This is a genomic window from Pectobacterium carotovorum, from assembly GCF_033898505.1.
Taxonomy (GTDB): domain Bacteria; phylum Pseudomonadota; class Gammaproteobacteria; order Enterobacterales; family Enterobacteriaceae; genus Pectobacterium; species Pectobacterium carotovorum_J.
On record NZ_JAXAFK010000001.1, the window covers coordinates 2,593,205 to 2,685,691 of the forward strand.

Sequence of the window (92,487 nt, forward strand, 5' to 3'; positions counted from 1 at the left end):
ATCCACCAGTCGACGAGTATCCTCTCTCAGCCAAGTTTACTGTGCCACTAAATCAGACTTTCCGATTTATAAATGTGGTCTGCCCAACAGCCACAAAACTACAACACTTGTTATAATATAGTCATATCCAAATGGTAGCTAACATCGAGTATTGTATATCTAAAATAACACATTAATATTTACAACCATTAAAAACAAAATGAATGATATTATTTTATTGGGATTTCAAAATAAAAAAGCGGTCAAAATCGAAAGTCTTGCATTACTTCACATCGATTAACAAAAGCATCCAGATATCACTTTAAAAATCAACATCGACATTAATATCATATAAAAATGCTCACTGATATTTATTTCACACTCCACCCCAAAAATCAAAATGAATAAATAATTTTAAAAACCTCCACATGGAACATAAAAACAAAATCATCATGCATATTTTTTATAATCGTACACACAGAGTAAACGTCTATAATCAGTCCCTTTTTTATCTGGCATTGAGCGTAAAACCATCTCTACTTCATCAAGTTCAATCATATCATTCCACGCAGACCATATAATGGCATTGATTTTATTTGTACGTGTAATCGATTCATCGAAATATATCTTACTTAAGCTATCATGCTCAGTCTGAACAGAAACCGATAGGCCAACAAGGTACTCGTCAATTTTTCTTATTTGCTGGGATTTAAGAATTTCACATTTATCAAGTTCAGCAAAAATGAGGCAAAAGCCATAGATCGGAAACCATTGTGTGGACGCTATATTAATTTTATCAATGAGCCTCAACAATTGATGGTTGGATTCATCAATAATATCAAAGTAATCCGTCATAAAATTCGATGAATTTTTGTGTTCATATTTTATAGAGTTACTTGAACCAATAACTAATATTTTATCACTATTATTGAGAGAATCTATGTCTTCAGTAATATTTACTTTGATACTTGTACCATCATCATGCACACCAGAGTATATATCCTTAACAATACTTTGAACCTTTCGTATATCCATCGCAGACACAGGTAAATTCAGATTTGATAAAGAACGATAAATCTCAATAAAATCATCCGTTTTTATCTTATTTATTCTGATTGTCGAAAAACCTTCCAAGTCAATATCATGTTCACTTATATCATGAGAATCAGAATCTTTTTCAAACTCAACCAAAAGAAAATTATTTCTAATTTTTTGAGCGGCTAAAGAGTTAGGCTCTACATAGGTGAAAATGGTTTTAAGTAAACTCTTAATATTATCATCACCAATCCCGTAACCCATAAATATAATCGGATTATGGATGAATATTGAGAGCAACTGAGCACGAATTAACTCATATTTATTATCAAAGTGAGAATAATCGTCTTCAGTAATAATGACCTTAGAAGGATCTTTATTACAACCATGTATTTTATATACTGAGCCATAGGGATTACTTAATAATATATCATTCCCTACTAACGGTTCAAAACTGAATACATCCTCTACAAGACAATCATAATTAGTAGTTATAACGGAACCTATATTTTTTCTAATTTTCTTTAACTCTGCTAATTCCTCCCGTTTTTCATCTCTATAATTCAACTCCCCAACCAACCTTGAGATATAAATTTTAAATCGACTAAGATTATTTTCATGTTCCATCTCAGCATAAAAAAAATCATTTATTTCTTTGAATTTACCATTACGATCTTCGCCAAGAGCTTGATTGAAAGCCTTTTCTAATTTTGTAGCAATTAGAGCATAATTATATTTACCATCAACTTGGCATTCAGCTTTAATATCTAAGTAAAACTCATTATTCCCTTTCAGTTCAAAAGCTATATGCTTTAACAATCCATCCCAAGTATGTGAATTGTTAAGATACCTCAAACTGACGCCTGCCCCTATAAAAAGAACAGGATGGTTACGATACTGACCTATAAACTCCCGAATATTCATGTCATCCCCCCGACAGGTAAGTCATAACATTCTATCTTTACTGTAAGGTAAATCAATCATATAGAGTCATAATAGTTATATCTGGCTCAGTCAGTACTCTTAGTTAGTCGCCACGGATAGCCCATGCACTTCTGAGTCATTGATAATATTGATGTTCATATTCCGCCAGTGACATAATGTTCACTCGAGCCATACTGGCACATACTCTTATAAAAATTTCGGTGTAATCAAAAATATCGCTGTGAACTTCTTCACGCGTTCCGTAGATCTGTTTCGTTATCCACTTACACTTTAGCAGTAGAAAGCCTTTACTTATTCACCCTTCATCAACCGCCAGACCTGGTTTACTACACACTGTTGTCCGATGTCACTCGGATCGAGATAGACCTTACAGTAGCAATAACGCAAGCTGACTGGTGCCATTGTGAATGCGGCAGTTGAGGCTCCCACTCGGCTGGATCAAGCACTCGGTAAAGCAAGCCATCGCCCTCCGACACAAAATGAAAAACCACAGGCACGTTGTGACATAGAGAAAAATGCCATAACCCTTTAGACTGGTTAATCAAACCCATACTGAGGAGATTGTGATGACGATGATAAAGAGTTATGCCGCACCGGAAGCGGGCGCAGCGCTGGAGTTGTATGAGTTTGATGCAGGTGAGCTGCAGGCGGAAGACGTTGAAGTTGTGGTTGATTACTGCGGCGTGTGCCATTCCGATCTCTCGATGATCGATAACGAATGGGGCATATCGAGCTATCCGCTGGTTGCTGGGCATGAAGTGATTGGCCGTGTGCACGCGCTGGGCGACGCGGCGAAGAACAAAGGATTAAAGATTGGTCAACGTGTCGGCATTGGCTGGACGGCACGCAGCTGTGGGCACTGCGATGCCTGTATCAGCGGCAGCCAAACCAACTGTCAGCAAGGCAGCGTGCCGACGATCCTGAATAAAGGCGGTTTTGCCGATAAGATCCGAGCGAACTGGCAGTGGGCTATCCCACTTCCTGATTCCATTGATATCGAATCTGCGGGTCCGTTGCTGTGCGGCGGCATCACCGTGTTCAAACCGCTGTTAATGCATCATGTCACCGCGACCAGCCGCGTCGGCGTGATCGGCATCGGCGGCCTGGGACATATCGCGATTAAGCTCCTGCACGCGATGGGCTGTGAAGTCACGGCGTTCAGCTCGAACCCAGCCAAAGAGCAAGAAGTGCTGGCGATGGGTGCCGATAAGGTCGTCAACAGCCGCGATCCGCAGGCGCTGACCGCACTGGCAGGCCAGTTCGATCTCATCATCAACACCGTGAGCGTCGATCTGGAATGGCAGCCCTACTTCAACGCGCTCGCCTATAACGGGAAGTTCCATACCGTCGGCGCGGTGATGAAGCCATTCAGCGTACCGGCCTTCACGCTCATCGCGGGCGACCGCAGCGTTTCCGGTTCTTCTACCGGCTCACCGCATGAACTGCGTTCTCTGATGAAGCTCGCTTCGCGTGCCAACGTGAAGCCGCAGACGGAACTGTTCCCGATGTCAAAAATCAATGATGCCATCCAGCACGTACGCGACGGCAAAGCCCGCTACCGCGTCGTACTGAAAACGGATTTTTAATCGGTAAAGACGCCTGAGCAATCGGGCGTCTGCTTTTTGCACATCAGCTCAGCCAACGTCATTCTCTGGGGTATACCGCTCGGCACTACGATGCTAAATGTATTCAATGGGTTTCATGATAGGATTGAAAGGTGATGCAAGAGGAGATCCGCAATGCCTTTTAAAGAATATGACCACGATTTTATTGATAGAAATAAGAAAGCCTCCTCGTCTGTAAGGCTCGCCCTGTTATTGTCTGCGTCGATCATTATATTCAATCTTTTATTCTTCAAGCACCGTGACTTTCAGGAGCAGTTGCATAATAACCCTGGCTCTTATACCGACTCGATTGCGCTGGTTTTTCTTTTTTTTATCCTGTCCTGTACCAGTAAAATATCACTGAACCATACCTCCGCGTTATCCATTCGCCTCGGGCTGCACGTCTGGATATGCTCAGCCACGTTTGACTTTATGGATGAGTTTATCTATCAGCCCAGACTGGTTGGGTATTATGTTGAGGATTTGCTGAGAATTATTGGTATGTTTGGCGTCGGGTTTGGTGTCTATACCCTGATACAGCAAATCAATAATAAGTATGTCGAAGCCAGAATACAGTCATTCAGCGATGAACTCACACAGCTTCCTAATCGTCGGTTTTTTATTAACGAATTAAAAAAACTCGAAGCGAAAACACCCTATTTATTTATTATCGACATCGACAATTTCAAAGTCATTAACGATAAATATGGGCATACGAAAGGCGACGAAGTATTAAGCAAGTTCGGCCATATTCTTTCCCGTTTCGATAACAGTGAGATCGTCGCAACCCGAATAGGTGGCGAAGAGTTCGCGATTATTCTGTATGCAGGAACGCAGGATCGGGCAGAGAAGCTGGCAAGAGAAGTACTCAAAAATGCGAACAAAATCATTATCAAGAATATGCACCATCTTTCAGTCAGCATTGGGGCCGGTAAAAAACAGCCGCAGGAACCTACCGAACACTTTATGAAACGCGTGGATGTCGCACTTTACCAGGCCAAAAACACCGGTAAAGGCAAAGTGGAATGGGCTTTGGAGCCCAAAGAAAAACCTCAGGACCCCGCATAACCGCTCTCAATAACACGGCCGCACGGACGCGCCGCTCTGTTAATCATCATAAAAACTACTGAAAACGGCATTCCCTCGCCATTACTCGCTCACCAACCACCTATCATTTTGTAACAAAATTAAACACTTCCTGATTAATCAACTTTTCGGCCAGCGTGTACTCTTTTATAGGTAGAACAAAATACATTAACCCCACAACACATTCAGTAAAAGGAAGACGAATGAAAGCAGCCATCGTAACGAAGGATCATACCGTTGAGATTCAGGACAAAACACTGCGCCCACTCCAGCACGGAGAAGCCCTGCTAAAAATGGAATGCTGTGGCGTATGCCACACCGACCTGCACGTCAAAGACGGAGATTTTGGCGATGTTACCGGCATCACGCTCGGTCATGAGGGTATCGGTATCGTCAAAGAAGTGGGCCCTGGCGTAACCTCACTGAAACCCGGCGACCGCGCCAGCGTAGCCTGGTTCTATCAGGGCTGTGGTCACTGTGAATATTGCAATAGCGGTAACGAAACGCTGTGCCGCGAGGTAAAAAACGCGGGCTACTCCGTTGATGGCGGAATGGCTGAAGAGTGCATCGTCGTTGCCGATTACGCGGTAAAAGTGCCGGAGGGTCTGGATTCTGCCGCAGCCAGCAGTATTACCTGCGCGGGCGTGACAACCTACAAAGCAGTGAAAGTCTCGCAAATCAAACCGGGACAGTGGATCGCCATTTATGGTCTGGGCGGATTGGGCAATCTGGCGCTGCAATACGCCAAAAACGTCTTTAACGCGAAAGTCATCGCGATTGATGTCAACGACGCACAGCTGGCCTTTGCTAAAGAGATGGGCGCAGATCTGGTCATCAATCCAGCCAAAGACGATGCCGCCAAGATCATTCAGGAAAACGTGGGCGGCGCGCACGCTGCTGTAGTTACTGCCGTGGCGCGTGCCGCATTTAACTCCGCAGTCGATGCCGTGCGCGCAGGCGGGCGTATTGTCGCCGTCGGTCTGCCACCGGAATCAATGGATCTGAATATTCCGCGTCTGGTGCTGGATGGCATTCAGGTATTGGGATCGCTGGTCGGCACGCGTGAAGATCTGAAAGAAGCCTTCCAATTTGCGGCCGAAGGGAAAGTGAAACCAAAAGTGACGCGTCGCCCGCTGAAAGATATCAACGCCATTTTCGCTGAAATGAAAGGCGGGAAAATTACCGGCCGTATGGTGATCGACCTGTCAATGTAAGCAGCGTTTTACCGATATAAAACGGGATAGCGCAGTGCTATCCCGTTTTTTATATTTTAGCTAAGCGCTTGGGTATTACCGGGGCACACGAGCTGCTTACTTTTAATATGGTACACCTCGACATCAGGACGCGTGAAAAAGGCGATTTCCCACGGGTTCTTGGTGACAAATTCATGGCGCACTTTTTCATAGAGCGGATTGTCGCGCGCGATAATAAACGCTTCCCCTTCAATAAGGGTGTAGTTCCATTCAATTGCCCGCTCGAAGGTATAATGGCTGCGCTCATCCATCGCAAAAAAGCAGTGCGGATTGCGTTTGAGCAGCTGAGATTTAAAGGTTTCTGGGAACGTAATCAGGAAGATATCGTTATCCACCGATGACAGGAACGCCAGCACCGTGGTATGCGGCTGCTCTTCCGCCATCGTAATGAGTACGCCGACCTTATTAGTGAAATCCTGCTTTTCCGTTGGTGGAAAATCGACCATCGGCGTCAGCGGTACCGGCTTTGACGGGCGATTATCTTGTGGAAACTGGTAACCCGGCTCGCGGATATCCAGCACAGGCGTGAAACCGTGCAGAAGCTGACACTCTCTCGGCTCCAGCACCACCCAATCTCCGTCGCTGACGACGACGCGCCCTTTATAAGAGGCACGATAAACCTGAATATTGGCATCAAATTCATCAACCCCGGAGCGGTTATCAAGGTGGATAGTTGCCAGATCGCCAACGGCAAACTCATGCCCGTGTGGGAAAAAAACGCGCAGGCTGTTATCCGCATTGGGATAGACGCCGCAAATATGGATGACCACGCCATCCTGCTTATAACCCGCCAGTACACCGAGAGTTTGCTTTCCTAGATAGCTCACGAGACTCATACATCACGCCTTATTCAGATTGGGCTTAAGAGGGGACGCCGACCCTGCTTCGCTCGGGCCGTTCCAGCAGCGGTAGGAAGCGGAGAAATTATTCACGCTAACCGCATCACTTCCTACCTATCAACGGAGAAAGCGCTGAAAACTTTAGGCCGAATGCCTCTCTATTTAAAGGAATAAATCGGAATTAAGGGCGATATCGATGATGTTTCACGCCATTATTTCAGCACCAGCATGGTGATACCCACGCCGACCAGCACCAGACAAAAGGCACCTCGCAAATAAACGACGGGCAGTTTATGGGCAACCGCGACGCCCCAGGACACGCTGACAATGCCTCCCAACGCCAATGGTAAGCCGATACTCCAGTCAACGTTCCCTGCCTGCGAGTAGGAAAGCAGCGCCGCCAGCGCGCCCGGCACCACCAGAATCAGCGCCATACCCTGCGCCTGCGTTTGCGCAAAGGCAAACAGCGTGACCAGCGCGGGAACCACCACCAAACCGCCGCCAACGGTAAAAATGCCCGACATAAACCCGCTCGCGACACCAAGCAGCGGCAGATATTTGGTCGACAGTACCTTCTCCGGCGTTTGGCTGCGTTTTTTGTTATACCACTGCCACATGTAGTACGCGGCCAGCACCAGCAAGAAAGTGGCGAACGCACGCTGTAGGTTGTGCACATCAATCGATGAAGCAAGGTGAGCGGCAAAGTAGGCAGACCCCGTCGCGAATGCGCACATCGTCAATGCCATGCGCGTATCAATACGGTTACGCTGGCGATAGCGCAGAAAACCAATCAGGACGTTAGGCGTAATCATCACCAGCGCCGTTCCCTGCGCTAGATGCTGATCCATCCCGAAAAGTACGCCCAGAATCGGAATGGCGATAATCCCTCCGCCAATCCCCAACATTCCCCCACAAAATCCCAGCCCAACGCCCAAAAGCAAACACAACACAATATCGCTGAACATCATTAAGCTAAACATAAAAGTGCATGACCTATAAATAACAAGACAATCTGGAGAACCGCGTTTCAGGCTGGTAGACAGACGATGGCTTTAGGATAAATATTCCGCAATTTCAATAAGATTAAGATCGGGATCGCGCAGGTAAATAGAACGGATTGGCTGTGTGGCGCCGGTACGCATCACTGGCCCTTCGGTGATTGGCCAGAGGCAACGCGCCAGATGCGCGATAACCTGCTCAAGCGGCACCGACGCAATCAAGCACAGATCGAGCGACCCCGGCACAGGCAGATGCGCCTTTGGTTCATGCTCGGCTCCACGCAGGTGCACATTGATTTTCTGATCGCCAAAATGAAAAGCGACGCGCCCGTTTGCAAACGTTTCTTCCCGCATTTGCAGCACCTCGACATAAAAATGTCGGGTCGCCGCGAGATCAACGCAGGTCAATACGAGGTGATCGATATGATCGATAAATGGCATTTCCAAGCTCCCTCTTACATCAAACATTTCACATCCTAGGAGTAACAGGGTCTTTTGATAATCACTGAATAGTCAATGACCCTTTCCTGTCAGGAAAACCTTCTGCTGTGCTAAATTACAGCGTGACATAAGAAATGTGTCCGCATGCTGCGCGGTATCAATACGCCGGTAATTGACTTACTTTTCTGCCCTGCTGAGGACGCTCGATACACCATGATTAACCCGACGCACTTTGACCTCCAGTCGCTGCGCATTTTTTTACAGGTTGCCCAGACCGGCAGCCTGACCAAAGCCGCAGAGAAGTTCCACATCACGCTTTCTGCCCTGAGTAAGCGTATCGCCGAACTGGAGCGTACCGTGGACTGTGCGCTGTTTATACGTATGCCGCGCGGCCTGACGTTAACGCCAGCAGGTAAGGAACTGGTGAATCTCGCAGGCAATGTGTTGAGCAACGTGGAGCGCATGGCGAGCGAAATGAATGACTATGCCGTTGGCGTGCGCGGCCACGTACACATGTGGGCAAATACCTCGGCGATTATTCAGTTTCTTCCGCAGGATCTGGCGTCATTCCTGCTGGCCCGACCGCTCATTCGTATTAACCTGGAGGAAAAGCTCAGTAAAACCGTGGTGACGGCGCTGGCGATGGGAGAAGCCGATATCGGCATCTTCGCGGACAATGTCGGGTCACAGGGGGTCGACAAGATCCCTTATCGTCAGGATAAGCTTGTCGTGCTCGTTCCGCCCCAGCACCCGCTTTCCGCACGGTCAGAGGTGAGTTTTAACGACACATTGGGCTACGACTATGTCGGCCTCAATAACGGCAGTTCCTTGCTGAAACAGCTGAAAGATGCCTCGGATGAGCTGGGGAGAGTGCTGCGCCTGCGGGTGCAGGTCAGCAGCTTTGACGGCATTTGTCGCATGATAGAAGCGGGACTGGGGATCAGCGTCTTGCCGGAGGGAGCAATTCGCCCAGAAGTGCTCGGTACCGGATTGCGTGCCATCAACCTCTCCGACGAGTGGGCTTCACGCCAGCTCTGGCTGGGCGTGAAATCCGGCGCGATTCTGCAACCCGAAGTCGCTAATCTGCTGACACACCTGCGACAGTGCGGAACGTAAGAAGGAGATTCTACGCTTAACCTTCTTCACTACCCGTTTTTTCATAGCCGAGACGGCCAACAAAGGGCAAACGCAGCGCTGGCGGGTTCATATCCACGCCCATGTTCAGCCCCAGAATGTTGGCCTCAATCCCCTCTTCAATGCCCATCGTGATACCCAGCACGCCCAGCAGCGATATCTGCACGCCGCTTCCCGACGGCGACAGTCCAACCGGACGCGTGATCGGGCGGTAATCCTTACCAATGGCATTAGCTGGCATATCCAGCTTGAGCGCCGGCACTTCGCGGCCAATATGCGCGAGAAACGTATTGCTATTCGGCCCCGGCCAGGCGTGGTAAGTATTCGGCCACGGATAGCTTTTAATCGCGGCCTCAATCTGCGGGATCATGGCTTCCGCCTTGTCGCCACGGTGCTCCACCAACAGCTTCGGCATCGCCCCGTACCAATACGCATCCGCCGCCGAACGGTTCAGACGGACAACGTTATCGCTCCCCCAGCTCACTACCTCATAACGGCGATATTGGGTTTCCCCCGCCTTCTTGAAAATGATCCACGGATGTACGGCCACTAGCCCGCGCCAGCCGTAGGTCGGTGCAGCATAAACCTGCACGATAGCCGTCTGGCGAAATTGCACAGGATTCGGCGCTAAGCCAGAAGAATCACGCTTGGCAGACCACCAGCTTTGCCCACTAAACGTTTCACCGTTGCGCGTTGACTGCGCCCAGCTTTGCCAAAAAGACAGCAACAGCACACAAATAAACCCAATCCCCAAGAATTTGAGGTACGTCATAGGCCAGTTAGCTCACTGAAAAAGAGGGAACAGAATCGATACGCCTGCGGGCGAGCGCCTACAGTGAAAATCGGTCAAAAAATCATTCCGCCAGTTTACCGCCAGTTGGCGGTAAGGTTAAAGCATTAGGTGAAATGTTGACCTATTTTTACGTTATGTGGGGACTATAGGCGAGAGCCTTCCTTATTCAGACCGCATACCACATTCTATCCCGGATGTTCCGCATGAAACCAATTGCGCTCGGGGATCAGCATGATTTTTATCGAACGCTGAAAAATTTCATCTCAGCAAGCAATATCATGGCGTGTAAAAGAACTTACTATGAAAATAATATACTCAAAAAACATATTCATTAAATAATCAATCAACATTCCTGTATCTATTTTACGATTTTTAACGTCATTAAATAATCGCTGACTATAATCAATGGGCGAGTTCTATTAACGACACACCTCTGGAAATAGAGAACGGAGTAATTAAATGAAAAAAAATAATAAGCATATTAAGTCTACGGTATGTGCACTATCATTAGTCGCATTAACGCTAGGCTCAGCGGTTTCGCTTGCCTGTACACGGCTCGTTTATAAAGATATCAATAATCCTGATTACCCTATTACCGCCCGATCAATGGACTGGGCCGAAGATACGCATACTAATCTCTGGATTTTCCCACGAGAACTAAAACGTTCTGGTGCCGCTGGTCAGTATTCTCTGGAATGGACATCAAAATACGGCAGTGTTATTGCCTCTGCTTTTGATGGCAACGAAAAAATGGCTTCCACAACCGATGGCCTGAATGAGAAAGGGTTGGCGGCTAACGTGCTCTGGCTGGCGGAGTCTGAATACCCTAAAACCAAGCCGACCGCGAAAAAACCGGGCTTAAGCGTCGCCGCATGGGCACAGTATGTGCTGGATAATTTTGCTACGGTCGATGAAGCCGTGAAATCGCTACAACAGGAAAAATTTATACTGGTAACCAAAGACGTACCAGGACAGGATCGCATGGCAACGCTCCATCTGTCCTTGTCAGATTCGTCTGGCGATAGTGCCATTATTGAATACATCGACGGCAAACAGGTTATTCACCACAATAAGGATTATCAGGTAATGACCAATTCTCCAACCTTCGATCAACAGTTGGCGCTGACTGCCTACTGGGATCAGATTGGGGGGAATGTGATGCTACCGGGAACGAATCGCGCGGCCGACCGCTTTGTTCGTGCCTCATTCTATGTGAAAAGTGTTGCTCCTAATAAACTCATTCCAGGGGTAGCAGAAAAAAGTAAAATAGAAAAAGATAAAGCGGACTTAGCCACCGCATTCAGTATTATACGTAATGCATCGGTTCCTTATGGTTATTCCTTACCGGGTATGCCAAACATTGCCTCAACACGCTGGCGCACGGTCATCGATCATAAATCGCTACAGTACTTTTTTGAATCTGCCGTCTCCCCCAATATTTTTTGGGTTGATTTGAAAAAAATCGACTTTGCTCCGCGTGGAGATAACGCCAGCAAATTAGATTTAGGGCCAAACCAGAGCACCATCTATTCTGGCCAAGCTTCAGAGCACTTTAAGCCCGCTACGCCATTTAAATTTGCTGGACTATAAATAATAAGATTATTTACGATATTATTTTTATTCCACGATGATGTTAAAGCGCCATATTCATATGGCGCTTTAATACAGGCATAATAAATAAGGATATCGATAGGCTATTTACAGCACCTTCGCATTCCCTACCCATTCGGCATAGAAATGGCTCGAACAGATTCCAGGTTCGATTGCCTTTATCTCTGTCTTAACTAATCCCAGATTGATGAATGGGTCGTCCGCCAGAATGTCTTCCATGTCAGCACTATCTAACCCGTAGGCTAAAATAAACCCGCCTGTGCCATCGTCCAGCGGACCGGCAAAAATGACATTGCCTTTTTTAATATTATCCGCCAGCCATTTTTTGTGTGTGTCAATACTCTTTTCAAGTTCATCTTTCGGGCTGGTGTAATACAGCGTAATAGCATAGAGCATCATGTCCACCTTAATAATTATTGAACGGCTATGGATGTAATAACGGAATGAATAGAAGATTTCGCATGTTGGATTTCACGATTCTTTATTTCATCCCCTTTTGAAGCCCCTTCCGCGCGGACGAAATGAATATCGGTAATACCAAGAAAGCGGAAAAAGCCCTGAAGATAACGTTCCTGAAAATCCATATCTAAAAAAGGTGGAGCGGTATAAAAACCACCGCGAGAAGAAACCACAATAACCGTTCTTCCCCCAGATAAACCTACCGGGCCTTTTTCCGTATATTTAAAGGTCTTGCCAGCCTGCGCGAGCCGATCCAGCCACGATTTCAATTGGCTCGAGACAGAAAAATTATACATTGGCGCACCAATAACAATCACGTCATTCGCCAGAAACTCCGCGACCAACGCCTCAGATAATTGGTGTTCACGCAGCGTGGCGTCATCTACCAAAGAGGATGCGATTTGGCGAAACCCTGCGGCAATCGGCCCAGTCAGGTGGCGAATTTCATCTTTAACCACGTCCCGATAAGAGACGACGGCATTCGGATGCTGTTTGACTAACTCATTCACCACGTCAGCAGCAATCTGTCGGGAAACGGAACCGTTCTCAAGAATACTGGAGTCTATATGTAAAATGTTCACAATAACTTCTCCTACACTGAGTTTTAAAGCTCACTCATTTAACTGCTTTAGCCGCGCTATCAATAAAATCCGCGACAGCTTCCGGGTGTGACACCAGAGACATATGGCTGGAGGCAATAGTGCGTATCTTTGCACCGATATGGCTCGCGATATCTTTCTGAATAGATGGATTTAATGCCTTGTCATTCTCCGTCAGCAAATACCAGGTCGGTTTAGCTTTCCACGCCGCTTTCTGAACGCGATCGCCAAACGCTTTTGCCGCAATCGGCTGCTGCACCGCAGCCAACGCCTGCGCTTTCTGCAGTGGCACATCGCCCGCCATCACCTCACGATACTGCTCAGGGTTATCCAGCCAAATCAGGCCATTAGCATCCGGTGCCATGCCTTCCATCGGCGCTTTCAAACGCTGCAATAAGTCAGAGACGGACTCCCCGCTGTCTGGCACCAGCGCCGACAAATAGACGATGCCGCGAACCTTGGGATCATTGCCGGCCTGCGTCACGACGGCCCCGCCCCACGAATGCCCCACCAGCAGCACATCGCCCTGCTGCCTTTGCAGCACGCGCTCCGTCGCTTCAACGTCATCCGCTAAGGAAGTGAGCGGGTTTTGCACCGCCGTCACGTGGTATCCCATTTCCTGTAGTCGAGCCGTGACGGCAGACCAGCTGGAGCCATCGGCAAAGGCACCGTGGACCAAAACGATATTGTTAATTTTTGCCGCTTCCGCAACATTGTGAACGCTGGCAGACAGCACCAGACCTAACGCGATAGCCAGATGGCCTAGCCAGTTAATACGGTAATGCGTCATACGCTTTCCTCTGAAAAGGTGATACGGCTGCCGGTTTCCCACGATGCGTTTCATCAGGGGTAGCGAATGGTTGAATGTTAATCGTGGTTGATGCTTGCGGTAAGATGGCAAACTTGACATAGTTCATGCAAAATTCGCCAAATCGTGTCTGGCAGGAAAAATCACTATGCACATCGCCATTCTGGCGCTGCCGGGCAGTATGCAGTCGGCCATTTCCGGGCTTTCCGATATCTTCTGGATGGTCAATCAAGCGCTGATGACACAGCCTGATAACGCCTCTTCCTCCGCCTCACCGCTCTCTTTCGAAACATCTATCATCAGTGCAGACGGCAAGCCAGTGCGTGATGCGCAGGGGAGACTGATTCACGTAGACAGTTCGTTTGACGCAGTGGGTAAGTCGGATGTCGTGCTGGCGACCGGAATGATGCTCGGGCCCGATAAATTACCGATGTCGATGCCATCCGTTAATGAATCCGCGCTGTGGCTCAGGGAGCAATATCGACAGGGCTCGCTGATAGGCGGTGCCTGTGCGGGGGGATTTATTCTGGCCGAGGCCGGGCTGCTGGATGGCCGGTTTTGCACCACAACATGGTGGCTCTACCACACCTTTAAGCAGAAGTACCCAAAGGCCAAACCGGTGTGGGGCAAAGCGCTGGAAGAGCAGGATGGCATCATTACCACCGGCGGGCCGCTGTCCTGGGTCGAGCTTGCTCTGCATATTATCCGCCGCAGTGGCGGGCCTAAGCTCGCAAAATTGGCGGCTGATATCGCCGTGGCGGATAGCCAACCGCTTTCTCAACGTATTTACGCTCCACAGGGGTTCATTAACACCGTACACCCTCTGCTGCTGCGCGCAGAACAGCTCATCCGCTACGAGAATCCGTCAATCACCGCAGAAGAATTAGCGAACGCCCTGAATTTCAGCGACCGAACGCTGCACCGCAAGCTCAAAGAACTCACAGCGGAAAGCCCGAAAAACTTTATTACCCGCGTCAGGATCGAAATGGCCTGCCTGCTGCTTGAAAACCCGATGACCCATATCAAGCAGGTCGCTGCCAAATGCGGTTACAGTGAAGACACTGCGTTCAGACGCGCCTTTTCCCAGCAGATGGAGATGACGCCGACCCAGTTCAGGAAATGGGTGCTGTTGAGGAATAATCAGCAGATTGCGCTGGATCATGAGGATGATGATTAAGTCTATGACTCTGAAAGACACGACTTACGGTAAACCACGGCCTTGCTCGACACCTTTGCTACACATTGCTATTCACTCAGGGAATGAATTAAGGACATAAAATCGATGATAAGGAAAACCGTTATTGCCACACTGATCGGCCTATCGGCAGTATCCATCAGCCAGGCAAATGACAAGGTAGATACGCTCTACGAACGCCTCACGCAGCAGGATGCGACTGCATTAACCGCGTTGACGACATTAGCGAAAGACAACGATCCGCAGGCATTGAGCACGCTGGGGTTCATCTATGAATACGGCATCACCGTCCCGCAAAATACGACGCAAGCGCGCCAGTATTATCAGCAGGCCTGTGAAATAGACGGCAATTTTGGCTGCTACAACGTCTGGTATTTTTATCAATATGGCAAAGGCGTGACGCAGGATAAAGCACTCGCCAAACAGTTCGCAGAAAAAATGAACCGAACCGATCTCAAAATGAGTGCTGAGGTCATAAACACAATCACCCGCTCTATTTATAACGCTAAAGCCGCTGCGGAACGCGATATATCGGATCGCCCCCGCTTGATTCAGGCAGTAAAAAGATACTTAAGCAGCAGCGACGATGAAACTCAGCTTTTCTTCAGCCGTATCGGTTTTAGCCAGCAGGATATTCTACGGCTAGCCATAGCCTGGGCAAAGGATGGCGATCCAGCAATGAATTTCCTTGTCGGCCATCTCTATAACTTTGGCTATGGCGATATTGAAAATGAAAATATCGAAGCCCTGAAATGGTTCCGTATCGCGGCAGAGGGCGGTCAACGGGATGCCCAGAATATACTCGGTCTGGCATACGAAGAAGGAAGATGGGGCGTTAACATTGACGGAGATGAAGCGCTTAAATGGTATGAACGTGCAGCCAGCCAGGGAGATAACACTGCGCAGATGAATCTGGGGAGGATGTATTACACTGGATTACGAGTCAGAACCAATTACCAAAAAGCCTATTCACTGTTCGAACGGACTTATAAAAATAACGTTCGTAATGCCGGCAACTATTTATCCCAGATGTATTACAACGGGCAGTATGTTGAAGCAGATTGCCATCAAGCCAAAAAATATTACGAAGAAACGGCAAGAAAACCAGACAATAATTATTTTCGTCAGTGTGAGAAAGATAAAAAAGAGAGAAAGGCAACGCACAGTGAATTACCGATCTTAACGTTAAAGCATGAATCAATCTTCCTCGGCGGAAAGGACACCCCGTATCAATGCGAGCTTAATTTCTCTATCAATACGAATAAATTAGGCGAAGTCGCTAATTTTCGCGCCACGCTGCAACTCAGAAACAGCGAGGGCGCATCCACCGAACAGACGCTCGCTTTCCCTGTGTTTGGGGCCAATAGCCTTGATGCCGAAACAATTGGAGAGCAATACATCGTGTCCCGCAAATCTACACTCATACCGATATACCAATCCGGTTTTTGCCAGTTCAGCGATCTGAAATTTCAGGTCACCTCCGCGACCGCCACGATTAACGGCGAGGAGGTCGACGTGCTTAAGGCGGGGATTTTAAAGCAACAGGAAAAGCGTTAGCGCTCAGGATTAATGCTCGATTATCCATACTGATAGCCCAGAGGTCTGGGCTATCAGTATCAGCGCATTTGCCAACGTGGTTACAGTTCGTTCTCATGCTCAAAGCGACATCATCGCGATGATATCAGCATGACTCTGTCATATGGCAGAATCATATAAACAAAGCGCCAGTAAACTATGGCGCTTTCTCGTTTATCTCCCCTGCTCCCTGCGCTCATTTCAATCTTACCGCTGCTAGGCATCGTTCATTTCCCATGCTAAATTATACCCATATAGATATAAACGCATGGATCGCGCTAATGAAATCACTCTACTGGGTTGGCAGTAGCAAAAAGGATCTCCAGTCGCTACCTGCAGATGTGCAGGATGTGTTCGGTTACGCACTTCATGTGGCTCAGACTGGTGGTAAGCACACTCAAGCAAGCCGCTTAAAGGTTTTGGTGGTGCAGGCGTATTAGAAGTCGTTGAGGATTATATCGGCGATACTTATCGCGCAGTCTACACCGTCAAATTTGGAGAAGCGGTATACGTTCTACATGCTTTTCAGAAAAAATCGTCATCTGGAATTGCAACACCAAAACCCGATATGAACACCATTCGTGAACGTCTTAAAACCGCAGAAAACCATGCAAAAGGAGCATAACATGAGCCAGGATATTGAAGTCAGCAGCGGTAATGTATACGCCGACCTTGGCAACTTGCATGCTGAAGATATGTTGGTCAAAGCGCAGCTTGCCACCCTGATTAGCTCAATCATCAAAAGCCGCCGTCTCACACAGGCAGAAGCAGCGAAGCTATTGGGCATGCCCCAACCAAAGCTATCCAACCTATTGCGTGGCCAATTCAGGGGAATCAGTGAAACCAAAATGTTGGAATGCCTTACGAAGCTGGGACGCGATATACAGATCGTTGTAGGGAAGCCGCGCCGCACGCCGGGCAGCGTTAAAGTCGTGTTTGCGTGATTTCATTGTACGATAAGACTTACGATTTGTATGAAAAAGCGCCATAGAGGAATGTAATGCCGATCGTTTAAAGATCGAGATACCGGGGGCTACCACGGTGCGAGGTATCCCTGCGGGAACCTCATCACCGCGTTTCCCCCTAAATCCATGTTTAAGTGAACAACATTACATCGAGGAATAGCGCTTTCACCTTTTTCTACCCTACTCCCTGCCCTCATTTCATGCCTGAATAACGCGACGGCCAAATCTCTTCTGGCCTTTTCCCCATAGCTTCGGCAATCAAGCGCTCGCCTTTCGGCCAGTGTCTGGTGAGCGCATTCGCCAGCGTGGATGACGCCAACCCCGCCGCTCTGGAAACCGCCGCCAGCGTCGTCCCTTTCTTCCGCAATCCCGCGATGATATCCGCCGGGTGCCAGTCAGTGTGATTCATTCCATTGCTCTCCACTTATCAAAAAGCATTTTGATTTCCGAGTGGTTAGGATCGCCTTTTGTGATGCGTAAGACCACGGACGATGAGTCACATCTTTAATGGGTTAGATTATAACTAGATAAATCACCGTCTCATTTTAGGGGAAATACGGGCGAATTTAACGCTTAGGGCACATTATCTCGTGGCAGATTAGTATATTTCGTAATTTAAAACCATACGAATTACATCACAGAATCATATAAATTTAGTTATTTAAGGAGGATCTTTAATAGCTTATCGATGTTATATATTAACCCCTTAGCTCTAACTTTTACTTATTATAAAGAAACACTATACCACTATAAAATCCTATAATTTCATCTAAAAAGTTAACAGGGTAATATTTTCAATCTGAAATAATAACCCATGAATCATAAAAATATAATTTACATAAAAATCAGTTCACATAGAGTAAAGCAGAGGAAAAATGGATATAATAACCATAAATATATATATAAAGTTTTTTTCAAAAGATAATCAGTACCTATCATAAAAGTCAGAACCTAGTTATGCCCCCAAGCAAACAATACGGAGTAAACTCTATGAAATACGCATTCTGGAATAACAAAGGTGGGACAGGGAAAACAACACTAGCTTTCCAAACAATCTGTGAGATTGCTCTACAGAACCCTCAGTCGTCTATTCTCGTTATCGATTGCTGCCCGCAAGCAAACCTCTCTGAACTTTTCTTAGGTAGTTTACAAGGAAACGGAGGAAACAATCTTCTTCAACTTCAAAGCGGACAAATACGAAAAACAATTGGAGGATATTTTGAAAGAAGACTACCTACTCCATATACCCCTCCAGCAATAAACTCTGACGACTTTATATCCAAGCCCTCATCGTTCAACAGTTTAGTACCAAATAACATTGACCTTCTAGCTGGAGATCCTCTTTTGGAGCTGCAAGCCAATACAATGTACACAATGGCTAATGTTTCAAGTCCTGTAATCAATAACTGGAGTGCAGTAATTCAATGGCTCTCTGATTTTCTCGCTAGACTGTCTACTAATTACGAATATATATTCTTCGATCTAAACCCAAGCTTTGCTCTATATACTCAAATAGCATTGGCTGCAACTGATCGCCTCATCCTACCCGTTATGGCTGATGATTCATCTAGAAGAGCAATTCAAAATGCATTCTCATTGGTATATGGACTTCGCCTTCCATCTCCTATCTACGCTCAACATGCATTCTCTAACCAGTTATTAAATGCAGGTAGTAATATTCCTCAGACTCACTTAATTGTAAAAAATCGAATCACCCAGTATATGGGTCCAGCTTCAGGATATGCAGCGATACTTAATTCTATAGACAATGACGTTAGTAACCTTATAATCCAAAGCCCATCAAATTTCACATTCACAAACGTGTCAAACGGTTTCTGTGAAATACGCGATTTTCAGACATGTGGCGTAGTTGCTGCTGCATGCGGGATGCCTTTTTCAACTATGACGGCAAGACGCTATAACGTATTCTCTCAACGAATTCAGGTAAACAGGGAACAGCTTGATCTCGCACTAGATCATATTCAAAGAATTGTTACAAAACTCTGATTTAAGAATCAAACATTATGCCAATATTGAACTGCTAATTAAAATTAATGCTCCCTGTACAGAAAATTTCTCATTCTAAATCAAAAATCTAAGCTTAAATTTAGGTCATAAAAAAACACCAGCCTATTGGGAGGCTGGTGTTTTTAAGTATCGCTTAATAATCCAACGCTACTAACGTTTTATTCCCACTCAATCGTCGCAGGTGGCTTGCCCGATACGTCGTAAACGACGCGGGAGATGCCGTCGACTTCGTTGATGATGCGGTTGGAGACGCGGCCTAAGAAGTCGTATGGCAGGTGTGCCCAGTGCGCGGTCATAAAGTCGATGGTTTCTACCGCACGCAGCGAGACAACCCAATCGTATTTACGGCCATCGCCCATCACGCCCACGGAACGAACCGGCAGGAAGACGGTGAATGCCTGACTGACCTTGTTGTACAGGTCGGCTTTGTGCAGCTCTTCAATGAAGATCGCATCCGCACGACGCAGCAGGTCACAATATTCTTTCTTCACTTCACCCAGCACGCGCACGCCCAGACCTGGGCCTGGGAACGGATGGCGGTACAGCATGTTGTACGGCAGACCCAGTTCCAGACCGATCTTACGCACTTCGTCTTTGAACAGCTCTTTCAGCGGCTCAACCAGACCCAGCTTCATCTCTTTCGGCAGGCCACCCACGTTGTGGTGGGACTTGATGACGTGCGCTTTGCCCGTCGCAGAGGCCGCAGATTCGATGACGTCCGGGTAGATGGTGCCTTGCGCCAGCCATTTCACGTCAGTTTGCTTGCTGGCTTCTTCATCGAAGACTTCAACGAACACGCGACCGATGATTTTACGCTTGGCTTCTGGATCGTTTTCGCCAGCCAGCTCGCCCAGGAAGCGATCTTCCGCTGCCACGTGAACAATGTTCAGGCCGAAATGATCGCCGAACATTTCCAGCACCTGATCGGCTTCGTTCAGGCGCAGCAGGCCGTTATCGACAAACACGCAGGTCAGGCGGTCACCAATCGCGCGGTGCAGCAGCATCGCGGTCACAGAAGAATCCACGCCGCCAGACAGGCCCAGAATCACTTTGTCGTTGCCGACCTGCTCACGAATACGGGTCACCGCATCGTCGATAATCTTGGCTGGCGTCCACAGTGCTTCACACTGGCAGATGTCACGGACAAAACGCTCTAACATGCGCTGCCCCTGACGGGTGTGCGTCACTTCCGGGTGGAACTGCACGCCGTAAAAACGCTTCTCTTCATTCGCCATGATGGCAAACGGACAGGTATCCGTGCTGGCAACGGTGGTAAACCCTTCAGGGATTGCCGTCACTTTGTCGCCGTGGCTCATCCAGACATCCAGCAGCGGTGCACCTGCGGCGCTCAACGCATCCTGAATATCACGCACCAGCGCGCTCTCGGTCTTCACTTCTACCTGCGCATAACCAAACTCACGCTCGTTGGAACCTTCAACGTGGCCACCCAACTGCATCGCCATCGTCTGCATGCCGTAGCACACGCCTAATACCGGTACGCCAGCATTGAAAACGTATTCTGGCGCACGCGGGCTGCCAAACTCGGTGGTGCTTTCCGGGCCGCCGGACAGGATGATCCCGTTCGGATTAAACCCGCGAATCTGCGCTTCCGTGACATCCCATGCCCACAGTTCACAGTAAACGCCCAGTTCACGCACGCGACGTGCAACCAGCTGCGTGTACTGCGAGCCGAAATCCAGAATAAGAATGCGGTGTTGATGAATGTTTTGAGTCATGAGGAGCATGTTCCAAAAAGCAAAAGACAAAAGCGAAAGAAAAAAAGTAAACCCATCTGGCCGCTCGGCCTTACACAAAGGCAGAGCGGCGCAAAATAGTACAGGGTTTATCGCGTTAAATCACCTTATGAACCCATACGGTAGTTCGGTGACTCTTTAGTAATGGTAACGTCGTGAACGTGGCTTTCCTGAATGCCCGCGCCGCTGATGCGTACAAACTCAGCCTGCGTGCGGAGTGCGTCGATAGTCGCGCAACCGGTCAGCCCCATACAGGAGCGCAAACCGCCCATCTGCTGGTGAACGATCTCTTTCAGGCGGCCTTTATAAGCTACGCGGCCTTCGATACCTTCCGGCACCAGTTTGTCGGCTGCGTTATCGGTCTGGAAGTAACGGTCTGATGAGCCTTTGGACATCGCGCCCAGTGAACCCATACCGCGATAAGATTTGAATGAACGACCTTGATACAGTTCGATTTCACCCGGAGATTCTTCCGTACCCGCCAGCATAGAACCGACCATGACACAGGCCGCGCCTGCTGCAATGGCTTTAGCGATGTCGCCGGAGAAGCGGATACCGCCATCAGCGATGACCGGAATGCCCGTGCCTTCCAGCGCTTCAACCGCATCGGAAATCGCCGTAATTTGCGGTACACCTACGCCAGTCACGATACGCGTTGTACAGATAGAACCAGGGCCGATACCTACTTTCACCGCGCTAACGCCCGCTTCAACCAGCGCTTTCGCACCTGCGCCCGTCGCGACATTACCGCCGATGATTTCGAGGTTCGGGTATTTCGCACGCGTTTCACGAATACGCTGCAATACGCCTTCGGAATGGCCATGTGAGGAGTCGATCAGCAGAACGTCAACGCCCGCGGCAACCAGCGCATCAACGCGCTCTTCGTTACCCGCACCGGCGCCAACCGCTGCGCCAACGCGCAGGCGACCGTGCTCGTCTTTACAGGCGTTAGGCTTACGTTCTGCTTTCTGGAAATCTTTTACCGTGATCATGCCGATCAGGTGGAATTTGTCGTCAACGACCAGCGCTTTCTCGACGCGTTTTTCGTGCATCTTTTGCAGCACAACGTCACGCGCTTCGCCTTCTTTAACGGTGACCAGACGCTCTTTCGGCGTCATGAACGCGCTAACCGGTTTTTCCAAATCGGTCACAAAACGCACGTCACGACCGGTGATGATGCCCACCAGCTCGTTGTCTTTTGCCACGACAGGGTAACCGGCGAAGCCGTTGCGCTCGGTCAGCTCTTTCATTTCACGCAGCGTCGTTTCTGGCGTCACTGTTTGTGGATCAACCACCACGCCGCTTTCATGTTTTTTCACGCGGCTCACTTCTTCAGCCTGACGCTCAATTGACATATTTTTGTGAATAAAGCCCAGACCGCCTTCCTGCGCCAGCGCAATAGCCAGGCCGGATTCGGTAACGGTATCCATCGCTGCGGACAGCATAGGAATATTCAGGCGAATGTTTTTCGTCAACTGCGTGGACAGATCGGCAGTGTTAGGCAGAACGGTAGAATGAGCGGGAACCAGGAGGACGTCATCAAACGTCAGTGCTTCTTTAGCGATACGTAGCATGGGCAATATCTCACCAAGGTGGATGTAAGAATAGATAAAATATTGCCGTGGCATTATACAGAGCGTAATCGGTTGCCTCCAGCATTATTTTACTAAAATGCTTGATTACCTGTTTCAGGTAGGTAGTATCGATCAATTAAGTGACTGTTTTAAAATTTGATCTGGCTCACAATGTCTCAATTTCCCTCCTCTGCAATTTTTACCGTTAGCCGACTGAATCAGACGGTTAGACAACTGTTGGAAATGGAAATGGGCCAGATTTGGCTCTCCGGCGAAATCTCCAACCTTTCTCAGCCCTCATCCGGCCATTGGTATTTCACGCTGAAAGATGAACGTGCACAGGTGCGCTGCGCGATGTTTCGTACCAGCAACCGTAGGGTGACGTTCCGCCCGCAAAACGGTCAGCAGGTGCTGATTCGGGCGAGCATTACGCTGTATGAACCCCGTGGCGACTATCAGCTACTGGCGGAAAGCATGCAGCCCGCCGGCGACGGTCTGTTGCAGCAGCAGTTTGAACAGCTCAAGCAACGTCTCGCCGCCGAAGGGCTGTTCGACCAACAATTTAAGCAAGTGCTTCCCTCTCCTGCCAAACAGGTCGGTGTGATTACATCAGCCAGCGGTGCCGCCCTACACGATATCTTGCAGGTGTTACAGCGCCGCGATCCATCACTGCCGGTGATCGTGTATCCCACGTCAGTGCAAGGCGCAGAAGCACCGTTACAAATTGTCCGCGCCATCGAGTTGGCTAACCAGAGAGATGAGTGTGATGTGTTAATCGTCGGGCGCGGCGGCGGTTCGCTGGAAGATCTCTGGAGTTTTAATGACGAACGGGTCGCCCGCGCGATTTTCGCCAGCCGCATTCCTATCGTCAGCGCTGTGGGTCATGAAACCGATGTCACCATCGCCGATTTCGTCGGTGACCTGCGCGCGCCCACGCCATCCGCCGCTGCCGAGTTAGTGAGTCGTAACCAACTGGAGCTGTTACGCCAAATACAGTCCCAGCGTCAGCGTCTGGAAATGGCGATGGATTATTACCTTGCCCAGCGCAACCGGGACTTTACCCGTCTACACCACCGTTTGCAGCAGCAGCACCCGCAGTTGCGGCTGGCACGTCAGCAGGCACAGTTGGTCAAACTGCGCCAGCGGCTGGATGACGCCATGCAGCAGCAACTTCGACAGACCTCACGCCGAAGTGAACGCTTACAACAGCGTCTGATGCAACAACAGCCGCAGGCCCGCATTCACCGTGCACAGCAGCGTTTGCAGCAGTTGAGCTATCAGATGCAAAGCGCGGTGGAGCGCCAGTTAAATCAGAACAAACAAAAACTGGGCATCGCCTGTTCGCGACTGGAAGGTGTAAGCCCGCTGGCAACGCTGGCGCGCGGCTACAACGTCACCACCGCCCCGGACGGTAAAGTGCTGAAAAACGTCACGCAGATTACCCCCGGTGAAACGCTGAAAACCCGTTTGCAGGACGGCTGGATAGAAAGTCAGGTCACGACGCTAATGCCGAATCCAGATTCCGTGAAAAAGCAGCGAAAACCCTCATCCCGGACGCCAAAATAACGCGATCGGCATAAAATGCGTGAATGGGGATTTGTCCTAAAACGACGGCGATCCCCCATTCTTGCCCCCGGCATCTGAACTATACTCATTCCCAGTTCACTAATTCATATTAACCGTTTTCACCACACGGGTTCCGGCCTCTGCGCGGTGACGCGGATGGGATAAAAGACAGTGAGCTTTGTTGATCGTCTGTGTTACCCCTGATGAGCGTTTTCAAGGAGATGAGGTATGAAGTCCAGACCGATTTGTAGCGTGATTCCCCCTTATATTTTGCATCGCATTATTGCAAACGGCACAGACGAACAGCGCCACTGCGCGCAACAAACGCTGATGCACGTTCAGTCATTAATGGTCAGCCATAATCCACGCCCGGAACCCCATGAGAAATTACCCGCCGGACAGGCCAATCGCAGCATCCACGATGCCGAACAGCAGCAACAGTTACCCGGCAAGCTGGTGCGTGCGGAAGGCCAGCCCAGCAACGGTGACATCGCCGTCGATGAAGCCTACAGCTACCTGGGCGTGACCTATGATTTCTTCTGGAAGATTTTCCAACGCAACTCGCTGGACGCCGAGGGACTGTCGCTGACCGGCACGGTGCATTACGGTCAGGATTACCAGAACGCCTTCTGGAACGGGCAACAGATGGTATTCGGGGATGGCGACGGCAAAATCTTTAATCGCTTCACGATTGCGCTGGATGTGGTCGCGCATGAACTTGCTCACGGCATTACCGAACACGAAGCAGGACTGATTTATTTTCGTCAGTCCGGCGCGCTGAACGAATCACTTTCCGATGTCTTTGGTTCCATGGTCAAGCAGTACCATTTGGGGCAAACCGCTGAGCAGGCGGACTGGTTTATCGGTGCCGATCTGCTGGCAGACGGTATTCACGGGATGGGGCTGCGGTCGATGTCTCACCCAGGCACCGCATATGATGATGAACTGCTAGGAATCGATCCCCAGCCCTCTCATATGAGTGAATATGTGAACACGCGTGAAGACAACGGCGGCGTGCACCTGAACTCAGGCATTCCCAACCGGGCATTCTATCTGACGGCCATCGCGCTGGGCGGGCATTCCTGGGAAAAAGCCGGTCGCATCTGGTACGACACACTCTGCGATAAAACGCTGCCGCAAAATGCAGACTTCGAGATTTTCGCGCGCCATACCATTCAACATGCCGCTAAGCGTTTTAACCACACCGTTGCCGACATCGTCATGCAGTCGTGGGAAACCGTGGGCGTGGAGGTTCGTCAGGAGTTCCTATGAAGACGCTGCCAGCGCTCAACGACGATGCCATCATTGAGCTGGCGCGTGAGGGGGGATTCGCCTTTATCCCTAAGCTGGCGGGGCCGCGACGCTTCACGCTCGCCAGCGTACCGCCATCCGAACGGGAGCGGATTTGTAACGCTATCCGTAATGCCTTTCCTCAGGCTCGCAAACCCGGCGAACCAGATGGCCCGGGGCGTGGCGACCAGTTCTATTACCGCATCCACATCAGCTACCGTCACCCGCAACAGAACCAGTATGCCGATGTCATTTTGCTGATCCCCGAAGACCATGCACCACCAGAGCTGACCGAGCTGTGGCGCAACGGCGTACAGGAGTAACCAACAGGCTTAATCAGCAGGTAAATAGCTGAACACAACGCGCCGTTTGGAAATCATCCCGTGCTGCTGGCAGAAGTAATCTACCGCACCACAGGCTTTCAGCTCCTGAAGCAAGTGCTTACATTCAGGGCACGCAGCCTCACGCAGATAACGCTGTTGGCACTCTTCACATCGGAATGAACCATCAGGCTGCCACAGCATCACGTGGTGACAATCAGGACAATGTGCATCCATCTTTTCTCCTCCATTGTGCTATCAATAACAAGCGGTGCCAGACGTTAAATCACACCGAGTGAACGCAGCACATACAGCCCGAACGCAATCACAAAGAATGCCCCAACCGTCGTCAGCCCGATAATATTGGCCGCCAGCGTGGCGTTTCCGCCCATCGCCCGCGTCATTGCATAGCTACCAGCTGCGGTTGGCGTTGAGGAAAACAGAAAAATAATCCCCAGCTCAACACCGCGGAAACCAACAAGCCATCCCCCCAGCGTGAGTAGCCCCGGCACAACGAATATCTTCGCAACAGAAGACAGCACGGCAACATTCGACGAACGGAACATACTGCGCCACTCCAGACTGGCTCCGGCACAGAGTAGCGCCAGCGGCAGCGCCATAGAGGAAATAAAGCCACCCGTTTGTTTAATTACGCCAGGCATTGGCAGTTGGCTTTGTCCATAGGCCGCGCCAAGAAGCAGGCCAATAATCAGCGGATTGGTCACAATACCGCGCAGCAGTTGGCTTACCGGGATCTTCTGCTCAGGTGATTGCCGCTGCAAGCTGCGCGTCAGCGTAATGACAGACAGTGCGTTGAACATAATCACCGTCACCATCAGATACAGTGATCCAACAGCAATACCTTCATCACCGTAAGCACTCATCGCAAATGCCAACCCCATTACGCCAGTATTCGAACGGAATCCGCCTTGCACAAAAATGCCGCGTTCCTTCGGGTCCTTAACGACCTTCACCGCCGCGATTTCCAGCAGCAGGAATGTCGCCAGCGTACCTACCGTGCCATATACCACCAGCGGCCACTGTTCCGAAAACGATTGGTGATTACCTGCAACACTAAAAAACAGCAGACAGGGAAGAGAAAGATTGAATACAACCCGCATTGCCGTATCACAAAACGCATCATTCAGCAGATTGAGTTTGCGTAACACAATACCTATCAACAACATCAGCACATTGGGCATCGTGACGTTGAATGCAAAACTCCAGGTTTCCCAGGACATGACTTTCCTTGATGGTTATTTGTTTTGTTAACGACGCTTCGGTTCGTCTCTGACAAAACGGGGCGAATATCACTATTCGCCCCGTTAATAAATTACTTACCTTTTTTAATGTGTGACATCAAACGCTTACGCTTGCGTAGCTGGTTTGGCGTCAGCGTGTTGCGCTTGTCTGCAAAAGGGTTTTCCCCTTCTTTAAACTGAATACGAATCGGCGTGCCCATGACGTCCAGCGAACGACGATAGTAGTTCATCAGGTAGCGCTTGTAAGAATCCGGCAGGTCTTTCACCTGATTTCCGTGGATCACCACAATCGGCGGGTTATAACCACCGGCGTGCGCATATTTCAGCTTCACGCGACGACCGCGCACCAGCGGCGGCTGGTGATCGTCTGATGCCATTTGCATGATACGGGTCAACATCGCCGTGCTCACGCGACGAGTGGCGCATGCATAGGCTTCGGTTACGGACTCAAACAGGTTGCCCACGCCGCTGCCGTGTAGCGCGGAAATGAAGTGAATACGGGCAAAGTCGATAAAGCCGAGGCGTAAATCCAGCGTCTCTTTCACCTGCTCACGTACTTCCTGCGACAGGCCATCCCATTTGTTCACCACGATCACCAGTGAGCGCCCACTATTGAGGATAAAGCCCAGCAGCGAGAGATCCTGATCGGAAATACCTTCACGCGCGTCGATCACCAGCAGTACCACGTTGGCATCTTCAATCGCCTGCAACGTCTTGATGACGGAGAATTTTTCTACCGTTTCCGTCACTTTGCCGCGCTTACGCACCCCGGCGGTATCAATCAGAATGTACTCACGCTCGTCGCGCACCATCGGGATGTATATGCTGTCACGCGTCGTGCCTGGCATGTCGAACACCACCACGCGCTCTTCACCCAGAATACGGTTAGTCAGCGTGGACTTACCCACATTCGGACGTCCGACAATCGCCAGTTTGATCGGCAGATCTTCAGGATTGAAATCGTCTTCGGCTTCTTCTTCGCTGGCCTGCCCTTCCGCTTCTAACTCAGCCCAGTAAGCCGCATTCTCTTCTTCTTCGGTCAACTCGACCGGCTCTTCGATGCCATCCTGTACAAACGGCAGCAGAACCGTTTCCAGCAATGAAGTCACACCACGACCGTGAGACGCAGCGATAGGGTACACTTCACCCATTCCTAGCGAGTAGAAATCTGCCGTGACCATATCTGGGTCAAGGCCATCGGTTTTGTTAGCAACCAGCACCGTCGTTTTTTCGCGGCTACGCAAATGCTTGGCAATGCCTTCATCCGCAGGCATCAGCCCCGCGCGGGCATCCACCATGAACAGCACGATATCCGCTTCTTCAATCGCCACCAGCGATTGGCCCGCCATACGTGTTTCCACGCCATCTTCGGTACCGTCGATTCCACCGGTATCGACGATAATAAATTCATGCCCTTCCACTTCTGCACGACCATACTTGCGGTCACGAGTCAGCCCAGGGAAATCCGCCACCAATGCATCACGAGTGCGCGTTAAGCGGTTAAATAGCGTGGATTTCCCCACATTCGGGCGCCCGACCAGCGCGACGACAGGTATCATTGTTACAACCTCATTACTTATATTTCAATACGTTACAGCGAAATGCTCGCTGACGATAAAAAGACGAAACGGCCCCTGATAGTGTCAGGAGCCGTTGTGGTAACACATTCAAAAGTGGGAACGCATCTAAAAGCGCTGCGCTCCAAATCAATACGGAGTTACCTAGCGGGTGAACGCGTAGACATCACCGTTTTTCGCCTGAATCAGCAGCTTGTCGCTGGCAATCACAGGCTTACTCAGGAAGCCGGAGCTATCCACTTTTTGCTGCGCCACGAAGCGGCCATCCGCCGTATTCAGCCAGTGCAGATACCCTTCGGCATCGCCCACCACCAGATAGCCGTTATACAGCGCCGGTGCCGTTAAGTTACGGTGCAGCAGATCGCTTTGACGCCACAGGCTCACGCCACCGTTAGTGTTCAATGCAACAACGCGATCATCCTGATCGACCAGATAGATGCGGTCGCCGTCGATGATGAAATCATGCACTGAGCCTAGTTCACGTTTCCACAAAATCTGACCGGAACGCAGATCAAGCGCGGTCATGTTGCCATTGTAACCCAACGCGTAAACCACTTCGCCCGCGACAACTGGCGTCGTATCGACATCGTTCAGACGATCGATTTCGGTCGCGCCACTCGGCTGTGAAATACGCTGTTGCCAGATAAGCTGACCCTGATTGATCATCACGGCGTTTACACGACCGTTGTCACCACCCACAATCGCCGCACCAAATGCGGTTGTCGGGGCAGATTCACCACGCAGAGACAGCGTTGGCATATCCAGGTTGACGCTCCATTTAATAGCGCCATCCGCTTCATTCAATGCCTGCAACATACCGTTGCCGGTGTGAATCAGCACCACACCGTCGCTGACGACAGGGCGAGACAGCGCTTCGCCTGCCACTTTCGTCTGCCATACCGGCGTACCATCTTCTGCATTCAGCGCATAGACCTGCGCCTTTTCACTACCAACATAGACGTGGTTGCCAGAAACCGTTACGCCACCAGACAGCAGCGCCGGATTATTGCGGGAGAAGAAATTGGTCTTCTCAGACAGATCGGCGCGCCAAATCTCTTTACCGTCACTCAGATCCATCGCTTTCACGGTGCCACGACGATCGGCGGCAAAAACGCGGTTATCCTGCCATGCGGGATGAAGATTGGAGTAAAACTCGCCAATACCACTCCCAACCGAGCTGTTCCACACCTTGGTTGGCGTGAACTGGTTTTCCACCTGCGGCAGTGGAGACATAGTGACGACATCTTCTTCGCTGTTAAACAGCGAGCATCCGCTCAGCAGGGCAACAGAAACCAGTCCTACCAACAGTGTTTTACGCAATTGCATGGAATTCCTCTTAGCTGGACAGGTTATTCAGTTTCATGCGCAGTAACGCTTGCTGTGCCTGCGATGGATTGGAAGACAACCCTTTGTTGTAAGCATCACGCGCGGCCTGATTATCCCCTTTGCTCACCAGGATATCGCCACGCACTTCCGCAGCCTGTGATGCCCAGCCTTCCAGCTTGATGGCATCCAGTGTTTTCAGCGCGTCATCCGCTTTATTTTCCTGTAGCTGAACCCGCGCCAGACGCAGGTTCACTACCGCCAGCAGGTCGGCGTCTTTCGTCTGCGACTGCGCCTGTACCAATTGCTGTTCTGCTTTCGCAAAATCTTTCAGATCGACGTAATGACGAGCCAATTCCAGAGAAGCCAGCGCGCCATAGGCGTTTTTATTCTCAGCCGTAAACTTCTCGGTTGCCGCAATCGCGTCGGTTTTGCCTTCGGCCAGTTGCTCCGTCACCTGCTGATAGGATGCGGACGCCGCCATCACGCTATCATTTTGGTGGTTTTGCCAGAAACGCCAGCCAACCAGTGCGCCAACACCCAGCACAACACCGACAACTAACGCCTTTCCGTTCTCCGCGAGAAAACGACGTAGTGCATCAACCTGTTCATTCTCTGTGGTATAGACTTCCACGGTGTCTCTCTCCTCAATCCAGTAACGTTGCCAGCCGCGATGCGACGTCGGCCTGTGCCAATGTATCCTGCTCGCCATTGCTCAGGTTTTTAACCACAACCTGACCGGCCGCCACTTCATTTTCGCCTAATACCAATGCGACGCGGGCGCCCCATTTATCAGCGCGAGCGAACTGTTTCTTAAAGTTGCCACCGCCGTAGTTGGTCATCAGTTTCAACTGCGGCAGCGCGTCACGTAATTTCTCCGCTAGCTGCATTGCGGCAACCTGCGTTCCCGCACCGGAAGAAATCAGATAAGCATCTACGCCAGGCTGCGCGTTGAAATCCGGATTCACAGACTGCACCAGCAGCACAAGACGCTCCAGACCCATCGCAAAACCAACCGCTGGCGTCGCATGCCCGCCCAGTTGTTCCACCATACCATCATAACGCCCACCGGCACAGACCGTGCCCTGCGCGCCCAGACTGGTGGTGACCCATTCAAATACGGTGCGGTTATAGTAATCCAAACCACGAACCAGACGCGGATTAACGGTATATGGGATACCGGACTGCGTTAAAAGTTCACCTAACGCCTCAAAGTGTTCACGTGATTCGTCATCCAGATAGTCCGTCAGCACTGGCGCGTCGTTCAGCAGCACCTGAATCTGCGGATTTTTCGTATCCAGAACGCGCAACGGGTTGGTGTACATCCGGCGCAGACAGTCTTCATCCAGCTGATCTTTATGCTGTTCCAGGAACGCGACCAGCGCTTCGCGATAGCGCGCACGCGCGTCTAATGAACCGATCGAGTTCAATTCCAGCTTCACATGATCGGCAATGCCCAGTACCCGCCACCAGCGAGCCGTCATCAGGATGAGTTCGGCATCAATATCCGGCCCTTGCAGACCAAACACTTCACAGCCCAGTTGATGGAACTGGCGATAGCGCCCTTTCTGCGGACGCTCGTAGCGGAACATTGGGCCGACATACCACAGACGCTGTTCCTGATTATAGAGAATACCGTGCTCAATACCGGCACGGACGCAGCCTGCCGTCCCTTCCGGGCGCAGGGTCAGACTGTCGCCATTGCGATCGTCAAAGGTATACATCTCTTTTTCGACGACATCGGTCACTTCGCCGATAGCGCGCTTAAACAGCGGCGTTTGCTCGACAATCGGCAAACGAATTTCATTGTAGCCGTAGCTGCTGAGCACCTGTTTCAAGCTGTTTTCAATACGCTGCCACAATGCCGTTTCGGCTGGCAGGTAATCGTTCATGCCGCGAATGGCTTGAATATTTTTTGCCACGTCAGTTCTCTATGCGTTTTTCAAAAAATAAACCCGATTATAGAGGGATTGTCGTCGCATCTTCAATGCGGGGCATCCCCATCGGGTTCAGGAATCGTGAATTAGGCGGGTGACGGCATGCCGCCACGCCGTCAGGGTTATTTATCCACCAGATTGACGGTAATACGCTGATTTTCGTCCATCATGGAAGCTTTCGCGCGGATCTTGGCTTCTAACTGATCGATCATCTGTTCGTTATCGAAGCGCTCTCTCTGCCGCACGCCGTCTTCATAGAAGCCGCTCTTGTTGTGTCCGCCCGTGACACCAATGGTCGACACCAGCGCTTCACCGGGGCCATTCACCACGCAACCGATAATCGAGACGTCCATCGGCGTGATAATGTCTTCCAACCGTTGTTCCAGCGCATTCACCGTCCCGATCACGTCAAACTCTTGACGGGAACAGGTCGGGCAAGCAATGAAGTTAATTCCGCGTGAACGAATGCGCAGCGATTTCAGGATATCGAAGCCGACTTTCACTTCCTCAACCGGATCGGCCGCCAGCGAGATACGCAGCGTGTCGCCAATGCCTTCAGACAGCAGCAGTCCAAGCCCGATAGCCGATTTCACCGCACCGCTACGCGCGCCACCCGCTTCGGTGATACCGAGGTGCAGCGGCTGATCGATACGCGCCGCCAGCAGGCGATAGGATTGCACGGCAAGGAAAACATCTGAGGCTTTGACGCTGACTTTAAACTGATCGAAGTTCAGGCGATCGAGAATATCGACATGGCGCATCGCCGATTCCAGCAGCGCTTCCGGCGTTGGCTCGCCGTATTTTTCCTGCAAATCTTTTTCCAGCGAACCGCCGTTCACGCCAATACGGATCGGGATATTTTTGTCTCGAGCGCAATCGACAACCGAGCGGATACGCTCTTCGTTACCAATATTGCCGGGGTTGATACGCAGACAGTCAACGCCGTACTCCGCGACTTTCAGCGCGATACGGTAGTCAAAATGGATGTCGGCAACGAGCGGGACATTCACCTGCTGTTTAATAAGCTTAAAGGCTTCCGCCGCGTCCATCGTTGGCACGGAGACGCGGACAATATCCACCCCCACGCGCTCCAGCGCTCTGATTTGATTGACGGTTGCTTCAACGTCGGTGGTTCGGGTGTTGGTCATGGATTGCACCGCAATTGGCGCACCATCACCTACAGGCACCTTGCCGACGTAAATCCGTTTTGATTTTCGACGGGTTATGGGTGCAGCGTTATGCATTACTTCATCTCCAACATTGCAGTCTTACCTGAACAACACGTTATTCTGCGGTCAGCGTCAGGCGTGCAACCTGATTGCTGCGCACAAAGCGGCTTAAATCAACCGGCTTGCCTTGAAATTGAATCTGTACCGCAGCCGGTGCGCCAATTTTAAGTTTATAGGGTGACTGACCATCCAGATTCAGCGTGCCGCCATTACGCTGCATGCCGCTGAACAGTTTTTTGCCGCTGGCATCCGTAACTTCCAACCAGCAATCGGCCGTGAAAGTCATTACCAATGCATGGGCAGCAGAGACGGGATTGCTCTCCGCTACCGTACCCGTAGCGGGTGCGACTGCCCCAGCGCCTAACAGCGCATTACCCACAGCCTGAGACTGTGCGGCGTTCGCCTGCGAAGGCGATTGGCTAGAAGGTAGCGTTGACGGAGTCGTTGCGGAAGCAGAAGAAGAAGGCGCTGAAGGTGTCGCCGCGACAGTCGCAGACAGGTCGACTGGCGTAGAAGCCGGAGCCACAGCAGAATTCTGTGTCGCAGTCTCCTGCGGAGCGCTGTTGTCCATCAACGGGACGGGCTGCCCTTCCGTTTGCGCCTGCATCGAACTGGCATGATCGACCATGCTGTTGATTTCCGCCTGCTGAGCCTGATGGTTTTGCCACCACCATGCGCCCGTTAGCCCCAGAACAACCAGCACGACCAGCCAGGTGATTGTCATCAACCAGCCATCACGCTTTTTGCGGCTTTTTTTCAGCGAAAAACTCTGCATCGGCGAAACAGAGATCGTTTTAGGTATGGCCTGTTTATCCACGATGGGAAGCAGCTCATCTTCGGGTAAATGAACCAGCTTGGCATAAGAACGGATATAGCCGCGCAGAAAGGTCGGCGCTAAATCGGCAGGCGTCGTACCGTCTTCAATATCACGAACGGTGGAGATTTTAAGGCACAAACGCTCGGCAATAGTTTGCTGGGTAAATCCAAGACGTTCACGCGCCTCACGCAGACGTTCGCCGGGTAGTTTTGCTTCTGTTGTATCTTGGGTGGCTTCAGTATTCATTAGCTAAGAAGTGCTGGTACTGTTTAGATTGTGGAAAACTTCGCGCCAGCACGTTGCCATAACGTTCTTTATCGCCATCATGGCCCGCCAACGCGGCGAAACGAATCTGTAACCATAAGCTTTCGGCACTGGCCGGAAGAATATGCTGATAAACATCAAGCAGCAGCCGCGCTTGCTCATTTTTTCCGGCATCAAACTGTTTGTTTGCTTCCGCCAGCAAGGCACTGCCTTTCGTCGGGTCATATTTCAGCGCCCGACTTAATAAATTGCGCGCGTTTTCAGTCTGTCCGGCATGGAAAAAGCAGTATCCCGCATTTTCCAACGCATCAGCAACCTGACTGTAATCAGGAAGTTGTGCAGCCGCACTAAACTGTCGCTGCGCCGCTACATACTGCCCTAAACTACACAGAAACGCACCGTAATTATTCATGACGCTGCCATTTTCCGGCGCCATGTTCAACACATGCTGATAACGCTGTTCAGCAAGACGGTTTTCACCTATCCGCTGCTCGTAAAGCGCCATCCCCAATTGTGTTCGATAATCCTGCGGCGCAATCGCCACCGCCTTTTCAAGATTCTGCCGAGCCGAATCCAAATTGTTGTGCGCCAGATACGCCAACCCCAGTTGCAAGCGGGTTTGAGCAACCGCTGGATTTGTCGCTTCCTGAGGCGAATGCACACACCCCGTCAGCAAGAGCACCGCGAACAGGCCACTCAGCCAGTACGTTCCGCGTAATAACGCTATTCTCTGCGATAGAGACAATCCCTGTGATAGAACCTTTGTCATCCCTGTTCCCTCTCGTTGTCATCCTTGCCAGACATCCTTTTGTCAGAGAGGTTACCTGAATATGAGCAGAGTGGCAGTCAGATCGGGTAACAACGCGGCGCGCTTCGCAATTTGCTCGCGTTTGTCCTGCAAATTACCTCTGCAGCAGACAGCGGGTTAGCGCTTCCACGCTAACCCGCGCGCCATTCGATCTTAGACCGCTTTCACCGCGATAGGTTCGCCCGCCATTTTCTTCTTCAGAGTACGTTTGGTTCTGTCCACGACTTCACCAGCCAACTGGCCGCAGGCAGCATCAATGTCATCCCCACGGGTTTTACGCACGATCGTCGTGAAGCCATATTCCATCAGTACTTTGGAGAAACGGTCAACGCGGCTGTTTGAGCTGCGGCCATACGGCGCGCCTGGGAACGGGTTCCACGGAATCAGGTTGATCTTGCACGGCGTATCTTTCAGGCATTCAGCCAGTTGATGTGCGTGCTCGGTGCCGTCATTGATATGATCCAACATCACATACTCAACGGTAACACGACCCTGATTCGCATTGGATTTTTCCAGATAGCGACGAACCGCACTCAGGAACATCTCGATATTGTACTTTTTGTTGATCGGCATGATTTCGTTGCGGATGTCGTCGGTCGGCGCATGCAAAGAAATCGCCAGCGCGACATCAATCATATCGCCCAGTTTATCCAACGCAGGCACCACGCCAGACGTAGACAGCGTCACGCGACGCTTAGACAAACCAAAACCGAAGTCATCCAGCATGATTTCCATCGCTGGCACTACGTTAGTCAGGTTCAGCAGCGGTTCGCCCATGCCCATCATCACGACGTTGGTGATCGGTCGCTGGCCGGTGACTTTAAAGGCACCGATGATCTTCGCCGCACGCCACACCTGGCCGATAATTTCCGATACGCGCAGGTTACGGTTAAAGCCCTGCTGCGCCGTTGAGCAGAATTTGCACTCCAGCGCGCAGCCTACCTGAGACGATACGCACAGCGTGGCGCGATCTTCTTCGGGAATATAAACGGTTTCGACACGCTGACCGCCTACCAGAATCGCCCACTTAATCGTGCCGTCGGAAGAGCGCTGTTCGTCCACCACTTCAGGGGCGCGAATTTCAGCGATCTCCTGTAATTTGCTGCGGAAGACTTTATTAATATCCGTCATCTGGTTGAAGTCATCACAGCAGTAGTGATAAATCCATTTCATGACCTGATCGGCGCGGAACGGTTTCTCTCCCATCGACATGAAGAGGTCACGCATTTGCTGGCGGTTAAGATCCAACAGGTTGATTTTTTCCGCACTGGCTTTGACGGATTGAGAGGCATCAACAGACGCCGGAGAGAATTCGGACACAGTTTGCTCGGATACGGTAGTGTTAGGTGCGGTAGTGTTAGATGCCGTCGTTTCAGGCACGACGGTTTCAGACGCGATTTGCTTAGACATTGTCAATCCTGGCCTCGTTATTACACGTTATGGCGCTAAAAAGAAGGTTGAATTCGATGGTTATGACCAAAGAAACGCCCCGGATAAGTGCAGGCTCATCCGGGGCGCAGCATTGTACAAAGTTTAAAACAGGTAAGCTACCATCACCGCTTTTTTTCTGTGTCATTACTTCGACATTGCACACTGAAGCAACGAAAAAGAAGCAACATCACACGCGCTAACCTGTTTATCACACGCAAGATTACGCGCGCGGGCAGACTTCGTCTTCGCTGAAGAAATAAGCGATTTCACGCTGAGCGGATTCGATAGAGTCAGAACCGTGTACCGCGTTCGCCGTGAAGCTGTCTGCGTAATCGGCGCGCAGCGTGCCCGCCAGTGCGTTTGCCGGGTTCGTAGCACCCATGATGTCACGGTTACGTTGAACGGCGTTTTCACCTTCCAGCACCTGCACCATGATTGGGCCAGACATCATGAATTCGACCAGGCCATCAAAGAACGGCTTGCCTTTATGCTCAGCGTAGAAACCTTCCGCTTGCTCACGGCTCAGACGCAGCATTTTAGCCGCAACGATGGTAAAACCTGCGCTTTCAAAGCGTGCGTAAATCGAACCAATGGCATTCTTGGCAACCGCATTAGGTTTTACGATGGAGAAGGTACGTTCTATCGTCATATTGACCTCATTAACTAAACTGTCAGATTGCAGCCGGATTATAAGAATTGTATACCCGGCTAGTGAAAGTGGCGCAAATTATAGGTGCAGAGACCTTTGTTGCCTACCAAGGAAATAACATTTTATTAAAAAAATATTACCTCTCATTTTCTCTTCATTAACGATTACGCATCGCGCTTTTTCGTTTCCCACCGCCCCAGTGCTGAATGTAACAAATCATCGGCGATCACAGTTCTGAAGGTTACTTGTAACGTTATAGGTTATTTGTTTTTAAAACAATAAGATAACTGGAATTTCTTTATCATTCACTGCTAGCCTTGCTGCTGTACCCACCATAATGGCCAGTAAGAGGGCTGATAATGAAAAGAGCGGTCAATGCATTGCAAAATTTCGGCAAGTCCCTGTATGGGCCGGTGCTGATACTTCCGATTGTCGGGCTATTCATCGCATTTGGGAACGTGTTTGGTAACGGCAACTTAGCGGGCTATGTCCCTTTACTTAATCACCCTTTGATTCAGGATTTTGGTCAACTGGTTTCCAAATCTGCCGTGGCGATTCTGGCTAATTTGGCACTGGTCTTCGCCGTTGGGATCCCGATTGGATTGGCAAAACGCGATAAGGGCTATGCTGCGCTGATCGGTCTGGTGATGTTCATCATCTTCATTAACGCCATGAATATCACGCTGCAATTACAGGGAAAACTCGTGCCAGCCGCAGAGATGCGCGCCGCCGGGCAAGGCATGGTGCTGGGCGTTCAGGTGCTGGAAATGGGCGTTTTCGCCGGTATCCTGATCGGCGGATTCGCAGGCTATCTGTATAACCGCTATTCCAGTAAACAGTTTAACGGCGTCATGGCGATCTATTCCGGCCACTGCTTCGTCGCCATTCTGGTTATTCCGCTAGCGATTGCGCTGGGCTTTGCAATGAGCGCGCTGTGGCCGTTTGCTCAACATGGTATTACCTGGCTGGCCTTCGCTATTAAAGGTGCAGGCCCTGTTGGCATCGCAATTTATGGCTTTCTGGAGCGCGTGCTGATCCCCACCGGGCTGCATCATCTGGTCTATACCCCATTCCTGTACACCGAACTGGGCGGAACCGCAGAGGTATGCGGCAAGCTGTATCAGGGTGCACGCAACATCTATTTTGCTGAAATGGCCTGTCAGGACGTCAAACAGCTGAGTTCCACCGTGGTCTGGGATGCGCGCGGTATCAGTAAAATGTTTGGTCTGACGGCCGCCGCGCTGGCGATGTACGTGACAGCAAAACCAGAAAAACGGCTGGCCGCCAAAGCCATTCTGATTCCAGCCGCGTTTACCTCTTTCTTACTGGGCGTTACCGAACCGCTGGAGTTCTCCTTCCTGTTCGTCGCGCCGATGCTGTTTGCCGTCCATGCCGTACTGACCGGCATAGGGATGATGCTGTTCTCCATCATGGGCGTGCATGCGATTGGCGCCAACGGCGTCATCGACTTCCTGCTTTATAACCTGCCGCTGGGCATTGAAAAATCCAACTGGCCGATGTACATCGCGATTGGGCTGACGATGTCGGTGATTTACTTCTTCGTCTTCCGCTTCCTGATTCTGTATTTCGACATGCCAACACCCGGGCGTGAAACCGATGAGGAAGAGACGCGACTGTATTCGAAAACCGAGTATCAGGCCAAAACTGAGAGTCAGGTACAGACGCAGGATGCAGTGAAAAGCGATGCTCCGCCTATCGGCGCCACTATCATCGCCGGGCTGGGCGGTAAACCGAATATCGAGGTGGTGGATAACTGTTACACCCGCCTGCGGGTCACGCTGATCGACCCGAATCTGGTAGACGAACAACAGCTTAAGAACACCGGTGCGAAAGCCGTTATCCGGCAGGGTAACAACGTACAGGTGGTTTACGGACTTCACGTCAAAACGATACGCGAAGCAGTTGAAAATGCGCTTTAACAGGAGACTGACCATGACGAACCCCCCATTCATTCTGACCATTGCCGGCGGCGGCAGCACCTATACCCCAGGCATCGTAAAGAGTCTGATGGTACGTCTCGCGGATTTCCCGCTGGCAGAGATTCGTTTATATGACATCGACGGCCCGCGGCAGGACATCATCGCGCCGGTGGTGGAAAAGGTCATTCGCGACCACAGTGACAGCATCGTTTTTACCGTCACGACCGACCCGGAGATCGCATTTAGCGGCGCTCACTTTGTCTTTGCCCAGATGCGTGTCGGGCAGTACAAGATGCGTGAACAGGACGAGAAAATCCCGCTACGTCACGGCGTCGTCGGGCAGGAAACCTGCGGCCCCGGCGGACTGGCCTACGGCCTGCGTACCATTCTGCCGATGGCTGAACTGATCGATCTGGTTGAGCGCTATGCGCATCAAGAGGCGTGGATCGTCAATTACTCCAACCCCGCCGCCATTGTTGCCGAAGGCGTGCGCCGCTTACGTCCTAACGCCCGCGTGCTGAATATTTGCGACATGCCGGTTGCTGCAATGCGTAACATTGCAGCCGTGTTGGGTGTCGATCGTCACGACATCACGGTGGACTATTTCGGGCTGAACCACTTCGGCTGGTTTACCCGCGTGCTGGTCGATGGCGTCGATCGCATGCCGGAGCTGCGCGAACACATCGCCCGCTATGGCCTGTTGACCGCCGATGCCGCCGATACCGATCCGCAGCACGCCGATCCGTCGTGGGTGAAAACCTGGCGCAACATCAAACCCGTCATGGATCATTTCCCGGAGTTCGTGCCAAATCCGTATTTGCAGTACTACCTGATGCCGAATCAGATCGTGGAGCATCAGGATCCTGACTACACGCGTGCCAATGAAGTCATGGACGGGCGTGAGAAGAAGCTGTTTGCAGCCGCCGCCAGCTACAAGGAAACCGGCGTTCTGTCAGATGCGTTCCACGTTGGCGTGCACGGCTCGTTCATCGTTGATGTCGCCTGCTCGCTGGCGTTCGATCTGCGTCAGCGTCATCTGGTGATCGTCGAAAATAAAGGCGCTATCGCCAATCTGCCGTACGACGCGATGGTGGAGGTGCCCGCTTATATCACCGCGCAAGGGCCAGAGCCGGTGCGGATGGGGAATGTCCCACAGTTCCACCGTGCCTTGCTGGAACAGCAGTTGGCGTCCGAACAGCTGTTAGTGGAAGCCACGCTGGAAGGCAGCTACGAGAAGGCCTTGCAGGCGTTTACCTTGAACCGTACCGTGCCGACGATGCAGCACGCCAAAGCCATTCTGGATGAGATGATTGAAGCCAATCAGGATTACTGGCCGCAATTAAAACAAGCATATAGAGACGGTATCGCCCAATAATCCGCTACTTGTCGGATGAGGGAAAATCGCTGACAATGAATCTACCATTGCACATCAATGGTAGATTCGGGGCTGAATTCGTCGGCCCCAACGTGGAGGATCTATGTCAGCATCGTCTTCTGATTTGCCCGTTTCTCATGAGCGGTTTGTTTCCGCAGACTGGCTTGCCAGCCACCTGAATGACAACAGTATCACACTCATTGATGCCCGAATGCTGCCACCGGGCAATACCACCCGTGATATTCATGCCGAATACCGCGCCGGCCACCTGCCTGGCGCGGTTTTTTTTGATATTGAAACGCTGTCCGATCACAGCACCGATCTGCCGCACATGATGCCAACTCGCGAAGACTTCGCGCGGGCAATGGGCGCACTGGGAATTGATAACCAGCAGCATCTGGTGATTTACGATGAAGGAAATCTCTTCTCCGCGCCACGCGCATGGTGGATGTTGCACACCTTCGGCGCGACATCCCTTTCAATTCTGAGCGGTGGTCTGGCGGGCTGGACAGCGCAGAATCTGCCATTGGAACAGGGCGATGTGACGCCAAAGCCAACCACGTTTCATGCCACGCTGGATCAAAACGCGATTCGCTCACGCGACGACGTGCTCTCCATCAGCCGGGATAAGTCAGAGCAGATTGTCGATGCCCGCCCCGCTCCGCGCTTTCATGCCGAAGTGGACGAACCGCGTCCCGGCCTGCATCGCGGCCATATTCCCGGCAGCCTGAACGTGCCGTGGACCGATCTGGTGCATAACGGTGCGCTGAAATCCAATGCTGAACTCGCCACCATTCTGCATAAGCACGGTGTGGATTTCACCCGCCCCATCGTCGCCAGCTGTGGTTCAGGCGTAACAGCATCCGTCGTGGTGCTGGCGCTGACGCAGTTAAATGTCCCGAATGTGACGCTGTACGACGGTTCGTGGAGCGATTGGGGTAGCCGCGATGATGTTCCGATTGCGCGCGATTAATCCCGTTCGGTATTTTATTGCCGTCAATCAGGGGTAGCAGGTGGATAATCGGCTGGCATCCTTAATGCAGCACGGCCAAGTGCTGACGCGCGCGGAATACCGCGTGCTGGCTTTTATCGCCGAACATTCGTCGCTGATAGGCAAAATCACGGTACGTGAACTGGCGCAGAAAACCTATGTCTCCACCGCAACCATCATGCGGCTGTGCCAGAAAATCGGCTTTAGCGGCTACAGTGAATTCATTTATCACTGTAAAACGCTGCTCACGGATCATCCGCGTCTGGCTCCCTCGCCTGCCGTCACGCCCGATGACGCTTCACTTCCCGATGCCTTCCAGCATTTTGTCGACAATTACCAACGCACATTTGCCTACATTAGCCATCAGGATAGAGCGACTTTCAGCGCTATCCTGCGACAGGAAAGCCACTTTTTCCTCTATGGCGCAGGGTTTTCTCACCTGTTTGCCGAGTATTTGGCGAAGAAACTGCAGGTGTTAGGGAAAGATGCGTTCTCTTCCGGGCTGGGAGACAGCCGAGGCATTTTTCTTAATAACGCACCGAAATATCAGGTGTTTATCGCCATCTCCCGCAGTGGAGAGACCGAACAAGTGTTAGATAAGGCGCGTATCGCCAAAAACATTGGCATGAAAGTGATCGCGTTTACCCGAGCGTCGTTGAATTCATTAGGCGAGTTGGCCGATTTACACTTCCGGCTCTACGATGATGCGGTTCACTATGCGGCGGAGGCCGGGGAGATTAGCTCATTTGAATCGAATCTGGTGATGCTGATCGATTTACTGTTGTTGCAGGCAACAGCGGAAAAATCGTAATCCACTGTCGCCTCTATCAAATTTATATACCCTATATACCCTAAATAATTCGAGTTGCGTGACAAAACGTTATCGTTTTGAACAACGCTCTGCGTTGACCCTTTAGGGCAAGGCCCATTTATGGCCTTGTAACGCGGCAACCGCATGACAAATCGGTTTTAATCGATTTGAACAGCGCTAGCGCTGACCCGAAGGGTGAGCCTCTATGAGGCTCATTAATCCCCAGGAGCTTACACAGGTAAGTGACTGGGGTGAGTAAGGACAAATCGGCCTAGCCGATTTGAACGCCGCTTGCGGCGGCCCTTCAGGGCGAGGCTAAGGATGAGCCGAGTATTGCCAACGCACAAGCAGCTTGAAGTATGACGGGTATCAGGCGTTGCCTGTGGCCTTAAACTCCCTCAGGAAACTCCCCCACTTGCGTTCGTAGAACGGCGTGGTGTGTTTAATCATGTAGTGGCTGATCCCCGGTTCGCCTTCCTTCACCAGACACAGATCGACAGGGCGCTCGTCCGGCAAGGTATCACTGGCGACGCTGCCCGCTTCACGGATGATGGCTTCCTCGTCCTGATCGACATCAATCCCAATCAGCAGATGCGGCTGCTCTTCGCCCGGCTCCTGAATCTGCGCCAGAAACGCCCGTTTTACATGACGATGTTTGGTAAACAGCTGCGTCAGGGAATCAATCATCTGTGCCGGCATCTCGGCAGGCTGGCTCAGCATGACCTGCATCTCTTCTTCAACGATACGCTGCTGAACAAAACCGTTACCTTCGCCAGACAGAATATGTTCAATTTCCTGCGGCAAAAACTCTTTGCCATACGGCAGTTTAGGATTGAGGAACAGCGTGACGCCCTGTGTCATTTCAAACAGCGAACGCGTCGGTAGAGCCAGAAAAGACGCTTCTTCCGTAATCACGCTCTGCAATGCTTCCAGAGAAGAGAAGAAAGGAATAGCAGACGAGCCATCGTCTTTTTCCCAGTGTTGGATGTTCACATTACTGCCCGCGTGCAGCACCACCTCACCGGATTCATCTCCGTCATCGGTCGTGCCCAGCACAAACACCGTGGCTTCCATCAGTTCACTGAAAAATTCAGGACGATGCGCGGGTTCCGTTGCAGCCAGAATCAGCACTTCTTCCAGTTTATTACGTGGCGAAAACTCCATACTTTCCTCAACATGATTACGTTAAAAACCGACGCGTGAGGCTCTAATGCCGATCGGTTAAGGATCGAGATACCGGGGGCTACCACGATGCGAGGCATCCCTGCGGGAGCCTCATCACCGTGTTTCCCCCTAAACTCATGCTTAAGTGACTAGCATTACGCATGAGGCGCGGCGTTATGTCTCAACACATTCTGTAAATGGCAGATAAGCCTGAACCGACTATTTGGCGTTGCTCAGCAACAGGTTAGCCAGTGTGCGTACGCCGAGCCCCGTTGCGCCTGTCGCCCACTGCTCCACCGCGCCTTTACGGTACGTCGCGGAACAGTCGATGTGCAGCCAGCCCTGCTGGTAATTTTTCACAAAGTGCGACAGGAAAGCCGCCGCCGTGCTGGCACCGGCAGTGTGCGCGCCGCTGGCGATATTGTTCAGATCGGCAAAGCTGGACGGCAGGTGGCTGCGGTGGAATTCTTCCAGCGGCAGACGCCAGAACGGCTCGTTTTCTTCTTTCGCACTTTCCTGCAGTGTCGCCACCAGCTCGTCATCAAAGCTGAACAGCGCATGATAGTCGTTGCCCAGCGCCGTTTTCGCCGCGCCCGTCAGCGTTGCACAGTCGATAATCCACTGCGGGTTCTGCTCGGAGGCATCGATCAGGCCATCCGCCAGCACCAGACGCCCTTCTGCATCGGTGTTCATGACCTCAACCGTCTTGCCGTTACGGTAGCGAATAATATCGCCCAGTCGGAATGCATTGCCGCTCACCATGTTGTCCGCACAGCACAGGTACAGTTTCACGCGTTGTTGCAAACCACGCGCCGCCGCCAGCGCCAGTGCGCCCGTCAGGGTAGCCGCACCGCCCATGTCCGATTTCATGGAATCCATAGAGCTGCTCGGTTTCAGACTGTAGCCGCCGGTATCAAACGTAATACCTTTACCTACCAGACAGGCGAACACTGGCGCATCCGCGTTACCCGTTGGGTTATAGTCCAGCGCCAGTAGCACCGGCTGACGTTCAGAACCGCGGCCGACCGTGTGCAGACCGGCATAATTTTGCTCACGCAGATCTTCACCTTTGGTGATACGGTAGCTGACGGCGTCACAGGCGACGTCACACAGCAAATCGACTGCGCGGGTTGCCAGTTGCTCTGGCCCCAAATCTTCAGCAGGCAGGTTAATGGTGTCACGCACCCAGTCGACAATCTTCAGGCGATCGTTCAGCTCTTTCTTGTCGGCGTCGTTCAGTTCCGCCCACTCAACCGTTCTTTGCCCTTTCGGCCCGCGATATCCCTGCCAGAATGCCCAGCTGTTTGCCAGATCCCAGCCTTCACCCGCCAGCTTAACGTGTTTGATCCCCTGCCCATCGATTTTGCGGGCGGCACGCTGGATTGTTGCCAGTGCAGCTTTGCCATTCAGTGATGTCGTTCCAACATGAATGATAAAACCCTGCTCATTCACACTCAGCGTCGCTTTTTCTCCCCAGCGCGCGTCAGCAGGTTGAGTGGAGAGTGAAATCAGCATGGTATTGTTCGTCATAGTGCTTCTCCGATAATGGATATTCCTGCCACTTTTCATGTTTGCAGGTGATGTTCATAGTTGCAGACGTTCTGCTTATCAATACGTTTTTATAAACGCTCTCGCTTATAAATACTCGGTTTGCAGATAAATAAACGGTGCATCATGACATGCAAATGTTACGAATTTTGGCATGAAATAAAACGGGCCACCCAAGGCAGCCCCGCCATGTTTCTACTCTGCTTCATCTAACCAGACCAACAGGATCGCTTCCAGAATTTTTTCGTTGGAAGCGTCCGGCCGATCGTCAAATTCATCCAGTTCGCAGATCCACTGATGCATATCCGTGAAACGGACGGTTTTCGGATCGAGATCGGGAAACTGATCGTAAAGCGCTTCGCCGATAGCCCGGCTGTCTGTCCATTTTAATCCCATCGCGGTTTCTCCTTATTCAGATCAATGCTCGCGCGCGTGGTTGATCGTATAGCGCGGGATCTCGACGACCAGATCGTCCCCGGCGATACGCGCCTGACAGCCCAGACGACTTTCCGGTTCCAGTCCCCAGGCCTTATCCAGCATATCGTCTTCTTCTTCCGTGCTTTCCGCCAGCGAGTCAAACCCCTCACGCACGATGCAGTGGCAGGTGGTGCAGGCGCAGGATTTTTCGCAGGCATGCTCAACGTCAATACCGTTACGCAGGGCGACTTCCAGAATGCTTTCACCGCGTTCCGCTTCCAAAACCGCACCTTCAGGACACAGATCCTGATGCGGTAAAAAAACTATCTTAGGCATGTTACACCTCATCCACAGAATGGCCTGCCAGCGCGCGACGGATAGAGGCATCCATACGACGGGCAGCGAATTCCTGGGTTTGTTGATCGACTGTTTTAATCGCGGCTTCAATCGCCACGGGATCGCTTCCCTGCATCATCGTATGCAGGTGTTCGGATGCCGCGACAATGATACCTTTTTCGTCATTACTCAATAACTCTGCATCAGCCACCAGCGCGCTTTGCAAGCTTTCCAGCACACGTGCCGCTTCCACTTTTTGCTCTGCCAGACGACGCGCGCCGACATCTTCCTTCGCATTCAGCATCGAGTCGGTGATCATGGTGGCAATTTCTGTATCGCTCAGGCCGTATGACGGCTTCACCTGAATGGATGCCTCAACGCCCGTCGATTTCTCCATCGCCGTCACGCTCAGCAGGCCATCCGCGTCAACCTGAAAGGTCACACGAATGTGAGCTCCACCAGCAGGCAACGGCGGTAAGCCACGCAGCGAGAAGCGAGCCAGCGAACGGCAATCCGCCACCATTTCGCGCTCGCCCTGCAAAACGTGGATCATCATGCCGCTTTGGCCGTCTTTGAAGGTGGTAAATTCCTGTGCGCGGGCAACCGGGATCGTGGTATTGCGCGGAATGATTTTTTCCACCAGTCCGCCCATCGTCTCCAGCCCCAGCGACAGAGGAATCACGTCCAGCAGCAGCATGTCACTATCTGGCTTGTTACCCACCAGAATATCCGCCTGGATCGCCGCGCCGATGGCCACGACTTTATCTGGATCGATCGACGTCAGCGGTGTACGGCCAAAAAACGTCCCTACCTGCTCACGCACCAGCGGAACGCGTGTCGATCCGCCCACCATCACGATTTCCAGCACCTCTTCCGGCGTCAGCCCCGCGTCTTTCAGCGTACGACGACAGGACAGCAGCGTGCGTTTCACCAGTTGAGCGATCAGCGAATCAAACTGCTCGCGGGTGATATCACCTTGCCAGCCTGCCACATCTACACGGGCTGACTCGGCGCTGCTAAGTGCAATCTTGGCTTTCACCGCCGCATCGCGAAAGGCATGATCCAACTGGCGATCGTCATGATTGTGAATGCCTGCCTGCTCACGCAACCACTCCGCCAGCAGATGATCGAAATCATCACCGCCCAGTGCAGAATCGCCGCCCGTTGCCAGCACCTCAAAGACGCCGCGGCTCAGGCGCAGAATGGAAATATCAAAGGTGCCGCCGCCCAGATCGTAAATAGCGATCACGCCCTCTTTACCGGAATCCAGCCCGTAGGCAATCGCGGCGGCGGTCGGTTCATTCAGCAGGCGCAAGACGTGCAGCCCGGCAAGACGCGCTGCGTCTTTGGTGCCCTGACGCTGTGCGTCATCGAAATAAGCGGGAACGGTAATCACCACGCCATCCGGCACGCCGCCTAACGCCGCTTCCGCACGCGCAGCCAGCGCGGACAAAATATCCGCCGACACCTGTACAGGATTGAGGTTGCCAGCCGAGGTATGAATCAACGGCAGGCCGTTACCGCTGGCATGAAAGTGATACGGTAAATGCGGGTAGCGTTGCTGAATATCATCCAGAGAGCGCCCCATCAGGCGTTTGACTGAGCTGACGGTATTTTCCAGATCGTGGGCAGCATTGTCGCGTGCATCCCAGCCGACGCTGTGACCATCGTGACAATAGTGGACAACCGAGGGCAGCAGGTCGCGCCCGTCGCTATCTGCTAGTGTCTGAGCTTCACCGCTGCGTACGGTGGCAACAAGAGAATGGGTGGTGCCTAAATCAATACCGACAGCCAGACGACGCTGATGCGGTGCGGCGCTAAGGCCAGGCTCACTAATTTGTAATAAGGCCATATTGAGCTTCCATCAATTGGCTGGCGAAAAACCCGGAATGGCAATCACCATCGGGTTACCCGCCGGATTAACCAGTTATCTGTCCAGCAATTGTTCTTCGAGTTCTTCAACCTGTTGCTGGAGCTTGTCTAAAAAGCGTAGCTTGCGCACGGTATCTGCGGCGTCTGTCCACGTCTCATTATCGAGTTCATCACGCATATGCGAACGGCGCTTAACGATCGTTTCCTGCAATCGCTCAGCGAAGGCCGTCAGAGCCTCATCCGCATCCGATCGCTGCGAGATCGCATCCAATTCTTCGCGCAGTTCCAGCTGTTCCATCAGGAACGCCGTGTCCTTCATCGTATGCTGTTCGTTGTTCACATCAAACCCGTGCAACGACAGCATATACTCCGCGCGTTTCAGCGGATGCTTGAGCGCCTGATAGGCATTGTTGATCGTCGCCGCCTGCTGCACCGCCAGCATGCGCTCGCGCTCGGGGCTGGCAGCATAACGGTCAGGATGGAACTGACGTTGCAACGCCTGAAAACGGGATGCAAGCAGGCCGCCATCTACATCATAGCGAATCGGCAGCCCGAATAACGTAAAGTAATCCATAGTGGTACTCAGGGAGTGCTGGGTAGCAGCGCCGATCATTCACTGACAGCACGCGACTACCCGAGAGGGGTCAGACGTTGAAACTTTCGCCGCAACCGCATTCGCCGGAAATGTTAGGATTATTGAACTTAAAGCCTTCGTTCAGCCCTTCTTTGACGAAATCCAACTCGGTTCCATCAAGATAGACCAGGCTTTTGCCGTCCACGATGACTTTGACGCCTTTGTCTTCAAAGACCGTATCGCCGTCGTTCAAATCATCAACAAATTCCAGCACATACGCCATACCAGAACAGCCGGATGTCCGTACGCCAAGACGCAGCCCAAGGCCTTTGCCCCGGTTTGCGATGAAAGCGTTCACGCGTTGTGCCGCACTTTCGCTCAGAGAAATCGACATACTGTTACCTCGATCGTTCGCCACCTCGACGGAATCAGGCACCGCAAGAAACGGTGCCCCGCCGAGTTCAGCCGCAGAGATTACTGCGCGTCGCGTTTACTTTTGTAATCCGCAATCGCTGCCTTGATAGCGTCTTCCGCCAGAATGGAGCAGTGAATCTTCACCGGCGGTAGCTCAAGTTCTTCGGCAATCTGCGTGTTCTTAATCGCTTCTGCTTCATTCAGCGATTTGCCTTTTACCCACTCTGTGACCAGCGAGCTGGAGGCAATGGCAGAACCACAACCGTACGTCTTGAAGCGGGCATCTTCGATGATACCCTCATTGTTGACTTTTATCTGCAACTTCATCACATCGCCGCACGCTGGCGCGCCGACCATGCCGCTGCCGATAGAAGGATCGGCGTTGTCAAATGAACCCACGTTGCGTGGATTTTCATAGTGATCAATTACTTTTTCGCTGTAAGCCATGATAGTCGTCCCCGATCTGGTGAATTAATGATGCGCCCACTCGATGCTGCTGATATCCACGCCCTGCTTGAACATTTCCCACAGCGGAGAAAGATCGCGCAGACGACCGATGGATTTACACACCAGCTCGATCGTGTAGTCGATCTCTTCTTCGGTGGTAAAACGTCCCAGCGAGAAACGGATCGAGCTATGCGCCAGCTCATCATTCATGCCCAGCGCACGTAACACGTAGGAGGGCTCCAGACTGGCCGACGTACAGGCAGAACCGGACGATACCGCCAGATCCTTGAGCGCCATAATCAGTGATTCACCTTCAACGTAGTTGAAGCTGACGTTCAGGATGTTAGGCGCGCCCTGTTCGATGTCACCATTCAGGTAGACTTCTTCAATATCATTAATACCGTTCCACAGACGATCGCGCAGCGTGCGCAGGCGATCCATTTCTGCGGTCATCTCTTCTTTCGCGATGCGGTAGGCTTCGCCCATCCCGACAATCTGGTGCACAGGCAAGGTGCCAGAACGCATGCCGCGCTCATGGCCGCCGCCGTGCATCTGCGCTTCAAGACGAATACGGGGTTTACGACGAACATACAGTGCTCCGATCCCTTTCGGTCCATAGATTTTATGGCCAGAGAAAGACATCAGATCCACTTTTAACTGGTTGAGATCGATAGGCAGTTTGCCTACGCTCTGCGTGGCATCGACGTGGAACACAATACCGCGACTGCGGCACATGTCGCCGATCGTTTCGATATCCTGCACAACACCGATTTCATTATTGACGTGCATGATGGAAACCAAAATGGTGTCCTCACGCATTGCCGCTTCGAGTTCAGCCAGATCGATAATGCCGTTACGCTGCGGGGCCAGATAGGTGACCTCGAAGCCTTCGCGTTCAAGCTGACGGCAGGTATCCAGCACGGCTTTGTGTTCGGTTTTGCTGGTGATGATGTGCTTGCCCTTCTTCTGGTAGAAGTTGGCAACACCTTTAATCGCGAGGTTATCGGCTTCGGTCGCGCCTGACGTGAAGACGATCTCACGTGGGTCGGCACCGACCAGCTCAGCAATTTGGTTACGGGCGATATCTACCGCCTCTTCCGCCTGCCAGCCAAAACGGTGGGAACGGGAAGCCGGGTTACCGAACGTACCGTCCAAAGTCAAAAACTGCATCATTTTCTCAGCGACGCGCGGGTCAACCGGCGTGGTGGCTGAGTAGTCGAGATAGATAGGTAACTTCATTGCTCATAAACTCCGTACATCACTTCAAAACGTACAATGCGTTTTGTTTTATTGACAGGCTGTTTATACCCGCAACCTCTCGGGCCAATGCAAAAAATCTGACGATGTCATCGTTGGTACAACATCGTGATAGTCGGGCTAACACCAACGCCACATTGGGCAATGTGGTCAGGATTATGCGGCTATCAGAAAGGCAAAACGTGATGAGTAAAGGTACTCATCACGTTGAAGGTGGATCAGGCGCGCAGGTTAACGTTAATCGTTTCCTGGATTCGTCCATTGGCAGTGCGGCGAATGTCCGCATCCTGACGATCCGCCACATCCAGCACTTCCTTGTTGTTCACCAGCTCATCCAGCGTGATGTTATTCAGGAAGTCGGTGATACGGTCGCTCAGATCGCGCCACAGCGTGTGCGTCAGGCAGCGATCGCCACCCTGACAGCCTTCACGGCCCTGACAACGCGTTGCATCAACGGATTCATCGACGGCCGAAATGACCATGCCGACAGCAATTTCATTCGCGCTTTTACCCAGCAGGTAACCACCGCCTGGGCCACGCACGCTGGCAACCAGTCCATTCTTACGCAGGCGCGAAAATAGCTGCTCCAGATAAGACAATGAAATACCCTGGCGTTCAGAAATATCCGCCAATGGAACGGGTCCTTCCTGGGAGTGCAGAGCCACATCGAGCATGGCGGTAACGGCGTAACGGCCTTTGGATGTCAGTCTCATGATAGTGGTACCTGTAGATAAAACATGTATTATGAAAACATGTATTGGCAGAACATATCGCGAGTCTGACATTCCTGAGTGTTTTAGTCAACTATTTAACCAAGTAAAATACTCAAGTATTATTCGTCGTGTGTTTTTTGTACCGAACTCAGTATTCCACGCAGGATGTTAAGTTCCTGACTTTCAGGTCTAGCGCGGGTAAACAGGCGGCGCAGTTTATTCATCACCTGACCTTGATGCGCCGGTCGGATAAACCCGGTTTGCAGCAGCGTTTGTTCAAGATGCTGATAAAACCGCTCCAGATCGTCGACCAGCGGGTACGGCGACTCTTCGTGTTTCGGCTGCCCAGCCTGTAAGCGATCCAAATGTGCGATGCGTACTTCATAAGCAATAATCTGCACCGCCATCGCCAGATTGAGCGAGCTGTATTCCGGGTTCGCGGGAATCGCCACGTGGTAATGGCATTTCTGAAGCTCATCATTCGTCAGCCCCACACGTTCTCGCCCAAACACCAGCGCTACCGGCGCGTGTTCCGCTTCCTGCGCGCTGCGAACGCCGCACTCGCGTGGTTCCAGCATCGGCCAGGGTAAGGTGCGGGAACGTGCGCTGGTGCCAACGACCAGACCACAGCCTTCGAGCGCCTGATCGAATGAATCAACAATGGTGGCATTACCGATAACATCGCTGGCGCCTGCCGCCAACGCAATTGCCTGTGAATCAGGCTTAACCAACGGGTTGACCAGATAAAGTTTGCTTAACCCCATGGTTTTCATCGCTCTGGCCACTGACCCCATATTGCCAGTGTGCGACGTTTCAACCAGAACAATGCGAATATTGTCTAACATATGAACTCTGTTATGCGATAGATAGAAGGAAGTGGTGCGAAAAGGAAACCGCCGTACTTTAACACAAACTTAGCTGTTTTACTTTTCTGCTGCTCTGCTGCTATACTTTGCGCCGCTTTCCGTTCTTTAACATTCCAGTGGACCGATACCATGCATCCGATGCTCAACATCGCTATACGCGCTGCGCGTAAAGCCGGTAATTTAATTGCCAAGAACTATGAAACGCCAGACGCCGTCGAAGCCAGCCAGAAAGGCAGCAACGATTTTGTGACCAACGTCGATCGGGATGCAGAACGTCTGATCATTGAAGTCATCCGCAAATCTTACCCACAGCACACCATCATTGGTGAAGAGTGTGGCGAGCTGGCTGGTGAAGATCCGGCAGTACAATGGGTTATCGATCCTCTGGATGGCACCACCAACTTCATCAAACGTTTACCTCACTTCGCTGTATCTATCGCGGTCCGCATTAAAGGCCGTACCGAAGTTGCCGTCGTTTACGATCCTATGCGTAATGAACTGTTTACCGCGACCCGTGGTCAAGGCGCACAGCTGAATGGCTATCGTCTGCGCAGCAGCACTGCTCGCGATCTGGAAGGCACCGTACTGGCAACAGGCTTCCCCTTCAAATTAAAGCAGCACAGCAAAAGCTATATCAATGCCATCGGCGCACTGTTCACCCACTGTGCGGATTTCCGCCGTACGGGCTCTGCCGCACTGGATCTGGCGTATGTTGCCGCGGGTCGCGTTGACGGCTTCTTTGAAATCGGCCTGAAGCCGTGGGATTTCGCTGGCGGCGAGCTGCTGGTTCGTGAAGCAGGCGGGATCGTAACGGACTTTGTTGGTGGACATAACTATATGGCGTCCGGCAACCTGGTTGCAGGCAACCCGCGTGTAGTGAAAGCCATGCTGAGCACTATCCGTGAAGAACTGAGCGACGCACTGAAACGCTAATCTCGATCGACTTCAGCCCCTACATAAAAACGCAAGGGGCTGGAGTTGTTATTTTTCTTTACATATGAATCCTGTATACGCATTGTTTATCCTTATACGATAATAATTATCAACCGCATTACACTGATAACTTCATCACATTGATAAACTGTGAATTAGGATCGCCACCATGTTAAGAAAATCAGTAAGATCGCTCTTTCTGACCGCACTCTGCACCACTCCGTTTTTCAGCTACGCCACCCAATATCCTCTTACCGTCACCGATCTCGACGGAAAAAGTGTCACGATTAAACAAGAGCCACAGCGCATCATTCTGCAAGATGGCCGCGATATTATGGCGATGGCATTGCTCGACCGCGATAATCCTTTCCAGCGTCTGGTCGCCTGGAACAATCTGGCGAAAAAGCAGGACACCGCCACCTGGGACATGCTGAAAGGAAAATGGCCTCAGTCCGTCGGCATTTTGGATATGGGGTTCAGTGACAAAGGCAACGTCGATCTGGAAAGCGTGCTGTCAAAACAACCTGACTTGATGATTGCCCAACTGCGTGCCAAAGCGGCGCTGAAAGAAAGCGGCGTGATCGACAAGCTCAACGCGCTCAATATTCCGGTACTGTTTGTCGACTATGAAGTGAATCCGGCCAAAGATACCGCCCCCAGCATCGACCTGTTGGGTCAGGTTCTGAACCGTGAAGCCAATGCTAAAGCGTATACCGATTTCTACCGTAAACACCTCAACGACATTCAGCAGAAAACCGCTGCGATCACACCAAAACCGAGCATCTTTATTGAACCGATTGCCGGAAACTCGGACTCCTGCTGCTTCACACACAGCAACAGCGGCTGGGGCGGATTAGTTGAAGCGGTCGGGGCGAAAAATATTGGTTCAGATTTGCTGCCGGGCGCAACGGGTTTTGTCTCGCTGGAAAAAATCATCAGCATGAAACCTGATGCCTACATCATGACGGGTTCTAAACGTGGCAACAGTCAGGTCCTGCCGTTAGGCTATGGCGCCAGCGTCGACGATGTCCGCGCTCAAGCCAATACGCTGTTAAGCCGTACTGGCATTAGCCAGATTCCGGCAGTTGAGGCGAAGCACGTTTATGGCGTTTACCACCATTTCTACAACCACCCCTACAACATTGTCGGTATGGAATATCTGGCAAAGGACATTTATCCTCAGGCGTTTACCAGCCTGAATCCTGATGACACGTATCACCATATCATTCAAAATTTTACCTCGCTGCCTGACAGTGACTTTATCTTTGCCTGGAAACAAGGTGAGTAATTTTTCATGAGTACAACCACTGAACCGGGCATCCGCACTCCTGTTGCGGATGCCAACACCGTTATGGACAACTACCGCGGCATCATTCGACGCCGCGTGGGTGTTATGGCGATACTGCTGTTGATCATCATCGGCTCGTTGTTACTGGATTTCACGATGGGGCCTTCAGGCCTGACGCTTGATGTGCTTTGGCAGACGCTGACCGATCCGGCCAGCGCCGATGCGGGTACACGCGTGATCGTCTGGGATATTCGTCTGCCTTACGCGCTGATGGCGATTGTTGTCGGGCTGGCGCTCGGCCTGGCTGGTGCAGAAATGCAAACCATCCTGAACAACCCGTTGGCCAGTCCGTTTACGCTCGGCGTATCTTCCGCCGCCGCATTCGGCGCCGCGCTGGCTATCGTTCTCGGCATCGGTATCCCCGGTATTCCGGCTCAGTGGTTTATTTCTGCAAACGCCTTTATCTTTGCGCTGCTGGCAGCCTTGCTGCTTGATGGGATTACGCGCTGGACGCAGGTCGCCACCTCTGGCGTCGTGCTATTCGGTATCGCGCTGGTGTTCACCTTCAACGCGCTGGTTTCCATGCTCCAGTTCATCGCCAACGAAGACACGCTGCAAGGTCTGGTGTTCTGGACGATGGGCAGTCTGGCCCGCGCCTCGTGGGAAAAACTGGGTATCCTGCTGCTGGTGCTCGCTATCGTGATGCCAATTTCACTGATGAGCTCATGGAAACTGACCGCACTGCGGTTGGGTGAAGATCGCGCCGTGAGTTTTGGCATTAACGTCCGCCGCCTGCGTCTGGCGACGCTGCTGCGCATCAGTATTTTGTCCGCCATTTCAGTCGCGTTTGTCGGCCCCATCGGCTTTATCGGTCTGGTGGCTCCGCATATCGCACGTATGGTTTTCGGTGAAGATCACCGCTTCTATCTGCCTGCCAGTGCATTAACTGGCGCGCTGGTGCTGTCGATGGCGTCCGTCGCCTCGAAAAACCTCATCCCCGGCGTCATTATCCCGGTTGGTATCGTCACATCACTGGTTGGCGTGCCATTCTTCCTGAGTATTATCCTGCGCCACAGAGGAAACGTATGAGCCAGCACACCTCTTCTGGATTACGCCTTTCCCACTTTCGCGCCGGTTACCCCAAGCGTCAGGTGATTCGCGATCTGTCCGTCCCAGAGCTGCCGCGCGGGAAGATTACCGTGCTGCTCGGCCCCAACGGCAGCGGTAAATCCACGCTGCTGCGTGCAATGGCAGGTCTGAACGCTTCTGAAGGCGAACTGTGGCTGGATGACACCAACCTGATGACATTGCCGTTCGCCCAGCGGGCGGAAAAAGTCGTTTATCTGCCGCAGTCCCTGCCCGCAGGCGTTCACCTGCACGTTCTGGAATCGATTATCGTCGCACAGCGTGCGTCCGGCGGCATGCACAATGCCGAAAAGCAGGATGAAGTCATGAGCCTGCTGCGTCAGTTGGGCATTGAACATCTGGCGTTAAGCTATCTCGACCAGCTCTCCGGCGGACAGAAACAGCTGGTTGGGTTAGCACAATCGCTGATCCGTCAACCCTCGCTGCTCCTGCTGGACGAACCGCTCAGTGCGCTGGATCTGAACTATCAGTTCCACGTCATGGATTTGGTGCGTAAGGAAACACGTAAGCGCAACATCATCACCGTCGTGGTGGTGCATGACATCAATATCGCACTGCGTCACGGCGACCACGTACTGATGCTGCAAAACGGCAATCTGATTGCCAACGGCGCGCCGGCTGAGGTCATCAGCCCGGAAAGCCTGTCTGCGGTCTATGGCGTGCGTGGACGCATCGAGCGCTGTTCACAGGGCGTGCCGCAGGTGATTATCGACGGGCTGGTCAGCGAACCGACCATCTAAGCCTGCTGCTGAACGAGTAGACGGTGAGTCCCCTCACCGTCTTCCTTACCTTGGGCTACGACGCTGATTCACCGCGTCAGAATTATTCACTCCGTACATATTTCACTCCGTACACATTGCGCCGTTTTCAACACCGGTGTTAGAAGCAAGCCCATCACGCATATTCGTCAGCATGTTCTCAAACAAACGCAATGCCAAACCAATGCTGTTTACGTTGTAGTATAACGGCGCGTCATAATGCTTCAGATAATGTTCGAACTCTGGTTTATCGATCAGTTTATAAATCGCCGTAAATCGCAAAATAAGGTGACGGCAATTATTGAGATAGAGATCAAGCGTGCGGTAATCGCTTTTCATTAGCTGAGTAAGCAACGCGGTCATATGTTCGAATTCCGTCAATAACGACGCATAATCCCCCAAATTTTCCGCACTGTGCTCAGTCGATTCCATATCGTCATCTCCCCTGGTTTTTCACCACTGGCCAATTGAGCTTCTGGCCGCATGCCGCCTCACTGCACAGCACACGGCTTGAGGGATCAGAAACGCTGCCAGTCCGCTTCATCCTGAGCAACAGCACTTTTTTTCCTCACGGGCGAAAGGCGCGGCGCGGATATTCCCGGTAGCACGGATGCAGAAGCGGAAGCCAGCGCCATAGGGGTCATCTGTCCCACAATGAACTGCCCCACCAGTTGGCTCAGCGTGCTTGCCTGCTCTTGTAGCGACTGCGATGCCGCAGAAGCTTCCTCCACCAATGAGGCGTTTTGCTGAGTCACATCATCCATCTGGTTGACGGCCTGATGCACCTGACTGATACCCCGGCTTTGTTCCTCGGTTGCCGCCGCGATTTCATTCACCAAATCCGTCACCTGCTGGATCGCGTCTTTCATCGCCGACATGTTTTTCCCTACATCGCTGGCTTGTTCAACGCCTGTCGATACCAGCGAGTTTGAGGAATCAATCAAATCCTTGATTTCACGCGCCGCCGTGGACGAACGCTGTGCCAGCGTGCGAACTTCACCCGCAACCACCGCAAAACCGCGCCCCTGCTCACCGGCGCGCGCCGCTTCTACCGCCGCATTTAGGGCAAGAATATTGGTCTGAAAGGCAATGCCTTCGATAAGAGCAATGATGTCGGTGATCTTGCCTGAGCTGGTGCGAATATGTTCCATCGTATTCAGCATCGTGTTGACCGAATCCGCACTATTGATGGAAATCCGGCTAGCGTTCCCCGCCAGCAGGCTCGCCTGTTGCGTGTTCTCCGCGTTCTGGCGCACCGTCTCGCTGATTTCCGTCATACTGGCAGCGGTTTGTTCCAGCGAAGCGGCCTGTTCTTCGGTGCGGGATGACAAATCTTCATTGCCTGCTGCAATCTGCGTTGCCGCGCTGCTCACCGACTGCGATGAAGCACTCACCGAAGCCAGCGCCGAAGAGACCCGATTCATCAGGCTATTAAAGGCGCGGGCGGTATTTCCCACTTCATCCTTGCGCCGATCGTCAGCTTGAATCGTCAGGTCGAGATGGGTGCTAACGCTTTCCATCGTTTGACTCATATTGTTCAAGCTCTTTCTGATGCCCAGAATGGTTCTCACTGCAAAAAAGCCGATCAACAGCAACACCAATAACGTACCGGATAGCAGACCAAACCACGTTTGTTCATAGATCCGTTGATTCACCTGACGCAGCGCGTCGCCCATTTCAACATTCAGATCGAACTGTTTACGGTAATTGGCGAGCAAGTTACGCACCGCTTCTCCAGGCCCGCCCGCTCCCTGTAGCAAACCAAGCGCGATCTCGTTTTGGTTCGCCTTTGACGCGTTAATAAAAACGGGTAGCGACGCCTGTAACTTTTTGGTCAGATCAATCGCCGTGTTGGTCAGTTGTCGATCCTCCTCGCTGGAAGCATCATTTATCAGGTAGTACTCATTGAGTTGCTTTATTTCCTCAATGGTTCTATTGATGTCCTGCTCGATCGCGGGCAGCTTACGATCGTCATCCGTGGTCTGGTGACGATACAAGAAAAGCACCAGCGAATTGCTTTTATCCACCAGACTATTTAAATCTTTGATGCTCGGAATCGCATTGTCTTGAACATATTCAAAACGAGACTGGAACCCTGATAACAATGATAAAGTGACTATAACTAATGAGATAAGTGCTAGCGACATTAGTGAAAACGTCAGCAGCAAGCGTTGCGTGATATTCATAACCGCTCCATTTTTGAATTTTTATACCGCACTTTTTTCCTGATTCCGGCATGCCGAATAAACAACGTCGTCCTCCCTACGTGGCATATTGAATAAAAATCAGACATACCTTTACCACTTTCAATTATCGCCACAGAAGCGAACAGCTTGATAGCATTGATCGCCAAAACCATTTAATAATCTCAAATCAATAATCAACAACTATCAAAACAAGATAATCGATCGTCAAAAACATCTGACGATCCTGTAACCAAATAAATGAGAAGGGAAACGTTTGCTTTACGCTCTCATAGAACAAAGAATGCGGGGAATCGATGAGGGGCTGAACCAGCGAAAAAGGCATAAAAAAAGCACTGAACGATGAGATTCAGTGCTTTTTTATTATCTGACCAGTTATCTGATAGGCCCTAAATAATTCGCGTTTCAGGTGCTAACGCACACGCAACTTGAAGTATGACGGATATCGCGTTATTTCTTCGCTGGCAGCGTGACCCAGTAGCCTGGCTGATACGGCAGCGGCAGGAACTTCTCATGGAAGGTACGGAACGTCGCGTCAGGATCGATATCCTTAAACAGCTCCGGGTGCATCCATTTTGCTAATACCTGAATCGCCACAAACTGATACGGGCTGTCATAGAACTGATGCCAGATTGCATGGGCATTACCATCAGTTGCTACTGGCAGCGTTTTAAATGCTGAACGCTCCATCAGTTTTTGCAGACGTTGCAGCGCTTCTTTCTGATCGGCTCCTGGCCCAACGCCAACCCAGCCATTCGCCGTGTTGTAGTTTTTCCAGTTCGCTCCGGTCACCACCACGACATCCGGGCGAGAGCTGATAATCTGCTCAGGGTTCAGCGTGCCAAACGTGCCGGGGATGATGTTCTTGGCAATGTTGTCACCGCCAGCGGCCTCAACCATACGGCCAAAGTTCTCATCACCGAATGACATGCAGCACTCTTCATCATAGCCGCCCGCGCGGTCGATCATCACTTTCGGGCGTGGACCCTGATAGTTCTTCAACCGATCGGTGACCAGCTCAATCTGCTCACGGCGGAATTTAATAATCTCTTCCGCACGCTGTGGTTTACCAACCAATTGGCCCATGATGTGAATGCTTTTCTCAGCGTTCTCAAACGGCTTCTCGCGGAAATCGATAAACACGACCGGAATACCCAGCGAATTGAGTTTCTCAATTAACTTGCCTTCATCCGTCGCCGCTTTTGACTCCAGATTCATCAACACCAAATCCGGTTTCAGCGTCAGCGCCTGCTCGACGTTGAAGGTGCCGTCTTTCGCTCCGCCGAAGGTTGGCAGCTTTTTGATTTCCGGGTATTGTTTTTCATAAGCCATATAGCCGTCGTAATCCGCTTTTGGCAGATCGTCACGCCAGCCAACCACGCGCTGGAACGGAGCCTCGGTATCAAAGGCAGCCAGCAGATAAATCTGTCGACCTTCCCCTAAAATAATCCGCTTCACTTCGGATTTAATTTCTACCTTCCTGCCACTAACGTCTTCAATAACAATCGGGTTAGCGCTGGCGACAGCGCTCGCACTCAGCCCCAACAAAACAACGACTGAGAACAGCCATTTCTTCATTATTATTCCCTTCTGCGATTATGGTTATAAATGATAATAGTTATCATTACTGAAATGATATCCTGCCGTGATTATCGGAAGCAATGGGTTTTTAGCGCGACGTTAATAAAAGGTAAAATTAGCCGGAGAATGGCCGAATACCGCCCATCATCGCGGGCTGTGCGCTGAGGTAAAGCAGGACGCCGGAGCCAACCAAAATCAGCCCGCCGGCAAATGCCAGAAGAGAAAACGTCGCACGCTGCCATACGGGCGATGCCCGATTTGCCCCTAAACGCTCCACGACGCGACGGCAGTAAAAAACCAACACGGCCAGCGCCGAGATCGTGATCGCCGTTCCGGCAGCCATCACCAGCGCAGAAGCGACGCCCCACAGATAGACGCCGATCACTTTAGAGAAAAGCAGCACCAGGATAGCGCCTGAACAGGGGCGCATTCCCATCGCCAGCACAATCATCAGACGCGTACGCCAGCTGCTATCGCGCTCAAGTTCCTCATTGCTCGGGAGATGGCGGTGCCCGCAACCACAGTCGGTATCGTGCTGGTGCAAAGAAGGGAGCGGTGCAGACACCGGGCGAAGCATCATACGTCTATTAGTTGGTACGTTAAGCTGGGTGACACGCAAAATAGTCGCGGGTTTAGGCTGCTGTACGAGGACGGTATACAGCTGTTTCAATGCGCGGAAACAGAGCAAAAGCCCCAGCCCCGCCACCAGCACGAAGCTCCCTTTTTCCATCCAGAAACTGCTGTTGTGCAACGTTCGGCTGGATAGCTGCAAGATCCCTAATACCACCGTCACCAGCGCTACCGCCATCAGTCCTTGAACCAGCGACGCCGCAAGCGTCAACTTCAGGCTGCTTTTCAGCTTCGATGGATGTGTCGCCAGATAGGTCATGATGACCACTTTACCGTGCCCCGGCCCGACGGCATGAAGCACGCCATAGACCAGACTGAACATCATCAGACTCAGCCCTGCCTGATGCGGCTGCTGTTCCACCATTTGCAACAGGTGCGACATTTGCTGATGCAGCGATTTCTGCCAGATCGCGCTTTGCAGCACGATTTGCGGCCAGTACCCCACGATGTAATGCAGCGCCGAGGCCAGCAGCACCAAAAACAGCCACAGCGGCCACAGATCGCGCAGCCGACTCAACAGCGGACGCCGGCGCGGCAGCGAACCGAGGTTCACTGACATTGCAACGTCACCCGCTGTGCAAACTGTTTACCCAGCTCCATATCTTCATCCGGCGCATCATTCTTATCCAGCGACAGCGCATAGGATTGCAGTCCAGCGTTAGGTTCCGGCGTGACGAGCGTGGTTTTACAGCGCGAGGCTAGCTCAGGTGCAAGTTTCACAGCCTTATCATTTTTATACGACATATCAACAAAATAAGTAGGATCGTAGGTAGAAATCAGTAAAGGCTTTCCGGCTAGCGGCTGTGGATGCGCCAGCGGTAATACAAACTCCAGTACCGCCTGATTGCCTTTGCGGGAAAGGTGATACTCGGTTGGCAGCAGCGTATATTTCACGGGCTGACCATCACGATAGATATCGGTGAAATAGTGCTGCCCCCAGACATTAGCCATGACTTCCGCCGCCAGTTTTTTCCAGATTTCAGAATCCGTTTTCGCCTTTCCTGCGTCATACAGCAAATCGGCCGACGTGATGGGATCCATCGTCCATTGCATACGTAAACCGGTGATGTTGTCGTTCTGGCTCTCAACTGTCGTCTGCATATCAATAAAACTGTGTGGGTGAGCGAAAACGGGTTGGCCGAATGCCAAGCCTGTCATCAGCAACGTTATCCGTCCGCACCTGCGTTTCAAAGCGTTATAATGTAACATTATTTTTACCACACTACGTTATCTTGACAGTAGATACTACTTTTTAGACCTTTTCGACCACAGCACGGTGGCTGACGGAAGGCCGAATAAACAGTGCTGGCACCGCCAGCAGCGCCATCACCCAGAACGTACCGCCCTGTAAATGTTCAAACAGGAAACCGGATACCATCGTCATCACCGCGATGCTTCCCCCCATTGCCAACGCGGAATACACTGCCTGTAGCCGCAGGATGTCACCACCGGAACGCGCTGCGATAAAGCGCATGGCGGCCAGATGGCACACGGTGAACGTGCCACAGTGCAATATCTGTATCACAATCAGCCACGGCAGAGCCACCGTCGCGCCCATTAGCCCCCAGCGCACCACGCCACACACGGCTGAGAGCAACAGAAGCTGTCTGGCGCTCCAGCGCCGAAACAGACGTTGGCTGAAGGTAAAGATGACAATTTCCGCGACCACGCCTAATGACCAGAGATAGCCGATAATCGAGGCGGAATAGCCCGAATCCTGCCAATAAATGACGCTGAAACCATAGTACGCCGCGTGTGCACCTTGCAGCAGCGACACGCAAAGCAGGAAACGCCATACTGCGGGTTCGGTCAGCAAGGCTTTCCACGGCGTCACGCTAACCGACTGCGTTGTCGACGTTGCCGCTTGCGGCATTACGCTAGGGCGAAGCAGCATGCCTAACAGCATGACGGCCAGCCCCGCGCTGAGAATTGCCAAAATCGCGGGGTGTCCCCAGATAGCGACCAGTTCGCCTGTCGCCGCAGAAGCAATGACAAACGCGATCGAGCCCCAAACCCGGACCTTGCCGTAATCCATCACGACCTGCCGCTGCCAGGTCGCGGCTAATGCATCGGTCAGCGGCACCAGTGGCGCGAAAAACAGGTTAAACCCAATCATCACGATCATCAGCCACAGCCAGGCATTCCCCAGCCAGAAACCAACGGCCAGCGCCAGTGACAGCAACGCCAGCCCACGTAATACCGTAATCAGTTTGGACGGATCTTTCACGCTGGGCGTGATGACCAGACTGCCGACGAAACGCGCCACCAGACCCGCCCCCAGCAGCATCCCGATTGACTCGGCGGACAGCCCCTCGCCTTTCAGCCATCCCCCCCAAAATGGCAGGAAAACGCCATAGCAAAAAAAGTAGGTGAAATAGCTTAGCGCCAGCCAGCGCGTCGATTGCAAAACCATGATGTCTCCCTTTCGATGACGAACTCTCCTAGCTTCGGCTCTTTTTTGCTGGCTACTCTGTCAGAGTGCATGCGGCGGCGCAACGCGTTATTCGCAATGAAATGCGAACAACGATGTCGGCCCGATCGACAGGCATAAAAAATTTCCGGGAGAAATTTTCAACGTCGCTTGCGACGGCCCGCAGGGTGGTGGCCAGGGATGGCCGCCATAAAAAACGCCAGCACACAGGCTGGCGTTTAGGAAGTGTTCCGACAGTGATGTCAGAGAAAATGCCGAATTATGCGTAAACCGGGAAGCGGGCGCAGATATCCAGAACTTTCTGTTTCACGCGCTCAATGGTCGCTTCGTCGTTGATGTTATCCAACACATCACAGATCCAGCCAGCCAGTTCACGCACTTCCGCTTCTTTAAAGCCGCGACGGGTTGCCGCTGGCGTACCGATACGGATACCGGAAGTCACAAACGGGCTCTTCGGATCGTTAGGCACGCTGTTTTTGTTTACGGTGATATTCGCGCGACCCAGTGCAGCATCAGCGTCTTTACCGGTCAGGTTTTTGCTAACCAGATCCAGCAGGAACAAGTGGTTGCTGGTTCCACCAGAAACGACGTTGAAACCACGTGACAGGAAGACTTCAACCATCGCTTTGGCGTTTTTCGCAACCTGCTGCTGATAAACCTTAAATTCAGGCTCCATGGCTTCTTTCAGCGCAACCGCTTTACCCGCGATAACGTGCATCAACGGACCACCCTGGCCACCAGGGAAAACAGCAGAGTTCAGCTTTTTGTACAGCTCTTCGTCGCCGCCTTTCGCTAGAATCAGACCACCGCGTGGGCCAGCCAGCGTTTTGTGCGTCGTCGTGGTCACGATATGAGCATGAGGAACCGGGTTAGGGTAAACATCAGCGGCAATCAGACCTGCAACGTGCGCCATATCGACAAACAGGTAAGCGCCGATGCTGTCAGCAATTTCACGCATCTTCGCCCAATCAACCACGCCAGAGTAGGCAGAGAAACCGCCGACGATCATTTTTGGCTTGTGCGTACGCGCCAGTTCCGCCATTTCGTCGTAGTCAATTTTGCCGCTTTCATCGATACCGTAAGGAATAACGTTATACAGTTTGCCCGACAGGTTAACCGGAGAACCGTGCGTCAGGTGACCACCGTGCGCCAGGTTCATACCCAGAATGGTGTCGCCCGGCTGCAGCAGCGCGGTGTAAACGGCAAAGTTAGCCTGAGAACCGGAGTGCGGCTGCACGTTGGCATAATCTGCACCGAACAGCGCTTTCGCACGATCGATCGCCAACTGCTCAACGACGTCAACATACTCACAGCCGCCGTAGTAACGTTTGCCCGGATAACCTTCAGCATACTTGTTCGTCAGCTGAGACCCTTGAGCCTGCATAACGCGTGGGCTGGTGTAGTTTTCTGATGCAATCAGTTCAATGTGCTCTTCCTGACGCACCACTTCTTGCTCCATTGCTTGCCACAGGTCGGCATCATAATCGGCAATGTTCATTTCACGCTTTAACATCCGGATCTCCTGACTCAGCTAACATAAATATACTGGGAATTAATGGCCCATTTGGGAATTGGGCTACCCTTTTGGGGAATGACGTATAGTGTAAACCGTTTTTCCCTAATGAAGATAGGTCTTGACAGAGGTTTTTACGCAAACGATTAGCTACAGGCAGCACAAGGCTTCAGCAAATATGAGCCGCATGGTGGTCAACGGATTTTTCTTCATTCTCAACCTGCTATTTCTTCATGTTATTCCCTTTGGTTCGCCCTAAGAACCCCTACCACCAAAAAGGTAATTTACAGCAATGGTCAAACCCAATAAGATGCATATAAAATACAACTTATAAGTCATGCCAATAAATAAGGAGTCACCATGCTGGATAACCACACTATCGCCATTGTTAAATCAACCATTCCTCTGCTGGCGGAAACCGGCCCGAAACTGACCGCACACTTCTACGATCGCATGTTTACGCATAACCCTGAGCTCAAAGATATTTTTAACATGAGTAACCAGCGCAATGGCGATCAGCGAGAAGCGTTGTTCAATGCCATCTGTGCTTATGCGACGAATATTGAAAATCTGGCCGCGCTGCTGCCTGCGGTTGAGCGTATCGCCCAGAAGCACGCCAGCTTTAACATTCAGGCCGATCAGTATCAGATCGTGGGTAATCACTTATTGGCAACGCTGGATGAAATGTTTAGCCCAGGGCAGGACGTGCTGGACGCCTGGGGTAAAGCCTATGGCGTGCTGGCGAATGTCTTCATTCAGCGCGAAGGCGATATCTACCGCAACACCGAAGCGAAAAACGGCGGCTGGAGCGGTGTACGACCTTTCCGTATTGTGAACAAGCAGCCACAAAGTGCCGTGATTACCAGCTTCACGTTGGAACCCACCGACGGCCAGCCGATTGCTGATTTTCAACCGGGCCAATATCTGGCGGTTTACATCAAGCATGACAGTTTTGCCAATCAGGAGATTCGCCAATACTCTCTGACTCACGCACCAAATGGAAAATCCTACCGGATTGCGGTGAAACGTGAAGCACAGGGCACCGTTTCCGGCTATCTGCATGATACCGCACGCGAAGGCGACATCATTCATCTGGCAGCTCCGCACGGTGATTTCTTCCTTGATATCCCCGCCTCCACACCGGTGGCCCTGATTTCCGGCGGCGTGGGGCAAACCCCTATGCTGGGCATGCTGCATACGCTCAAACAGCAAGATCATCAGGCAAAGGTGTTATGGCTGCATGCGGCAGAAAACGGCACGGCGCATGCGTTTGCGGATGAAATCAAACAAGCGGGACAGTCACTGCCGCAGTTCCAGCACCACATCTGGTATCGAGAACCGCAGCAGGCCGATCGTCCGGGCGAAGATTATCACCACAGCGGACTGATGCAGTTGGCCTCGCTAAAAGATGAATTAACCACGCCAGATATGCACTATTACCTGTGCGGCCCTGTGGTTTTCATGCAGTTTATCGCACAGCAACTGCTGGCCATGGGTATCCCGGCTGAACAGCTACATTACGAATGTTTTGGTCCGCATAAAGTTGTCTAACCCTCATTGATAACGGATCAACCCCAAAGGCTGCTTTTGCGGCCTTTTTTCATCTTTAAGAAAATCCCCTTCCCAGAAACACTTTATCGATCACACTTTTATGCGCTGATACACGAGCGCTCCGCTAAAAAAGAGGTGGGTCACAAAAAACAAGACATTATTAAAATAACATTTCATTTTTAATGAATAGTTATTTCACCAAAAGGACCTGTGTTTATAGCCTAAATAATTCGAGTTGCAAGAAGGCGGCAAGCGAGGGAGTCCCGATGAGCTTACTCAGGTAAGTGATTCGGGTGAGCGCACGCAGCTAACGCACGTGCAACGTGAAGAATGACGGATATAGGCATCGCCCTTGAGTCGGCTTGGGTGCACAATAAAGCCCCGACGTTTTCTCTAAAGGCCGTTACAAGAACGATAAAAAACAGCGACCTTCCTTTGATAACGCTTGGGTTCATTAACCGTTTTCGATTAACCAACAAGGGATATGTCTGACCATGGCAAAACGTTTTTCAGAAAGTGTAGCTTTAGCTCTGATACTTTCCGCCCCTTTCACACTGGTACATGCTAAAACTCCCGCCGCGGAACACCCGACAACCGCCCCGGACAGCGTTAAATTACTGTCGGGTTCGACGCTGGGTGAGAAAACCGGTTTATCCGGCAATGTCACCGTACGGGATATCCACCTGCCTGCCAGCATTATTATCAGAGACCAGCAAGGCCAGAAGCGGCAGACACAGACTGACGATCAAGGAAAATACCACCTCGATGTCTCTGGCCTCACACCGCCATTACGCCTTTTAGCCATCGAATCCGGCGGCAATAACTGCCTGCTGAATAATATTTCCCGTGCCATTTGCCTGTCTGCTGTCGCCCCGTCATTGCATGACGGTAAAGAAAATATCGCCAATATCAACCCGCTGACTGACCGCATTACCTCCGATATCGCGGTAGCGGCAGGTTACATTGGTCCACAGCAGCTCACGGACGACACGGCATCACCAAAACTGGATGCCGCTGCATGGAAAAAAGCCTACGCCGATTTTCATGCGGGCTTTAATGACGCGTTAAAACAGGTGGGCATCAGCGCGCCTACACGTTTCGATCCCCTGACCTACCCCGCCGCTCAGCAGGAGGCGGTCACCAAAATCGTCAATGTCATTAACCATAACCGCAACTATCACAACAATACGGGCTACTCCGGCCATACGGTGCTGACCGATAGCGCATTCCACCCCATTGTCGGCCTGAACGATAAAGGCGACTATGAACCGCTGGATTATCGCTCTGCCCGCCAAAATCTGGATGCGATCCAGAAAGCGCAAACCCGTGTTTTCATCGTCGGCGACTCAACCGCGGCGACCTATGAAAAGGGGCGTTTCCCGCGCATGGGATGGGGGCAGGTTTTTGAACAACAGTTCAGCAAAAACAGCGGCGTAAAAGTCGTCAATGGCGCACGTTCGGGCCGTAGCTCACGCGACTATTTCTACGAAGGCTGGTTCCGCCAGATGCAGCCACTGATGAAGGAAGGCGATTTCCTGTTTATCCAAATGGGACACAACGATCAAAACTGCAACGGTGAGAAAGCGGTGCGCGGTCCGGCTGATGTCGCTAACCTCTGTACTTACCCGAACGATGCCGCAGGGAAAAAACAGGCCCCGCAGGGCAAAGCCGATATGTCATTCCAGACGTCGCTGGAACGCTACATCACTTTTGCCCGCCAGCATAAACTCACGCCAGTTCTGCTTACCCCAACCACCCGCGTGAAAACGGCTGAAGGTAAAGAGGGCACACCTGCTGTGCACAGCCACTTCACCAAGCAAAACTCGCAGAACGGCTACGCTTTCATCGGCGATTACAGCCAGACCATCAAGAATACGGCAGCCGATAACAAGGTGATTTTACTGGACGTTGAGCCGGCCACTATCGCGCTGGCGAATCAGGGCAACAGCGATCACTGGAAACAGTACTGGCTGGTGATCGATCCCAAGCAATACCCTTTTTATCGCGATCAGGCGGGTAGCCTGAGCAAACCGGATACCACCCATTTTCAGAAAAAAGGCGCTATCGCCGTGGCAGGAATTGTCGCCGACGCCATTCGGCAAGAACCTGCGCTAGCGTCGCTGGCGGAAAAAACGGTCAGCAAACATAAGTAGTCATCAGTCAGGCAAAACGATAAGACAGAACCGCGCGCGGCGTTACATCGCCGCGCGTTACAAACCTTTCCCTTACCGATTACAGGACTCTGGACATGATAAAAACCTCAAACCTCTGCAAAACGCTGACCTTAGCCATGTTGATTTCCTCACCCTGGTCGTTAGCACAGGCAGCCGACTATAATGCACTGGTTTCCAGCAACGCAGGGGACGCTAAAGCCTACAAGACCATCACGGAAGCCATCGCCAGCGCCCCGGCAGACAGCTCACCATTTGTTATCTATGTGAAAAATGGCGTGTACCACGAGCGCCTGACCATTACGCGCCCTAACATTCATCTACAGGGCGAAAGCCGTGACGGTACCGTAATCACCGCGAACACCGCCGCCGGGATGCTCAAACCCGATGGCAGCAAATGGGGAACCTATGGCAGTAACACGGTGAAAGTCGATGCGCCCGATTTCAGCGCCCGTTCTCTGACCATCAGCAATGATTTCGATTACCCGGCCAATCAGGCTAAAGCCAACGATGACCCCACCAAGTTAAAAGACTCGCAGGCCGTTGCGCTGCTGGTTGCTGAAAATAGCGATCGGGCGTGGTTCCATGATGTCAGTCTGACGGGCTATCAGGACACGTTATATGTAAAAGGTGGGCGCAGCTTCTTCTCGCAATGCCGTATCAGCGGCACCGTTGATTTCATCTTTGGCAACGGCACTGCACTGTTTGACGATTGCGACATCGTCGCGCGTAACCGTACCGACGTGAAAGATCAGCCGATTGGCTACCTCACCGCCCCCAGCACCGACATTAAGCAAAAATATGGTTTGGTCATTATCAATAGTCGAGTGACCAAAGAGAAAGACGTTCCGGCGAAAAGCTATGGATTGGGTCGCCCGTGGCACCCAACAACCACCTTTGAGGATGGCCGCTATGCCGATCCTAACGCGATCGGCCAGACCGTCTTCCTGAACACCAGCATGGACGACCACATCTATGGCTGGGACAAAATGTCCGGCAAAGATAAACAAGGTGAGAAAATCTGGTTCCACCCGCAGGACTCACGCTTTTTCGAGTACAAATCCAGCGGTAAAGGAGCAGAGAAAAACGATCAGCGCCGTCAGTTAAGCGATGCGGAAGCAGCAGAATACACCGCAGACAAGGTGTTGGCTGGCTGGGTTCCTACCGCGCCTAAAGGGAAGTAGAAGTAGAAGTAGACGTAAATGTGACGAAGCCAGCCCTCATCAGGCTGGCTTCTAAAACGGAACAACGCGAGGCGAGACGATTAAATCGCTTCCTCGTCCTCTTCGCCGGTACGAATACGGACAACGCGCGCCACATCAAAGACAAAGATTTTGCCGTCGCCGATTTTACCCGTCTGTGCAGTCTGCGTGATAGTTTCTACACAGGTATCGACGATATCATCGGACACGACAATTTCGATTTTTACTTTTGGCAGAAAATCGACCATGTATTCTGCGCCGCGATACAGCTCGGTGTGGCCTTTCTGACGACCAAAACCTTTAACTTCCGTTACCGTCATCCCTGTGATGCCCACTTCAGCTAACGCTTCACGCACATCGTCCAGTTTGAACGGCTTAATAATCGCATCAATTTTCTTCATGGAGGAACCTTTGTGTTATCTATGTTGCGGCCAAAGCCGAGCATCAGCGAGTGAACAGCATGTCAGAACTCAGGCGTACAATCTATACCAGTCATACTTCAAGCTGCTTGTGCGTTGGCCGCCCTTACTCACCCCAGTCACTTACCTGAGTAAGCTCCTGGGGATTCGCTCGGTTGCCGCGTTACAAGGCCATAAATGGGCCTCGCCCTAGCGGGCCAACGCTTTGCGTTGTTCAAAACGATAATGTTTTGTCACGCAACTCGAATTATTTAGGGTATATAGGCGTGCTGCCCGCTCTCTAACGCTAATCTTTAAAATCGTTGGCATCCAGCTCATGGCGGCCCAACAGTTTATAAAATTCCGTTCGGTTACGCCCGGCCATTCGCGCAGCCTGCGTCACGTTGCCTTTTGCGATCTGTAATAACTTTCGCAGATAGTTAAGTTCAAACTGATGGCGTGCTTCAACAAACGTTGGCAGCGCCGTGTTCTCCCCTTCCAGCGCCTGTTCAACCAACGCATCGCTGATGACCGGTGCGCTGGTGAGCGCCACACACTGTTCAATGACATTCACCAGTTGACGCACGTTACCCGGCCAGCTTGCCGTCATCAAGCGCTTCATCGCATCGGTTGAGAAGGTGCGCACAAAAGGCTTGTGGCGATTGGCGGATTCACGCAGCAGGTGATTTGCCAGCAGTGGGATATCCTCGGCACGTTCATGCAGCGCGGGCAGCTTCATATTCACCACGTTGAGTCGATAATACAGATCTTCGCGGAATTCGTTTTTCGCCATCGCCTTAGGCAAGTCCCGGTGCGTGGCGGAAATAATCCGCACGTCGATGTCCAGATCGCGGTTGCTACCCAGCGGGCGGACTTTTCGCTCCTGCAGAACGCGTAGCAGTTTAACCTGTAAAGACAGCGGCATATCGCCGATTTCGTCTAAAAACAGCGTACCACCTTCCGCCGCCTGAAAAAGCCCCTCACGACTGCTCACCGCGCCGGTAAAAGCGCCTTTTGCATGACCGAACAACTCAGATTCCAGCAACGGTTCCGGCAGCGCGCCGCAGTTAATGGCAATAAACGCCTTCTTCGCACGCGGGCTGGCCGCATGAATGGCCTGAGCCAGCACCTCTTTCCCGGTTCCGCTCTGACCATTAATCAACACGCTGACGTCCGACTGTGCGACCATTCTGGCCTGTTCCAGCAGTCGTAACATAATCGGGCTGCGCGTCACGATGGTTTCACGCCAGCTTTCATCGCCCGCCGGCGCAGACAGCGCCAGTGCTTCATCTATCGCTTTGTAGAGCGCATCACGGTCAACAGGCTTCGTCAGGAAGCTAAATACCCCCTGCTGCGTGGCAGCGACGGCATCGGGAATCGAACCGTGAGCGGTTAAAATGATCACCGGCATCCCCGGCTGATAGCGCTGAATTTCGGAAAACAGCGCCATGCCATCCATCTCGTCCATACGAAGATCGCTGATCACCAAATCGAACGTCTCACGCGTTAACAGCCGCAGCGCCTCCTGGCCGCTCTCCGCCGTCATCACGCTAAATCCTTCGCTGGTCAGGCGCATGCCCAATAGCTTCAGCAGACTGGGGTCATCATCCACGAGCAATAAATTCGCCGTTTTTCGGGCTGTCATTGTCTTGTTGACTCCTTCTTCGTCGTCGGTTTGTCCGTATGCGATTCCATCGGCGGCGTATAGGTGTCATCCGCATCCACTGGTTCACTTCTGGATTTCGTTGCCGAATTACGCGAACCGTCTCTATTTATCCCCGCACCGCCACGGCGATCGGTATCGTTATCCGGCATTTCTCCCGACAGTTGCTTACGCGACGACAGCTGACGTTCAATATCCGTCAGGTTTTCCAGTTTTTGCGTGGTCGTTTCTAACTGGTATTGCAGGTGATTTTGCTGAACGCGCAGGGCGTCTAGCTGTTTGTCGCTGGATTCCTGTAAACGCTTATAGCGCAGGCGTTCGTCCGATAGCGCCAAAAACAGCGTTTGCCTGTCACGCCAGGTTTGCATCAGCGGACGCAGCGCCGCAGGGAAAGCCAGACGGTATAAATTGATTTGTTCCAGCACCTGACGCCGTTCGACCTGAGTAATACCGGCGTTATCCAGCAGAATGCCCTGCTTAAACGCGCTATCCCAACTATCCCCTGCAACCTGTCCGGCTTCCTCACGGGCCTGGAATTGCGTCAAACGCCCGGCACAGTCCATCGCCCGCAACCAGTAAAGGGCGTTATTCATGGATTCACGATCGTCTATCTGCCACAGGTGCTCACATTGCGCGATACGGAAATCCGCAACCTGCTCTTTTGGCGGGGTCGCTTCTGTTTCCAGCAGCGCAATGCCATTGTTCACATGGCTATTACACGCCGCTAAAACGAGTGGCGACGACATGAGCGTCGCCTTCAAAAGACGGGAAAATACGCTATTCGTAAGCCATCCCTTCATAAACCATGCATTCATTATCTATTCATTCTCGGGCTTTATTCATTATCGGACTATTCGTTATCGGGCAATAAGGGCAGTTCAATGCGGAAACACACATCAGCATAGTCCACGGTAATCAGGCTAAGCTCACCACGCATACGACGAATGCAATCACGCGCAATGCTCAGCCCCAACCCGCTTCCTTTAACCGCACCGCGGCGCTGGTGGCTTCCCTGATAAAAAGGCTCAAAAATCATGCTCCGTTCTGCATCGGGAATAGGCGTACCATTGTTGGCGACATCGATCTGAACGCGATTGCCAATCTGACGGCTATAAATCCAAATGTTACCGGATTCCTTACCGTAGTGCACCGCATTGGAATAGAGATTATCAATCACTCGCATCAACAACGTCGTCTCCGCCCAGCAATGCCCAACGGCCAGCGTCACATCGGTATGAATCATTTTGGCGCGGGCGGGTAGGCTGTGGGACGACACGACAATATCGACGATCTCTTCGATTTCAACACGCTCCAACTCGGTCGGCGTATCCGCCAGTTTGCGATTGTAGTCCAGCAGTTGATCGATCAGCTGTAGCAGGTGGCGGCTGCTGCTATCGAGAATAGCGACGACCTCTTTCTGGTCGGCAGTCAGTGGGCCAACCACCTCATCGGCCAGCAGTTCAGTACCTTCCCGCAGGCTCGCCAGCGGCGTCTTGAGTTCATGAGAAATATGGCGTAAGAATTCATGTCGCTGCGACTCCAGCCACGACAGACGCTCGCTTAGCCAGATAATACGCTGCGCCAGCGTCCGGATCTCCCGCGGGCCTTTGAAGGTGCTGGTGTTCCCCAGCGATCGACCTTCACCAAGGCGGTTGATCATCCGCTCTACGCCATTAACCGGACCGATAATCATCCGTGTAAAGAGAACCACCAGCAGCACGCTGACCAGAAACAAGAGCAGCGCCTGCCAGCCAAAGAACTGGCCGCGTTCGGAAATAGCCTGCTGGAGCTGTTGCCCGCGAGAGAAAACAACGTCACGCGTCACCTGCACCATCTGTCCGTTGGCGCGAGAGAACCCTTCCAACAGACTCGATGCGGTTTGTTCCGGGCCGCTGTTATGGCAGCGAATTTCACTGAGCTGAGTAAGAAGCTGACGCAGCGTCTGGTAATAGCGGGGATCGGGCAGCACCTGCGCGTGGGAGTCCAGCATTTGCGAATACTGTTTACGCTGGTTCTGGTAGAGCGTTGCCAGCGTTTGATCGTCCAGTACGCAGTACTGCCGGTAGCTACGCTCCATTGCCAGCGCCACGCTGGTCATCGACTCACTGCGGCGGGCATCCGCCAACGTTGTCCGGTTGATATCGGCAGCCTGTTCGCTCAGCATGTTCAGGCTTTGGTATGCCTGATAGGCCAGCACCAACAGCGGCAGCAGCACCAACAAGAACGCCATAATTACTAATTGCCGCAGGGAACGCGGGAATAAACGCCATCGTTTCAAAGAAATCATCTCGTTACCTATCGAATCCGCATTGATGCTAACCGAGTCTTATAAAAGTTCAACGTTTTCCCTTGTGACATGCGCAACGCTTCGCAATACGGCATGAATGCCAATGTAACGTCGTAAAAAGCAATCAAGGGGGATTGGATTCTCTGGAGGAGAGGTGACGGGGAGTAAAACGTCACGCGGCCAGAAGAATCGCTCCCTCTGGCCGCGTAACTGAATAGGCGGTGCCTCACTCAACGTGTCGCCCGATGCTTGATAACGTTCGTTTTCACGCCCGATTATCGGTCTGGTGGACGATAGGCACCCTTTCTTTTGGCATCATTCCAGATGTTATGAGCGAAAATATTTGCCAGTCAGCAACGCAATCATAACCAGTTGAATGAGCAACACGAGTTACCTTGCACTTACCATGCCAACACCAAAAAAATAAATCTAATATACTGATTATAAATAACTTTTATTTTATTTTTCATCGAGAAATTCATTACCCGGAATGCCAATAACGAAAATACGCGCGAAAGAAGCGATTTATGTCGCTAAAAGCAGACAGCTTTATAACAACGCCATGCCACTCATATAAATCAATTAGTTAAATGTCACCAATTAGAGACAATAAAAAACCTGTTCGTCGCAAAAAAACGACAAACGAAGAAAATGGTCGTAAAAAAGGGGCCGAAGCCCCTTTCTCTGACGGATGTTAACTTAGCCCAGCTGTCTGCGAGCATTGCGGAACATACGCATCCACGGACCATCCTCGCCCCACTCTTCCGGATGCCAGGAGTTACTGACGGTACGGAACACACGCTCAGGGTGCGGCATCATGACGGTTGCCCGACCGCTGGTGCTGGTGACCGCCGTAATACCGTTTGGTGAACCATTCGGGTTAGCCGGATAGTTCTCGGTTACCTGACCGTAGTGGTTGATATAACGCAGCGCTACCAGACCGTGTTCTTCAATCGCCGCCAAATGCGCGCCGTCACGGACTTCAACCTGACCTTCACCGTGTGAAACGGCAATTGGCATGCGCGAACCAGCCATGTCATTCATGAACAGCGACGGGCTTTTCTCCACTTCGACCAGACTGAAGCGTGCTTCAAAGCGATCGGATTTATTGCGAACAAAACGCGGCCAGAGGTCAGCACCTGGAATCAGTTCACGCAGGTTAGACATCATCTGGCACCCGTTACATACGCCTAGTGCCAGCGTATGCGGACGCAGGAAGAATTCCGCGAATTCATCACGCACGCGAGAGTTGAACAGAATGGATTTAGCCCAGCCTTCTCCCGCCCCCAGCACGTCACCGTAAGAGAAGCCACCGCAGGCAACCAGCGCCTGGAAATCCTGCAAATTACGGCGATTCGCCAGCAGGTCGCTCATGTGGATGTCAATGGCATCAAAGCCAGCGCGGTGGAATGCCGCCGCCATTTCTACATGAGAGTTCACACCCTGCTCACGCAGGACAGCCACTTTAGGGCGGACATTCTTAGCGATATAAGGTGCAGCAATATCTTCCTGTGGATTGAAGGTCAGCGACACGTTCAAACCGGGATCGTTATCATCCTGTCTGGCGATATGTTCCTGATCGGCACACTGCGGGTTATCACGCAGGCGCTGCATCTGCCAGCTGGTTTCTGCCCACCAGCGACGCAGCGTTGAACGGCTTTCCTGATAGACCGCTTCTGCACCCTTATTGATGGTGAAACGCGTTCCTTCTTCAGCGTGACCGAGGTAATGCACGCAGTCCGCCAAACCATGCAGCGCCAGAACGGCTTCCACTTCGGCACGGCGTGCAGCAGGAATCTGAATAACAGCACCAAGCTCTTCGTTAAACAGCGTCGCCAGCGTATCTTCGCCCTGAGAGGCGATATCGACAGTCACACCGCAGTGGCCAGCAAACGCCATCTCTGCCAGCGTAACCAGCAGGCCGCCGTCTGAACGGTCGTGGTAGGCCAGAAGCGCTTTATCCGCAACCAATTGCTGCATGGCATTAAAGAAGCCAGCCAGTTGTTCTGGACTATGCACATCTGCCGTCTTACGGCCCAACTGACGATAAACCTGCGCCAGCGCCGTTGCGCCCAGCGCTTTATTGCCTGCACCCAGATCGATCAACAACAGGGCATTATCCTGTCCGATACGCAGCTGTGGCGTTACCGTATTACGCACGTCTTCCACACGGGCAAACGCAGAGATCACCAGCGACATCGGCGAGGTTACTGCACGATCTTCGCCCTCTTCCTGCCAGCGGGTTTTCATCGACATGGAATCTTTACCCACCGGGATCGTCAGGCCCAGCGCTGGACAAAGCTCTTCCCCCACGGCTTTCACCGCTTCATACAGTCCGGCATCTTCACCTGGGTGTCCCGCTGCCGCCATCCAGTTCGCAGACAGCTTCACACGAGTAAGCGGACCAATGTGCGTAGCCGCAATGTTCGTCAGCGCTTCACCTACGGCCAAACGCGCGGAGGCCGCGAAGTTACGCAGCGCCACTGGGCCACGTTCACCGATAGACATTGCCTCGCCGTAATAGCTGTCAAGGCTGGCGGTAGTCACCGCACAGTCAGCCACCGGTACCTGCCACGGGCCAACCATCTGATCGCGCGCTACCATGCCGGTAACAGAGCGGTCGCCGATCGTGATCAGGAAGGTTTTTTCTGCCACCACAGGCAAGTGCAGCACGCGCTCAACCGCTTCGGCCAGATAGATTTCATCGCGCTGTAGCGGTGTGCCTTCAACCTGCTTGCGCTCAACGTCACGCAGCATTTTCGGCGTTTTACCCAGCAACACATCCAGCGGCAAATCGATAGGTTTGTTGTTAAAGTGACGATCGTTCATCGTCAGATGCAGTTCTTCCGTCGCCTCGCCAATCACCGCATAAGGTGCGCGTTCACGACGGCAAATTTCATCAAACTGTGCCAGCTGTTCTGGCGCAACGGCCAGAACATAGCGCTCCTGCGATTCATTACACCAGACTTCCAGCGGGCTCATGCCCGGCTCGTCGTTCAGAATATCGCGCAGCTCAAAGCGACCACCGCGGCCACCGTCGCTCACCAGCTCCGGCATCGCGTTGGACAAGCCACCCGCACCGACATCGTGAATGAACAGGATCGGGTTGGCTTCACCCAATTGCCAGCAGCGATCGATCACTTCCTGACAGCGGCGCTCCATTTCCGGGTTATCGCGCTGTACAGAAGCAAAATCCAGATCCGCATCAGACTGACCCGATGCCATAGAAGAAGCTGCACCGCCGCCAAGACCGATATTCATGGACGGTCCGCCCAGTACAATCAGCTTGGCACCGACGCTAATTTCACCTTTCTTGACGTGATCGGCGCGGATGTTGCCAATACCGCCCGCCAGCATGATTGGTTTGTGGTAGCCGCGCAGTTCTGTGCCATTGTGGCTATCGACGCGTTCTTCATAAGTACGGAAATAACCCGTCAGTGCAGGACGTCCAAATTCGTTGTTAAATGCCGCGCCGCCCAATGGGCCTTCGGTCATGATATCCAGCGCGCTGACAATACGCTCTGGCTTGCCGAACTCTTCCTCTTCCCACGGCTGAATAAAGCCAGGAATACGCAGGTTCGATACGGAGAAGCCCACCAGCCCCGCTTTCGGCTTGGAGCCACGGCCTGTTGCGCCTTCATCACGAATTTCACCGCCGGATCCTGTTGCTGCGCCCGGCCATGGCGAAATCGCGGTTGGGTGGTTATGCGTTTCAACCTTCATCAGGATATGCGCATCTTCCTGGTGGTAAGCATATTGCCCGTTGGCATCGGTGTAGAAACGGCCGACAGCAGAGCCTTCCATGACGGCGGCGTTATCTTTATAGGCAGAGAGAACGTGATCGGGCGTGTGTTCAAAGGTGTTTTTAATCATTTTGAACAGTGACTTCGGCTGAGCGACGCCGTCGATCACCCAATCAGCGTTAAAAATCTTGTGGCGACAGTGTTCAGAGTTCGCCTGCGCGAACATATACAGTTCGATATCGTTAGGATTGCGGCCCAATTTGGTGAAGGCTTCCAGCAGATAATCAATTTCATCTTCCGCCAATGCCAGTCCCAGACGGACGTTCGCTTCTTCCAGCGCCTGACGCCCTTGCAGCAGAATTTCGATGCGTTTGAAAGGTGCAGGCTGATGATGGGAGAACAGCGCTTCGGCCTGTTTCAGGTCGCTAAATACGCTTTCCATCATCCGGTCATGCAGCAATGCCCCCAGTTGCTGCCACTGCTCATCACTCAGCGTAGGTGCATGAATATAGAAAGCCAGACCGCGTTCCAGACGCAGTACTTTGCTTAATCCACAGTTATGGGCGATATCCGTTGCTTTGGAAGACCACGGTGAAATCGTGCCAGGACGCGGCGTGACCAGTAACAGATGGCCTTGCGGCTCGTGCTCCGCGAGAGAAGGACCATACTTCAGCAAACGTGTCAGTTTGGCCTGTTCATCGGTGTTCAGCGGGGCGCTGACATCGGCGAAATGTACGTATTCAGCATAGATATCGCTAACCGGCAAAACGTGCTCTTTGCAGCGGACCAGCAATTTATTAATACGAAAAGCCGATAAAGCAGGTGAACCACGCAGTATTTCCATAATCTAAAGTTCTCTCGTCTTCGATGCACTGGCTGCGATGCAGCCATTGGGCACAACAGGGGGGAAACGCGCACATTATAGAGAATCCTTCCCCTGGACGAAACCGTTTGCGTGGCGATAATTTCATATCGCATCGGGAGAATGATTAATCGGTGACCAAATCAATAAAAGTTGCACACTGGCGGTTTGTTAAGCAAAATGCCCCCACTCTGGGAAATGACGTATAAAAAAACTGCCGTTACAGACAGACAGGCCACACGGCCGCCGAGAGATAACTATTTGAAGCCTTTAAAATTAAATTATTTTTTCATCGGGATTATCACGTTACTGCTGGCGTTAGCGCTATGGCCTAGCATTCCCTGGCGCAGCAGCCAGGATGTTCAGCTCAGGCAGATCCTCTCACGCGGTGAGTTGCGTATTAGCACCGTCAATTCACCGCTGACTTATGCAATGAGCAACGGATCCCCGACAGGTCTGGATTATGAACTGGCAAAACGTTTCGCCGATTACCTCGGCGTCAAGCTGGTGGTCTCGTCACGTAAGAACCTTGACGAACTGTTTGACGATCTGGACGGTGACGATGCAGACCTGCTGGCTGCCGGACTGATTTATAATCATGAACGTCTGGAACGCTTCCGTGCCGGCCCAACCTACTATTCCATTTCACAACAGATGGTCTACCGCCTTGGATCGCCTCGTCCGAAAACGCTGGACAAGCTGCAAGGCAGGCTCGTCGTTACATCCGGTTCCGCGCACGCGGCGACCCTGCGCGATCTAAAAGCAGAGAAATACCCGCAGCTCAGTTGGGAATCCGCCTCTGACCAGAGCACGCAGGAGTTACTGAAGCAGGTTGCCGACGGCAAGCTGGACTACACGCTGGGTGATTCGGTTACCATTGGCTTGATGCAGCGTATTCATCCGCAGCTCGCCGTCGCCTTCGATCTCAGCGACGAAGAACCCGTCACCTGGTATATGCGTCGTTCGCACGATGACAGCCTGTCTGCCGCGCTGCTGGATTTCTTCAGCCAAATTGTCGAAGACGGCACGCTTGCGCGTCTGGAAGAGAAATATCTTGGTCACGTTGGCGAGTTTGACTATGTCGATACCACCACGTTCCTGAGTGCAATTGATGACACGCTGCCGGATCTGCGCCCGCTGTTTGAAAAATACGCCACCGATATCGACTGGAAGCTCCTGGCCGCCATCTCCTATCAGGAGTCACACTGGAACCCGCTGGCGACCTCTCCTACTGGCGTGCGCGGGCTGATGATGCTCACGCGCAATACCGCAGAAAGCCTGAACGTCACCGATCGGGTCGACCCCGAGCAAAGTATTCGCGGCGGCGCGCAATATATGTCGCATATGATGCAGAAAATGCCGGACACCATCCCGGAAGATGAAAAAATCTGGTTTGCGCTGGCGTCCTACAACATGGGGTACGCCCATCTGCTTGACGCGCGTAAATTGACTGAAAAACAGAAAGGTAACCCCGACAGCTGGGTCGATGTGAAAATGCGCCTGCCGATGCTGAGCCAAAAGCGCTACTACACTCAAACCACCTACGGCTACGCGCGCGGACATGAAGCCTATAACTACGTGGAAAACATTCGGCGTTATATGGTGAGTCTGGAAGGTTACCTGATAGAAAAAGAAGCGAAAGCGCAGCAGCAGACCCAGATCGCACAAGGCTATCCGGCCGTGCCTGTCAGCAAGGTACCGGAATAAGACTACATAGAGAAAGCAAAAACGCTGCGATTCCTGGACTCGTGCTGGTCACGTCAGCCTCATTTTAGGAGAGACACGGGATGAGGTTCCCGCAGGGACACCTCGCCCCGTGGTAGCTCCGTGTATCTCGGTTCTAAAAGATCGGCGTTACGCTATTCCTGCGCGGCGTTTTTCTCGTTTTTTTCTGCCGCCCGACGGGCTTTATGCTGTTCACGGCGCAGGCGAAAGAAGGCGCTGAGCGTGGCAGAACATTCATCAGCCAGAATACCGGATTCAATCATAATCTGATGATTCATGCCGGGGTGGCGCAGAATATCCACCAGCGACCCCGCCGCCCCCGTTTTCTCATCTGACGCACCGTAAACCAGACGGCCAATCCGGCTGTGTATCATCGCACCTGCGCACATAATGCAGGGTTCCAGCGTGACATACAGCGTTGTGTCCAGCAGGCGATAGTTCTGCAACACTTTCCCCCCCTGCCGCAGCGCCATAATCTCAGCGTGCGCGGTAGGATCGTGATGCCCTATCGGCCGATTCCACCCTTCGCCGATCGCTTCGTTATCCAGCACCAGCACCGCGCCAACCGGCACTTCGCCTTCATCCTGAGCGCGCTGAGCCAGCGTTAATGCATGGCGCATCCAGTATTCATCGTTACTCACGTTACTCACATTTCCTCATTCAACAATTCACATTTTGGCGGCGCATTATATCTATATGAAGAGATGAAAAATCAGATGAAAGGATGAAAAAATCATTCGAGCTGTTGCAGGCTACCTTCGGGGGTGACGCGCCAGCGGTGTTCGCAGAAATAGAGCAGCGGATTGTCTTGTTTGCTATCGCTGTAGCCGCTGTAAAGTTTAAGCGGCGCGCCCAGCCGCTGTTCCATCTGAACGACTTTTTCATGCCCCAGACAGCGCAACGTCAATACCCAACCGCCGTAGCGACGCGTAATCTGGCTCCCCATCAGGCGCACGCCGGGTAGGAAAGGTGAATCGTAATAGACCTGTTCCACCAGCCGCTGCGGCGATCCGGTCACTAGCCAGACCTGCGCATCGCTGTCTTCAAGATAGGTTTTCAGCCGCTGCTGAACCTGCGGAAACGGGATGACATCATCGCGAAACTCGCAGACAAACTGCTTTTCCAACTGAACCAGCTCATCTTCATCACGCCCAAACGTAATCGCCCACAGCAGCCAGCTCATCGGCCGCCGCGCCGCGCGACCGCGAATCAATAATCCCAGACCAATAATAGGTAATAGCGGGATAACCAGAACCAGATTTAACGGCAACCGGCGAAGTAAAAAGCGCAAAAAGCTGCCAAACATGTCCTGCTGATGCAACGTGCCATCCAGATCAAAAAAAACAATGCGTTGCTCTCGCTTATCACTCAAAACGTTTCTCCCGATTTACCTCAAGATAGAACCGACACCAAAATAATCTTATCCGTCAATCAGCGCCTCACGCAGATAACCGTTGTGCTGTTTCAGGCGCTCACGCGCCGCTTCCACATCAATATTCGCCAGAAGCATCAGAATCGCAGGCTTCACTTCATTATCCGCCTGCACCAGCGCCTGCCGCGCCCTTTCCCGCTCGGCCCCCGTCGCTTCAACAACAATGCGGCAAGCCCGGTCCAACAGTTTCACGTTGGTTGCCTTCACATCAACCATCAAATTCTGGTACACCTTCCCCAGCTTAACCATTACGCCGGTAGAAATCATATTCAGGATGAGTTTTTGCGCGGTTCCTGATTTCAGCCGCGTCGAGCCCGTTAACGCTTCCGGGCCAACCACCGGAGAAATCGCCACCTGTGCCTCCTGTGCGATAGGCGAATGTGGATTGCAGGAAATCGCCGCCGTCCGGCAACCTACGCCACGCGCATAGCGCAGCGCGCCAATCACATACGGCGTCCGCCCTGATGCCGCAAGGCCAATCACCATATCCGCAGCGGTTAAATCCAGCGCTTTCAAATCCGCTTCACCGAGTGCGGGATCGTCTTCCGCACCTTCAACCGCTTTCAGCAGCGCGCCCGGTCCACCCGCGATCAGGCCAATAACCAGCCCGTGCGGTACGCCAAACGTCGGCGGACATTCCGAGGCATCCAGCACGCCCAAACGGCCGCTGGTCCCCGCACCCAGATAGATTAGCCGCCCACCTTCTTTCAGTGATGCCGTCGCCAGATCGACAGCCTCGGCAATGGCGGGCAAAACCTGCGCAATCGCTTCAGGCACTTTCCGGTCTTCCTGATTAAACGCATGCATCATCTCCAGCGTAGAGAGCTGATCCAAGGCCATCGTTGCCGGATTTCTTGTTTCGGAAACCAGCTTCCCTAAATTAAGATTCTCGCCATCCATCACATCTGAACGCATTCCGCTACCCCATGCTTTGTGTCAGCGTTTTACACGCTCATGACAAACAACCATTGTCACCACTATACCCGTCATACTTCAAGTTGCATGTGCGTTGGCTGCATTCAAATACTCGGCCCGTCGTGGCATCGCCCTAAAGGGCTAACGCTTCGCGTTGTTCAAAACGTTAACGTGTTGTCCTGAAACTCGAATTATTTAGGGTATATATGCTTTTGGGAGCTTTGAAAGTACGCTATTCTGCATCGAATTCACTCTCCATATTTATCTCGCAAGGTAAACAGAGAAACCTCAGTGCGGCTCCCCGGGTTCAGACTCTCCAGTTACAAGCTCTTCTTTATTAGCTGTCTGCTGTTTCTGCTGGCGGGTTCCCTACGTGCAGACTGGGATTTTATTACCATTAATCAGCGAACCGAGCAGCTTTATGGCCCGGCAACGCCCGATGCTCGCCGCCGAATAGATGAATGGCAGACGCTACTGGTCAATTCCCGTAATAAAGAGGAAAAGGCGCTGCTGAGCAGCGTGAACCAATTCTTCAATGACCGTATGCTGTTTCGCGATGATATCGTCGTCTGGAATCAGGAAGATTATTGGGCAACCCCGATTGAGGCACTGCGTAAAGGTGCTGGGGACTGTGAAGATTATGCGCTCGCCAAGTATTTTACGCTGCGCCATTTAGGCGTCCCGGCGGATAAATTGCGTATTACCTATGTTAAAGCCCTGCGTCTGAATAAGGCGCATATGGTGGTTACCTATTATCCCACGCCCACCTCAATTCCACTGGTGTTGGATAATCTGACTGACAAGATCCAACCGGCGACAGAGCGCAATGATTTAGTTCCGGTGTACGCCTTTAATGGCGGTGGGCTCTGGCTGCCCGGAGCCAGCGGCAGCAACAAACGCGTAGGTGACAGTAAACGACTTTCACGCTGGCAGGATGTATTAACCAAAATGCGTGCCGAAGGGTTTTCAATTGAGGAGTAAGGGTAGGCTATGTCTCTATACAAACAATTACTGATAGCCATCTGCCTGTTTGTGCTAATTATTTTCAGCGGGAGCTTTTTCGTCAGCCTGGAAAATTCGCGTGAACAGTACAATAACCAGCTTCACTCTCACGCGCAGGATGCCGCCACCGCGCTTGGGCTTTCCCTTACGCCGAATATCGATGACCCTGCAATGGTGGAACTGATGGTCAGCTCGATTTTCGACAGCGGCTATTTTTCCAGTATTCGCGTGCGAGATTTAAAAACCGGCAACGTCACGCTGGAGCGTACCGCTTCGCCGGATATCCCTGACGTACCGGCCTGGTTTGTCCGGTTAGTGAACCTGCAACCCGGTGCAGGCGAAGCCATCGTGATGCGCGGCTGGGAACAGGCGGCAAAAGTTGAAGTCATCAGCCACCCGATGTTCGCGGTGACCCGCCTGTGGCGCAGTAGTACAGCATCTTTCCTGTGGCTGCTCGGCTGTGGCACGCTGGGCGTGTTTATCGGCGCGCTGTTCCTGCGCCGCCAGCTACGTCCGCTCGATTATATCGTCGATCAGTCGCTGGCGATTACCCGCCGTGAATTCCTTAGCCAGCCGGATTTACCCAATACGCCGGAATTCCGTCGCGTCGCACAGGCGATGAATCTGATGGTCAGCAAGCTCAAGACGCTGTTTGAAGAAGAGGCAGAACGAAGCGAGCGCTTACGTCAGGAAGCCTATCAGGATCCACAAACCGGATTAAATAATCGGCGCGCGTTTGACATGCAGTTCAACGATAAGCTGGCTGATGAGGAAACGGCACCCGGCTTCCTTATTATGATTCGCGTTCAGGATCTGGCGGGGATGAACCAGAGGCTGGGCGGCCAGCGTACCGATGCGCTGCTAGCCTCTGTCGGGCATATTCTGCGTAACACGCAAAAGCAGCATACCAATGCGGAAAGTCTTCTGGCACGTATCCGTGGGGGGGAATTTGCGCTGTTCTGCCCGGGGCTGGTCGATAAAGAAGCCTATGCGCTGATTGGCGAACTAACGCGTAATATCGAAACGTTGCATCTGACAGGCGAAACCGACGTTTCCCCTGTCGCCCAATTCGGCATGGTGCCTTTCCGCCCCGGCGACACCGCACAATCGCTGTTTATCCAGGGCGATCAGGCGCTCACGAGAGCCGAAAGCAATACCGATACCAGCGCCCCTCACGAGATTCCGTCCGTCAGTGCCGAACAGGTCGAAACCGATCGCCATAGATGGTTTAACCTGCTCGACCCTATCCTTGAACAGGAACGTTTGCAGCTTTTCCTGCAACCCGTCGTAGCGTGTGACGACCCCAGTCAGGTGCTGCATCACAAGGTGCTGGCTCGTATTCAGGATGAACAAGGAAACAGTATCGCCGCGGGCCGTTTCCTGCCGTGGATCCAGCGCTTCGGCTGGGATACGCGTCTGGACCAGACGATGCTGCGCGAAGTGCTGGACTACCTTCGCCAGCACGACGGCAATCTGGCGCTGAGCCTGTCCGGCACTACCGTCCTGAATCTTCATCTGCTCGCCGATCTGCTTGCTCCGCTAAAACATCAGCCGGATGTCGCCAGCCGACTGATTCTGGAGCTGGATGAAAACCAACTGCCAGACAGCGCCAAACTGGAAGCCTTAATCAAGCTATTGAATGAACATGGCTGTGCGCTGGGGCTACAGCATTTTGGCGGGCGCTTTAATATGATCGGCAACTTGTCCCAATGGGGGCTGGCTTATCTGAAAGTCGATGGCAGCTACATCCGTAATATCGATCAGGAAGACGATAAGCAAATGTTTATCGAAGCGTTGTATCGCGCCACCAACAGTATTGCCCTGCCGCTTATCGCCGAACGTGTTGAAACCGCAGGTGAGCTGAAAGTGCTTCAGGAGATGGGATTACAGGGCGCGATGGGACGGTTGCTGGGTGAACCGGTGCCAGCGGTCAGAGTCTGATGCCACCTCGTTTGGGTTAACGGTGTATTAACGACCCCGGCTTCTCGCTACGATATGGAGAAGCCGGAAATACCTGAACAGAACGCTAAGACATTATTTCTTAAAAAACATTATTTCTTCAAAACATGGTCTCTTCGTCGTCACCAATCAGCTTGTTCAATCCGCCATTCAGCGCTTCACGCGCCTGCGCACGGTTGATTAACTTCAGCTGTGCCGCCTGAGGGAAATCGGTAATGCTGACCACACCTTTCTGAATCAACACCTGAATTAAATCCTCCAGCACGCGCACCATTTCCAGATCGCTTTGCCGTAGCTGCTGCAAACTGGACATCGCCGCCTGATGGCTGCGAAACCAGGCCTGCGCCTCGCGTGAATCATCCGGCAACTCGCCATTCATTTCAGGAAAAGGACTCTTTTCTACCTTCATCAAGTGGCCATCACTGTCGCGCTGGATATAAAACATTCTCGGAGACCTTTTAAGTTTTTGATAAAGAAAGGAGCCGGGCAGGCTCCCCCTTTTCGTCAGCTAGACTGTTCTGGCTTGCTGACCAGACTTTCAAGCGACGGCAATGCACCGTTATAGTGTTCCAACGTAATCGACACTGCAACCGTTCCGCCTTTATCCGCCGTAAAGTTCCCCGCCGTGCTAACCTCAATCGTCGGTGAACCATGATTGTCGGTGATACGAATATAGCGACTAATATCGGTTCCTTCCTCCAGTTCGCCCACCAGATCGCTGAGATCAATCCGGTCGCCCTCTTTGGCGTTAAAGTCTTTGATCACATCGTTACCGATATCACCAGCCTGCCACTTAAAGATATCAGCACCCGCGCCGCCGATAAGCGTATCGCCCCCTGGCCCACCGATCAGAATGTCATCTCCCGCACCGCCGTAGAGCAGGTCATTACCTTCTCCGCCGATCAGCGTGTCATTTCCACCCTGACCGAAAAGAATGTCATTCCCCGCTCCACCGTTGAGTGTGTCGTTGCCATCTTTCGCCGACGACAGATCAAACTCCGCGCTGTGCGTGGCAATATAGCTATGCATCTCTTTCGCCGTCGGGACGCCGGTTTGCATACCTAACTGCTTGCCGATGTAGTTCTGCAAAGCGGTGATACCGTTGCCGTCGATATTAGGAAACGACACCACATCGCCGAACAGAATGTCATTCCCCAACCCACCATTCAGTTGGTCATTGCCTGCATGTATTGACTCACTGCTGCCCAGAATCGCTTTATTAAGGTTAGCAGGGTCAATATGATCCTGAACCACGCCGTCGGTGTCATAGCGCTTCAGCGTATCGCCATTTAAATCAGCCCCAATACCGATCGCTTCAATGGTCGACTGCTTCTTCAGCAAACTGAAAGCCTGAGCCGCATTGGTGTTGCTGACATCGCGGTTGCCTGAATTATCAACCCAGTACCAGTTGCCGCGGTAGTCCTGCGCCCAGTAGCTGCTGTTATTACCCACGCCGCCCAAAGAGGAGATTTCATACGTTCCGTCCCCCTGCGCGTGTACTTGTCCAATCACTGTACCCGTGACTTGATTGCTCTTATCACTCCACGCATATTGATAGACGTTCCCTTTGCTATCAATCACTTCACGTACCGCACCGCGAACATCCATAGAGTAGGACTGCCCTGGCTTGTAGGCGAAGCTATCGATATTCAGCGTTTGGTTCCAGTCACTCACTTTCACGACATCGGCTTCATTCTTCTGATAGAACGTTGGCTCACCGTCGGTAATGAAATACGTCAGGTTATTACCCACATTCTTTTTCACCACATCGCTTTGAAACCAGTTAGCCGTCGTCTTGAACACGTCTTCATAGTTGGTTCCACCGCCTTTCTCCGATCCGCCAACCATTGAATTCAATACGGCAGTCAGCTTATTCAGGGCGCTGGCGTCGTTCAGATTCACAGAAATGGTTTTCCCCACCTGCGTATCAAAGTCAGCCAGAAAAACGTTTACCGTACCGGAATTCACGCCGCTAGCACTATTGATCAGGCTTTTGAACACGTTGCTCAACGATGTACGCGTATTCTCGATATCCGTTGACGACATACTGCCGGATGAATCGACCATAAAGGCAATGTTGTAATTCTTGCCTTCTATGATCTGCAAACCGGAAACATCCGCGACCATCACATCGTGGCTATGCGTGCCGGACATGTTGTCATCGCCTATCGTACCGACGCTCATCCCATACTGCTCAACGCCTCCGGCAGAGTAGCCTGTCGCCGTATCATGGTTGGCAATTTCTGTCGATGTCGCCTGCGCCACTACGTTGAATTTGCCCGCATCGACTGGCACTTCGAGCGTAATCTTGCCAGCCAGCGTCTGGGCATTGCTGGCGTTCTTGATGAGATACGATCCATCGTCACCAACGGTATACTTCACGTTGTTAATGTGGTCGGTCAGCACCGTTCCTTTTGGGATCCCCGTGAGCGTAATCCCTGACAGGGTTTCACTGCCGTCGCGATCGGTCAAGGCTGCCGAGACATCAAGCGTATGCGTCTGTGTGCCTGCCTGGCCGGGCACTTTTTCCACCGTCGCACTATTGGTGCCCGGGGTGTATGTCGTACCGTCGCTATAGATCACGCCTTCAATATTGTTGCTAACCTGCGAGGTAAACGAGCCTGACTTGCCGCTGCCATCGGTATAGTTAACTTTCAGTCCGTCCAGCGTGTTAACCGACGTATCCTGATTGTTGTTCGTACTATAGGTTGCGTTATAGGTGTAACCCGTCTCTTTCATAACGAACACGTAGTCAGAATGCGCGCTGCTGCCGTTATTCGTCCGGTTACCGTTAAACGAATCCAGATCGCGATGATCCTTACGATCGGCCGGCCAGTCACTCTGTCGATAGAAATACCCACTGTTGGAATGCACAACGAAGATATCGCTGTAGCTGCCATCGCCGCTGGTATTACCCTGACTGTAGTACGCTACCTTGCCATTGCCGACCACCGTAGGTACCGGATCCCCCTCGGTCAGCCAAACGCGGACACCGTTGCCTACGGCAACAATTTTCCCATTTTGTACGTCGAAGCCGCCGTTGGCACTACCGCCATTGACCTTAATAATTTCCGAAGAGGTCGGCGTTGTCGCGCCACTGGTGATGCTCAGGCTCACTACTGGCGCATCGGCTACTGGCGTTATGCCAATGTGCAGCGCGGCTTTATCGCCGGTGTTACCCGCGACATCAACGGGCCGATAACCAATATCACCCAGCGATGCGCCAGAGAGATTGCCCACTGGCGTAAAGCGCAGATCGGTGTTGCCAGCAGTAAAGGTTTGCCCAACCGTGACCGCTTTCCAACTCCCGCTATCGTTAAAATAGAGTGTACCCGCGCTGGCTGGCGGTAAAGACGAAATCACGATGCTTGTGGTATCGCTCGATACGCCCAGATCGCTCCAGCCAATATGGAGCGGCGTGTCTTCCATGCCAGAAACCGTATTGTCGTGTGCAGCTGGCGGCGTAATATCCATGATCGCCTGGCTGTTATCATGTGCCTGATTGCCTGCCGCATCGGTCGCCGTCGCGCCAGCGGTAATCTTGCCTTCCGCTAACGTACTCAGATCGACATTCGCCTGCCATTTACCATTCGTCACAGGCACGTCATGCAGCGTAACCGACTTACCATTCACATCGGTAAAGACCAGATTGACCGTCTTCTCGTTGCTGGTACCGCTGATTACCGTATTTTTCGACTCACTCTGGCTGACATACCCATCGTTACCGGCGAAATTCGTAATATCAATTTCTGGTGCGATCGTGTCGACACCGTAGGCATGATGGGTATTCGCCGTGGTGACGTTGCCTGCCGCATCGCGCGTGGTGACGGTAGCGCTCACATCACTGTTGGCAGCCAGCACTGAACCGGGAACGTTGACACTCCAGGTTTTGCCATCCGCATTCACCGTCGTCTGGTAGGTCTCGGTCCCGACTTTCACCGTAACCGCATCGCCGGCTTTCACGTCGTTATCGACTTTACCCGTCACTGCAATGGTCTGCCCGGATTCGGCCGCATTGATGACGTTATCCGACGTCACATCGTCGATAGTAATCGAGGCGGTTGGCGCAACGGTGTCTACACCGTAGGCATGAGTAGTATCGGCGGTAGTGACGTTGCCTGCTGGATCGCGTGTGGTGACCGTCGCGGAGATATCGCCATTGGCTGCCAGTACGGCGCCCGGCACATTCACGCTCCAGGTTTTACCATCCGCATTCACCGTCGTCTGATAAGTCTCGGTGCCGACTTTTACCGTAACCGCATCGCCCGCTTTGACGTCGTTATCGACTTTACCGGTGACGGCTATGGTCTGGCCGGACTCACTGGCGTTAATCACGTTATCGCTGGTGACGTTATCGATAGTAATCGACGCGATTGGTGCAACGGTGTCTACACCGTAAGCGTGGCTGGTGTTGGCTGTGGTGACATTGCCTGCCGCATCGCGCGTGGTGACGGTAGCACTCACATCACTATTGGCCGCCAGTACCGACCCCGGAACATTCACGCTCCAGGTTTTGCCATCCGCATTGACGGTCGTCTGGTAGGTCTCGGTGCCGACTTTTACCGTAACCGCATCACCGGCTTTCACGTCGTTATCGACTTTACCCGTCACGGCTATCGTCTGCCCGGATTCAGCCGCGTTAATCACGTTATCGCTGGTGACACTGTCGATAGTAATCGATGCAGTTGGTGCAACCGTGTCTACACCATAGGCATGAGTCGTATCGGCGATAGTGACGTTACCTGCTGGATCGCGCGTCGTCACCGTGGCGGAGATATCACCATTGGCAGCTAATACCGAACCGGGAACATTGACGCTCCAGGTTTTACCATCGGCATTCACCGTGGTCTGGTAGGTCTCGGTACCGACTTTCACCGTAACCGCATCGCCCGCTTTCACGTCATTATCGACTTTACCGGTCACCGCAATGGTCTGGCCGGACTCGGCCGCATTGATGACGTTATCGGATGTGACATCGTCGATAGCGATCGACGCCACAGGCGCAACGGTGTCTACACCGTAAGCGTGGCTGGTGTTGGCCGTCGTAACGTTGCCCGCGGCATCACGTGTAGTGACCGTGGCATTGATATCACCGTTGGCGGCCAGTACGGAACCGGGAACGTTCACGCTCCAGGTTTTGCCGTCCGCATTCACCGTGGTCTGATAAGTCTCGGTGCCGACTTTTACCGTAACCGCATCGCCCGCTTTCACGTCGTTATCGACTTTACCCGTCACGGCTATCGTCTGGCCGGATTCAGCCGCATTGATGACGTTATCGGACGTGACGTTATCGATAGTAATCGATGCGGTTGGTGCGACGGTGTCTACACCGTAGGCATGAGTAGTATTGGCGGTAGTGACATTGCCTGCGTTATCACGCGTGGTGACCGTCGCGCTCACATCACTGTTGGTGGCTAACACCGAACCGGGAACATTCACGCTCCAGGTTTTACCGTCGGCATTGACGGTGGTCTGGTAGGTCTCGGTCCCGACTTTCACCGTAACCGCATCACCCGCTTTCACGTCGTTATCGACCTTACCGGTGACAGCAATGGTCTGCCCGGATTCGGCGGCATTGATGACGTTATCGGACGTGACGTTATCGATAGTAATCGATGCCGTTGGCGCAACCGTATCGACACCGTAAGCGTGGCTGGCATTCACAGTCGTGACGTTGCCTGCCGCATCGCGCGTGGTCACCGTCGCAGAGATGTCACTATTGGTGGCTAAGACTGAACCGGGAACGTTGACGCTCCAGGTCTTGCCGTCCGCATTGACGATGGTCTGGTAGGTCTCGGTGCCCACTTTAACGGTAACTGCATCCCCGGCTTTCACGTCGTTATCGACTTTACCGGTGACGGCTATGGTCTGCCCGGACTCGGTCGCGTTAATCACGTTATCGCTGGTGACATTGTCGATAGATATCGATGCCACAGGCGCAACGGTGTCTACACCGTAGGCATGAGTAGTATCGGCTGTAGTGACGTTGCCTGCCGCATCGCGCGTGGTGACCGTCGCACTCACATCGCCATTGGCGGCCAGTACCGACCCCGGTACGTTGACACTCCAGGTTTTGCCGTCGGCATTCACGGTGGTCTGGTAGGTCTCGGTCCCGATTTTAACGGTAACCGCATCGCCGGCTTTCACATCGTTATCGACTTTACCGGTGACCGCAATGGTCTGGCCGGATTCACTGGCATTGATGACGTTATCGCTGGTGACATTGTCGATAGAAATCGATGCCGTTGGCGCAACGGTGTTTACACCGTAGGCATGAGTCGTATCGGCGGTCGTGACATTGCCTGCCGCATCGCGCGTGGTGACCGTCGCACTCACATCGCCATTGGCGACCAGTACCGACCCCGGCACATTGACGCTCCAGGTTTTGCCATCGGCATTCACCGTCGTCTGGTAGGTCTCGGTACCGACTTTCACCGTAACCGCATCACCGGCTTTCACATCGTTATCGACTTTACCGGTGACGGCTATGGTCTGGCCGGATTCAGCCGCATTGATGACGTTATCGGACGTGACGTTATCGATAGATATCGATGCCGTTGGCGCAACCGTATCCACGCCATAAGCATGAGTCGTGTTAGCGGTGGTGACATTACCTGCGGTATCACGCGTGGTGACCGTCGCGCTCACATCCCCATTCGCTGCCAGCACTGAACCGGGAACGTTGACGCTCCAGGTTTTGCCATCGGCATTCACTGTCGTCTGGTAGGTCTCGGTACCGACTTTCACCGTAACCGCATCGCCCGCTTTGACGTCGTTATCGACTTTACCCGTCACCGCAATGGTCTGACCGGATTCAGCCGCGTTGATGACGTTATCCGACGTCACATCATCGATAGTAATCGACGCCACAGGCGCAACGGTGTCTACACCGTAGGCATGGGTAGTATCGGCAGTGGTGACATTGCCTGCTGCATCGCGCGTCGTCACCGTCGCGGAGATATCACCGTTGGCGGCTAAGACTGAACCGGGAACATTCACACTCCAGGTTTTGCCATCCGCATTCACCGTCGTCTGGTAGGTCTCGGTACCGACCTTAACGGTCACCGCATCACCCGCTTTCACGTCGTTATCAACTTTACCCGTCACCGCAATGGTCTGACCGGATTCAGCCGCGTTGATGACGTTATCCGACGTCACATCATCGATAGTAATCGACGCCACAGGCGCAACGGTGTCTACACCGTAGGCATGGGTAGTAT

General features: G+C 52.2%; 76 protein-coding genes and 1 pseudogene. 27 read left to right on the top strand and 50 right to left on the bottom strand.

Going from position 1 to position 92,487, the window contains the following annotated elements; all coding sequences use genetic code 11:
* Window positions 1–429 precede the first annotated feature (429 nt).
* Window positions 430–1,938 (bottom strand): SIR2 family protein, encoded by a 1,509-nt coding sequence (locus R9X49_RS11625; RefSeq protein WP_319848490.1) that lies wholly within the window; start codon window positions 1,936–1,938, stop codon window positions 430–432.
* Between the two features lie 587 nt (window positions 1,939–2,525).
* Here R9X49_RS11625 and ahr point away from each other — a divergent pair.
* The 3 genes from ahr (at window position 2,526) to adhP (ending at window position 5,863) form a co-directional block, all read left to right on the top strand.
* Window positions 2,526–3,545 carry an NADPH-dependent aldehyde reductase Ahr gene (gene ahr, locus R9X49_RS11630; RefSeq protein ID WP_319848491.1) on the top strand — a complete coding sequence of 340 codons (1,020 nt, stop codon included), beginning with the start codon at window positions 2,526–2,528 and terminating at the stop codon, window positions 3,543–3,545.
* Window positions 3,546–3,698: 153 nt separating this feature from the next.
* Window positions 3,699–4,631, top strand: coding sequence for a GGDEF domain-containing protein (locus R9X49_RS11635; protein ID WP_319848492.1), 933 nt, complete (start codon window positions 3,699–3,701; stop codon window positions 4,629–4,631).
* Between the two features lie 221 nt (window positions 4,632–4,852).
* On the top strand, window positions 4,853–5,863 hold the full coding sequence (adhP, locus tag R9X49_RS11640) for an alcohol dehydrogenase AdhP (protein WP_319848493.1): 1,011 nt from the start codon (window positions 4,853–4,855) through the stop codon (window positions 5,861–5,863).
* A 56-nt stretch (window positions 5,864–5,919) separates the two neighbouring features.
* Here the strand turns inward: adhP and R9X49_RS11645 are convergent, their stop codons facing one another.
* The 3 genes from R9X49_RS11645 to R9X49_RS11655 form a co-directional block, all read right to left on the bottom strand.
* Entirely contained in the window at window positions 5,920–6,738 is an 819-nt protein-coding gene (locus R9X49_RS11645) for a hypothetical protein (protein WP_319848494.1), read from the bottom strand.
* A gap of 215 nt (window positions 6,739–6,953) precedes the next feature.
* Window positions 6,954–7,721, bottom strand: a complete 768-nt coding sequence (locus R9X49_RS11650) for a sulfite exporter TauE/SafE family protein (RefSeq protein ID WP_241007282.1) — start codon at window positions 7,719–7,721, stop codon at window positions 6,954–6,956.
* 72 nt (window positions 7,722–7,793) lie between these two features.
* Window positions 7,794–8,180: a VOC family protein gene (locus tag R9X49_RS11655; RefSeq protein ID WP_319848495.1), complete on the bottom strand. Its 387-nt coding sequence runs from the start codon at window positions 8,178–8,180 to the stop codon at window positions 7,794–7,796.
* Between the two features lie 213 nt (window positions 8,181–8,393).
* Here R9X49_RS11655 and R9X49_RS11660 point away from each other — a divergent pair, with 213 nt between their 5' ends.
* Window positions 8,394–9,296: a LysR family transcriptional regulator gene (locus R9X49_RS11660; protein WP_319848496.1), complete on the top strand. Its 903-nt coding sequence runs from the start codon at window positions 8,394–8,396 to the stop codon at window positions 9,294–9,296.
* 16 nt (window positions 9,297–9,312) lie between these two features.
* Here the strand turns inward: R9X49_RS11660 and R9X49_RS11665 are convergent, their stop codons facing one another.
* Window positions 9,313–10,086, bottom strand: a complete 774-nt coding sequence (locus R9X49_RS11665; RefSeq protein WP_319848497.1) for a DUF3750 domain-containing protein — start codon at window positions 10,084–10,086, stop codon at window positions 9,313–9,315.
* Between the two features lie 480 nt (window positions 10,087–10,566).
* Between R9X49_RS11665 and R9X49_RS11670 the strand changes: the two genes are divergently transcribed.
* On the top strand, window positions 10,567–11,697 hold the full coding sequence (locus tag R9X49_RS11670) for a linear amide C-N hydrolase (RefSeq protein ID WP_319848498.1): 1,131 nt from the start codon (window positions 10,567–10,569) through the stop codon (window positions 11,695–11,697).
* Window positions 11,698–11,805: 108 nt separating this feature from the next.
* Here the strand turns inward: R9X49_RS11670 and R9X49_RS11675 are convergent, their stop codons facing one another.
* The 3 genes from R9X49_RS11675 to R9X49_RS11685 are packed head-to-tail and all read right to left on the bottom strand — an operon-like array spanning window position 11,806 to window position 13,566.
* Complete coding sequence (locus R9X49_RS11675; protein ID WP_319848646.1) at window positions 11,806–12,114, bottom strand: YciI family protein; 309 nt, start codon at window positions 12,112–12,114, stop codon at window positions 11,806–11,808.
* A gap of 17 nt (window positions 12,115–12,131) precedes the next feature.
* Complete coding sequence (locus R9X49_RS11680) at window positions 12,132–12,758, bottom strand: FMN-dependent NADH-azoreductase (RefSeq protein WP_319848499.1); 627 nt, start codon at window positions 12,756–12,758, stop codon at window positions 12,132–12,134.
* 34 nt (window positions 12,759–12,792) lie between these two features.
* Window positions 12,793–13,566, bottom strand: a complete 774-nt coding sequence (locus R9X49_RS11685; RefSeq protein ID WP_319848500.1) for an alpha/beta hydrolase — start codon at window positions 13,564–13,566, stop codon at window positions 12,793–12,795.
* A gap of 166 nt (window positions 13,567–13,732) precedes the next feature.
* Between R9X49_RS11685 and R9X49_RS11690 the strand changes: the two genes are divergently transcribed.
* The 4 genes and pseudogenes from R9X49_RS11690 (at window position 13,733) to R9X49_RS11705 (ending at window position 17,298) form a co-directional block, all read left to right on the top strand.
* Window positions 13,733–14,761, top strand: a complete 1,029-nt coding sequence (locus R9X49_RS11690) for a GlxA family transcriptional regulator (protein WP_319848501.1) — start codon at window positions 13,733–13,735, stop codon at window positions 14,759–14,761.
* A gap of 105 nt (window positions 14,762–14,866) precedes the next feature.
* Window positions 14,867–16,336: a tetratricopeptide repeat protein gene (locus tag R9X49_RS11695; RefSeq protein WP_319848502.1), complete on the top strand. Its 1,470-nt coding sequence runs from the start codon at window positions 14,867–14,869 to the stop codon at window positions 16,334–16,336.
* Between the two features lie 299 nt (window positions 16,337–16,635).
* Window positions 16,636–16,979 (top strand): annotated as a pseudogene (locus R9X49_RS11700) (type II toxin-antitoxin system RelE/ParE family toxin).
* A gap of 1 nt (window position 16,980) precedes the next feature.
* Window positions 16,981–17,298 (top strand): helix-turn-helix domain-containing protein, encoded by a 318-nt coding sequence (locus R9X49_RS11705; RefSeq protein WP_039538898.1) that lies wholly within the window; start codon window positions 16,981–16,983, stop codon window positions 17,296–17,298.
* A gap of 214 nt (window positions 17,299–17,512) precedes the next feature.
* Here the strand turns inward: R9X49_RS11705 and R9X49_RS11710 are convergent, their stop codons facing one another.
* Window positions 17,513–17,728, bottom strand: coding sequence for a helix-turn-helix domain-containing protein (locus R9X49_RS11710; protein ID WP_319848503.1), 216 nt, complete (start codon window positions 17,726–17,728; stop codon window positions 17,513–17,515).
* Window positions 17,729–18,309: 581 nt separating this feature from the next.
* Here R9X49_RS11710 and R9X49_RS11715 point away from each other — a divergent pair.
* The gene (locus tag R9X49_RS11715) at window positions 18,310–19,326 is read left to right on the top strand and encodes a ParA family protein (RefSeq protein ID WP_205594268.1); all 1,017 of its coding nucleotides are present in this window, start codon (window positions 18,310–18,312) and stop codon (window positions 19,324–19,326) included.
* Window positions 19,327–19,505: 179 nt separating this feature from the next.
* On the opposite strand, the gene guaA is transcribed toward R9X49_RS11715, so the two are convergent.
* Window positions 19,506–21,083 carry a glutamine-hydrolyzing GMP synthase gene (gene guaA / locus R9X49_RS11720; protein WP_319848504.1) on the bottom strand — a complete coding sequence of 526 codons (1,578 nt, stop codon included), beginning with the start codon at window positions 21,081–21,083 and terminating at the stop codon, window positions 19,506–19,508.
* 125 nt (window positions 21,084–21,208) lie between these two features.
* On the bottom strand, window positions 21,209–22,675 hold the full coding sequence (guaB, locus tag R9X49_RS11725) for an IMP dehydrogenase (protein ID WP_015841181.1): 1,467 nt from the start codon (window positions 22,673–22,675) through the stop codon (window positions 21,209–21,211).
* A gap of 171 nt (window positions 22,676–22,846) precedes the next feature.
* On the opposite strand from guaB, the gene xseA reads away from it, so the two are divergent.
* From xseA to R9X49_RS11740, 3 genes are all read left to right on the top strand, one after another.
* On the top strand, window positions 22,847–24,241 hold the full coding sequence (gene xseA, locus R9X49_RS11730) for an exodeoxyribonuclease VII large subunit (protein WP_319848505.1): 1,395 nt from the start codon (window positions 22,847–22,849) through the stop codon (window positions 24,239–24,241).
* Between the two features lie 228 nt (window positions 24,242–24,469).
* A complete protein-coding gene (locus tag R9X49_RS11735) occupies window positions 24,470–25,513 on the top strand; it encodes a M4 family metallopeptidase (protein WP_319848506.1) in 1,044 nt (347 codons plus the stop codon).
* Complete coding sequence (locus R9X49_RS11740) at window positions 25,510–25,854, top strand: protealysin inhibitor emfourin (RefSeq protein ID WP_319848507.1); 345 nt, start codon at window positions 25,510–25,512, stop codon at window positions 25,852–25,854. The genes R9X49_RS11735 and R9X49_RS11740 overlap by 4 nt, the downstream gene beginning before the upstream one ends.
* 9 nt (window positions 25,855–25,863) lie before the next feature.
* Here R9X49_RS11740 and R9X49_RS11745 read toward each other — a convergent pair whose 3' ends face one another.
* The 11 genes from R9X49_RS11745 to ndk all read right to left on the bottom strand — a co-directional run bounded on the left by R9X49_RS11745 (window position 25,864) and on the right by ndk (window position 37,148).
* Complete coding sequence (locus tag R9X49_RS11745) at window positions 25,864–26,088, bottom strand: zinc ribbon domain-containing protein (protein ID WP_319848508.1); 225 nt, start codon at window positions 26,086–26,088, stop codon at window positions 25,864–25,866.
* 44 nt (window positions 26,089–26,132) lie between these two features.
* Complete coding sequence (locus R9X49_RS11750) at window positions 26,133–27,092, bottom strand: AEC family transporter (protein WP_319848509.1); 960 nt, start codon at window positions 27,090–27,092, stop codon at window positions 26,133–26,135.
* Between the two features lie 92 nt (window positions 27,093–27,184).
* Window positions 27,185–28,672 (bottom strand): ribosome biogenesis GTPase Der, encoded by a 1,488-nt coding sequence (der, locus tag R9X49_RS11755; RefSeq protein WP_319848510.1) that lies wholly within the window; start codon window positions 28,670–28,672, stop codon window positions 27,185–27,187.
* Between the two features lie 162 nt (window positions 28,673–28,834).
* Window positions 28,835–30,016: an outer membrane protein assembly factor BamB gene (gene bamB, locus R9X49_RS11760; protein ID WP_225085404.1), complete on the bottom strand. Its 1,182-nt coding sequence runs from the start codon at window positions 30,014–30,016 to the stop codon at window positions 28,835–28,837.
* Window positions 30,017–30,026: 10 nt separating this feature from the next.
* Window positions 30,027–30,647, bottom strand: a complete 621-nt coding sequence (locus tag R9X49_RS11765) for a YfgM family protein (RefSeq protein WP_263059732.1) — start codon at window positions 30,645–30,647, stop codon at window positions 30,027–30,029.
* Window positions 30,648–30,660: 13 nt separating this feature from the next.
* Entirely contained in the window at window positions 30,661–31,935 is a 1,275-nt protein-coding gene (gene hisS / locus R9X49_RS11770) for a histidine--tRNA ligase (RefSeq protein ID WP_319848511.1), read from the bottom strand.
* A 137-nt stretch (window positions 31,936–32,072) separates the two neighbouring features.
* Entirely contained in the window at window positions 32,073–33,194 is a 1,122-nt protein-coding gene (ispG, locus tag R9X49_RS11775) for a flavodoxin-dependent (E)-4-hydroxy-3-methylbut-2-enyl-diphosphate synthase (RefSeq protein WP_319848512.1), read from the bottom strand.
* A gap of 40 nt (window positions 33,195–33,234) precedes the next feature.
* Window positions 33,235–34,242 (bottom strand): cytoskeleton protein RodZ, encoded by a 1,008-nt coding sequence (gene rodZ, locus R9X49_RS11780; protein WP_319848513.1) that lies wholly within the window; start codon window positions 34,240–34,242, stop codon window positions 33,235–33,237.
* Window positions 34,232–35,029, bottom strand: a complete 798-nt coding sequence (gene pilW / locus R9X49_RS11785; RefSeq protein WP_319848514.1) for a type IV pilus biogenesis/stability protein PilW — start codon at window positions 35,027–35,029, stop codon at window positions 34,232–34,234. The genes rodZ and pilW overlap by 11 nt, the downstream gene beginning before the upstream one ends.
* A gap of 192 nt (window positions 35,030–35,221) precedes the next feature.
* Window positions 35,222–36,478 carry a bifunctional tRNA (adenosine(37)-C2)-methyltransferase TrmG/ribosomal RNA large subunit methyltransferase RlmN gene (locus tag R9X49_RS11790; RefSeq protein ID WP_319848515.1) on the bottom strand — a complete coding sequence of 419 codons (1,257 nt, stop codon included), beginning with the start codon at window positions 36,476–36,478 and terminating at the stop codon, window positions 35,222–35,224.
* A gap of 241 nt (window positions 36,479–36,719) precedes the next feature.
* On the bottom strand, window positions 36,720–37,148 hold the full coding sequence (gene ndk, locus R9X49_RS11795; RefSeq protein ID WP_319848516.1) for a nucleoside-diphosphate kinase: 429 nt from the start codon (window positions 37,146–37,148) through the stop codon (window positions 36,720–36,722).
* A 359-nt stretch (window positions 37,149–37,507) separates the two neighbouring features.
* Here ndk and R9X49_RS11800 point away from each other — a divergent pair, with 359 nt between their 5' ends.
* The 4 genes from R9X49_RS11800 to R9X49_RS11815 all read left to right on the top strand — a co-directional run bounded on the left by R9X49_RS11800 (window position 37,508) and on the right by R9X49_RS11815 (window position 42,265).
* The gene (locus R9X49_RS11800) at window positions 37,508–39,088 is read left to right on the top strand and encodes a PTS transporter subunit EIIC (protein ID WP_319848517.1); all 1,581 of its coding nucleotides are present in this window, start codon (window positions 37,508–37,510) and stop codon (window positions 39,086–39,088) included.
* 13 nt (window positions 39,089–39,101) lie between these two features.
* The gene (locus R9X49_RS11805) at window positions 39,102–40,463 is read left to right on the top strand and encodes a 6-phospho-alpha-glucosidase (protein WP_319848518.1); all 1,362 of its coding nucleotides are present in this window, start codon (window positions 39,102–39,104) and stop codon (window positions 40,461–40,463) included.
* 103 nt (window positions 40,464–40,566) lie between these two features.
* A complete protein-coding gene (gene sseA, locus R9X49_RS11810; protein WP_319848519.1) occupies window positions 40,567–41,436 on the top strand; it encodes a 3-mercaptopyruvate sulfurtransferase in 870 nt (289 codons plus the stop codon).
* A 40-nt stretch (window positions 41,437–41,476) separates the two neighbouring features.
* A complete protein-coding gene (locus R9X49_RS11815; protein ID WP_319848520.1) occupies window positions 41,477–42,265 on the top strand; it encodes a MurR/RpiR family transcriptional regulator in 789 nt (262 codons plus the stop codon).
* 369 nt (window positions 42,266–42,634) lie between these two features.
* Here R9X49_RS11815 and sseB read toward each other — a convergent pair whose 3' ends face one another.
* The 11 genes from sseB to trmJ form a co-directional block, all read right to left on the bottom strand.
* On the bottom strand, window positions 42,635–43,429 hold the full coding sequence (sseB, locus tag R9X49_RS11820) for an enhanced serine sensitivity protein SseB (protein ID WP_319848521.1): 795 nt from the start codon (window positions 43,427–43,429) through the stop codon (window positions 42,635–42,637).
* A 219-nt stretch (window positions 43,430–43,648) separates the two neighbouring features.
* A complete protein-coding gene (gene pepB, locus R9X49_RS11825) occupies window positions 43,649–44,959 on the bottom strand; it encodes an aminopeptidase PepB (RefSeq protein WP_319848522.1) in 1,311 nt (436 codons plus the stop codon).
* A 213-nt stretch (window positions 44,960–45,172) separates the two neighbouring features.
* Window positions 45,173–45,373 carry a Fe-S cluster assembly protein IscX gene (gene iscX / locus R9X49_RS11830; protein WP_010280073.1) on the bottom strand — a complete coding sequence of 67 codons (201 nt, stop codon included), beginning with the start codon at window positions 45,371–45,373 and terminating at the stop codon, window positions 45,173–45,175.
* 21 nt (window positions 45,374–45,394) lie between these two features.
* Window positions 45,395–45,730, bottom strand: a complete 336-nt coding sequence (gene fdx / locus R9X49_RS11835) for an ISC system 2Fe-2S type ferredoxin (protein WP_005970171.1) — start codon at window positions 45,728–45,730, stop codon at window positions 45,395–45,397.
* 1 nt (window position 45,731) lies between these two features.
* Entirely contained in the window at window positions 45,732–47,582 is a 1,851-nt protein-coding gene (gene hscA / locus R9X49_RS11840) for a Fe-S protein assembly chaperone HscA (RefSeq protein ID WP_319848523.1), read from the bottom strand.
* A gap of 75 nt (window positions 47,583–47,657) precedes the next feature.
* A complete protein-coding gene (hscB, locus tag R9X49_RS11845) occupies window positions 47,658–48,176 on the bottom strand; it encodes a co-chaperone HscB (protein WP_319848524.1) in 519 nt (172 codons plus the stop codon).
* Between the two features lie 70 nt (window positions 48,177–48,246).
* Window positions 48,247–48,570 carry an iron-sulfur cluster assembly protein IscA gene (gene iscA / locus R9X49_RS11850; RefSeq protein ID WP_014916217.1) on the bottom strand — a complete coding sequence of 108 codons (324 nt, stop codon included), beginning with the start codon at window positions 48,568–48,570 and terminating at the stop codon, window positions 48,247–48,249.
* Between the two features lie 80 nt (window positions 48,571–48,650).
* On the bottom strand, window positions 48,651–49,037 hold the full coding sequence (iscU, locus tag R9X49_RS11855) for a Fe-S cluster assembly scaffold IscU (protein ID WP_005970177.1): 387 nt from the start codon (window positions 49,035–49,037) through the stop codon (window positions 48,651–48,653).
* 24 nt (window positions 49,038–49,061) lie between these two features.
* Window positions 49,062–50,276 carry an IscS subfamily cysteine desulfurase gene (locus R9X49_RS11860; RefSeq protein ID WP_319848525.1) on the bottom strand — a complete coding sequence of 405 codons (1,215 nt, stop codon included), beginning with the start codon at window positions 50,274–50,276 and terminating at the stop codon, window positions 49,062–49,064.
* Between the two features lie 236 nt (window positions 50,277–50,512).
* The gene (iscR, locus tag R9X49_RS11865; RefSeq protein WP_015841206.1) at window positions 50,513–51,007 is read right to left on the bottom strand and encodes a Fe-S cluster assembly transcriptional regulator IscR; all 495 of its coding nucleotides are present in this window, start codon (window positions 51,005–51,007) and stop codon (window positions 50,513–50,515) included.
* A gap of 119 nt (window positions 51,008–51,126) precedes the next feature.
* The gene (gene trmJ, locus R9X49_RS11870; RefSeq protein ID WP_319848526.1) at window positions 51,127–51,852 is read right to left on the bottom strand and encodes a tRNA (cytosine(32)/uridine(32)-2'-O)-methyltransferase TrmJ; all 726 of its coding nucleotides are present in this window, start codon (window positions 51,850–51,852) and stop codon (window positions 51,127–51,129) included.
* Window positions 51,853–52,002: 150 nt separating this feature from the next.
* Here trmJ and suhB point away from each other — a divergent pair, with 150 nt between their 5' ends.
* From suhB to R9X49_RS11890, 4 genes are all read left to right on the top strand, one after another.
* Window positions 52,003–52,806, top strand: a complete 804-nt coding sequence (gene suhB / locus R9X49_RS11875) for an inositol-1-monophosphatase (RefSeq protein WP_319848527.1) — start codon at window positions 52,003–52,005, stop codon at window positions 52,804–52,806.
* A 169-nt stretch (window positions 52,807–52,975) separates the two neighbouring features.
* Window positions 52,976–54,094: an ABC transporter substrate-binding protein gene (locus tag R9X49_RS11880; protein ID WP_319848528.1), complete on the top strand. Its 1,119-nt coding sequence runs from the start codon at window positions 52,976–52,978 to the stop codon at window positions 54,092–54,094.
* A gap of 6 nt (window positions 54,095–54,100) precedes the next feature.
* Window positions 54,101–55,183: an iron ABC transporter permease gene (locus R9X49_RS11885; protein WP_319848529.1), complete on the top strand. Its 1,083-nt coding sequence runs from the start codon at window positions 54,101–54,103 to the stop codon at window positions 55,181–55,183.
* Window positions 55,180–55,980: an ABC transporter ATP-binding protein gene (locus R9X49_RS11890; RefSeq protein WP_319848530.1), complete on the top strand. Its 801-nt coding sequence runs from the start codon at window positions 55,180–55,182 to the stop codon at window positions 55,978–55,980. The genes R9X49_RS11885 and R9X49_RS11890 overlap by 4 nt, the downstream gene beginning before the upstream one ends.
* Before the next feature lie 102 nt (window positions 55,981–56,082).
* Here the strand turns inward: R9X49_RS11890 and R9X49_RS11895 are convergent, their stop codons facing one another.
* The 7 genes from R9X49_RS11895 to glyA form a co-directional block, all read right to left on the bottom strand.
* Window positions 56,083–56,430, bottom strand: coding sequence for a hypothetical protein (locus R9X49_RS11895; protein WP_319848531.1), 348 nt, complete (start codon window positions 56,428–56,430; stop codon window positions 56,083–56,085).
* Between the two features lie 86 nt (window positions 56,431–56,516).
* On the bottom strand, window positions 56,517–58,184 hold the full coding sequence (locus tag R9X49_RS11900) for a methyl-accepting chemotaxis protein (protein ID WP_319848532.1): 1,668 nt from the start codon (window positions 58,182–58,184) through the stop codon (window positions 56,517–56,519).
* A 468-nt stretch (window positions 58,185–58,652) separates the two neighbouring features.
* Complete coding sequence (locus R9X49_RS11905) at window positions 58,653–59,780, bottom strand: ABC transporter substrate-binding protein (protein ID WP_319848533.1); 1,128 nt, start codon at window positions 59,778–59,780, stop codon at window positions 58,653–58,655.
* Window positions 59,781–59,898: 118 nt separating this feature from the next.
* Complete coding sequence (locus tag R9X49_RS11910) at window positions 59,899–60,972, bottom strand: nickel/cobalt transporter (RefSeq protein WP_319848534.1); 1,074 nt, start codon at window positions 60,970–60,972, stop codon at window positions 59,899–59,901.
* Window positions 60,963–61,622 (bottom strand): DUF1007 family protein, encoded by a 660-nt coding sequence (locus tag R9X49_RS11915; RefSeq protein ID WP_413775881.1) that lies wholly within the window; start codon window positions 61,620–61,622, stop codon window positions 60,963–60,965. The genes R9X49_RS11910 and R9X49_RS11915 overlap by 10 nt, the downstream gene beginning before the upstream one ends.
* Before the next feature lie 43 nt (window positions 61,623–61,665).
* Entirely contained in the window at window positions 61,666–62,826 is a 1,161-nt protein-coding gene (locus R9X49_RS11920) for a 3-phenylpropionate MFS transporter (protein ID WP_319848536.1), read from the bottom strand.
* A 277-nt stretch (window positions 62,827–63,103) separates the two neighbouring features.
* Entirely contained in the window at window positions 63,104–64,357 is a 1,254-nt protein-coding gene (gene glyA / locus R9X49_RS11925) for a serine hydroxymethyltransferase (protein WP_319848537.1), read from the bottom strand.
* A gap of 360 nt (window positions 64,358–64,717) precedes the next feature.
* On the opposite strand from glyA, the gene hmpA reads away from it, so the two are divergent.
* The 3 genes from hmpA to pemA all read left to right on the top strand — a co-directional run bounded on the left by hmpA (window position 64,718) and on the right by pemA (window position 69,263).
* Window positions 64,718–65,908: an NO-inducible flavohemoprotein gene (hmpA, locus tag R9X49_RS11930; RefSeq protein WP_319848538.1), complete on the top strand. Its 1,191-nt coding sequence runs from the start codon at window positions 64,718–64,720 to the stop codon at window positions 65,906–65,908.
* A 494-nt stretch (window positions 65,909–66,402) separates the two neighbouring features.
* Window positions 66,403–68,061 carry a pectin acetylesterase PaeY gene (paeY, locus tag R9X49_RS11935; protein WP_319848539.1) on the top strand — a complete coding sequence of 553 codons (1,659 nt, stop codon included), beginning with the start codon at window positions 66,403–66,405 and terminating at the stop codon, window positions 68,059–68,061.
* A 95-nt stretch (window positions 68,062–68,156) separates the two neighbouring features.
* A complete protein-coding gene (gene pemA, locus R9X49_RS11940) occupies window positions 68,157–69,263 on the top strand; it encodes a pectinesterase PemA (RefSeq protein ID WP_319848540.1) in 1,107 nt (368 codons plus the stop codon).
* An 80-nt stretch (window positions 69,264–69,343) separates the two neighbouring features.
* Here the strand turns inward: pemA and glnB are convergent, their stop codons facing one another.
* From glnB to purL, 5 genes are all read right to left on the bottom strand, one after another.
* Window positions 69,344–69,682 carry a nitrogen regulatory protein P-II gene (gene glnB, locus R9X49_RS11945; protein ID WP_005970202.1) on the bottom strand — a complete coding sequence of 113 codons (339 nt, stop codon included), beginning with the start codon at window positions 69,680–69,682 and terminating at the stop codon, window positions 69,344–69,346.
* A 304-nt stretch (window positions 69,683–69,986) separates the two neighbouring features.
* Window positions 69,987–71,324: a two-component system response regulator GlrR gene (gene glrR / locus R9X49_RS11950; protein WP_319848541.1), complete on the bottom strand. Its 1,338-nt coding sequence runs from the start codon at window positions 71,322–71,324 to the stop codon at window positions 69,987–69,989.
* On the bottom strand, window positions 71,321–72,157 hold the full coding sequence (gene qseG / locus R9X49_RS11955; RefSeq protein WP_319848542.1) for a two-component system QseEF-associated lipoprotein QseG: 837 nt from the start codon (window positions 72,155–72,157) through the stop codon (window positions 71,321–71,323). Before qseG ends, glrR begins: the two co-directional genes overlap by 4 nt.
* A gap of 35 nt (window positions 72,158–72,192) precedes the next feature.
* A complete protein-coding gene (locus tag R9X49_RS11960) occupies window positions 72,193–73,629 on the bottom strand; it encodes a HAMP domain-containing sensor histidine kinase (RefSeq protein ID WP_319848543.1) in 1,437 nt (478 codons plus the stop codon).
* A 699-nt stretch (window positions 73,630–74,328) separates the two neighbouring features.
* The gene (gene purL, locus R9X49_RS11965; protein WP_319848544.1) at window positions 74,329–78,216 is read right to left on the bottom strand and encodes a phosphoribosylformylglycinamidine synthase; all 3,888 of its coding nucleotides are present in this window, start codon (window positions 78,214–78,216) and stop codon (window positions 74,329–74,331) included.
* A 216-nt stretch (window positions 78,217–78,432) separates the two neighbouring features.
* Here purL and mltF point away from each other — a divergent pair, with 216 nt between their 5' ends.
* Window positions 78,433–79,941 carry a membrane-bound lytic murein transglycosylase MltF gene (mltF, locus tag R9X49_RS11970; RefSeq protein WP_319848545.1) on the top strand — a complete coding sequence of 503 codons (1,509 nt, stop codon included), beginning with the start codon at window positions 78,433–78,435 and terminating at the stop codon, window positions 79,939–79,941.
* Between the two features lie 152 nt (window positions 79,942–80,093).
* Here mltF and tadA read toward each other — a convergent pair whose 3' ends face one another.
* From tadA to murQ, 3 genes are all read right to left on the bottom strand, one after another.
* Complete coding sequence (tadA, locus tag R9X49_RS11975) at window positions 80,094–80,609, bottom strand: tRNA adenosine(34) deaminase TadA (protein WP_319848546.1); 516 nt, start codon at window positions 80,607–80,609, stop codon at window positions 80,094–80,096.
* 83 nt (window positions 80,610–80,692) lie between these two features.
* On the bottom strand, window positions 80,693–81,331 hold the full coding sequence (gene yfhb, locus R9X49_RS11980; RefSeq protein ID WP_319848547.1) for a phosphatidylglycerophosphatase C: 639 nt from the start codon (window positions 81,329–81,331) through the stop codon (window positions 80,693–80,695).
* Window positions 81,332–81,379: 48 nt separating this feature from the next.
* Window positions 81,380–82,306 carry an N-acetylmuramic acid 6-phosphate etherase gene (gene murQ, locus R9X49_RS11985; RefSeq protein ID WP_319848548.1) on the bottom strand — a complete coding sequence of 309 codons (927 nt, stop codon included), beginning with the start codon at window positions 82,304–82,306 and terminating at the stop codon, window positions 81,380–81,382.
* Window positions 82,307–82,597: 291 nt separating this feature from the next.
* Here murQ and lapG point away from each other — a divergent pair, with 291 nt between their 5' ends.
* On the top strand, window positions 82,598–83,287 hold the full coding sequence (gene lapG, locus R9X49_RS11990) for a cysteine protease LapG (protein ID WP_319848549.1): 690 nt from the start codon (window positions 82,598–82,600) through the stop codon (window positions 83,285–83,287).
* 9 nt (window positions 83,288–83,296) lie between these two features.
* Window positions 83,297–85,249 (top strand): cyclic di-GMP receptor LapD, encoded by a 1,953-nt coding sequence (gene lapD, locus R9X49_RS11995; protein WP_319848550.1) that lies wholly within the window; start codon window positions 83,297–83,299, stop codon window positions 85,247–85,249.
* Window positions 85,250–85,367: 118 nt separating this feature from the next.
* Here lapD and R9X49_RS12000 read toward each other — a convergent pair whose 3' ends face one another.
* Window positions 85,368–85,712: a hypothetical protein gene (locus R9X49_RS12000; protein WP_010301178.1), complete on the bottom strand. Its 345-nt coding sequence runs from the start codon at window positions 85,710–85,712 to the stop codon at window positions 85,368–85,370.
* 59 nt (window positions 85,713–85,771) lie between these two features.
* The coding region (locus R9X49_RS12005; RefSeq protein WP_319848551.1) for an Ig-like domain-containing protein at window positions 85,772–92,487 on the bottom strand (6,716 nt) is incomplete at its 5' end.

Bases quoted from the DNA above. Each gene is read 5' to 3' on its own strand.
- R9X49_RS11655 (WP_319848495.1), bottom strand. From the start codon at position 8,180: ATGCCATTTATCGATCATATCGATCACCTCGTATTGACCTGCGTTGAT.
- pemA (WP_319848540.1), top strand. From the start codon at position 68,157: ATGATAAAAACCTCAAACCTCTGCAAAACGCTGACCTTAGCCATGTTG.
- R9X49_RS11900 (WP_319848532.1), bottom strand. From the start codon at position 58,184: ATGAATATCACGCAACGCTTGCTGCTGACGTTTTCACTAATGTCGCTA.
- mltF (WP_319848545.1), top strand. From the start codon at position 78,433: ATGACGTATAAAAAAACTGCCGTTACAGACAGACAGGCCACACGGCCG.
- hmpA (WP_319848538.1), top strand. From the start codon at position 64,718: ATGCTGGATAACCACACTATCGCCATTGTTAAATCAACCATTCCTCTG.
- purL (WP_319848544.1), bottom strand. From the start codon at position 78,216: ATGGAAATACTGCGTGGTTCACCTGCTTTATCGGCTTTTCGTATTAAT.
- R9X49_RS11670 (WP_319848498.1), top strand. From the start codon at position 10,567: ATGAAAAAAAATAATAAGCATATTAAGTCTACGGTATGTGCACTATCA.
- R9X49_RS11695 (WP_319848502.1), top strand. From the start codon at position 14,867: ATGATAAGGAAAACCGTTATTGCCACACTGATCGGCCTATCGGCAGTA.
- sseB (WP_319848521.1), bottom strand. From the start codon at position 43,429: ATGGAGTTTTCGCCACGTAATAAACTGGAAGAAGTGCTGATTCTGGCT.
- R9X49_RS11885 (WP_319848529.1), top strand. From the start codon at position 54,101: ATGAGTACAACCACTGAACCGGGCATCCGCACTCCTGTTGCGGATGCC.
- ahr (WP_319848491.1), top strand. From the start codon at position 2,526: ATGACGATGATAAAGAGTTATGCCGCACCGGAAGCGGGCGCAGCGCTG.
- R9X49_RS11705 (WP_039538898.1), top strand. From the start codon at position 16,981: ATGAGCCAGGATATTGAAGTCAGCAGCGGTAATGTATACGCCGACCTT.
- R9X49_RS11920 (WP_319848536.1), bottom strand. From the start codon at position 62,826: ATGGTTTTGCAATCGACGCGCTGGCTGGCGCTAAGCTATTTCACCTAC.
- murQ (WP_319848548.1), bottom strand. From the start codon at position 82,306: ATGCGTTCAGATGTGATGGATGGCGAGAATCTTAATTTAGGGAAGCTG.
- R9X49_RS11800 (WP_319848517.1), top strand. From the start codon at position 37,508: ATGAAAAGAGCGGTCAATGCATTGCAAAATTTCGGCAAGTCCCTGTAT.
- R9X49_RS11735 (WP_319848506.1), top strand. From the start codon at position 24,470: ATGAAGTCCAGACCGATTTGTAGCGTGATTCCCCCTTATATTTTGCAT.
- pilW (WP_319848514.1), bottom strand. From the start codon at position 35,029: ATGACAAAGGTTCTATCACAGGGATTGTCTCTATCGCAGAGAATAGCG.
- rodZ (WP_319848513.1), bottom strand. From the start codon at position 34,242: ATGAATACTGAAGCCACCCAAGATACAACAGAAGCAAAACTACCCGGC.
- iscX (WP_010280073.1), bottom strand. From the start codon at position 45,373: ATGGGATTAAAATGGACAGACAGCCGGGCTATCGGCGAAGCGCTTTAC.
- R9X49_RS11635 (WP_319848492.1), top strand. From the start codon at position 3,699: ATGCCTTTTAAAGAATATGACCACGATTTTATTGATAGAAATAAGAAA.
- R9X49_RS11915 (WP_413775881.1), bottom strand. From the start codon at position 61,622: ATGTTACATTATAACGCTTTGAAACGCAGGTGCGGACGGATAACGTTG.
- trmJ (WP_319848526.1), bottom strand. From the start codon at position 51,852: ATGTTAGACAATATTCGCATTGTTCTGGTTGAAACGTCGCACACTGGC.
- glrR (WP_319848541.1), bottom strand. From the start codon at position 71,324: ATGACAGCCCGAAAAACGGCGAATTTATTGCTCGTGGATGATGACCCC.
- iscR (WP_015841206.1), bottom strand. From the start codon at position 51,007: ATGAGACTGACATCCAAAGGCCGTTACGCCGTTACCGCCATGCTCGAT.
- der (WP_319848510.1), bottom strand. From the start codon at position 28,672: ATGATACCTGTCGTCGCGCTGGTCGGGCGCCCGAATGTGGGGAAATCC.
- R9X49_RS11690 (WP_319848501.1), top strand. From the start codon at position 13,733: ATGCACATCGCCATTCTGGCGCTGCCGGGCAGTATGCAGTCGGCCATT.
- hscB (WP_319848524.1), bottom strand. From the start codon at position 48,176: ATGGATTACTTTACGTTATTCGGGCTGCCGATTCGCTATGATGTAGAT.
- ispG (WP_319848512.1), bottom strand. From the start codon at position 33,194: ATGCATAACGCTGCACCCATAACCCGTCGAAAATCAAAACGGATTTAC.
- R9X49_RS11750 (WP_319848509.1), bottom strand. From the start codon at position 27,092: ATGTCCTGGGAAACCTGGAGTTTTGCATTCAACGTCACGATGCCCAAT.
- R9X49_RS11625 (WP_319848490.1), bottom strand. From the start codon at position 1,938: ATGAATATTCGGGAGTTTATAGGTCAGTATCGTAACCATCCTGTTCTT.
- iscU (WP_005970177.1), bottom strand. From the start codon at position 49,037: ATGGCTTACAGCGAAAAAGTAATTGATCACTATGAAAATCCACGCAAC.
- fdx (WP_005970171.1), bottom strand. From the start codon at position 45,730: ATGCCTAAGATAGTTTTTTTACCGCATCAGGATCTGTGTCCTGAAGGT.
- R9X49_RS11890 (WP_319848530.1), top strand. From the start codon at position 55,180: ATGAGCCAGCACACCTCTTCTGGATTACGCCTTTCCCACTTTCGCGCC.
- R9X49_RS12000 (WP_010301178.1), bottom strand. From the start codon at position 85,712: ATGTTTTATATCCAGCGCGACAGTGATGGCCACTTGATGAAGGTAGAA.
- pepB (WP_319848522.1), bottom strand. From the start codon at position 44,959: ATGACGAACAATACCATGCTGATTTCACTCTCCACTCAACCTGCTGAC.
- R9X49_RS11910 (WP_319848534.1), bottom strand. From the start codon at position 60,972: ATGTCAGTGAACCTCGGTTCGCTGCCGCGCCGGCGTCCGCTGTTGAGT.
- R9X49_RS11905 (WP_319848533.1), bottom strand. From the start codon at position 59,780: ATGAAGAAATGGCTGTTCTCAGTCGTTGTTTTGTTGGGGCTGAGTGCG.
- R9X49_RS11805 (WP_319848518.1), top strand. From the start codon at position 39,102: ATGACGAACCCCCCATTCATTCTGACCATTGCCGGCGGCGGCAGCACC.
- R9X49_RS11660 (WP_319848496.1), top strand. From the start codon at position 8,394: ATGATTAACCCGACGCACTTTGACCTCCAGTCGCTGCGCATTTTTTTA.
- R9X49_RS11645 (WP_319848494.1), bottom strand. From the start codon at position 6,738: ATGAGTCTCGTGAGCTATCTAGGAAAGCAAACTCTCGGTGTACTGGCG.
- R9X49_RS11710 (WP_319848503.1), bottom strand. From the start codon at position 17,728: ATGAATCACACTGACTGGCACCCGGCGGATATCATCGCGGGATTGCGG.
- R9X49_RS11650 (WP_241007282.1), bottom strand. From the start codon at position 7,721: ATGTTTAGCTTAATGATGTTCAGCGATATTGTGTTGTGTTTGCTTTTG.
- qseG (WP_319848542.1), bottom strand. From the start codon at position 72,157: ATGAATGCATGGTTTATGAAGGGATGGCTTACGAATAGCGTATTTTCC.
- R9X49_RS11745 (WP_319848508.1), bottom strand. From the start codon at position 26,088: ATGGATGCACATTGTCCTGATTGTCACCACGTGATGCTGTGGCAGCCT.
- paeY (WP_319848539.1), top strand. From the start codon at position 66,403: ATGGCAAAACGTTTTTCAGAAAGTGTAGCTTTAGCTCTGATACTTTCC.
- R9X49_RS11685 (WP_319848500.1), bottom strand. From the start codon at position 13,566: ATGACGCATTACCGTATTAACTGGCTAGGCCATCTGGCTATCGCGTTA.
- R9X49_RS11675 (WP_319848646.1), bottom strand. From the start codon at position 12,114: ATGCTCTATGCTATTACGCTGTATTACACCAGCCCGAAAGATGAACTT.
- guaA (WP_319848504.1), bottom strand. From the start codon at position 21,083: ATGACTCAAAACATTCATCAACACCGCATTCTTATTCTGGATTTCGGC.
- xseA (WP_319848505.1), top strand. From the start codon at position 22,847: ATGTCTCAATTTCCCTCCTCTGCAATTTTTACCGTTAGCCGACTGAAT.
- R9X49_RS11715 (WP_205594268.1), top strand. From the start codon at position 18,310: ATGAAATACGCATTCTGGAATAACAAAGGTGGGACAGGGAAAACAACA.
- glnB (WP_005970202.1), bottom strand. From the start codon at position 69,682: ATGAAGAAAATTGATGCGATTATTAAGCCGTTCAAACTGGACGATGTG.
- glyA (WP_319848537.1), bottom strand. From the start codon at position 64,357: ATGTTAAAGCGTGAAATGAACATTGCCGATTATGATGCCGACCTGTGG.
- suhB (WP_319848527.1), top strand. From the start codon at position 52,003: ATGCATCCGATGCTCAACATCGCTATACGCGCTGCGCGTAAAGCCGGT.
- sseA (WP_319848519.1), top strand. From the start codon at position 40,567: ATGTCAGCATCGTCTTCTGATTTGCCCGTTTCTCATGAGCGGTTTGTT.
- R9X49_RS11740 (WP_319848507.1), top strand. From the start codon at position 25,510: ATGAAGACGCTGCCAGCGCTCAACGACGATGCCATCATTGAGCTGGCG.
- R9X49_RS11665 (WP_319848497.1), bottom strand. From the start codon at position 10,086: ATGACGTACCTCAAATTCTTGGGGATTGGGTTTATTTGTGTGCTGTTG.
- bamB (WP_225085404.1), bottom strand. From the start codon at position 30,016: ATGCAATTGCGTAAAACACTGTTGGTAGGACTGGTTTCTGTTGCCCTG.
- iscA (WP_014916217.1), bottom strand. From the start codon at position 48,570: ATGTCGATTTCTCTGAGCGAAAGTGCGGCACAACGCGTGAACGCTTTC.
- R9X49_RS11895 (WP_319848531.1), bottom strand. From the start codon at position 56,430: ATGGAATCGACTGAGCACAGTGCGGAAAATTTGGGGGATTATGCGTCG.
- guaB (WP_015841181.1), bottom strand. From the start codon at position 22,675: ATGCTACGTATCGCTAAAGAAGCACTGACGTTTGATGACGTCCTCCTG.
- R9X49_RS11860 (WP_319848525.1), bottom strand. From the start codon at position 50,276: ATGAAGTTACCTATCTATCTCGACTACTCAGCCACCACGCCGGTTGAC.
- R9X49_RS11790 (WP_319848515.1), bottom strand. From the start codon at position 36,478: ATGTCTAAGCAAATCGCGTCTGAAACCGTCGTGCCTGAAACGACGGCA.
- lapD (WP_319848550.1), top strand. From the start codon at position 83,297: ATGTCTCTATACAAACAATTACTGATAGCCATCTGCCTGTTTGTGCTA.
- R9X49_RS11880 (WP_319848528.1), top strand. From the start codon at position 52,976: ATGTTAAGAAAATCAGTAAGATCGCTCTTTCTGACCGCACTCTGCACC.
- ndk (WP_319848516.1), bottom strand. From the start codon at position 37,148: ATGACGATAGAACGTACCTTCTCCATCGTAAAACCTAATGCGGTTGCC.
- adhP (WP_319848493.1), top strand. From the start codon at position 4,853: ATGAAAGCAGCCATCGTAACGAAGGATCATACCGTTGAGATTCAGGAC.
- R9X49_RS11960 (WP_319848543.1), bottom strand. From the start codon at position 73,629: ATGATTTCTTTGAAACGATGGCGTTTATTCCCGCGTTCCCTGCGGCAA.
- hscA (WP_319848523.1), bottom strand. From the start codon at position 47,582: ATGGCCTTATTACAAATTAGTGAGCCTGGCCTTAGCGCCGCACCGCAT.